This window comes from Mucilaginibacter lappiensis (genome assembly GCF_900155965.1).
Classification (GTDB): domain Bacteria; phylum Bacteroidota; class Bacteroidia; order Sphingobacteriales; family Sphingobacteriaceae; genus Mucilaginibacter; species Mucilaginibacter lappiensis.
Genome location: NZ_FTMG01000002.1, coordinates 286,786 through 402,128 on the forward strand (window position 1 = coordinate 286,786; position 115,343 = coordinate 402,128).

General features: G+C 42.4%; 105 protein-coding genes, 1 tRNA gene, 1 pseudogene and 1 riboswitch (2 of these 108 only partly in view). Of the genes and pseudogenes, 78 read left to right on the forward strand and 29 right to left on the reverse strand.

Annotation, left to right across the window (positions count from 1 at the left end; genetic code table 11):
- Nucleotides 1–284, reverse strand: partial view of a DEAD/DEAH box helicase gene (locus BW976_RS05400; RefSeq protein WP_076371200.1) — the 5' end (the start) only. The gene continues 955 nt to the left of window position 1, outside the view; the window shows 284 of its 1,239 coding nt (coding positions 1–284); it begins with the start codon at nt 282–284; its stop codon lies off the left edge, out of view.
- 159 nt (nt 285–443) lie between these two features.
- Nucleotides 444–872 (reverse strand): CBS domain-containing protein, encoded by a 429-nt coding sequence (locus BW976_RS05405; protein ID WP_084192078.1) that lies wholly within the window; start codon nt 870–872, stop codon nt 444–446.
- 286 nt (nt 873–1,158) lie between these two features.
- Between BW976_RS05405 and BW976_RS05410 the strand changes: the two genes are divergently transcribed.
- The 18 genes from BW976_RS05410 (at nt 1,159) to BW976_RS05495 (ending at nt 21,218) form a co-directional block, all read left to right on the forward strand.
- Nucleotides 1,159–2,214 (forward strand): hypothetical protein, encoded by a 1,056-nt coding sequence (locus BW976_RS05410; RefSeq protein WP_076371202.1) that lies wholly within the window; start codon nt 1,159–1,161, stop codon nt 2,212–2,214.
- Nucleotides 2,215–2,372: 158 nt separating this feature from the next.
- The gene (locus BW976_RS05415; RefSeq protein WP_076371204.1) at nt 2,373–3,044 is read left to right on the forward strand and encodes a 3-keto-disaccharide hydrolase; all 672 of its coding nucleotides are present in this window, start codon (nt 2,373–2,375) and stop codon (nt 3,042–3,044) included.
- A gap of 129 nt (nt 3,045–3,173) precedes the next feature.
- On the forward strand, nt 3,174–4,907 hold the full coding sequence (locus tag BW976_RS05420) for a GMC family oxidoreductase (RefSeq protein ID WP_076371206.1): 1,734 nt from the start codon (nt 3,174–3,176) through the stop codon (nt 4,905–4,907).
- A 22-nt stretch (nt 4,908–4,929) separates the two neighbouring features.
- Nucleotides 4,930–5,559, forward strand: a complete 630-nt coding sequence (locus BW976_RS05425; protein WP_076371208.1) for a gluconate 2-dehydrogenase subunit 3 family protein — start codon at nt 4,930–4,932, stop codon at nt 5,557–5,559.
- Nucleotides 5,560–5,981: 422 nt separating this feature from the next.
- Entirely contained in the window at nt 5,982–6,434 is a 453-nt protein-coding gene (locus BW976_RS05430) for a 3-oxoacyl-ACP synthase (RefSeq protein WP_076371210.1), read from the forward strand.
- A gap of 216 nt (nt 6,435–6,650) precedes the next feature.
- Nucleotides 6,651–7,046: an RNA recognition motif domain-containing protein gene (locus BW976_RS05435; protein WP_076371212.1), complete on the forward strand. Its 396-nt coding sequence runs from the start codon at nt 6,651–6,653 to the stop codon at nt 7,044–7,046.
- 321 nt (nt 7,047–7,367) lie between these two features.
- Nucleotides 7,368–8,012 carry a (2Fe-2S)-binding protein gene (locus BW976_RS05440; protein WP_076371213.1) on the forward strand — a complete coding sequence of 215 codons (645 nt, stop codon included), beginning with the start codon at nt 7,368–7,370 and terminating at the stop codon, nt 8,010–8,012.
- Nucleotides 8,009–8,989 carry an FAD binding domain-containing protein gene (locus tag BW976_RS05445; RefSeq protein WP_076371214.1) on the forward strand — a complete coding sequence of 327 codons (981 nt, stop codon included), beginning with the start codon at nt 8,009–8,011 and terminating at the stop codon, nt 8,987–8,989. Before BW976_RS05440 ends, BW976_RS05445 begins: the two co-directional genes overlap by 4 nt.
- A gap of 6 nt (nt 8,990–8,995) precedes the next feature.
- Nucleotides 8,996–11,137, forward strand: a complete 2,142-nt coding sequence (locus BW976_RS05450; protein ID WP_076371216.1) for a xanthine dehydrogenase family protein molybdopterin-binding subunit — start codon at nt 8,996–8,998, stop codon at nt 11,135–11,137.
- A gap of 126 nt (nt 11,138–11,263) precedes the next feature.
- Nucleotides 11,264–12,109, forward strand: a complete 846-nt coding sequence (locus tag BW976_RS05455; RefSeq protein ID WP_076371218.1) for a dienelactone hydrolase family protein — start codon at nt 11,264–11,266, stop codon at nt 12,107–12,109.
- 81 nt (nt 12,110–12,190) lie between these two features.
- Nucleotides 12,191–13,165 (forward strand): lysylphosphatidylglycerol synthase domain-containing protein, encoded by a 975-nt coding sequence (locus BW976_RS05460; RefSeq protein ID WP_076371220.1) that lies wholly within the window; start codon nt 12,191–12,193, stop codon nt 13,163–13,165.
- Nucleotides 13,149–14,279, forward strand: coding sequence for a glycosyltransferase family 2 protein (locus tag BW976_RS05465; protein ID WP_076371222.1), 1,131 nt, complete (start codon nt 13,149–13,151; stop codon nt 14,277–14,279). Before BW976_RS05460 ends, BW976_RS05465 begins: the two co-directional genes overlap by 17 nt.
- A gap of 302 nt (nt 14,280–14,581) precedes the next feature.
- A complete protein-coding gene (locus tag BW976_RS05470) occupies nt 14,582–15,781 on the forward strand; it encodes an ABC transporter permease (protein WP_076371224.1) in 1,200 nt (399 codons plus the stop codon).
- Nucleotides 15,782–15,820: 39 nt separating this feature from the next.
- The gene (locus BW976_RS05475; RefSeq protein ID WP_076371226.1) at nt 15,821–17,059 is read left to right on the forward strand and encodes a PP2C family protein-serine/threonine phosphatase; all 1,239 of its coding nucleotides are present in this window, start codon (nt 15,821–15,823) and stop codon (nt 17,057–17,059) included.
- Between the two features lie 216 nt (nt 17,060–17,275).
- The gene (locus tag BW976_RS05480) at nt 17,276–17,872 is read left to right on the forward strand and encodes a ribonuclease HII (protein WP_076371228.1); all 597 of its coding nucleotides are present in this window, start codon (nt 17,276–17,278) and stop codon (nt 17,870–17,872) included.
- Nucleotides 17,873–17,965: 93 nt separating this feature from the next.
- The gene (locus tag BW976_RS05485) at nt 17,966–19,219 is read left to right on the forward strand and encodes a glycosyltransferase family 4 protein (RefSeq protein ID WP_084192079.1); all 1,254 of its coding nucleotides are present in this window, start codon (nt 17,966–17,968) and stop codon (nt 19,217–19,219) included.
- A 107-nt stretch (nt 19,220–19,326) separates the two neighbouring features.
- Nucleotides 19,327–20,406 (forward strand): glycine cleavage system aminomethyltransferase GcvT, encoded by a 1,080-nt coding sequence (gcvT, locus tag BW976_RS05490; protein ID WP_076371230.1) that lies wholly within the window; start codon nt 19,327–19,329, stop codon nt 20,404–20,406.
- A gap of 95 nt (nt 20,407–20,501) precedes the next feature.
- Entirely contained in the window at nt 20,502–21,218 is a 717-nt protein-coding gene (locus BW976_RS05495; RefSeq protein ID WP_076371872.1) for a 2-phosphosulfolactate phosphatase, read from the forward strand.
- Nucleotides 21,219–21,334: 116 nt separating this feature from the next.
- Here the strand turns inward: BW976_RS05495 and BW976_RS05500 are convergent, their stop codons facing one another.
- The 3 genes from BW976_RS05500 to dtd all read right to left on the reverse strand — a co-directional run bounded on the left by BW976_RS05500 (nt 21,335) and on the right by dtd (nt 23,133).
- Complete coding sequence (locus tag BW976_RS05500; RefSeq protein ID WP_076371232.1) at nt 21,335–22,213, reverse strand: DUF4349 domain-containing protein; 879 nt, start codon at nt 22,211–22,213, stop codon at nt 21,335–21,337.
- A gap of 115 nt (nt 22,214–22,328) precedes the next feature.
- Nucleotides 22,329–22,655: a nucleotide pyrophosphohydrolase gene (locus BW976_RS05505; protein WP_076371234.1), complete on the reverse strand. Its 327-nt coding sequence runs from the start codon at nt 22,653–22,655 to the stop codon at nt 22,329–22,331.
- Nucleotides 22,656–22,674: 19 nt separating this feature from the next.
- Nucleotides 22,675–23,133, reverse strand: a complete 459-nt coding sequence (gene dtd / locus BW976_RS05510; RefSeq protein WP_076371236.1) for a D-aminoacyl-tRNA deacylase — start codon at nt 23,131–23,133, stop codon at nt 22,675–22,677.
- A gap of 198 nt (nt 23,134–23,331) precedes the next feature.
- On the opposite strand from dtd, the gene BW976_RS05515 reads away from it, so the two are divergent.
- The 3 genes from BW976_RS05515 to BW976_RS05525 are packed head-to-tail and all read left to right on the forward strand — an operon-like array spanning nt 23,332 to nt 28,066.
- Complete coding sequence (locus tag BW976_RS05515) at nt 23,332–24,567, forward strand: cystathionine gamma-synthase family protein (protein ID WP_076371238.1); 1,236 nt, start codon at nt 23,332–23,334, stop codon at nt 24,565–24,567.
- Nucleotides 24,568–24,621: 54 nt separating this feature from the next.
- The gene (locus BW976_RS05520) at nt 24,622–25,683 is read left to right on the forward strand and encodes a hypothetical protein (RefSeq protein ID WP_076371240.1); all 1,062 of its coding nucleotides are present in this window, start codon (nt 24,622–24,624) and stop codon (nt 25,681–25,683) included.
- Entirely contained in the window at nt 25,646–28,066 is a 2,421-nt protein-coding gene (locus tag BW976_RS05525) for a hypothetical protein (RefSeq protein WP_076371242.1), read from the forward strand. The genes BW976_RS05520 and BW976_RS05525 overlap by 38 nt, the downstream gene beginning before the upstream one ends.
- Before the next feature lie 128 nt (nt 28,067–28,194).
- On the opposite strand, the gene rsgA is transcribed toward BW976_RS05525, so the two are convergent.
- The gene (gene rsgA, locus BW976_RS05530; RefSeq protein ID WP_076371244.1) at nt 28,195–29,115 is read right to left on the reverse strand and encodes a ribosome small subunit-dependent GTPase A; all 921 of its coding nucleotides are present in this window, start codon (nt 29,113–29,115) and stop codon (nt 28,195–28,197) included.
- Nucleotides 29,116–29,138: 23 nt separating this feature from the next.
- Nucleotides 29,139–29,708 carry a DUF4468 domain-containing protein gene (locus BW976_RS05535; RefSeq protein ID WP_076371246.1) on the reverse strand — a complete coding sequence of 190 codons (570 nt, stop codon included), beginning with the start codon at nt 29,706–29,708 and terminating at the stop codon, nt 29,139–29,141.
- A 244-nt stretch (nt 29,709–29,952) separates the two neighbouring features.
- Here BW976_RS05535 and thrA point away from each other — a divergent pair, with 244 nt between their 5' ends.
- From thrA to BW976_RS05560, 5 genes are all read left to right on the forward strand, one after another.
- On the forward strand, nt 29,953–32,406 hold the full coding sequence (thrA, locus tag BW976_RS05540) for a bifunctional aspartate kinase/homoserine dehydrogenase I (protein WP_076371248.1): 2,454 nt from the start codon (nt 29,953–29,955) through the stop codon (nt 32,404–32,406).
- Between the two features lie 99 nt (nt 32,407–32,505).
- Nucleotides 32,506–33,471 carry a homoserine kinase gene (locus tag BW976_RS05545; protein WP_076371874.1) on the forward strand — a complete coding sequence of 322 codons (966 nt, stop codon included), beginning with the start codon at nt 32,506–32,508 and terminating at the stop codon, nt 33,469–33,471.
- A gap of 251 nt (nt 33,472–33,722) precedes the next feature.
- Nucleotides 33,723–35,033 carry a threonine synthase gene (thrC, locus tag BW976_RS05550; RefSeq protein ID WP_076371250.1) on the forward strand — a complete coding sequence of 437 codons (1,311 nt, stop codon included), beginning with the start codon at nt 33,723–33,725 and terminating at the stop codon, nt 35,031–35,033.
- Between the two features lie 192 nt (nt 35,034–35,225).
- Nucleotides 35,226–35,588 carry a hypothetical protein gene (locus BW976_RS05555; protein WP_076371252.1) on the forward strand — a complete coding sequence of 121 codons (363 nt, stop codon included), beginning with the start codon at nt 35,226–35,228 and terminating at the stop codon, nt 35,586–35,588.
- The gene (locus tag BW976_RS05560; RefSeq protein ID WP_076371254.1) at nt 35,585–36,190 is read left to right on the forward strand and encodes an HAD family hydrolase; all 606 of its coding nucleotides are present in this window, start codon (nt 35,585–35,587) and stop codon (nt 36,188–36,190) included. Before BW976_RS05555 ends, BW976_RS05560 begins: the two co-directional genes overlap by 4 nt.
- Nucleotides 36,191–36,481: 291 nt before the next feature.
- Here the strand turns inward: BW976_RS05560 and BW976_RS05565 are convergent, their stop codons facing one another.
- The 5 genes and pseudogenes from BW976_RS05565 to pdeM form a co-directional block, all read right to left on the reverse strand.
- Nucleotides 36,482–37,273: a succinate dehydrogenase/fumarate reductase iron-sulfur subunit gene (locus BW976_RS05565; RefSeq protein ID WP_076371257.1), complete on the reverse strand. Its 792-nt coding sequence runs from the start codon at nt 37,271–37,273 to the stop codon at nt 36,482–36,484.
- Nucleotides 37,274–37,322: 49 nt separating this feature from the next.
- Nucleotides 37,323–37,679 (reverse strand): annotated as a pseudogene (locus BW976_RS05570) (four helix bundle protein).
- Between the two features lie 100 nt (nt 37,680–37,779).
- Nucleotides 37,780–39,714 (reverse strand): fumarate reductase/succinate dehydrogenase flavoprotein subunit, encoded by a 1,935-nt coding sequence (locus tag BW976_RS05575; RefSeq protein WP_076371259.1) that lies wholly within the window; start codon nt 39,712–39,714, stop codon nt 37,780–37,782.
- Nucleotides 39,715–39,779: 65 nt separating this feature from the next.
- Nucleotides 39,780–40,562 (reverse strand): succinate dehydrogenase cytochrome b subunit, encoded by a 783-nt coding sequence (locus BW976_RS05580; protein WP_076371261.1) that lies wholly within the window; start codon nt 40,560–40,562, stop codon nt 39,780–39,782.
- A gap of 383 nt (nt 40,563–40,945) precedes the next feature.
- The gene (gene pdeM / locus BW976_RS05585; protein ID WP_245834642.1) at nt 40,946–41,611 is read right to left on the reverse strand and encodes a ligase-associated DNA damage response endonuclease PdeM; all 666 of its coding nucleotides are present in this window, start codon (nt 41,609–41,611) and stop codon (nt 40,946–40,948) included.
- 454 nt (nt 41,612–42,065) lie between these two features.
- Here pdeM and BW976_RS05590 point away from each other — a divergent pair, with 454 nt between their 5' ends.
- From BW976_RS05590 to BW976_RS05655, 14 genes are all read left to right on the forward strand, one after another.
- Nucleotides 42,066–43,682, forward strand: coding sequence for a sensor histidine kinase (locus BW976_RS05590; RefSeq protein WP_076371263.1), 1,617 nt, complete (start codon nt 42,066–42,068; stop codon nt 43,680–43,682).
- A gap of 1 nt (nt 43,683) precedes the next feature.
- Nucleotides 43,684–44,373, forward strand: coding sequence for a response regulator transcription factor (locus tag BW976_RS05595; RefSeq protein WP_076371265.1), 690 nt, complete (start codon nt 43,684–43,686; stop codon nt 44,371–44,373).
- Nucleotides 44,374–44,661: 288 nt separating this feature from the next.
- Nucleotides 44,662–45,060 (forward strand): hypothetical protein, encoded by a 399-nt coding sequence (locus BW976_RS05600; protein WP_076371267.1) that lies wholly within the window; start codon nt 44,662–44,664, stop codon nt 45,058–45,060.
- 493 nt (nt 45,061–45,553) lie between these two features.
- A complete protein-coding gene (locus tag BW976_RS05605) occupies nt 45,554–46,336 on the forward strand; it encodes an enoyl-CoA hydratase/isomerase family protein (RefSeq protein ID WP_076371269.1) in 783 nt (260 codons plus the stop codon).
- 395 nt (nt 46,337–46,731) lie between these two features.
- On the forward strand, nt 46,732–47,337 hold the full coding sequence (locus BW976_RS05610) for a hypothetical protein (protein ID WP_076371271.1): 606 nt from the start codon (nt 46,732–46,734) through the stop codon (nt 47,335–47,337).
- Between the two features lie 170 nt (nt 47,338–47,507).
- The gene (locus BW976_RS05615; RefSeq protein ID WP_076371273.1) at nt 47,508–48,929 is read left to right on the forward strand and encodes a sigma-54-dependent transcriptional regulator; all 1,422 of its coding nucleotides are present in this window, start codon (nt 47,508–47,510) and stop codon (nt 48,927–48,929) included.
- Between the two features lies 1 nt (nt 48,930).
- Nucleotides 48,931–49,134, forward strand: a complete 204-nt coding sequence (locus BW976_RS05620) for a hypothetical protein (RefSeq protein ID WP_076371275.1) — start codon at nt 48,931–48,933, stop codon at nt 49,132–49,134.
- A gap of 155 nt (nt 49,135–49,289) precedes the next feature.
- Nucleotides 49,290–50,333, forward strand: a complete 1,044-nt coding sequence (locus BW976_RS05625) for an AI-2E family transporter (RefSeq protein ID WP_076371277.1) — start codon at nt 49,290–49,292, stop codon at nt 50,331–50,333.
- A 257-nt stretch (nt 50,334–50,590) separates the two neighbouring features.
- Entirely contained in the window at nt 50,591–50,857 is a 267-nt protein-coding gene (locus tag BW976_RS05630) for a YtxH domain-containing protein (protein WP_076371278.1), read from the forward strand.
- Between the two features lie 139 nt (nt 50,858–50,996).
- Nucleotides 50,997–51,347 carry a phage holin family protein gene (locus BW976_RS05635; protein WP_076371280.1) on the forward strand — a complete coding sequence of 117 codons (351 nt, stop codon included), beginning with the start codon at nt 50,997–50,999 and terminating at the stop codon, nt 51,345–51,347.
- 3 nt (nt 51,348–51,350) lie between these two features.
- Nucleotides 51,351–51,794, forward strand: a complete 444-nt coding sequence (locus BW976_RS05640) for a hypothetical protein (protein WP_076371282.1) — start codon at nt 51,351–51,353, stop codon at nt 51,792–51,794.
- Nucleotides 51,795–51,986: 192 nt separating this feature from the next.
- Nucleotides 51,987–52,637 carry a tRNA (guanosine(46)-N7)-methyltransferase TrmB gene (gene trmB, locus BW976_RS05645; RefSeq protein WP_076371284.1) on the forward strand — a complete coding sequence of 217 codons (651 nt, stop codon included), beginning with the start codon at nt 51,987–51,989 and terminating at the stop codon, nt 52,635–52,637.
- Between the two features lie 147 nt (nt 52,638–52,784).
- Entirely contained in the window at nt 52,785–53,117 is a 333-nt protein-coding gene (locus BW976_RS05650) for an MGMT family protein (protein ID WP_175614050.1), read from the forward strand.
- A 100-nt stretch (nt 53,118–53,217) separates the two neighbouring features.
- On the forward strand, nt 53,218–54,744 hold the full coding sequence (locus BW976_RS05655) for a TlpA family protein disulfide reductase (RefSeq protein WP_076371286.1): 1,527 nt from the start codon (nt 53,218–53,220) through the stop codon (nt 54,742–54,744).
- A gap of 2 nt (nt 54,745–54,746) precedes the next feature.
- Here BW976_RS05655 and BW976_RS05660 read toward each other — a convergent pair whose 3' ends face one another.
- Together BW976_RS05660 and BW976_RS05665 are read right to left on the reverse strand one after the other, a co-directional pair.
- Nucleotides 54,747–55,106 carry a VOC family protein gene (locus BW976_RS05660; RefSeq protein WP_076371288.1) on the reverse strand — a complete coding sequence of 120 codons (360 nt, stop codon included), beginning with the start codon at nt 55,104–55,106 and terminating at the stop codon, nt 54,747–54,749.
- 99 nt (nt 55,107–55,205) lie between these two features.
- Complete coding sequence (locus tag BW976_RS05665; RefSeq protein WP_076371290.1) at nt 55,206–56,474, reverse strand: hypothetical protein; 1,269 nt, start codon at nt 56,472–56,474, stop codon at nt 55,206–55,208.
- A 422-nt stretch (nt 56,475–56,896) separates the two neighbouring features.
- On the opposite strand from BW976_RS05665, the gene BW976_RS05670 reads away from it, so the two are divergent.
- The 6 genes from BW976_RS05670 (at nt 56,897) to BW976_RS05695 (ending at nt 64,442) form a co-directional block, all read left to right on the forward strand.
- Complete coding sequence (locus tag BW976_RS05670; RefSeq protein ID WP_076371292.1) at nt 56,897–57,241, forward strand: carboxymuconolactone decarboxylase family protein; 345 nt, start codon at nt 56,897–56,899, stop codon at nt 57,239–57,241.
- Nucleotides 57,242–57,275: 34 nt separating this feature from the next.
- Entirely contained in the window at nt 57,276–57,857 is a 582-nt protein-coding gene (locus BW976_RS05675) for a DNA-3-methyladenine glycosylase I (RefSeq protein WP_245834643.1), read from the forward strand.
- Nucleotides 57,858–58,068: 211 nt separating this feature from the next.
- The gene (gene polA / locus BW976_RS05680) at nt 58,069–60,876 is read left to right on the forward strand and encodes a DNA polymerase I (protein ID WP_076371296.1); all 2,808 of its coding nucleotides are present in this window, start codon (nt 58,069–58,071) and stop codon (nt 60,874–60,876) included.
- Between the two features lie 628 nt (nt 60,877–61,504).
- Nucleotides 61,505–62,938 (forward strand): glycogen synthase, encoded by a 1,434-nt coding sequence (locus BW976_RS05685; protein WP_076371297.1) that lies wholly within the window; start codon nt 61,505–61,507, stop codon nt 62,936–62,938.
- Nucleotides 62,928–64,190 carry a glucose-1-phosphate adenylyltransferase gene (locus BW976_RS05690; protein WP_076371299.1) on the forward strand — a complete coding sequence of 421 codons (1,263 nt, stop codon included), beginning with the start codon at nt 62,928–62,930 and terminating at the stop codon, nt 64,188–64,190. Before BW976_RS05685 ends, BW976_RS05690 begins: the two co-directional genes overlap by 11 nt.
- Nucleotides 64,191–64,262: 72 nt before the next feature.
- Nucleotides 64,263–64,442: a hypothetical protein gene (locus BW976_RS05695; protein ID WP_076371301.1), complete on the forward strand. Its 180-nt coding sequence runs from the start codon at nt 64,263–64,265 to the stop codon at nt 64,440–64,442.
- 297 nt (nt 64,443–64,739) lie between these two features.
- Here BW976_RS05695 and BW976_RS05700 read toward each other — a convergent pair whose 3' ends face one another.
- The 3 genes from BW976_RS05700 to BW976_RS05710 form a co-directional block, all read right to left on the reverse strand.
- Complete coding sequence (locus tag BW976_RS05700) at nt 64,740–65,420, reverse strand: metal-dependent hydrolase (RefSeq protein WP_076371303.1); 681 nt, start codon at nt 65,418–65,420, stop codon at nt 64,740–64,742.
- Nucleotides 65,421–66,511: 1,091 nt separating this feature from the next.
- Nucleotides 66,512–66,817, reverse strand: a complete 306-nt coding sequence (locus tag BW976_RS05705) for a YbaB/EbfC family nucleoid-associated protein (protein WP_076371305.1) — start codon at nt 66,815–66,817, stop codon at nt 66,512–66,514.
- Between the two features lie 161 nt (nt 66,818–66,978).
- Nucleotides 66,979–68,193, reverse strand: a complete 1,215-nt coding sequence (locus tag BW976_RS05710; RefSeq protein ID WP_076371307.1) for a serine hydrolase domain-containing protein — start codon at nt 68,191–68,193, stop codon at nt 66,979–66,981.
- Between the two features lie 108 nt (nt 68,194–68,301).
- Here BW976_RS05710 and BW976_RS05715 point away from each other — a divergent pair, with 108 nt between their 5' ends.
- The 7 genes from BW976_RS05715 (at nt 68,302) to BW976_RS05745 (ending at nt 74,455) form a co-directional block, all read left to right on the forward strand.
- Nucleotides 68,302–69,306 carry a tetratricopeptide repeat protein gene (locus tag BW976_RS05715; RefSeq protein ID WP_076371309.1) on the forward strand — a complete coding sequence of 335 codons (1,005 nt, stop codon included), beginning with the start codon at nt 68,302–68,304 and terminating at the stop codon, nt 69,304–69,306.
- 55 nt (nt 69,307–69,361) lie between these two features.
- A complete protein-coding gene (locus tag BW976_RS05720; protein WP_076371311.1) occupies nt 69,362–70,228 on the forward strand; it encodes a DUF4747 family protein in 867 nt (288 codons plus the stop codon).
- A gap of 3 nt (nt 70,229–70,231) precedes the next feature.
- Nucleotides 70,232–70,882 carry a transporter permease gene (locus BW976_RS05725; protein ID WP_076371313.1) on the forward strand — a complete coding sequence of 217 codons (651 nt, stop codon included), beginning with the start codon at nt 70,232–70,234 and terminating at the stop codon, nt 70,880–70,882.
- A gap of 143 nt (nt 70,883–71,025) precedes the next feature.
- Nucleotides 71,026–72,423 (forward strand): class II fumarate hydratase, encoded by a 1,398-nt coding sequence (gene fumC, locus BW976_RS05730; RefSeq protein WP_076371315.1) that lies wholly within the window; start codon nt 71,026–71,028, stop codon nt 72,421–72,423.
- 70 nt (nt 72,424–72,493) lie between these two features.
- Nucleotides 72,494–73,033: a hypothetical protein gene (locus BW976_RS05735; protein WP_076371317.1), complete on the forward strand. Its 540-nt coding sequence runs from the start codon at nt 72,494–72,496 to the stop codon at nt 73,031–73,033.
- Nucleotides 73,034–73,118: 85 nt separating this feature from the next.
- Entirely contained in the window at nt 73,119–73,913 is a 795-nt protein-coding gene (locus tag BW976_RS05740; RefSeq protein ID WP_076371879.1) for a S1/P1 nuclease, read from the forward strand.
- Between the two features lie 74 nt (nt 73,914–73,987).
- Complete coding sequence (locus BW976_RS05745; protein ID WP_076371319.1) at nt 73,988–74,455, forward strand: low molecular weight protein-tyrosine-phosphatase; 468 nt, start codon at nt 73,988–73,990, stop codon at nt 74,453–74,455.
- A 57-nt stretch (nt 74,456–74,512) separates the two neighbouring features.
- Here BW976_RS05745 and BW976_RS05750 read toward each other — a convergent pair whose 3' ends face one another.
- A complete protein-coding gene (locus BW976_RS05750) occupies nt 74,513–75,025 on the reverse strand; it encodes a GNAT family N-acetyltransferase (RefSeq protein ID WP_076371321.1) in 513 nt (170 codons plus the stop codon).
- Nucleotides 75,026–75,161: 136 nt separating this feature from the next.
- Between BW976_RS05750 and hisS the strand changes: the two genes are divergently transcribed.
- Nucleotides 75,162–76,745: a histidine--tRNA ligase gene (hisS, locus tag BW976_RS05755; protein ID WP_076371323.1), complete on the forward strand. Its 1,584-nt coding sequence runs from the start codon at nt 75,162–75,164 to the stop codon at nt 76,743–76,745.
- A gap of 482 nt (nt 76,746–77,227) precedes the next feature.
- On the opposite strand, the gene porX is transcribed toward hisS, so the two are convergent.
- A complete protein-coding gene (gene porX / locus BW976_RS05760; protein ID WP_076371325.1) occupies nt 77,228–78,781 on the reverse strand; it encodes a T9SS response regulator signal transducer PorX in 1,554 nt (517 codons plus the stop codon).
- A 251-nt stretch (nt 78,782–79,032) separates the two neighbouring features.
- On the opposite strand from porX, the gene BW976_RS05765 reads away from it, so the two are divergent.
- From BW976_RS05765 to efp, 7 genes are all read left to right on the forward strand, one after another.
- Nucleotides 79,033–80,259, forward strand: coding sequence for an HD domain-containing protein (locus tag BW976_RS05765; protein ID WP_076371327.1), 1,227 nt, complete (start codon nt 79,033–79,035; stop codon nt 80,257–80,259).
- A 183-nt stretch (nt 80,260–80,442) separates the two neighbouring features.
- A complete protein-coding gene (gene lpxD, locus BW976_RS05770; protein ID WP_076371329.1) occupies nt 80,443–81,495 on the forward strand; it encodes a UDP-3-O-(3-hydroxymyristoyl)glucosamine N-acyltransferase in 1,053 nt (350 codons plus the stop codon).
- A 19-nt stretch (nt 81,496–81,514) separates the two neighbouring features.
- Complete coding sequence (locus BW976_RS05775; protein WP_076371331.1) at nt 81,515–82,924, forward strand: bifunctional UDP-3-O-[3-hydroxymyristoyl] N-acetylglucosamine deacetylase/3-hydroxyacyl-ACP dehydratase; 1,410 nt, start codon at nt 81,515–81,517, stop codon at nt 82,922–82,924.
- Nucleotides 82,921–83,706, forward strand: a complete 786-nt coding sequence (gene lpxA, locus BW976_RS05780; RefSeq protein ID WP_076371333.1) for an acyl-ACP--UDP-N-acetylglucosamine O-acyltransferase — start codon at nt 82,921–82,923, stop codon at nt 83,704–83,706. Before BW976_RS05775 ends, lpxA begins: the two co-directional genes overlap by 4 nt.
- A 103-nt stretch (nt 83,707–83,809) precedes the next feature.
- A complete protein-coding gene (locus BW976_RS05785) occupies nt 83,810–84,430 on the forward strand; it encodes an ABC transporter ATP-binding protein (RefSeq protein WP_076371335.1) in 621 nt (206 codons plus the stop codon).
- Between the two features lie 24 nt (nt 84,431–84,454).
- Nucleotides 84,455–85,672, forward strand: a complete 1,218-nt coding sequence (locus BW976_RS05790) for a hypothetical protein (protein WP_076371337.1) — start codon at nt 84,455–84,457, stop codon at nt 85,670–85,672.
- Nucleotides 85,673–85,835: 163 nt separating this feature from the next.
- The gene (efp, locus tag BW976_RS05795; protein ID WP_076371339.1) at nt 85,836–86,399 is read left to right on the forward strand and encodes an elongation factor P; all 564 of its coding nucleotides are present in this window, start codon (nt 85,836–85,838) and stop codon (nt 86,397–86,399) included.
- 349 nt (nt 86,400–86,748) lie between these two features.
- Here efp and BW976_RS05800 read toward each other — a convergent pair whose 3' ends face one another.
- From BW976_RS05800 to BW976_RS05810, 3 genes are all read right to left on the reverse strand, one after another.
- Nucleotides 86,749–87,516, reverse strand: a complete 768-nt coding sequence (locus BW976_RS05800; protein ID WP_076371341.1) for an exodeoxyribonuclease III — start codon at nt 87,514–87,516, stop codon at nt 86,749–86,751.
- A gap of 155 nt (nt 87,517–87,671) precedes the next feature.
- Nucleotides 87,672–88,370: a peptidylprolyl isomerase gene (locus BW976_RS05805; protein ID WP_076371343.1), complete on the reverse strand. Its 699-nt coding sequence runs from the start codon at nt 88,368–88,370 to the stop codon at nt 87,672–87,674.
- A 122-nt stretch (nt 88,371–88,492) separates the two neighbouring features.
- On the reverse strand, nt 88,493–88,840 hold the full coding sequence (locus BW976_RS05810; RefSeq protein ID WP_076371345.1) for a hypothetical protein: 348 nt from the start codon (nt 88,838–88,840) through the stop codon (nt 88,493–88,495).
- A 234-nt stretch (nt 88,841–89,074) separates the two neighbouring features.
- On the opposite strand from BW976_RS05810, the gene BW976_RS05815 reads away from it, so the two are divergent.
- The 14 genes from BW976_RS05815 to BW976_RS05885 all read left to right on the forward strand — a co-directional run bounded on the left by BW976_RS05815 (nt 89,075) and on the right by BW976_RS05885 (nt 105,539).
- Nucleotides 89,075–89,407 carry a hypothetical protein gene (locus BW976_RS05815; protein ID WP_175614051.1) on the forward strand — a complete coding sequence of 111 codons (333 nt, stop codon included), beginning with the start codon at nt 89,075–89,077 and terminating at the stop codon, nt 89,405–89,407.
- 67 nt (nt 89,408–89,474) lie between these two features.
- The gene (locus BW976_RS05820; RefSeq protein WP_076371349.1) at nt 89,475–91,997 is read left to right on the forward strand and encodes a TonB-dependent receptor; all 2,523 of its coding nucleotides are present in this window, start codon (nt 89,475–89,477) and stop codon (nt 91,995–91,997) included.
- Nucleotides 91,998–92,279: 282 nt separating this feature from the next.
- Nucleotides 92,280–92,696, forward strand: coding sequence for a tRNA (adenosine(37)-N6)-threonylcarbamoyltransferase complex ATPase subunit type 1 TsaE (gene tsaE / locus BW976_RS05825; RefSeq protein ID WP_076371351.1), 417 nt, complete (start codon nt 92,280–92,282; stop codon nt 92,694–92,696).
- Between the two features lie 51 nt (nt 92,697–92,747).
- Complete coding sequence (locus BW976_RS05830) at nt 92,748–93,977, forward strand: alanine dehydrogenase (protein ID WP_076371353.1); 1,230 nt, start codon at nt 92,748–92,750, stop codon at nt 93,975–93,977.
- Nucleotides 93,978–93,987: 10 nt separating this feature from the next.
- Complete coding sequence (locus BW976_RS05835) at nt 93,988–94,668, forward strand: M15 family metallopeptidase (protein WP_076371355.1); 681 nt, start codon at nt 93,988–93,990, stop codon at nt 94,666–94,668.
- 229 nt (nt 94,669–94,897) lie between these two features.
- Nucleotides 94,898–95,881: a YihY/virulence factor BrkB family protein gene (locus BW976_RS05845; protein WP_076371359.1), complete on the forward strand. Its 984-nt coding sequence runs from the start codon at nt 94,898–94,900 to the stop codon at nt 95,879–95,881.
- Between the two features lie 239 nt (nt 95,882–96,120).
- Nucleotides 96,121–96,852: a Bax inhibitor-1/YccA family protein gene (locus BW976_RS05850; protein WP_076371361.1), complete on the forward strand. Its 732-nt coding sequence runs from the start codon at nt 96,121–96,123 to the stop codon at nt 96,850–96,852.
- Between the two features lie 223 nt (nt 96,853–97,075).
- A riboswitch (SAM riboswitch) is annotated at nt 97,076–97,186 on the forward strand.
- Nucleotides 97,187–97,321: 135 nt separating this feature from the next.
- Nucleotides 97,322–101,011 (forward strand): methionine synthase, encoded by a 3,690-nt coding sequence (gene metH, locus BW976_RS05855; protein WP_076371363.1) that lies wholly within the window; start codon nt 97,322–97,324, stop codon nt 101,009–101,011.
- A gap of 44 nt (nt 101,012–101,055) precedes the next feature.
- Nucleotides 101,056–101,418 carry a four helix bundle protein gene (locus tag BW976_RS05860; protein WP_139332210.1) on the forward strand — a complete coding sequence of 121 codons (363 nt, stop codon included), beginning with the start codon at nt 101,056–101,058 and terminating at the stop codon, nt 101,416–101,418.
- A 37-nt stretch (nt 101,419–101,455) separates the two neighbouring features.
- Nucleotides 101,456–102,412: a methylenetetrahydrofolate reductase [NAD(P)H] gene (metF, locus tag BW976_RS05865; protein WP_076371367.1), complete on the forward strand. Its 957-nt coding sequence runs from the start codon at nt 101,456–101,458 to the stop codon at nt 102,410–102,412.
- A 412-nt stretch (nt 102,413–102,824) separates the two neighbouring features.
- On the forward strand, nt 102,825–103,349 hold the full coding sequence (locus tag BW976_RS05870; protein ID WP_076371369.1) for a hypothetical protein: 525 nt from the start codon (nt 102,825–102,827) through the stop codon (nt 103,347–103,349).
- A 14-nt stretch (nt 103,350–103,363) separates the two neighbouring features.
- Nucleotides 103,364–103,993 carry a hypothetical protein gene (locus tag BW976_RS05875; protein WP_076371371.1) on the forward strand — a complete coding sequence of 210 codons (630 nt, stop codon included), beginning with the start codon at nt 103,364–103,366 and terminating at the stop codon, nt 103,991–103,993.
- Nucleotides 103,969–104,751, forward strand: a complete 783-nt coding sequence (locus BW976_RS05880) for a sensor histidine kinase (protein ID WP_076371373.1) — start codon at nt 103,969–103,971, stop codon at nt 104,749–104,751. Before BW976_RS05875 ends, BW976_RS05880 begins: the two co-directional genes overlap by 25 nt.
- 134 nt (nt 104,752–104,885) lie before the next feature.
- Nucleotides 104,886–105,539, forward strand: coding sequence for a response regulator transcription factor (locus tag BW976_RS05885; protein ID WP_076371375.1), 654 nt, complete (start codon nt 104,886–104,888; stop codon nt 105,537–105,539).
- Here BW976_RS05885 and BW976_RS05890 read toward each other — a convergent pair whose 3' ends face one another.
- Nucleotides 105,540–106,436 carry an AraC family transcriptional regulator gene (locus tag BW976_RS05890; protein ID WP_084192081.1) on the reverse strand — a complete coding sequence of 299 codons (897 nt, stop codon included), beginning with the start codon at nt 106,434–106,436 and terminating at the stop codon, nt 105,540–105,542.
- A 126-nt stretch (nt 106,437–106,562) separates the two neighbouring features.
- Here BW976_RS05890 and BW976_RS05895 point away from each other — a divergent pair, with 126 nt between their 5' ends.
- Nucleotides 106,563–107,384 (forward strand): phytanoyl-CoA dioxygenase family protein, encoded by an 822-nt coding sequence (locus BW976_RS05895; protein ID WP_076371377.1) that lies wholly within the window; start codon nt 106,563–106,565, stop codon nt 107,382–107,384.
- A gap of 176 nt (nt 107,385–107,560) precedes the next feature.
- Here BW976_RS05895 and BW976_RS05900 read toward each other — a convergent pair whose 3' ends face one another.
- Genes BW976_RS05900 through BW976_RS05925 form a run of 6 tightly spaced genes read right to left on the reverse strand, consistent with a single transcriptional unit; the run spans nt 107,561 to nt 113,933 of the window.
- A complete protein-coding gene (locus BW976_RS05900) occupies nt 107,561–108,553 on the reverse strand; it encodes an L-histidine N(alpha)-methyltransferase (RefSeq protein WP_076371883.1) in 993 nt (330 codons plus the stop codon).
- An 18-nt stretch (nt 108,554–108,571) separates the two neighbouring features.
- Nucleotides 108,572–109,720, reverse strand: a complete 1,149-nt coding sequence (gene egtB / locus BW976_RS05905) for an ergothioneine biosynthesis protein EgtB (protein ID WP_076371379.1) — start codon at nt 109,718–109,720, stop codon at nt 108,572–108,574.
- 4 nt (nt 109,721–109,724) lie between these two features.
- On the reverse strand, nt 109,725–111,299 hold the full coding sequence (locus BW976_RS05910; protein ID WP_076371381.1) for an ABC transporter permease/substrate-binding protein: 1,575 nt from the start codon (nt 111,297–111,299) through the stop codon (nt 109,725–109,727).
- On the reverse strand, nt 111,292–112,254 hold the full coding sequence (locus tag BW976_RS05915) for an ABC transporter ATP-binding protein (RefSeq protein WP_076371383.1): 963 nt from the start codon (nt 112,252–112,254) through the stop codon (nt 111,292–111,294). The genes BW976_RS05910 and BW976_RS05915 overlap by 8 nt, the downstream gene beginning before the upstream one ends.
- 9 nt (nt 112,255–112,263) lie before the next feature.
- The gene (locus tag BW976_RS05920) at nt 112,264–113,649 is read right to left on the reverse strand and encodes a mercuric reductase (RefSeq protein WP_076371385.1); all 1,386 of its coding nucleotides are present in this window, start codon (nt 113,647–113,649) and stop codon (nt 112,264–112,266) included.
- 2 nt (nt 113,650–113,651) lie between these two features.
- Nucleotides 113,652–113,933, reverse strand: coding sequence for a DUF427 domain-containing protein (locus BW976_RS05925; protein WP_076371387.1), 282 nt, complete (start codon nt 113,931–113,933; stop codon nt 113,652–113,654).
- A 194-nt stretch (nt 113,934–114,127) separates the two neighbouring features.
- Between BW976_RS05925 and BW976_RS05930 the strand changes: the two genes are divergently transcribed.
- Nucleotides 114,128–114,199: transfer RNA gene (locus BW976_RS05930), tRNA-Glu, on the forward strand.
- A 461-nt stretch (nt 114,200–114,660) separates the two neighbouring features.
- Nucleotides 114,661–115,343: the 5' portion of a site-specific integrase gene (locus BW976_RS05935; RefSeq protein WP_076371389.1), read on the forward strand. 541 nt of this gene lie beyond the right edge of the window; 683 of the gene's 1,224 nt are visible here — the first part of the coding sequence; it begins with the start codon at nt 114,661–114,663; its stop codon lies beyond the right edge, outside the window.

The window sequence follows — 115,343 nt, forward strand, 5'->3', positions numbered from 1 at the left end:
TAGGCCAGCCCTTCTACCTGCTGGTCAATTTGCTGGGCAAGCTCACGTGTAGGTGCCAATACAAGCGCACTGGTATGGTGTTTATTACTATTGCTGATGAAATTTAATATGGGCAGCAAATAAGCCCCGGTTTTACCGGTTCCGGTTTGCGCGCAGGCAATAAGATCATGCCCTTTTAAAACTACGGGTATGGCCATTTCCTGTATTGGGGTTGGGTTATTGAACCCCATACTTTGTATGCCCTCGAATAATTGTTCGTTGAAATTGAAATCCTGAAACGTCACTATGTTCTACTTGGTGTGTTACGCAAGGTATAAAAAATTGTTGTTTTTACAGCATTTTGCAGAATGAGCAAGGATTTTTGGAACAAAGAGCAAGTACGGATCGTGGGTGGAAACAAATTGTCTTTGCTCCTTACTCCCCAAGTCCTTGCTCCAAAAAAGCTAAGAATGTATATAGCTTTTTAACTGTTCAATGGTTTCCAGTTGCGACAGGATGGTTTCGGTAACCAGGTCATTGATAGAAATAATGCCGCAAAGCGCATCATCAATAAATACAGGCAGGTAGCGGATATTGCTTTCGCTCATGATGTGCATACAGGTTTCGATGGAGTTATCAGGTAGTATGCGGGGTAAACCAGTGCTCATGATATCCCGTACCAGGGTTTCATGAGATGATTTTCCCTTCAGGATCACCTTACGGGCATAATCCCGTTCGGTAAGCAGGCCGGCATATTCGCCATCCTCCAGTATAACCACCGAGCCGATGTTTTCATCAGCCATTAATTTTAATGCTTCCAAAACTGATTTACCAGCATCAATGGTAACTATGCGGCCGCCTTTGCGGGCAAGGATATTTGAAACTTTTATCATGGCAATAGGTTAAAATGAAGAATTGGCTATAACCAAATATAACAAACAGAATTGAAAAACAAGCGGTGCCTGAAGTATAAATATCAACAATTCAGCATTTTATCAGGGAATTGCCATCTAATTGGCATATAGATAGCTTTTACGTTTGTTTGACACTGTGTCTGCCACTTAAAAAAGAATAATATCTAATATTGCCGCATAATTTTTAACAGTATTTTAACATAGTGTGACCGGAAGCTGTTGATTTTAAATTCATTTACTACCGGTCAACATAATTCATACTACATTGATCAATTTTTTACCCAACAAAACGCGTTTTAAGAATAACGCCTACCATATCAACTTAACCTCTGCCTTAAAAGTAATCTGTTGCCTGCTTTGCCTTGCTTTGCCCAGCACATTAATGGCTAAAGGCACGGTGTCTAAACAACCGTATGTATCAATAGCTGATTCCACGGCTGATTCTACCCTGCTGAAACGGCGGTTAATTAATAACGCATTTGATAACATATTTATACAAAACTTGCGGACGTCTGAGGGAGGGAATGATTATTTTAACAAGGTAAAAACCCAGTTAACCGCCGATCTGGCGCCAAACTTTATCTTGTTCCAGACACCTAAATCGCGATTTTTTGCTGTATTTACAGCGAGGGTTAAAATACGTTTGCTGGCTTCAAGGGGAGCGCCGGTAAAATCGCCAAGTTTTATGCCGGGAGCTACCATATTTTACAGACTGAACGAGGATACCTATAAACCAGAATTTCTGTCGTTTGGCTATTCGCATCACTCTAACGGCGTAAGGGGCCCATCATTGAACCCCGATGGCAGCTTTAATCGCGACAGCGGAAAGTTTACAACTAACTTTTATACCCTTACTTATTATACCGGTAAACGCATTGATAAGCAGGATCTGATCATTAACCGTTATGATAATATAGCGCTTGAAGTACACGCTGGTTTATTTGGCCTGGGGGTATCTGAAGGGTTAAAGGATCATTATGGATTTATAAGGGTTAATGGCAGCCGTATGTATAATTTTGCCAAGGCCTATGACGATCCGCTGGAGAAGGGTAAAAAGGTATACAAAAACTGGCAGCGTATCCGCTTTGATTTCACTTACATTGCTGATAAGTACGATAACTATTCGGCAGTTGATTTTAAGAAACGCCTTAATGTAAGTTTGAAATATTATTATCAATTCCCTTTTATGCCGAGTACAGCCCTGATGTTTGGCGGCGGCTATCGTGGGCAGGATGATTATAATCAGTTTTTTGAGGATAGTTACGGCTATATAACTGTTGGACTGGCGTCAGACCTATCCTTCAATTTTGGTAAGCATTAAGCCAAAAAAGAGACCTGTTTCTATATAACTATATTTTTACACGGCTATTCACAGCTGTTTGTAATTTATTTTTCATATAATCGTTTTAGCATTGAAAAAAAGCAGATATATTTAGCCCAACCTAATGGTATATCTTAATTAAATCTAAAACATTTATAATGAAAAAGACCCTTTTGAGCCTTATGGCTATCCCTGCGCTTCATTTCGCGGTATCGGCGCAATCCAAAGGCTTTAAACCTTTATTTGATGGTAAAACAACCACCGGTTGGCATACCTATTTAAAAACAGGATCAGGTGCATGGAAAGTTGTTGACGGCGCGTTGCAGCTTGACCCGAAAGCCGAAGGCCAGGGAGATTTGATCACGGATGGTGAATACGAAAATTACGAGCTGAAACTGGACTGGAAGATTTCTGAAACCGGAAACAGCGGGATTATTTTTGGCGTGCACGAAGATCCCAAATTCAACGAAACTTATCTTACCGGTATCGAAATGCAGGTATTGGACAATGCCAAAGCCAGCGATAATAAGCTAGCAAACCACCTGGCGGGTTCTTTATATGACATGAAAGCTCCATCTGCTGATGTGACAAAACCAGCCGGCGAATGGAACTCGGTAGTATTGCGTAAAAAGAATGGTCACCTTACTTTTTGGTTAAATGGGACTAAAATAGTAGAAACCGAGATTGGCAGCGACGAGTGGAAAGAAATGCTGGCTAAGAGCAAATTCAAAAACTGGACCGATTTCGCGAAATATCCAAAAGGCCATATCGCATTGCAAGATCATAACCATGAGGTTGCATTCCGCAATATTTACATCAAGCAGTTATAATATTAAAAAATGTTTATGTTGTAACGCTTTGCGTTCAATATATTTATACCATAAAAAACCAAATGAATGCAGATGCATGCCTGCGCGTGCATCTTTTCTTCTCTTAACAGAGGATACACCTGATATTATATGAGCGATCTACAAATCAAGAAATCAGCAGAAACTTACGATGTAGTCATTGTAGGTTCGGGAGCTGGTGGCGGTATGGCTGGTTATGTGTTAGCCAATGCCGGTGTAAAAGTGTTAATGCTGGAGGCCGGAGCCTATTTTGACCCAGCCAAAGACTCCCAACAATTAAAATGGCCATGGGAATCACCACGTCGCGGTGCGGGTACTACCCGTCCTTTTGGTGATTTCGACGCTGCTTATGGCGGCTGGGAGCTGGAAGGCGAACCTTACACAACTAAAGACCAAACAGAGTTTTTCTGGTTCCGCTCGCGCATGCTGGGCGGCCGTACCAATCACTGGGGCCGTATCTCCTTACGTATGGGGCCGCATGACTTTAAGGCCAAAGATGGTCTTACAGACGATTGGCCAATCACTTATGAGGAGGTAAAGCCTTACTATGATAAGGTTGACCGTATGATAGGTGTTTACGGCACTAAAGAAGGTTTGGAAAACGAACCGGATGGTATCTTTTTACCGCCGCCAAAACCAAGATTAAATGAACTGTACATTAAACAAGGCGCAATAAAAGCGGGTGTAACCACCATTGCTGGTCGTGGTTCTGTTTTAACCGAGGCATTGCCTGGTAATAAAGATCGTGGCGCATGCTTTTTCTGCGGACAGTGCGGCCGTAGCTGTAAGGTTTATGGAGATTTTTCAGCATCATCATGTTTGGTTATTCCTGCTGTAAAAACAGGTAACCTAAAGGTGATCACCAATGCCATGGTGCGTGAGGTACTAACCAATAAAGAAGGTTTGGCTACCGGTGTATCATACATCAGTAAAGAAGATATGCAAGAATACCAGGTAAATGCCAAAACGGTAATACTTGGGGCCAGCGCCGGTGAATCGGCAAGGATCCTGTTGAATTCTAAATCAGCAGAACATCCTGGCGGCTTGGCCAATAGTAGCGGTGTTGTAGGTAGATACCTGCATGATTCAACCGGATCAAGCGCGGGTGGTTTCCTTCCGCAATTGATGGATCGTAAACGCTATAACGAAGATGGTGTAGGCAGTGTGCACATCTACTCACCATGGTGGCTGGATAATAAAAAATTGGATTTTCCTCGCGGTTATCACATCGAATACGGTGGTGGTCTGCATATGCCGTCATACGGTTTTGGCAGCGGTATCCAGAACATGAATGGCGCGGTGCCCGATCGTAATGGCAAAAAGAAAGAGGCCGGTGGTTATGGTGCTTCGTTAAAAGATGATTACCGTCGTTTTTATGGTACCCAGTTTGGTATGGCCGGTCGTGGTACAGCTATAGCCCGTTATGATAACTATTGTGAGATCGACCCGAATGTGGTTGATAAGTATGGTATCCCGGTACTGCGTTTCCACTACAAATGGGCCGATGACGAGGTTAAACAAGCTAAACACATGCAGGAAACCTTCCAGGAGATCATGCACAACATGGGCGCTATTTATGGAGGTCCGCAAGGTGCCGATACCAACTACGGTTTAGAAGCACCGGGTAAGATCATCCACGAAGTAGGAACCATACGTATGGGTGACGATCCTAAAAAATCGGCTTTAAATAAATGGTGCCAGGCACATGATTGCAAAAATTTATTTGTGGTTGATGCTGCTCCGTTTGTTCAGCAGGGCGATAAAAATGCAACCTGGACTATCCTGGCCCTGTCTATGCGTACCGCTGAATATATTTTACAGGAAAGAAAAAAATTAAACGTTTAACAAGCCCCAATAAAAATTAGTTATGAACAGACGTGACTCCCTAAAAGCTATAGGCTTTGGTACACTCTCAGCAGGATTATTACTGGAAGCCTGTAAAACCGATAATAAAAAAACGGGTGAAGAGGCTGCAGCTACACCTGCCGCACCAGAAGCCGGTCGCCAGCCATTTGAGGTTGAACGCGATAAAAAGCTGAACGCCGATAAATTCTTTACAACTGCAGAAATGGCTACCATTACTGTGTTGGTAGATATCATTATCCCTAAGGACGGGAAATCGGGTAGTGCAACAGATGCCAAAGTGCCTGATTTCATTGAGTTCATTGTAAAAGATATGCCTCAGCACCAAACACCCTTACGTGGTGGTTTACGCTGGCTTGATCTGCAATGCCTGAATCGTTTTGGTAAAACATTTACCGATAGCACCCATGCGCAGCAGATAGAAGTTATTGACCTGATTGCTTACCCGGGTAAAGCAACGCCGGATATGGCCCAGGGTGTAGCTTTCTTTAACCGCATGCGCGATTTAACCGCATCTGGCTTTTTTACCAGCGAAATGGGTGTTAAAGATATTGGTTATGCAGGTAATGCTCCCGGAAAATGGACCGGCGTACCAACAGACATACTGAAACATTACGGTATGGAGAATGTATAAGAAGACATTAGCTGATAAATAGTACCAAACGCCGGGTTATAAAACAGCCCGGCGTTTTTTTGTAACAAATTTAATTAAGGCAATTTTTTTCACCTTTAAGAAAATTTCAAAACGCTGATAGTTAGGTAATTAATATAAATTCCCTGTTTGAATTATCATTATTTTGTCAATTAGTGGCGGGTGAATATATCATTTCGGCAATTTGATACGTTTATCTACTTTGTAGGTTCACACCTGCAAATAGTGATAAGGTTTAGGTTTAAAGCCCCCAAGCAGCGAGTGCAAGGGGGCTTTTATTTTATGCTCTATTTTGTCATCTCGCACCTGATAATAAATTGCTTTATTTGTGTTTCCTGAAAACGTAGAGAAAAGGCGCCCTGTGTGCTTTTAACTGTTTTTTAGCGTTGAATATAATCATATAAATGAGCGACCTGAAGAAAAAACTGCATGATCAATGCGTAAATTATGTGCGTAAAAGCATGGATGCGGCTGAACTGGGCATCAAAGAAGCGCAAAAAGCATCGAACGAAGATACCAAAAGCAGTGCCGGCGATAAATATGAAACGGGCAGAGCGATGATGCAGCAGGAAACTAATCGTAATTTAACCCAGCTAAACGAAGCTAATAAATTATTGGTGGCCCTTAACCGTATCAGTACTAATGGCGCGGGTACAAAAGCAGAAACGGGCAGTGTGATTATGACGAATAATGGTAATTTTTACCTGGCTATAAGTGCCGGAAGCCTCTCTGTTGACGGTAAAACCTACTTTGCGGTGTCTCCGGCCTCTCCTATTGGCGCCTTGTTGCTGGGTAAAACAACAGGCGATAGCTTCAGTCTTAATTCCAAACTTTACGTCATTCAATCAGTAAACTAGCCCTCCAGAACCAATTTATACAAATATTTAAAGGGAAACCTTTAACGCAAATGCGTATTATTTTGTTTTAGTTAAAGGATATTTTAATTATTAAAAAAAAATAAAAACGTTCATTCACAAATTCTTGCAGTAATCATCAAATATCTATTACTATATTTGATGTTAACAAAACGAGGCAAGTAAAAAAAGAACCTTGCTATTATAAATTAAAAATTGATGAACATATTTGCAGGAAGTCTTCCTTTTCAATTAGAGGAAGCCGATTTAAAAGAGCTTTTTGAAGCGTACGGTGAAGTAAGCACTGTAAAAATAATTATTGACAGGGAATCTGGAAGAAGCAAGGGTTTCGGATTTGTTGAAATGCCTGATGATGAGGCTGCCCAATTAGCTATTACCGGCTTAAATGGCTCTGAAGTTAGAGGTCGTTCAATTGCTGTAAGCCAGGCCGAAGAGAAAAAAGCAACCGACCGCAGAAGCGGTGGTGGTGGCGGCTACGGCGGTGGAAACCGTGGTGGCGGTGGTGGCTACGGCGGCGGTGGAAACCGTGGCGGTGGTGGCGGCGGCTACTCAAAAGATAGTAACAGAGGCGGCGGCGGTGGCGGTCGTTGGTAAATTATAAGTTAAAACAGAACACCGGGGCTACATTACCCGGTGTTTTGCTTTAAAAAAGTACTGTCCCGGGCTGATTTTGGATCGTTATTGCTCGCTGGTTAATTTACCGGCAGTGTATCCCTATATATAGTTCGTGAAACTTTATCCGTGTTAATTTTATTCTGGAAAGAGCTCCGTTAGTTTGCTTCTCAGGCAAATAACTCTGTTTAACACCCTCTCCTTTTATTGCTTTTTGGCGTTATTGATGATGTAAAACATTGCTTACCTGCTGTTGTTTTTACTAAAAATGCCTAACTTAACATCATATTAAGCCTATTTTTTATGGAAAGCAAAGAAAGTTTGACCATGCCCGTAAACGAGCAGGAGGTAAAAGATAGCTCCAGGAGAATTTTCCTTAAACAATCATCGTTATTAACGGCTGTTGCTTTTACGCCAGGAATTGCCGTAAAAGCAGCCGATTTGCACGTAGATGAGGAAATTGCAGCTGTTTTTGAAAAAATGCCATTAAAAATGGAGGTTAATGGAAAGCCGCATAATCTTTCGGTTGAGCCCCGTTCAACTTTATTGGATATTTTGCGCGAACAACTTGATCTAACCGGAACCAAAAAAGGCTGCGACCATGGGCAATGCGGTGCTTGTACCGTGCATGTGGATGGACGGCGGATTAACTCCTGCTTAACACTGGGCGTTATGATGAATGGTAAAAAGATCACAACTATTGAAGGTTTGGCCCATGGCGATCAATTACATCCGATGCAGGAGGCTTTTATAAAGCATGATGGCTTTCAGTGTGGCTATTGTACTCCCGGGCAAATCATGTCGGCAGTAGCCTGTATCCGTGAGGGCCATGCCGGCTCGGAGCATGAGATCCGCGAATATATGAGCGGCAATATTTGCCGTTGCGGTGCCTATCCTAATATAGTTAATGCCATACAGGAAGTGAAAAATGGAGGGCAAGCCATATGAAACAATTTCAATATGTTCAGCCGGCCACACAACAGGCCGTACTGGAAGTGATCAATAAGCCCGGCACCAAAATAATAGCAGGTGGTACCAACCTGGTTGATCTGATGAAGCGTGGTGTTACCGCGCCCGACAAGCTGGTGGATATTAATCATTTGCCGCTTAAACATATTACTTCAACGCCCAAAGGATTATATATTGGTGCGCTGGCCTTAAACAGCGTTGTATCTGAAAATAAATTAGTTGCCGAAAAGCAACCGCTTTTAGCTATGGCGCTTAAATCCGGGGCATCGCCGCAGTTGCGTAATATGGCAAGCGTTGGCGGCAATATGATGCAGCGTACCCGTTGCGGCTATTTTTATGATACGGCTATGCCTTGCAATAAACGCGTTCCCGGTTCCGGATGCGGGGCTTATGAAGGGGTTAACCGGATGCATGCCATATTTGGCGCCAGTTCGCAATGTATAGCGGTTCACCCCAGCGATATGTGTGTGGCTTTAGCCGCCCTGGATGCGGTAGTAATTATTGCCGGAAAAAAGGGCGAACATCGTGTGCCATTTACCGAATTTCACCGCCTGCCGGGCGATCATCCCGAAACAGATAACAATCTGCCCTTCGGCGAGTTGATTGTTGGTGTGGAAATACCCAATAATAACCTGCAAAAAAATAGCTACTATTTAAAAGTACGCGACCGGCAATCATACGCTTTTGCCTTGGTATCAGTTGCTGCGGCTTTAGATATTGAAAATGGTATCATACAAAATGCACGACTGGCGATGGGCGGTGTAGCTCATAAACCCTGGCGGTTATTTGATGCCGAAAAATTGCTCATTGGGAAAAAGGCTTCGGAAGAGAGTTTTCAACAGGCCGCCCAGCTGGCTATGCAGGGGGCCAAAGCCTATGGGCACAATTCTTTTAAATTAAAACTGGCCCCGGCCAGTATCACCGAGGCTTTAAAACACGCCGCTGGTTTAGTTTAACATCCTATGGAAAAAGCAATCAACATAAACCGGCCTTCATCAGCCGACGGGATGAGCCGGATAGACGGGCGGTTAAAGGTTACCGGGGCCGCCAAATATTCTGCAGAGTATGCTGTAGAAGGATTAACCTATGGGGTATTAGTGGGTAGTGCTATAGCCAAAGGTAGTATTGCTGCTTTTGACATTAAAACAGCAGAGCGCGCTCCGGGTGTGTTATTCGTGGTTACTTATCTTAACGCGCCAAAAGTTCCGGGCTTTCAGCCTGATCAAAAAGGAGTAAGAGCCCAGCTAAAGGTATTTAATGATGATAAAATATTTTACAATGGGCAACCAATAGCCCTGGTTATCGCCGATACTTATGAGCGCGCGCTGTATGGTGCATCGTTGGTTAAGGCAACCTATAATAAAGAGGAACATCAAACCAATTTAACAGAGAATTTCGGAAAAGGGTATCCACCACGTGGCGATGGTTTATACAAACGTGGTACCGAGGATGCCTGGAAATCAGCTCCGATAAAATTGGAACAGGAATATATGGTACCCACCAATACGCATAACCCCATGGAGCTGCACGCCATTATTGCCCGCTGGGATGCCGATGATAAAATTACCGTTTGGGATAAAACACAGGGTGTTAAAGCTACCCAACATGATATTTCGCAGTTATTTAATATACCGCTTGAAAATGTGCAGGTAAACTCCCGCTTTGTAGGCGGTGCCTTTGGCAGCGCGTTGCGAACATGGCCGCATGAAATTGTAGCTATACTAGGTGCCAAAGCGGTTAAGAAACCGGTAAAGTTGGTGCTTAGCCGTGCAGATATGTTTACTTCAGTAGGATACCGCCCGCATACCTGGCAAAAAATAGGAATTGGTGCTACTGCTGATGGAAAACTTACAGGTATTACCCACCAAGCGTACGGACAAACATCGCCTTACGAAAACTTCACCGAAGGGGCTGTTAATGTAAGCCAGAGTTTGTACGCATGCCCTAACGTAAATACCAAATATAATTTAGTGGCCCTTAACGTAGGTACACCAACCTGGATGCGTGGTCCGGGTGAAGCAACAGGGGCATTCGCATTAGAGTCTGCCCTGGATGAGCTTTCTTATGTCTTAAGCATCGACCCCGTTGAGCTGCGTTTGCGTAATTATGCCGAAACTGATCCGGAAAATGGCAAGCCATTTTCGAGTAAATATTTGAAAGAGGCTTACCAGCTCGGAGCTGATCACATAGGCTGGAACGATCGGAAACAACAACCCGGAACCGTAAAAAAAGATGGCTGGTTTGTAGGTTATGGTATAGGTTGCGGTATGTTTGGCGCCTATCGGAGTGGAGCAACAGTTAAAGCTACCATGAAGGCCGATGGGACATTGCATTTACAAAGCGCCGTAAGCGACATTGGCCCCGGAACAGGTACGGCTATGGTATTGATTGCTGCTGAACAAATGGGTATGCCTGCCGATAAGATCAGCTTTGAAAATGGCGCCTCTGACCTGCCCCAGGCACCAACGCAAGGTGGTTCGGCCACAACAGCGAGTGTCGGATCAGCAGTGCACCAGGCTTGTGTGGAACTGAAAGATAAAATTCAAAAGCTAACAGGCAATAGCGGAACGGATAACCCAGATTACGCACAGATCCTTAAACAACATGATCTGCCGTTGTTGGAGGTAACTGCCAAATCAACCGGTGGCGAGGGGCGCGATAAATATTCGATGAATTCCTGGTCGGTACATTTTGTTAAGGTGCTGGTAAACGGATCTACGGGTGTGGTAAAGATTGATAAGGTAGCATCCGTGGCTGATTGCGGTACGATCATCAGCCCCAAAACAGCCCGAAGCCAGATTGTAGGCGGAGCTATTGGGGGTATAGGAATGGCGCTGATGGAAGAGGCTGTGATCGACCATCGCTATGGCCGTTATATTAATAACAACTATGCCGATTATCATGTACCGGTAAATGCCGATATTCCGCAGATAGATGCCCTGTTTGTTAATAAACCCGACCCTATCCTGAACCCGATGGGCGCAAAAGGGATGGCCGAAATTGCCCTTGTAGGCATGGCTGCAGCGGTAGCTAATGCGGTTTATAATGCTACGGGGAAAAGAGTACGGGAATTACCTATAACTCCAGACAAAGTGATTGCGTAGAATGTCCAACCGGTAATAGCGCTTTTTTGGTTTATCTAAGATTTATTTTCCTGATTACACAACCCTAATGGTTTAACAACGTATTGCCAGTGTAGTATTTAACTTATTAACACTAAAAAACCGTCTATGAAAAAACTAATTCTTTTAACCCTGTTTATTTGTTTGGGCGTTGTTTCTTTTGCACAACGTAAGGTGGTTTGCTGTAGCAAACCTTCGGCAACAAGGCAGTTTGCCATGCTGGCATCCAGCGAAAATTTCAGAGCTGCCCACAAAAATCCATTACCCATTCATTTTCAAAGCACTATTGGAACAGCCATTACTTATAAAACCCCCGATGGTAAAGAATCAACTGCGTATTTACTAAAAGCAAAAAAGGCTACCAACAACTATATCCTGGTGATACACGAATGGTGGGGCTTAAATGATTTTGTAAAGAAAGAATCTGAAAAAATTTACAACGATCTAGGGAATGTTAACGTGATCGACCTTGATCTTTACGATGGCAAGGTGGCCACTACCAAAGAAGAAGCTGGCAAATTTATGCAGGCTGTAAATGAAGATCGGGCCAAGGCTATCATCAACGGAGCCATTGCTTATACCGGTCCTAAAGCGCATATCGCGACTATTGGCTGGTGCTTTGGCGGCGGCTGGAGCCTGCAAACCAGTTTACTGGCTGGTAAAAAAGCCGTAGCCTGCGTAATGTATTATGGTATGCCCGAGCAGGATGTTAACCGTTTAAAAACATTAAATGCCGATGTATTGGGAAACTTTGCCAATAAAGATCAATGGATAAATCCTAAGGTTGTGGCTAAATTTGATGCCGACATGAAAAAGGCGGAAAAAAAACTATATCTGCACCAGTATGATGCCGATCATGGCTTTGCTAATCCCAGTAATCCCATTTATGACAGCAATGCCACCAAAGATGCCTATGCCAATACAATAGTTTTTTTAAAAGCACGTTTGAAATAAACAAAACATATTGCTGTTACGTTATACCGGGCAAGCGAAAAGCTTGCCCGGTTTTTTTGTAACATTGCATAAAATTTACCTTTGACTACTTCTACCAAAAAAATAGTTTCCATTTCGCTTAAAACGGCCGTGTTGGTCATGGCCGGCTGGTATATATATCACCAGTTTTATAAAAAAAATAATGACCTCAAACAGTTTCAGGCGCTAACCGCCCAAATAAACAGTACCCATGTGTTTATAGTGATGGGTATAGTGGTTTTATTAATGGTGGTTAACTGGGTACTGGAGGCTTTTAAGTGGCAATACCTGGCTCAAAGATTAGTTAATATTTCTATTTGGGAATCAATAGAAGCTGTTTTTTGCGGACTTACCTGGGCTATTTCTACACCCAACCGGGTTGGTGAATACGGCGGACGGGTACTATTTTTGCCTAACCGCAAACGTATACACGGTGTTTTTGCCATGGCTGTTGGCGCTTTTGGGCAAATTATTATGACCAATCTTTTAGGGCTGATAGCCATCATATGGCTCTTTTATAAATACATTCCGGTAAGTGCCTGGTTATTTGTGGTGATCATCCTGATATCGGCATTAACCATGACCATATTGCTGATCTGTTTTTTTCATATCAAGGGCATCATTAATTTACTTAACCGGATAGCCTTCCTCCGGAAATATCACCGTTTTTTTGATATTATGGGCCGGTATAAGACCAAGGAGCTCATACGTATCCTGGGTTTTAGCATGGCCCGGTATTTTACCTTTACTATTCAATACTGTATTGTATTTCACCTGCTTATTCCGCAGTTCGCGTTTTTTCCAATGGTGATGATGCTGTTTGTTTATTTCTTCGTAACATCGGCTGTTCCATCGCTTGATTTGCTTGATGTGGGTGTGCGCAGCTTTACCGCTTCGCATCTGTTTGCCTATGTAACCGATCAAAAAATAGCTATTATTGCAGGCGTATCGTCAATATGGCTCATTAATTTAATTATTCCGGCCATTTTAGGGTCTTTATTCGTTTTTAAACTCAAATTCTTTGATCGCACTGCATAGTTTTGTTTCGCTGTTTTTAACAGGTATTTACCTGCTGTTAATAATTTATTTGATACGCGGGTGGAGCAGGGTAAAGGTTATTCCGGTAAAAGAAGGACCCCCTCAAACCAAAGTTACCATATTGATAGCTGCCCGTAATGAGGAAGAACGAATCAGTTTGACCATTGAAGATGTTTTAGCCCAGGACTATCCTAAACACCTGTTTGAAGTAATTATTGTTGATGATCATTCCACCGATAATACTGCAGCCATCATCAGCAGCTATGCCAGTCGTGGGGTTAGGTTATTGCAACTACAGGAAGAACGCGCGCTGAACTCCTACAAGAAAAAGGCAATTGCCGAAGCCATCAAATTATCTACAGGGGAGCTCATGGTGGCCACTGATGCTGATTGCCGCATGGGACCTGCATGGTTGTCATCCATTGTAGGTTATTACGAAACCAACAACCTGGTGATGGTATCATCACCGGTAACTTACTTTGAAGAGCGTTCACTATTTGAACTGATGCAAACCCTGGAGTTTGGCTATTTAATTGGTATTGGCGCTGCATTTATTGGCAATGGCCGGGCATCAACCTGTAACGGGGCAAATTTTGCCTATCGGAAAGATGTATTTTATGAAGTGGGTGGTTTTGCCGGCATTGACGATCTGGCATCGGGCGATGATGAGTTGTTATTGCAAAAAGTTGCCGAGCGTTATCCCGGCAGGATCGGCTTTTTAAAACAAACCGAGGCCGTGGTATATACGCACGCCAAACATACCCTGCAGGAGTTTATGCAGCAAAGACGGCGCTGGGCGTCTAAATCAACTAAGTACAAGGATAAAAAAGTGGTAGCCTTTGGCTTATGCATTTGGTTATTTAATGTTTCATTATTGGTTAATGCAGCGTTAGGCTTTTATGATCTGTATTTCTTAAAACTTTTCCTGGTTCAGTTTTTACTGAAATACCTGTTTGAGATTCTTTATCTGCTGCCTATAACCACGTTTTTTAAACGTACCTACCTGGTAAGTTTGCTTATTTTACTGATTCCGCTGCACATTGTATATTTTGTGGTCATAGGACTGATGGGCAACAATCGTAAATACTTGTGGAAAGACAGGGTGGTAAAATAGCCCGGAAAATCGCTTTTAGAACGCTCGGCCAGAATTGGGTTTGGCTAAAGCCTTTTTGAGCATTAATATTTAACCGTTGGCTGAAGCTAAACGGCAATGAATAAAAAATTCAATCTGCAAAAAATTCAAAATTCATTGCCGTCCCATTTATGGGGCGGAAAGCATAAAATTGAAATTGGCTTAGCCGAATAAATTTTTAAAAGCAATTTCCCTGGTAAAATAACAAGCCATTGTAAAGATTGATTTACCCGTTTGTTAATTGCCCCTTTTTAAGCGATATTTAGCCGAAAGCAAAATTACTATTGGCAGAACTTACCCCATCAAAACGTGCCTGGCAGGCGTTTAAACGCAATAAGATTGCCGTTGCCGGGCTTGTTTTTATTATATTGACCTTATTGGTGGCCGTACTGGGCTATTTAATCATGCCTGATCAGAGTCCGCATGCCAATAATATGACTATCCAGCTGAGCATCAAAAAACCGGGTACCTCTTTTATGATGCTGCGGGTACGGAAAAGTGAGCCGGTTGATACCGTTGGTTTCTTTACCAGGATGTTTTTTGGTCAGCCTTCATTTTACCGGGATGTTCCCATCACCGGCTACCATTTTGTACAGGACTCCATTATTGTAAATGAATACATCGGGGATGAAGACAAACCCGAAAAGAAAGCCTATAATATTTTTGAAGTAGTGAACGGCATCAAGCCCAGGTACCATTATGGTTCGGTGTTATTAAATCCGGGTATCTCAGGCAATAAAAGCAAGGAGATATATAAGCGCTTTACAGATAAGATAGTGGCCGATCAGATAGTCTCCCGCACCTTTTGGCTGGGTACAGATATTTACGGGCGCGATATGTTGAGCAGGATGTTGCTGGGCACCCGCATATCGTTGGCAGTAGGTTTGATGTCGGTATTGATCAGTATGCTGCTTGGCGTAACTATAGGCGCTATTGCCGGCTATTTTGGTGGCTGGATAGATGCCTGCCTTAGCTGGTTGATGAATATATTATGGTCGTTACCTGCCCTGTTGCTGGTTATTGCTATATCATTTGCTTTGGGTAAGGGACTGTGGCAAATATTTATAGCGGTAGGCTTGTCTATGTGGGTTGAGGTGGCACGCCTGGTTCGCGGCCAGGTGATGAGCCTTAAACAAGTGGAATATATTGAAGCGGCCAGGGCATTGGGTTTTAACAATACCCGTATCATTACCAAGCATATCTTACCTAATATAACCGGACCTATCCTGGTGTTGGCCTCGTCCAATTTTGCTTCGGCCATACTGCTGGAGGCGGGGCTTAGCTTTTTAGGGTTTGGCGCGCAACCACCTATGCCAACCTGGGGCGGAATGATTAAAGAACATTATGGTTATATTGTCATGAACTCGGCGTACCTTGCCATCATTCCGGGTTTAGCTATTATGTTATTGGTATATGCTTTTAACCTTGTAACCGTAGGCTTGCGCGATGCCTTCGATATAAAATCACAAAGTACACGCATTTGAAAATATTTTTTTACTTTAGTCAGTGACTACTAACAACAGATGCAATATATAGAAGATAATTCTGGTGAAGATGAATTAATCAGCTTGTTGCTCAAAAGACAGTCGGAGTTAAACTCCCTGTTAGAGATTACCCGGGCCATTAATAAAAACACCGCTACTCCTATACTCATACAAATGCTCGAAGTGATCTTGCAGAGTTATCTGCAAGTGGGGAAGCTTCGTTTTTTTATTGAGAAAGAGAATAAATTTGTCTGCATTTCCAAATATGGCGGTGAGATCGAGTCGGCCATTTTATTAAGCAGGGCTTGCAATAAATTAAGTAAGATCAAATCGCCTGTTGCTATAACCGATCATCATGACCCCCTACTCCAAAAGTATAATTACTTTATCCCCATACATCACAAAAGCAAAGTTTTAGCCTACGCCCTTATCGGTGATTTTAACACCTCTGGCGAGATGCTTAACAACGACCTGAACTTTATTCAAACGCTTATGAATGTGATCATTGTGGCGTTGGAGAATAAAAAACTATTTCGGGAACGTTTACAATCTGAGCGTTTTCAACGGGAGATGGAACTGGCCGTTGAGGTGCAGAATATGCTGATCCCGCTGCGGATGCATAAGGACGACAGTGTAGAAATAGGCGCCAAATATCTGCCGCATCAAAATATCGGCGGTGATTATTTTGACTTTATAAGGCTTAATGAAAATGAATTTTTGTGGTGCATTGCTGATGTATCTGGCAAGGGAATCTCGGCCGCTTTGCTCATGGCTAATTTTCAGGCCAGCTTGCATGCCTGGGCCGCGGTAGAGGAAGATCTGACCAATATTATTGACCGCCTGAATAAGATAGTATTGAGCAATACCAAGGGCGAAAGGTTTATAACCCTGTTCCTGGCCCGGTACAATGAAAAAAAACGCAAGCTTAACTATATTAATGCCGGTCACAATCCCAGCATCCTATACTCAGACGGGGAAGCCATCCACTTAAAATTGGGCACAACCATGATTGGTGTTTTTGAAGAGCTCCCATTTTTAAATGAGGGTGAGATTGACATGGAACCCGGTAGCCTGATATTTAACTATACTGATGGACTGATGGATTTTGAAACCATCAATACCAAAATCTGGAACGAGGATAAGTTACTTGATTTTGTAAAGGCCAACGGACACCTATCGCCCGATCATTTTAATGATACGCTGTTGGAGCATTTGAACCACGTGGTTAAAAGCAAATCCATTGATGATATTACCCTGCTCACTTTAAGGATATTTTAACTAACGTGAGTTCGAGATAAAAGTGGGTTTACATTATTTTGCTTGGTAGCTCATTTAATTATCTGATTTTCAACCAAATAAGCTGATGTTAACCATGAAAAGTGTAAACCATGTAAACCCACTTTTATCTCGAACTCACGTTAAAAAAACTTGCTCCCAAAATCCTTACTCCCCAAGTCCTTGCTCCAAAAATCCCAAAAACCTATATTTGCCCATATGTTATCAGCCAGGTACCAGTATGATTTGATTGAGGCGGGATGTGATGAAGCTGGTCGCGGATGTTTGGCCGGACCTGTTTTCGCTGCCGCGGTAATACTTCCATCTGATTTTGATCATCATTTGCTTAACGACTCCAAACAATTATCTGAACAGGTAAGATATCAGCTGCGTACCGAGATAGAACAAAAAGCTATTGCCTTTGCCGTGGCATCGGTTGACAACCGGGAGATAGATGAGATCAATATTTTAAATGCCTCGTTCCTGGCTATGCACCGGGCTATTGAAAAACTGCATTTAGCCCCCCAGTTTTTAATTATCGACGGAAACCGGTTTAAAAAATACCCTAACGTTCCGCATGAATGTATCATTAAGGGCGATGGTAAATTTTTCAGCATAGCAGCCGCTTCTATCCTGGCCAAAACCTATCGTGACGACTTTATGCTGCAGATAGCGGCCGAGCATCCGGAGTATGACTGGCATAGCAATAAGGGTTACCCTACTATTAAGCACCGTGAAACGGTCATGAAGATAGGATATACACCCTATCACCGCCGTACTTTTCGCGTTACCGACCCGCAGTTAAGTATTTTTTAACGATGCCTTTGATTACGGCGTTCTGGTTGGTATTTTTGCACCAAACCAGGTATCCAATTGAAACCATCATGAGCTAAAGGTTCACAAACCGAAATGAGTAAAACGGCTCATGATAGCTTCATCGCTATTAAAAAACAATTTACCCTGATGAAAATCCTTATTTTAACCCACCGAGTGCCGTTTCCGAAAAACGGAGGCTATGCCATTGTGGTGTATAACACTATAAAAGGTTTGGTTGCGCTTGGGCATAAGGTATCATTGGTAGCGTTGAACGCCAAAAAATATAACGGTAACCCGCATGAGGTAACCGATGACTTGCTTACTAAGATAAACTATACTACCTATAATATTGACATCAGCATATCCATGCTGGATGGGCTGATAAACCTGTTCAGCAAAAAATCAAACGATATTGACCGATATTATGATGCTGAGTTTGAAAAACTATTAGTACGCGAACTTAGGCAAACGGCTTATGATATTGTGCAGTTTGAAGGCTTGTTTGTAACCCCCTATTTAGCAGCCATACGCAAACACTCCAGGGCAAAAATGATTTATCGCTCGCACAATATCGAGCACCAGGTATGGCAACGTCTGGCACAACAAAAAAGCGATCTGTTTAAAAAATGGTATCTGCGTATGCTGGCCCGGCGGGTAAAGGATTACGAGCTGCAACAGCTCAATAAAGTGGATGCCATTGCCGTTTTTACAGCCGAAGATAAGAATACCATGCTCTCTTACGGAACCACTATCCCGGTTGAAATATTCCCGGTAGGGATCGATCTTACCCAATACCGGCCCGATTTTGAAAAAACAGAATTTCCGAGTTTGTTTTTCCTGGGATCGTTAGACTGGCTGCCTAATCGCGAAGGCATAGAATGGTTTATTGATAATTTTCATAAAGACCTGACGGATGGTGACCTGCGCGTAAAGTTTTATGTGGCTGGTCATAATATTCCCGATCGCTTTGATGATTACGAGGTGATGGGTAAAATATTTATCCAGGGCGAAGTAGATGATGCCTATGAATTTGTAAACAGCAAAGCTATTATGATAGTGCCGCTTTTATCGGGCGGAGGTATGCGGGTGAAAATTGTGGAAGGCATGGCCATGCAAAAATGTATCATTTCCACATCTATCGGGGCCGAAGGTATAAATTTTGAAAACGGCACCAATATTATCATCGCTAATAACCAGGAAGAGTTTTATGACGCCATTGAGCGTTGCATTACCGATGAGGAGTATTGCCGAACCGTAGGCATAAACGCAAGAAAGTTGGTTGAGCAACAGCACGATGTAAACGCTGTGACTCATGATCTGGCGCAGTTTTATGAGAAACTTTGTTAGTCCTTGACCTTCAAATTACTCCTTAAAATCTGATGTCAAAAATCAAGGTTCATGGAGCCCTCAAAATTCCCGTCAGAATAATTACTTTTGCGCCATAAACGTAAACGATGAAGAATACTGCCTTAACAGCTACACACATTAAAGCCGGCGCCAAAATGGTGCCCTTTGCTGGTTACAATATGCCTGTGCAATATGCCGGGATAAACGCCGAACACGAAACTGTACGTAAAGCGGTTGGTGTATTTGATGTAAGCCACATGGGAGAATTTATTTTAAAAGGCGAACACGCACTTGACCTTATACAACGGGTAACCAGTAATGATGCCTCAAAATTATATGACGGCAAAGTACAATATTCTTGCCTTCCTAATGAGGACGGCGGTATTGTGGATGACCTGCTGGTTTACAGGCTCGACGAAAAAACCTATATGCTGGTGGTTAATGCCTCCAACATTGAAAAAGACTGGAACTGGATATCTAAATATAACACCATGGGTGTGGATATGAAAAACATATCAGACCGCACCTCACTGCTGGCTATCCAGGGTCCTAAAGCGGCTGAGGCTTTGCAAAGCCTTACCGAAGTTGACCTCGTATCTATGGAGTATTACACCTTTAACAGGGGGAAATTTGCAGGTGTTGATAATGTGATCATATCCGCCACTGGATATACAGGTGCGGGTGGTTTTGAGATTTATTTCGATAATCAATACGCCGATCAGATCTGGGAAGCTATTTTTAAAGCCGGCGAACCTTTCGGTATTAAACCGGTAGGATTAGGCGCACGTGATACCTTACGCCTGGAAATGGGTTTCTGTTTATATGGCAATGATATTGATGATGCCACTTCCCCATTAGAAGCCGGTTTAGGTTGGGTAACCAAATTCAGCAAAACATTTACCAATTCCGAAGCCCTGCAACAACAAAAACAAGCCGGTGTAAGTCGTAAGCTTGTAGGTTTTGAAATGATAGACAGGGGTATTCCCCGTCACGATTATCCTATTGTTGATGCTGAGGGTAATAACATAGGTAAAGTAACTTCGGGTACACAATCGCCATCGTTACAAAAAGCCATTGGCATGGGTTACGTAAATACAGAGTTTGCCAAAGAAGGCGCTGAAATATACATCAGTATCAGAGACAATAAAGTGAAAGCTAAAATTGTAAAGCCGCCTTTTTATAAATAGTCATTCTCTTCCGATCATTTAGTCATTAAGTCATTTTTTATTGGCTCCTTATAATAATGACCTAATGACTAAATGATATAATGACCAAATCACAAATGACTAAAAATTTAAACGTTTGCCTTACCCCGGCATTGCTGCCGCTTTATAATGTAGAAGAATACATTGTAGTGGTTATTGATATTTTCAGGGCAACATCATCTATATGTTATGGTATTGAAAACGGTGCTGAGGCTATTATCCCGGTATCACAGGTTGAAGAGTGTTCCGCGTATAGAGAGAAAGGGCTGGATTACTTACTGGCAGCAGAACGTGATGGAAAAGTAGTAGATGGGTTCGATTTTGGCAATTCGCCATTCTCCTACACTGCCGAAAAAGTAGTCGGCAAAACCATCGTACTAACCACTACCAACGGTACTCACGCATTACATTTATCGCTCAGCGCCAAGCGTATTGTTATTGGCTCATTTTTAAATCTTACGGCATTAAGTAACTGGTTAAAAACCCAGCACGAAAATATACTGCTGGTATGTGCAGGCTGGAAAAATAATTTTAACCTGGAAGACTCCCTGTTTGCCGGCGCTGTAATTGAACAGTTAAAAACGGAAGATTTTGTGTTGGACGATGCCGCCATTGCCGCTAATGATCTTTTTCAGTTAGGTAAAGATGATATTAACCTTTACCTCAAAAAAACATCGCATGGCGAGCGGCTTAAGAAACTGGGTATCGAAAAAGATATTGAGTTTTGCCTGCAGGTTGATATTACAACCGCAATCCCCGTGTTAGAGGGAGAGCGGTTGGTGAGGTTGGTTTAGGTAAGGTTCATCCAAAATTTAAACTTTGTCATTCTGAGCGACAGCGAAGAATCTATTCGTAGGCATGCAAATCGGCTAATAGATCCTTCGTTCCTTAGGATGACAAATTATTGCTGTTACTCCGTCTTTTTCACCCTTTTTCTCCAGCTTTTTAACATAAAATAAACAATCCCTGCAATTAGCAGGATAGGCCAAATGGAAATTATCCCAAAAAACAGGTTTTTTGAAAAGGTCCATCCAGTACTAATTGATGTTTTAAATTTATTGGTAAACTGATCATCAATATTCTGGGTAGTTGCTTTGGTATAAAAAGTAATATCTAAGGAACTGTAGGCTATTTGTTTGTTCAGATAATTTAACTGTCCCTGGGCCGACTCAATATCACTGCGGATCTCGGTTAGCTTATTTTCAATCTCCATCAAATCTGAGATCTTGGTTCCTTTTTTAAGTAGCTCGAGATACCGGTTCTCCAGGATCTTTTTATTGTCTAGTCGTGTTTTCATGTCGATGTACCTGGTGGTAACATCGCTTACAGTAATATTTTTGGTATCGATCTTATCGGCCGATGCAGATACCGAGTCAAGCAGGGAATCAAAGTACTTAGCCGGGATACTTACTTTTAAATTATACTCCTTACGGTTTATATCGCTGTTGGTGGTTTGATTGTCCTCGTCAACATAGCCACCATACTTTTTGAGCGATTGCAGGATCTTTTTGCGGGCAGCATTAATGTTACTGACCTCAAACTGAATAGTACCACTTTTAATGATCTTTTTTGTGGTGTCACGAACTTGACTCGGGCTAGTTGAATTGCCGGACGGTTCCGCAATGGCGATATCCTGCATAACAGGAGTTTTTTCAAGCGCTTCATCATCCGGTTTTACAGCTGGAGGGGCAAACGAAACAGCTTGTGCTTTTTCTTTTTGCTCTTCAGCTTTATGTCCACATGCCGACAAGGACAGTAATAGGGTAATTGAAATAAGATAAGCTTTCATAACAAGGCTAATTAATGTGTTACCATAAATTCTGATTAGCCTTGTAAAGTTACGCTAAAACAAAATTAAATTCCAAATAAATTTATTTATCAAAATTTAATTCTGTTTTATTTCTTTATTTCAGCTTTTCATTGTTCCTGTGCCGGTCGGCATCACGGATGCTTTTCTTTTCCATATTTTTCTCCAGCGCATCCGTGAGGTCAATTCCGGTTTGGTTAGCCAGGCATATCAGTACAAACAGCACATCAGCCATTTCATCTGCCAGGTTAACCTCTGTATCCGATTTTTTAAATGATTGCTCGCCATACTGTCTTGCCATAATGCGGGCCACCTCACCTACCTCTTCCATCAAAATGGCCGTATTGGTGAGCTCATTAAAATACCGGATACCCATGGTTTTTATCCACTTATCTACAAGATGTTGTGCTTCCTTAATTTCCATAAAAGAGTTTAAATATTTTTTAGTGATTGTCTTTATCCTTTGTATCCATAATGATGGTGACCGGCCCATCATTCACCAGGTTGATCTTCATATCTGCACCAAAAATGCCCGTGGCTATTTTTTTGTCTGTAAGTGTTTCCAATAATTTGATCATTTGTTCATACATCGGTATGGCTTTATCGGGCCTGGCAGCCTTAATAAAAGATGGGCGATTGCCTTTTTTTGTCTGTGCAAACAGGGTGAATTGTGATATAAGCAGAATGTCCCCGTCAACGTCGGCCAGCGCTTTATTCATTAATCCGTTTTCATCGCCAAAAACGCGCATGCCTGTAATTTTATTAGCCAGCCAATTTAAATCCTCTTCGGTATCGGCCTCCTCAATACCCAATAAAACCAGGAAACCCAGTTTAATTTCGCCTGTTATTTCGCCTTCAACTTTGCAGCTGGCCTCAGTAACGCGTTGTAAAACAGCTCTCATTGTTTCGAATTTTAAGGCAGCAAGTTAATTAAGAGTCAGGAATCAAGAGATAAGAAACAAGCTTTTTTATTTGGCTCCCGTCTTTTTCTTGTCTCTTGATTCTCATATCCTGTTTCTTATGCAACAAAACAGTTATTTTTTGCTCAAAAAAAACTAAGTTCGCAACCGCTATTATGTTTTTTAATTAATAGGTACATCATGACAACGAAAAGAGGCTTTACCACTACCATTTTACACGCCGACCGCTTAGGTAAACCAGAGCATGGCTCCTTACATAAACCCATACATACTTCGGTAACCTATGGGCACGAGGATGTGCAGGACCTGGTTGATATTTTTCAGAACAAGAAAAAAGGATACGCTTATTCGCGCCAGGGTAACCCTACCGTTACCGCTTTGGAGCATAAGGTAACCAATATGGAAAAAGGATTATCGTCTATTGCTTTTTCAACCGGTATGGCGGCAATTTCGGCAACGGTAATGGCGCTCATAAAACATGGCGATCATATTGTGGCCAGTTCATTTCTGTTTGGTAATAGTCGCAGCATATTTCAAACCTATATTGATCTGGGCCTGGATATTACTTTTGTTGATGCTACCGATGTTGAAAATGTACGCAATGAAGTTAGGGCCAACACCAAAATGGTGTTTGTGGAAACCATTGCTAATCCAGCTACACAAGTAGCCGATTTGCAAGGTATTGGTGAGCTTTGCACGCAAAAAGGGATCATATATGTGGTGGATAACACCATGACCTCGCCTTACTTGTTTAACCCTATTGATGTTAAAGCAAGTTTGGTGATCAACTCTTTAACAAAATATATTGGCGGCCACGGCGATGCGCTTGGCGGCTGTGTTACCGATACCGGTTTGTTTAACTGGAGCAACTACCCTAATATTTTCGAAACGTTTAAAAAACAGGTAAAACCCGAAACACTGGGCCTTACCCAGATCCGTAAAAAAGGATTGAGGGATGCCGGTGGTACCTTATCGCCCGAAGCTGCGCATACTATTGCTGTGGGAGCAGAAACATTAGCCCTGCGCTTAGAGCGTGCCTGCAATAATGCGTTGGCGTTGGCTCAGTATTTTGAAAGCCACCCGATGATCAAGAACGTATTTTACCCGGGTATCAAAAGTCACAAACAACATGAACGTGCCGGTAAACTGTTCAAAAAATTTGGCGGTTTAATGAGCATCGAGCTGGATGAAAGCATTGATTGCCTGGCTTTTTTAAATAAGCTGAAACTGGTTGTAAAATCAAGTAACCTGGGCGATACCCGTACACTGGCTATCCCGGTTGCTCAAACCATATTTTTTGAACTGGGTGCCGATAAACGCGCCGAAATGGGTATCCCCGAAACTATGATCCGCCTGTCGGTAGGTATTGAAGACCTGGAAGACCTGATGGCTGATTTTAAAGAAGCTTTGGGATAGGAGCAAGGATTTAAGGAGCAAAGAATAAGGATACCATTTTTAAAAAAGATAGGGATGAAAAACCATTGTAAAAGTTCAGTCCTTGTTCTTTTTGTCATTATTCTTTGCTCTATCATAGTTTCTTGCCTCTCCTCCTGCCGCCGGCATGACCGGGTTATCAATACCTCTTTTTACTTCTGGAAAACGGTTTATAAAACTAACGCAACTGAAGCGGCCTGGTTAGGTCATTTTCATACACCCAGGCTTTATGTACGCATGATGGATGTGGATATGGACGAAAGCGGTGTAATTCCTATTCCGGTATCGCCCATAACTTTTCAGAATAAATTGCCGGATACGGTTGAAATAGTGCCAGTAGTATTCATTGTAAACAATATCCTGAAAGTAACAACCCATTCGCAGCTTGATGCCCTGGCCGGTAATATCGTTCGCTTTGTAAACGGTAAAGTGCAGCAAGCGGGCAAAACCACATTTAGTGAACTCCAGATTGATTGCGACTGGACATCATCCACCCGCGAAAATTATTTTTACCTGCTTGGGCGGTTACGTCAGATAAAAGAGTTAAAAACAAAAACGATCTCTGCCACATTAAGGCTTCATCAAATAAAAAATCAAAAAGGAAGTGGTATTCCTCCGGTAAACCGTGTTATGTTGATGTGTTATAATATGGGTAATTTGCGCAAGTACGGACAGCAAAACTCTATACTTGATATGAGCGAACTAAAAAAATACCTGGGCGATAACGTGAAAGCCTACCCCATACCTGTTGATGTTGGTCTGCCCCTTTTTAGCTGGGCTGTTGCTTTTCGTGATCAGCAGTATATCGGGATATCCAAAAGAGTACACCTTGCCGATCTGAACGATACGGCTCAGTTTATCATCCACGGAAATAATTTTTACATAGCCAAAACAAACCTGCCACAGTACGGGTTGAAAGCAAAAGATGAAATACGTTGGGAGGATGTTTCAGCAAAGAACATGCAGGCAGCAGCCGGGTATTTATCACCGCTGATTGAAGCAGATACCCTGAATATTATTTATTTTCACCTTGACGAAGCTATTTTAAAAACCTATACCTATGAAGATCTGGAGAAAACTGCTCATCTGTTCCGTTAGTTTAATCGTTTTCTTTTTTGCCGAAATTGCTATCAATATTGCCTGCGGTGGCGAGGGCGATCCTTATGATTATTATGTTTCTTTTTTTCATAATGACATACAACGTACGCAAGAGTATAAACCGTTTTACTTTACCTCCTACAGTTTTTTATATGACGATGAAGAACAGGTAAGCGAGGCTACCCTCAACTCCAGAGAATGGGCGGCGTATTTAGGCCATGGGGTAAAGACCGAAGATGTTGAAAAAGCGATGTATAATTTAAAATACAATGCTGATAGTACTTTATATAACGGATATTTAGATGGAAAAGGGCCGCTGCCCGATAGTTTAAAAAGTAATACCTTCTTACAAGCTCTGGCCTCCAATAAAAGCGCGCTAAGTTACTATCAGTTCGCTAAAGGCGTTGAGCCTGTAGCAAACGTCAAATCTGAATACTGGAATCCAAAAGAAATGGATACCAAGGCGCTGAAGGAAGACGGTGAAGAAGCATTATCAAATGCCAATACCCAAAAGGATAAATTTATTAAGCTGAGGTATTTATACCAGGCCCAGCGCCTGCTACACTACGGAAAGTATTATAAAGAAGCCGCCGATGTATACGATAAATACCTGGTTAATTACAAAACAGACAGTCATGTAAAAGGCTGGACGCTAGCTTTAAGGGCTGGCGAATCACGGTGGCTGGGTGATACGGTGAATTCGGCGTATCTGTTCTCAAAAATATTTGCGGCGTATCCCGAAAGGCGCGTTCAGGCTTACCGTAATTTTAATTATATGCGGGTAAAAACAGCTGCTGTTTTAGCATTGGCTGCCAATAAAAACGAGAAAGCAGTTATTCATGCCATTGATGGTTTTAATGACCCTGCCCTTAATATCAATCCATTAAAAGAGGTTTATGAGTATGAGCCATCCTCGGATATGGTAGGTGTGCTGCTTATTCGCGAGATTAATAAACTGGAGGAACAATATGTGAGTACAACACTGACCCCAAGCCCGGCAGTGTCAAGTTATTATCAGACTATGCCCGATAGTAGCAAAAATAAAGCCTTAGCGCACATTAAACAACTGGAAAGCTTTTGCCAAAAACTATCAGCAGAAAAAAAATACCCGGAGTCAAGCCTTGGCAACCTTGCACTGGCTTATTTAGCATGGATGCAAAAAGACACTAAATCCGGACTTGGATACCTGGCAGCGCTAAACAGCGAAAAGTTAAGTTCAAAGTTTAACGATCAAAAACAGATTATACAGCTATTGCTTACCGCGCAGGGCATACAGCAATACAACGAAGTAAATGAAGCTACCCTGCTGCCGTCATTAAAATGGCTCGATGATAAAGTAGCACATGAAATCAAAAACAACACCGCGTATAATTTGGGCTACTATGGTTTATCGCCATTTGCCATAACGGCCCGCAATTTTTACCAGGACATCATGGCGCCAGCCTACTTAAAACAAGGCGACTCCAGTAAAGCAGCCATCGCCATGTTACAGGGCGATGCAAGCGGAAGTAATGTTACCGAGGCCAGCAGCGAGACAATCAACTATTGGCAAAACTATCTCCATTCATCGGCATTAAATAAAATAATTGCCTGGAAAAAAACACCTCCCGCAAATCCTTATCTGCATTTTTTAACACAAAAATTGGGTCGTTACAGTAATGGTGACCTGTATGAACTATTAGGTACGGCATATTTGCGCGAACATAAATATGCTGAGGCTGCTAATGCATTAAAAATAGTAAACAACAAAAAGCTGAGTGCATTTCCAACTAATTTTTACGATGAAAAAGCAACGGGTTCGGATCCATTCATAAGCCAGATGCCCGATTATCCTAAATTGTTGTTAAATAACAACGAAAAAGGGTATAATAAACGGCAGTTTGCACAAGCTATGGCCGGGTTTCAAAAACAAATCAAGGCCGACCCTAAAAATGCATCAGCATATTATTTTACAATGGGTACAGCTTTGTATAATACCTCTACTTATGGCAATGCCTGGTATTTGATCAGTTATAACTGGTCATCGACAGATTATGGTCGCAAGTCATTATATTATTATGATGCCGACTATATAAAAACCACCAATGCCGAAAAATACTTTTTAAAGGCAAGGCAATTAAGCACAAATGCCGAGTTTAAAGCCAAGTGTACATTTATGGCCGCCAAATGCAGGCAAAAGCAAATCAAGCTGCCATCCTATTCTGACTACCGGGATTATAACTACACCAAGCTCCAGGATGATGAAAAGAATTATGATAAAGCTGTACGGCGCAATCCGTACTTTGCAGAGCTGCAAAAAAGCTATGGCAAAACAGCCTACTATAAATTGGCGGTAAATGATTGCAGTTATCTGCGGGATTTTTTGAAGGTAAGTAAAAAGTAGAATATTAATGTCATGCTGAACGGAGTAAAGAATTTATTTTGCATCATTCGAAAATAGATCCTTCGTTCCGCTCAGGATGACAACCCTTTTTTATCTTATTTCTTGATTCTTAGCTCTTGTTTCTCGGCCTAGGCCCTGGTATCGTTACCATGATAAATGCTCAGGTAGCTTTCATAGCGGGATAGTTCTATTTCGCCGTTTTCCAGGGCTTCCAGTACGGCGCAGCCGGGTTCGTTAATGTGACGGCAGTTGTTGAAGCGACACTCGTTCATACGTTCGCGCATTTCTGGGAAAAAGTGGCCCAGTTCCTGTTTTTCAATGTCAATAACGCCTAACTCGCGGATTCCGGGTGTATCAATAATAAAGCCGCCTTGCGGCAACTCAAACATTTCTGCAAAGGTGGTGGTGTGCATGCCCTTGTCGCTCCATTCAGATACCATGTGGGTACGCAGGTCAAGACTCGGTAGCAGGCTATTGATGAGGCTTGATTTACCCACACCCGAGTGGCCCGAGAACAACGTTACCTTATCTTTCAGCAGCTCTTGTACCTGGTCGATATTGGTACCATCCAGCGCCGAAACCTCAAAGCAAGGATAGCCGATATTTTCATATATCGATTTATAGTCGGCCAGGATTTCCAGGCCCTCGTCACTAAACAGATCGAGTTTGTTAAATATTAATCGTGCGGGGATATCATAAGCCTCGGCAGTAACCAGGAAACGGTCGATAAAGCCTAAGGAAGTTCGGGGCGATGCCAGGGTAACCACCAGCAGGGCCTGATCGAGATTAGCCGCGATGATCTGCGCCTGCTTACTCAGGTTAATCGCCTTGCGGATAATATAGTTTTTACGTTGATGCAGATTAGTGATCACGCCGTTTTCGCTATCGGGTTCCATTTCAAAATCAACTATATCGCCAACCGCTACGGGGTTGGTAGTCGTGATATCCTTCATCCTGAATTTACCCTTAATGCGGCAGTCTATACGTTGCCCATCGGGTGTTTGTACCTGGTACCAGCTTCCGGTTGATTTGGTGATTAATCCTTGCATATTATTAACCCCAAAAATAACAATTAATTAGCCATTGCTTTATGTAATGAAGCAATGCTGGCCAATACCACGTTATTCATAGCAGAAAGACGTGCTCTGGTCATATGGCGTGCGTTAATATCCAGTACTCCCCGGCGCTTTTGTTTATATTGTTTAATAAGGTATTCAGGATCACTGGGGTAATGATAAATAGCATTGAGCAATCCGCTTTTAGACCTAAAATGTATATTACACATCTTATAACTATAGTGATTGTTCCAGCAATTTATTTGAACAGAAACTACCATATAAAACGGAACTCGATATAAATTGGGTGCAAGACTATATTCAAGTATGCCCTGGCATACAACGCTACCCTTAACATTATTACCTTGGGTAGTATCGGCCTGATGGGCTACATAATAGCTGTTAAACCATTTTTTAGCCATGGTGTCCAGGCTTATACTGTCCCGGCCTTTCACCTCTATGCTATCCGTATATATTAGTTTATCATTAATTACCGGAAGGTTATAAACTATAGAATCCTTAGCTTTTTGGGCAAAGCACGTTTTTGCAATCAGCAGCATTAAAATAAGAAATAGGGTTTTGCTCATAAATCAAGAGTAATTATATAAAAAATAAAATAATCCTTGCTATTTAAAAAATAATCTACTTACTTTACGGACATTATATATGACACTTAACAACACCATTATTACCATTATTATTACCACCGGCATAAACCTCGGAGGAAGATAATCGTATGGTGTAAAAACATAAAAAAAGAAACCAAATGAAAGCCTTCCTCCGCAAAGAGGAAGGCTTTTTTGTTTAAACATTATTGACACTAAACCATAAATGAAAGTTCTAAAATTTGGCGGTACATCCGTAGGATCAATAGCAAGCATCCAAACTCTTTTAAACATCCTGGGAGATGAATTTAAAAACCAGGAAAAACCGGTAATCGTACTATCGGCCATGGGCGGTGTAACCAACCTGCTGGCCTCAATGGCTGAGGATGCTGCCGAAGGCAAGGAATTTACCGCGGCACTGGCCGACCTGGAAAAACGCCATTTTGATGTGGTAAAAAGTTTGTTAGATGTGCAAAACCAAAACCCGGCGTTTACCCGGTTAAAAATTCACTTTAACCAGTTGGAAGAGCTGCTGCAAGGGGTACTGACCCTCCGTGAACTGACTCCCAAAACGCGCGACCAGATCCTGAGTTTTGGCGAACGTTGCTCTACCATTATGGTAAGCAAAATAGCGGCCCAGCATTTTAAGGATGTGCTTTTTGTTGATGCCGTCGAAGTGATCAAAACTGACAGCGCCTTTGGAAATGCCAAAGTGAACACCGAACTATCTGAAATGCTGATCCGTAACCTGTACGAGGCTAACAAAGATAAAATGCTTATTGTAACCGGCTTTATAGCGGGTAACGATGCCGGGCAAACCACCACCCTGGGCCGTGGCGGCAGCGATTATACCGCGGCTATATTCGGCTCGGCGCTAAATGCTAAAGAGATACAGATCTGGACAGACGTTAACGGCATGATGACCGCCGATCCGCGGATGGTGAAAAAGGCTTTCTCCTTAACCGAGCTTACCTATACCGAGGCCATGGAGCTTTCCTACTTTGGCGCCAAGGTGATCTATCCGCCAACTATGATCCCGGCTTTCCTGAAAAAGATCCCTATCGTGATCAAAAATACTTTTGAGCCCGAGTTTGAAGGCACCGTGATCCGCCATGATTGTAAGGCATCAAGCCTGCCTATCAAAGGTATTTCCTCCATCAATAATATCAGCATCCTGAATTTGGAAGGCAGCGGCATGGTAGGTAAATCTGGCTTTAGCGGCCGTTTGTTCTCGCTGCTGGCACGTGAGCAGATCAACGTGATCCTCATCACCCAGTCGTCATCAGAGCATAGCATTACCTTTGCGGTGCAGCCACAGGATACCGAACGCGCTAAACAGGTAATAGAGCAGGAATTTGAACTGGAGCTGGCCGCCAAAAAGCTGGAGCACCTGGTGATCGAAAAGAACCTGGCCATATTGGCTATTGTGGGCGAAAATATGAAACAAACGCCGGGCATGTCGGGCAAATTGTTCCATGCGCTGGGCCGTAACGGGGTTAACGTACGGGCCATTGCGCAGGGTTCGTCGGAGTATAATATCTCTGTGATCATCTCGGCTAATGATCTGTCCAAAGCCTTGAATGCCGTTCACGATGCCTTTTTTGTGCAGCTCACCAAAACGTTGCATGCCTTTTGCCTGGGTACCGGCAATATCGGTAAAACCCTGTTTAACCAATTGAATGCCCATAGCCAGTACCTGAAAGACAATAATGGCATACAGGTAAAAATAGCGGGCATCAGCAATACCCGTAAAATGACATTCAACAGCGACGGCATATCGCTGGATACCTGGCAGGATGATCTGCAGGCTTCACCCTACGAGGCCGATCTGCAAGGCTTCATCAGCAAAATGAAAGAAATGAACCTGCCTAACTGCGTATTTATTGATAATACCGCCAGCCCGGTGCCGATAGGTTTTTACGAGCAGGTTTTTAAAGCCAATATTTCGGTGATCACCTGTAATAAAATAGGTAACTCCGGCAGCTACCAGCAGTACCGCACCTTTAAGGATACTGCACGTACCCATGGTGTCGACTTTTTTTATGAGACTAACGTAGGTGCAGGCCTACCGATCATCAACACACTGAAAAACCTGATGAACAGTGGTGACAGGGTACAACGCATCGAGGCTATCCTTTCGGGTACCATCTCCTTCATCTTTAATAATTTTAAGGGCGATGCCAATTTCCATGATGTGGTAAAAGAGGCACAGGAAAAAGGCTATACCGAACCTGATCCTCGCGATGATTTGAGCGGCAAGGATTTTATGCGCAAAATGCTGATCCTGGCCCGCGATGCCGGTTATGCCATGGAAGAAGCGGATGTAGAGATAGAAAGCGTACTGCCCCAAGCCAGCCTGGAAGCAAAATCGGTAGACGATTTTTACGCTACGCTAAAAACAGAGGATGCTCATTTTGCTAAACTAAAAGACCTGGCAGAAAAAGATGGTAAAGTGCTGCGCTATATAGGTAAACTGGAGAATGGTAAAGTAACAATCAATCTGCAAATGGTTGATGAGAACCATCCATTCTATATGTTATCAGGCAGTGATAACATTATATCTTTTATCACTGACAGATATAAAGAACGCCCGCTGGTGGTAAAAGGCCCTGGTGCAGGTGCTGAAGTAACAGCAGCCGGTGTATTTGCTGATCTGATTAATTTGGGCGTAGCCCCCTAACCCCCTGAAGAGGGAACTATAGTTTATAAATCTGGCTTTAAAGAGCTAAATAGGTTGAAAAAAATGGAAGATAATAAAATACAAGAAGTACAAATCCCCATGCAAGTGGCACCCCCTTCAGGGGGCGGAGGGGGCATCCACGTTTTTGCCCCGGCAACCGTCGCCAATGTTGTTTGCGGTTTTGATGTACTGGGTTTTGCCGTGAATGAACCGGGCGACGAGGTGATCATGCGCCTGACCGACAAACCCGGTATCACTATCAGCAAAATTACTGGTGATGATGGTAGACTGCCGCTTGATCCTGCTAAAAACACGGTGAGTGTAAGCGTGCAGCATTATTTAGAAAGCGTTGGTCGTACCGATGTTGGATTGGATATTGAACTGCACAAAAAAATGCCGATAGGCAGCGGGCTGGGTTCCAGTTCGGCCAGTACAGTTGCTGGTTTATTTGCTATTAAAACGCTGCTGGGCGATGAATCTGACCCGATAAACCTGTTGCCCTTTGCTATGAAAGGCGAGGAAATGGCTTGCGGTCAGGGTCATGCGGATAACGTTGCCCCGGCTTTGTTTGGAGGCTTTGTATTGATACGCAGTTATGAACCGCTGGATGTGGTAAGGCTGCCCCATCCTAAAGATCTTTATTGCGCCATCGTATTCCCCGATGTGGATGTGCCTACCCGGGAAGCCCGGCAGATCATCCGAAAAAACATTCAGATGAAAGATGCGGTAACCCAATGGGGCAACATTGCCGGGTTGGTAAGCGGTTTATTTATGCAGGATATTGACCTGATAGGTCGCAGTATGAAAGATGTACTGGTGGAGCCTGTACGTTCCATGCTGATCCCCGATTTTTATAAAATGCGTGAAATAGCCATGGGCATGGGGGCGGTAAGCTTCGGTATCTCCGGCTCTGGTCCATCTGTTTTTGCATTTACTAAGGACGAGGAAACAGCCACGCTCATCACCCAAAAACTACAGCAACATTTAACCGGATTGAAAATTGGTTCGAACACTTATGTGTCTACCATCAATGATGCAGGTCCGAAGGTAATAGCGAGGTTTTGAGGTTAAGTCAAAAGTGAAAATTCAAAATTAAAAAAGTATAAGGTTGTCACCCTGAGCCCGTCGAAGGGCGTGCGCAGAGGCCTGCCCACCATGCTTCGACAAGCTCAGAATGACAGCCACTTTTGTCATCCTGAGGAACGAAGGATCTAATCGTCAAATAGATGCTTCACTCCGTTCAGCATGACAAATTGATAAAATAAAAAAATTAAATAAATCCGAGATCGAACATCCGAACTCCGAAATCATAAAAAATGAAACTCTACAGTACCAACAACACCTTATCAGAAGTATCCTTTAAAGACGCGGTTTTTAACAGCATGCCGCAGGATAAAGGTTTATATATGCCATACAGTATCCCCCGTTTAGATGCGGATTTTATCAATAACCTGGATAAATATTCCCTGCCTGAGATTGCTTTTAAAGTAGCGCGGAATTTACTGGGCGATTCTATACCAGAAGCTGATCTGAAAGCGCTGATCGATGATGCCATCAACTTCCCGGCCCCTGTGGTAAAACTGGATGATAACGTGAATGTGCTGGAGCTTTTTCATGGCCCTTCGTTGGCTTTTAAAGATTTCGGCGCCCGTTTCATGAGCCGGGTGATGAGTTACTTTTTAGAGGAAGGCGAAAAACAACTGGATGTACTGGTGGCCACCAGCGGCGATACCGGTGGGGCAGTAGCCCTTGGTTTTTTGGGTGTGCCTAACACCCGGGTAACCATATTATATCCGCAGGGTAAAGTAAGTGGTGTACAGGAGCAGCAGTTAACCACCAACGGCCAAAACATCCGCGCGTTGGTGGTTGACGGTACCTTTGACGACTGCCAGGCTCTGGTGAAACAAGCATTTACGGATGCGGAGCTGAATGAGAAATTCCGTTTAACATCAGCCAACTCGATCAATATAGCGCGTTTGGTACCGCAAACCTTTTACTACTTTAATGCCTACGCGCAGTTATTAAGACAAGGTGTTAAAAAAGTGATCTTCTCGGTACCGAGCGGAAACTTTGGTAACATAGGCGCGGGTTTACTGGCCTGGAAAATGGGTTTACCTGTCGAAAAATTCATAGCAGCGACCAACGATAATGATACCGTTCCGGAGTTTTTAAAAACAGGTATTTATCAGCCAAAGCCATCGGTGGCTACCCTATCCAACGCTATGGATGTGGGTAACCCAAGCAACTGGGTACGCATAGCCGATCTGTTTAAGGATGACATGGACGAGTTGAAAAAACTGGTTGTCGGCTTTAAATATAACGACGAAGAAACGCTAAAAGCCATTAACTGGGTGTTTGATACCTATGGGTATGTAGTGTGCCCGCATACGGCTATAGCCAGGCAGGCATTGACCGATTATCAACAGGATCATAGTAGTGTAGATACCGCTGGTGTTTTCTTATCAACAGCCCATCCCTGCAAGTTCCCGGATGTTTTCAGCGAAGCCATAAGCGCTAAGATCGAGATACCGGAACAGGTGAAAGAGCTGCAGCATAAAACCAAACTGGCCGTGCCTTTGAGTAAGGATTTTGCGGATTTTAAAGCGTATTTGTTAGGAGCTGAATAAATAGGAAACAAAAATGTCATCTCGAACGAGGAGAGATCTTTTGCACCAGCCTAAACAATGTATAAGATTTTTCGCTTTGCTCAAGAGATAGTTTCTCACTCGTTCCTCGTATCGAAATGACAGATACGAGGGTTTATATGATGAAGAATGACAAAGTTGTTAATGAATAGCTTCTAATGCTATATTTGATCAATGAATATTAATAAAAAAGCAATCTTACTATTCTGTGTAATTGCCCTGTCTTTTGCGGCTTGTAAACACCATACCAAGTTCGACCGCGAAAATTGGGATTATGGCGATGGCCTGGAATTTCCCAACAGGGATAACATGCTTGATGATTTGTTGAAAAGCTATAAACTTAAAGGGTTAAAATATCAGGAAGTGATTCACCTGTTGCACCGTCCGCAGCTAAGTAATACCACCGAAATGGTGTATGATATTGATGAGATAAGCAAAAAGGGTAAAACAATTTATGTCAAAAAACTGATCCTTTCCCTGAAAGATTCGGTGGTTACAGATGTTAAAGTTTACGAACATTCTGATAAAAAGAAATGATCAATACCATCATATTTGATCTGGGTGCAGTTTTGATTGACTGGAACCCGCATTACATGTATCGTACCCTGTTTGCCGATGAGCAAGAAATGAAAGATTTCCTGGCAACGGTTTGTACACCCGACTGGAACGAGGAGCAAGATGCCGGCCGCTCCTTACGGGAAGGTACCGAACTATTGGTGGCTCAACATCCGCAGTACGAAGCCCATATCCGCGCGTTTTACGGTCGTTGGGAAGAAATGCTGGGCGAAGCCTTTCATGATACGGTTGAGTTGTTCAGGAGGCTAAAAACGGGCGACAGGTACAAGATATATGCGCTCACCAACTGGTCGGCCGAAACTTTTCCGGTGGCTTTGGCGCGTTATGATTTCCTGGGCTGGTTTGATGGTATTGTGGTGTCAGGTGTCGAGAAGATGCGTAAACCGGCGCCAGAATTTTACCAGATCCTGCTTGATCGTTACCAAGTTGACCCACAGACAGCCCTGTTTATCGATGATAACTACCGCAATATATTAGCCGCTGAAAAAATCGGCATTAGATCCATACACTTTACTTCGGCCGCAGAGTTGGAAAAGGAATTGGAAGCGTTGAAGTTGTTATAGAATATTTGGAGACCTATTAAGTTTCAAAAACTTCGTAGGTCTAAGAGCGCATTCTAAAAAAAATGTCATTTCGACGAACGCGGGGGCTGTGGAATAGGGTAAGGAGAAATCTTTTACGCCATACATGCAGCTTGTCGGGTGTAAAAGATTTCTCCTCGCCCCACTTCTCTACCCCACTCATTGCTCGTTCGAAATGACACTGGTTTTTATACTTACTCTCTAAACGCCATAAAAAGAAAAAGGCTTTGGAAAATCTCCAAAGCCTTTTTACATATTGTTCGTTATCGCAGATTAAGCACCACCGTGTTGTTCTTCGTGAATTTCTTCCTGGTGGAACAGTTTAGCGCTTAAAAAATCATTGTTCATACGAGCAATGTTGGTCAGCTTAATTTCTTTAGGACATTCCGCTTCGCAGGCACCGGTGTTGGTACAGTTACCAAAACCTTCTTCGTCCATCTGAGCTACCATGGATTGTGCACGACGGTAACGCTCTGGCTGGCCTTGAGGCAACAGACCTAACTGCGTGATCTTGGCCGATACGAAAAGCATGGCCGAAGCATTTTTACAGGCAGCAACGCAAGCGCCGCAACCAATACAGGTAGCGGAGTTAAAAGCCTCGTCGGCTATAACTTTTGGGATCGGGATGGCATTACCATCAGGCACACCGCCAGTATTTACCGATACGTAGCCACCAGCTTGTTGTATCCGGTCAAACGCAGCACGATCAACTGCCAAATCTTTTACGATAGGGAAAGCTGCCGCGCGCCATGGCTCAATCGTGATTGTTTCACCATCATGAAAGCTGCGCATGTGCAGTTGGCAGGTGGTAACAGCACGTTTTGGGCCATGCGGGTGGCCGTTGATATATAAAGAACACATACCGCAAATACCTTCGCGGCAATCGTGATCAAAATGTATGGGCTCATCACCCTTCAGGGTAAGACCTTCGTTAACCACGTCAAGCATTTCCAGGAATGACATGTCAGGCGAAATACCTTCGGCCTTGTAGGTCACAAATTTGCCCGCTGTTTGAGCGTTTTTCTGGCGCCATACTTTAAGCGTCAGGTTCATATTTCCGTTCATTCTTTCTAGATTTGAGATATGAGATATGAGAATTGAGACATTTGTTTGTTTACTGGTTCAATAACATCTTTTGAAATGCATAGTTCATTTTTTGCAATTCTTCAATCTGTTTAAGCAAGTCATTCAACAAATCATCTTTTAATAAATTTAACTTATTTGATATAACCAATTGTGTTTGTAACTCATAAGCAGAACCATTAGCTATACCTAAAAAGTTACAGAACTCCTTTTTTGAATTTCTGCCGGCTCCTTATGCAATATTTGAAGAAATTGAAACTGAGGCCCGTCTGATCTGACTGGTTAATCCAAACCGTTCATCGGCTGGGTAACTTACGGTCGCTTTATATACATCTACCGCCAGATCAATCGCTTTTTGCCAAATTTTCAATTCCTTTAGATTATGCATGGTTTAGATATGAGATTTTAGATGTGAGGTATGAGAGCTTTATCTGTTTCAAGTAGTATATTTTTTGTCTCAAATCTCATATCTCACGTCTCAAATCTATCTACGCGTAATTCCTTTGTGATAAATGTACCGATTCAAATACCAGTTGCTCTTTGTGCAATTCTTCGGGTTGGTTTTCACCTTTAAATTCCCATGCTGCAACAAATGCAAAATTCTCGTCATCGCGTTTTGCCTCACCGCCCTCGGTTTGTGATTCTACCCGGAAGTGACCACCACATGATTCACGGCGCATTAAAGCGTCATCAACCATCAGTTCGCCCAGTTCAATAAAATCGGCAACACGTCCGGCTCTTTCCAGCGAAGCATTTACTTCTTCGTTTTCGCCAACAACTTTGGCGTTTTTCCAGAAATCAACCTTTAAGGCTTTTATCAGTTCTTTGGCTTTTATCAATCCTTCTTCAGTACGGGCCATGCCGCAGTATTCCCACATGATATGACCCAGATCGCGGTGATAAGCTTCGGCAGTTTTGGTACCATTCAGCGCCAGTAATTTATTAACGTGCTCAATAACTTCTTTTTTGGTTTGCTCAAAGGCGGGGTGGCTGGTATCAACCTTTTTAGGGCCGATGGTAGCCAGGTAATCGCCAAGGGTATAAGGGATCACAAAGTAACCGTCAGATAAACCCTGCATTAAGGCAGATGCACCCAGGCGGTTAGCACCGTGATCACTGAAGTTACATTCGCCCAAGGCATAAAGCCCTGGTACATTGGTGCTTAAATTATAATCAACCCAAAGGCCGCCCATGGTATAGTGTACGGCAGGGTAAATACGCATTGGTTGTTTGTATGGGTTCTCATCGGTAATCTGTATATACATATCAAACAAGTTACCATACTTGGCAGCTACGGTTTCTTCGCCCAGGCGCTTAATGGCATCGGCAAAGTCAAGAAACACAGCAAAACCTGAGGCCCCCACACCACGACCATCCTCCACCATTTCTTTAGCGTTACGTGAAGCCACATCGCGTGGAACCAGGTTACCGAAGGCAGGATATTTGCGCTCCAGGAAATAATCACGATCGTCTTCTTTAACCTGATCGGCCTTCAGCGTGCCTTTGCGTAATTGCTCGGCAATAGCGGCTGTTTTAGGTGCCCAAACACGCCCATCATTACGTAATGATTCAGACATCAGCGTTAATTTCGACTGATGGTCGCCGGATACCGGGATACAGGTTGGGTGAATTTGAGTATAGCATGGGTTACCAAAGAAAGCGCCTCGTTTGTGGGCCCTCCAGGCAGCCGTTACGTTTGAACCGATAGCATTGGTCGACAGGTAGAACACATTGCTGTAACCACCTGTACATAATAGTACCGCGTGACCTGCATGTGATTCAATTTCGCCGGTGATCATATTACGGGTAACAATACCTTTGGCGTGACCATCAACCACAACTACGTCCAGCATTTCGGTGCGGGTATACATTTTTACTTTACCTGCATGTATCTGGCGGTTTAATGCCGAGTACGCGCCTAATAGCAATTGTTGTCCTGTTTGACCACGGGCATAAAATGTACGTGATACCTGCGAACCACCGAATGAACGGTTATCGAGTAAGCCGCCGTATTCGCGGGCAAAAGGAACACCCTGTGCCACGCACTGATCAATAATATTTACAGATACTTCGGCCAGGCGGTAAACGTTTCCTTCACGGGCGCGGTAATCGCCACCTTTAATAGTATCGTAGAATAAACGGTAAACGCTGTCACCGTCATTCTGATAGTTTTTTGCTGCGTTGATACCACCCTGCGCTGCAATAGAGTGTGCGCGTCGCGGGCTATCCTGAAAGCAAAAAGATTTTACGTTATAACCCAGCTCGGCCAGTGAAGCCGCAGCCGATGCCCCCGCTAAACCGGTACCTACAATAATAATATCGTATTTACGCTTGTTGGCCGGGTTAACCAGCTTCAGGTTAAATTTATGCTTGCTCCATTTTTCGGCTAATGGGCCTTGAGGAATTTTAGCATCTAAACTCATTTCTCGTATAATTTATATTAGTGAGTGGCTGATATTACTCAGCCTAATCCAACTTAATCAACCAATTACCCTTTGTGCATAAAAAAGTAATACACAGGCATGAGGGCAAAACCCAAAGGAATTATCACCGCAAAGAACCATGCGCCAATGCCATATACTATAGGTGTATACTTACGGTGTACCCATCCCAGGGTGCGAAAAGCACTTTGGAAACCATGCAACAGGTGAAACGACAAGGCGCCCATGGCTATTACATAGATCAATACATACCAGATGTTACCAAAAACATGTGCCACACGTGCATGCAGATCTTTTACCCTTACTATCTCCACATTGTTTTCGGTAGAAACGGAATGGTTGAAATCGGCAGATACCGGTGTATAGTCTGCTACGGTAGTTTGGTCTGTAGCCAAATCTGTACGGTACTCTTTAAAGGCTACCTCGTTGGTATATTTGTATTTATACCAAAAATCGCTCATGTGTATCACCAAAAACACAAACAGGATAGAACCTAATAAGCCCATGTTTTTTGATGACCAGCTGGTGTCTGATTTTGCTGCTACCGCGTAACCAACCGGGCGTGCCTTCCGGTTTTTTACCGTTAAAATAATGGCATACAGCGCGTGTACCAGGATAGACAAGTACAGGATATATGCGATAACTTCAATCGGTGGAAAATGTGTCAGGAAGTTAGCATACACATTAAACCCAAAACCATTATCGTTCTTAAACAACAGCAGGTTGCCTCCAAGGTGTACAATTAAAAAAGTACACAAAAACAAGCCTGTTAAAGCCATGATCAGCTTTTTTCCCAGTGATGAGTTAAAGGTTTGTTTAAATTCGCTCATTATGAAATAGATTTATTTTAGGCAAAAGTATTTATTATATGCCAAAAGATAGAAATGCTTTCGGCTTATTAACCACGAAAAGTCTATTTAGAATCAATCTAAGAAATTACATTCAAATTACACAGGGCGAAAGAGGCAAGATACTAGATTCAAGAGGCAAGATAAGCTACATGGGGCGGGGAAAGCTCTGTCCTTGTATAAGTTTGGTTAAATTCCTAACCACTCTTGCGCTCGTTTGCAAAGAGTGCTTAACATGGGTTTGCGTTTAAAACGCAAGGGCGATACAATCGCCGTTCCACAATAAGTACTCTTTGCAAACGAGCGCAAGTAGTTTATATTCCTAAATCTTGACTCTTGACTCTAACCTCTTGATTATCTTCCAATTATTCAATAGCCATCACCTTATCTTTCAAAACCGCGAAGATCCTGTCGGTTTTTTGATTGCGGATAGCCACCTTGCCTGTAAACTGACCAAACGATGGGAGTACTGCCTGTTTACTGCCGAAAGCAAAGCAAGGCAGAGTGATGGATTGCCTGCCACGGCCGCTTAAATTAACTCCGGGGTGTATGTGCCCACAAAAAACATAGCCTTCGGCGCCTTGTAGTTGTTCATCGGCCAGAGGGTGGTGCTGCATCAAAAATGGGTGCAGCAATAGTTCGTCGTGAAGCTCGATATTTAATTGCTGGTAGTGTTTATCGGGTATAATATCATGGTTGCCGCGTACCAGGATAATTTGCAGGCTTGGAAACTGGCTTCGCCACAAAATGAACCAATCCCAGTCGTTATTCATATCGCTGTGGAAAAGATCGCCCAGGAACAATAATTTTTGAGGTTGATATTCATGGATCAGATCAGACAGGGTAGCCAGATCACTTTGCTCCATATCCCGCGGAATGGCAATACCCGCCTTGCGGAAATGCCCAACCTTGCCCAAATGCACATCGGCAATAATCAGGGCCTTTTGTTCCTTCCAATAAATAGCTTTTTGGGGGAGTAACAACAGGTTTTGTCCGAGTAAAATAAATGGAGTTGCCGCACTGATCATCATAAGGATAGCAAAGTTAAAAATTTATTTCCGGAGATGTTGGAGGGGTATTCTGCGGTTAAAGCTGGGGTCTGTGCGATTCCCTCCCTCGGGAAGGTCAATGTCATTAAGTTAAGCACATGGAGCCCCACCTAAATCCTCCCCGGTAGGGAGGACTTTAAAAAATTGAAGCTAAGTCTCCCCTTCCGGGGGAGGATTTAGAGGGGGCTTTTACGGAATTGCTTTTCCCCTTAACTTAATGACATTGCGGGAAGGGAAGGGTTTCTATTCCATGTAAGCTTGCATCACGCATAAACCCCTCCCTGCTTTTGCTCACAAACCAACCGCGCCCCACCCCACGGGAGGGGATTATATAAGCCCCCAATCTTAATTTTTATTATTTAATGTTAAGCAATGTTAACAGAAAGTACAGACTGGTATTGATGTATTTACTTTTATCTTCATCAATTCATTAATCATGAAAAGGAAACTTAAAATCGTATTCATCTTAATAACCCTATCGTTAGCTGGCATTATTGTTTTTCAACTTTACTGGACTAGTAATGCTTATTCCGTCAATAAGAAAATATTTGATGGTAAAGTAATCGTCGCCATGCAGCTTGCTATGGACCGGTGCAAAAAAGATTATTTTGACTCCATTCGTACCGTATTGGTAAAGCGACTTTCTGATCCCAGCAGCGTTATTACCATCGATACCGCTTCAAAAGGAAATACTTCAAACAACAAAATCAACCCGGCCCTTAATATTAACTTCTCATTTCATGGCTCCATAAACAGCAACCCGTTTCAAACAGATGCACATACTTATAACTATTACAGGGCTAATATCAATCATAAAGCTACGGTTCCGGAGGTGCTAACGGAAATGTCTTTTTATGTCCCGACTTTAATGATGGAACTCACCACTTTTTTAGGTGTTGATGATGCCATGCACCCCCCTCCGGAGCTATCCGCATTTATAAAAACACATCCGGGTGTCCCAAGCAATAAATGGCCGCTTCCTAAAGAGGGCATCTATGCTTTGCCTCCCAACTATAAACAAGCCGACAGTTTAAAGCTAAGCCGGTACTTTGCGCTGGAACTGCAGAAAATGAATATTGATGCGCCATTTATTTTAAGCTTATCCAACAAAGGCCAGACGCCGCAAGATTTCAATTTCCATTACAGTGAAACCAATGAGAATGTTTATCAATATCATGGCTTTATATTTCTTTTAACGCATTACACCCGGCAAGATGAATTTACGTTGTTTGCAAAGGCAACAATCCATAACCCGCAATATGCCGTTATCAAAGGCATGATGATCACCCTGGTATTATCGGCTCTGCTGGTATTGTTTACTATTTACTGCTTTTATTACATTATCCGAACCATCAATCAGCAAAAAGCATTGGGCGAGTTAAAGGACGATTTTATCAACAACATGACGCATGAATTAAAAACACCCATCGCCACTATTACGGTAGCTATTGAAGGGCTGCAAAAATTCAATGCACTCAATGATCCCGAAAAAACGCAGCGCTACCTGCAAACCTCCAGGAATGAATTGGCCAAACTAAACGAGCTGGTTAGCAAAGTGCTTGATGTGGCCGCCTTTGAATGCGATAAAATAATCTTGCTGAAAGAGAAAATAGAGGTTGATGCCCTGATGAACGAACTGATAACTGCCGAAAAAGCCAAAGCCGGTAAAACAATAAGTATCGCTCATAATAACCGGGATCGGGTTGATGATATCGTAGCCGATAAACTGCACTTTGGCAATGCCATATTGAATGTTCTGGATAATGCGGTTAAATATTCCAACGAACCGGTTGATATCAAAATTGATGTATACCGGGATGGTCATATGATCGTATTCTCGATAAGTGATAAGGGTATAGGCATCCCGGCGGCGCACCTGGGGCGTATTTTTGAAAAATTTCACCGGGTGCCTACCGGTAATGTGCACAATGTTAAAGGCACCGGACTTGGTTTAAGTTATGTGAAGTATATTGCAGAAGCGCATGGCGGCCATGTAACTGTAAAAAGCGAAGTCAATGCGGGTAGCCAGTTTATAATATCAATACCGATGTAACATGAGTAAAATACGCTTATTGCTGGCCGAAGATGAACTGGCCCTGGCCCATATAGTGCGCGAAAGCCTGGAAGAAAATGGCTTTGAGGTAATACTTTGCGCTAATGGCGAACAGGCCCTGCAAAAATATAAAAGCGACAAGCCCGATATTTTAGTACTGGATATTATGATGCCAAAAATGGATGGTTTTGAGGTAGCCCGCCAGATACGGGAAACTGACAAAATAATACCGGTGATTTTTTTAACAGCCCGGTCGCAGCCCAAAGATGTGGTGGCCGGGTTTGAATCGGGGGCCAATGACTATTTAAAAAAGCCTTTTAGTGTAGAGGAACTGGTGGTGCGTATTAAAGTATTGCTGAGTGATAATCGCCTGCTTGGCGCAGGCAAACCTGCGGGCGAAAGTCACCAGATTGGGAGTATCACTTTTAACCCGCTTAAAAATACGGTTCAGCAAGGCATCAATCAATGGCAATTAACCAGCCGGGAAAGTGATATTTTGAGGTTGTTATGTAAAAATCAGCACCACGTATTACCACGAAAAGCCCTGTTGGAGACGATCTGGGGCGATGATAGTTTTTTTAACGCCCGAAGCCTGGATGTGTTTATCAGCAAACTCCGCGCGCATTTAAAAGCCGACCCTAATGTGCAGATCATTACCGTAAGAGGACTCGGTTATAAATTGGTTTGGTGATGGAACAATAGGTGTTCGGAAGGTTGTTATTTGGGCTAAAGCCATTAAATGCTTCTAATGTCCGTCCCATTTATGGGACGGCAATGAATGAAAAACTAATTGATTTATTCTTCATTGCCGTTGGTTTTAACCAACGGATTGCAAGGGCATAGAGCTATGGGCTTTAGCCTAAATAAGCTATACATTATATGTTTTGATTCTTCCGAACATCTGTGATGATTTTATAAAGTTTTTTATCTAACTGTTACGTCATAGATAAAATGGCCGTAATGGTTAAAAAAACAAATTATGAAAACCCCTATCTTTTTTATCTTGCTATCTGCCACGCTAAGTTTTACCGCTTGTACTAAAGACAAAGCAACGGCACCCCCTCAAAAATTGGACGGAACGTATACCGGTGCGTTTACATCTTCAAGTACCGATGCAACTAACGCTACGGCCAAAGTTGTAATTTCTGGTAAAACCTACCAGGCTACTTTAAATACAGCTTTTGGAGTTTCGAGCAAAGGTAGCTACGCTACCGGTAACAATCAGATCGCTTTTACAGACAGCACCGTGCATACGGCCAATTTTGATTGGGGCCTTTTGCTCAATGGTACCTACACCTCGACAACCAAGGGTGATAGTTTAATCCTGGTGAAAAAAGGTGCTGGGTTTAATTATACCTATAGGTTAAAAAAGCAGTAATTGTTTACGGGACGTAAACCCCAAACATTTTTTGTATCTTTAAGTACATCCAACGCCCAGCCCTGCTTACTTGAAAATTGTAAGCAGGGCTGTTTGGTTAAAGAGATAAAAAGGCTCAAAAATCGATTGTTTGGCATGTAGTTATTTGATAGTCAATCTTATGCATCTTTTTAAATCTTATAAACCCTGCCAAAAATTTGTTAAAAAGTGTTAAAATCGATGTTTTCGAACAGGTTTTGAATGGTTTCAATCTGATTTCTCCCTTATTTCGATCAGAAAAGTGTTAAAATAGGGCTTTAAAAAGTTTTTGCGAAGAGCAGTTGGTTTGAATTTTATAAGGTTGGTTTTGGGCGGGACAAAGATGTGGTTCGATGTTCGGCGTTCAAAATTCATTATTCGATATTATTTTAAGTTTCTTATTACTTTTATGCTCACCAATATAGTTTTACAAATTGGGTGCATGAGCGCTGTAATTTTTAAATAAAACAACCCTATGGAATTTCAAAATCTGCTGATAGAAAACAAAGAACGTATACAATACATCATCATTAACCGCGAAAGCAAACTTAACGCACTTAACCGGGATACTCTTGCCGAACTGCACGTGGCTTTTGCGGCAGCTTTTAAAGATCCCGCGGTTGGTGGCATTATTATTACAGGAACGGGAGCCAAGGCTTTTGTGGCCGGTGCCGATATCAGTGAATTTGCCAATCTGGGTATCGATGCAGGTACAGCGCTTGCCAGGAAAGGACAAATAGAGGTATTTAACCTGATTGCCAATGGTAATAAACCCGTAATAGCGGCCATCAATGGTTTTGCATTGGGCGGTGGTTTGGAGTTGGCTATGGCCTGTCATATCCGTATTGCTTCTGAAACTGCAAAAATGGGTTTACCCGAAGTAACCCTGGGTTTAATACCCGGTTATGGTGGTACCCAGCGCCTGGCCCAATTGATAGGAAAAGGCAAAGCGCTGGAAATGATATTGACTGCCGATATGATAACCGCCGTAGAAGCTCATCAATATGGCCTGGTTACGTATGTGTTTTGTCCCGAAGATTTGTTGGTTAAAGCCGAAGAGTTATTGCAGAAAATATTGCTGAGAGCACCATTGGCTCTTGCCGCTGCCATCCACTCCGTAAATGCGGGCTTTACCGATGGCGTTGACGGTTACGGGATCGAGATAGCCCAATTTGGAAAATGCTTTGGCACCAAAGATTTTAAAGAAGGCGTTGCTGCCTTTTTAGAAAAACGTAAAGCCGCGTTTAAAGGGGAGTAGTTCAATCGCTTCTCTCCTCCTTTTAGCTTCAGGTTTCGTCATTGACAAAATTACAGGTGTTAAAATTTTGTTAACAGGATTCAATTTTAGGCCTTTTTCGAGAGCTGTGTTTATACCTATAGGTTGTGAAAGGTTCCCAAAAAGCAAAAAACACGCATGAAACCTGTTTTTTGCCGGGTGAAAAGCTATGTTAATTCTGTGTTAATTTGACACTAATAGGAGTGTAAAAAATCAATTTTACACTGGGCTGACCAAAATACCAGATTGGTCAAAAAATAAATCATTGTTAATCAATCGATTAAATATTCGTGACTTTTGGATGAAAAATCATATATGTTTCTGTGCTTTACTTTGCATTGTGTTTATAAAACATATATCAAAAACACACAATTGTTATGAAAAATTCATTTAAAATTTCGGCCCTTGTTTTAGCATTTGCAGGACTTGCATTTGGCGCTAAAGCACAAACATCTACCCCAACAACAACTACTACTACATCAACCACCACCAACAACGGTATCCGTTACAGCATTGGTGTTGACGCAGGTATCCCATTGGGTAACTTTAAAGATAACTACAAATGGAATTTAGGTGGTTCGGTACAAGCGGATATCCCGGTTATTTCAAACCAATTATTTGTTACTGTTAACGCAGGTTACAACAATATCTTTGGTAAAAAGAATATCGGTGGTGTTCAAGGTGCTGATGTTACAAACTTTCAATTGATCCCTGTAAAAGCTGGTTTAAAATACTTCATTATTCCAAACTTTTATGTTCAAGGCGAAGCTGGTGCAGCATTTTTGTTAAACAAAAAAGATGTTGGTGTTAACAAATCAACCGCATTTGTTTATGCTCCGCAAGTAGGTGTTCAATTCCCTATCAGCGCAAATGGTAACTTTATTGATGCCGGTATCCGTTATGAAGCAACTACAAAATATGCTACTGGTGTTGACCAAAGCAAAGTAAGCTTCTTAGGCCTACGTGTAGCATACGGCTTTTAATATGGCCCTACATGTACCTAATTAACAAAAAGGGCAGCCAATTGGCTGCCCTTTTTGTTTGCCCTTTTTTGTGGTAAAAGGCCCGTTTTTTAAATTAGGCTCTATAAATTAGCAACATTGTTTGTAACTTAAACGCGTTTAATACATTTACCGTTATCAGTATTGCTCTTATGAAGAAAATCCTCATCATTGATGATGAAGTTAATGTGGCTTTATTGCTATCTAAATTTTTAACCCGTAATGGCTTTGATGTAAGCACCGCATCAAGTGGAACAAGCGGTATGGAAGCCCTTAAAAATGACGAGTTTAACCTGGTGTTATGTGATTTCAGGTTAGAAGATACCGATGGCCGCGAAATGCTCCGGAATATCAAAACTCAATATCCCAAAACCGGGGTTATCATTATTACAGGTTACTCGGATATTAAGATGGCCGTTGAGTTGATAAAAATGGGAGCTTATGACTATATCACCAAGCCCTTATATCCCGACGAAATATTAAATACCATTAATAAAGCCGTTGAAACGCACTACGCCCTGGTTGAAGATACCGGCGACGACAATAATGTGGTTACCGAAAAATCAAAAAGCCGCGACAATAAAAAACTAGTGTTTGCCAGCGAATTTGTTGCCGGCAGCAGCAAATCATCAAAAGAATTGCAACGCCAGATAGAGTTGGTGGCGCCTACCAATTACAGCGTAATTATATTGGGTGAAAGCGGCACGGGTAAAGAGTCGGTAGCAAAAAGTATACACTTGAACAGCCAGCGGCATAACCAGCCCTTTATTGCGATGGACTGCGGTTCATTAACCAAGGAGCTGGCGGCCAGCGAATTTTTTGGTCACGAAAAGGGATCATTCACCGGCGCACTTTATACCAAAATAGGGCATTTTGAAATGGCCAACGGAGGTACCCTGTTTTTGGATGAGGTAGGCAATCTTTCCTACGAGATACAGGCTGCTCTGCTGCGCACCGTTCAGGAACGAAAAGTTAAAAGGATAGGCAGTACCAAAGAGATTGATCTGGACGTGCGCATTATTATAGCCACCAATGAAAGCCTGCAGGACGGCATATTAAAAGGTAAGTTCAGGGAAGATTTGTACCATCGTTTTAATGAATTTACCATATACATGCCACCACTGCGCGAAAGGGGCAACGATATTATGCTATTGGCCGAACATTTTTTAAAGATAGCCAATAATGAACTTGGGCGTAATGTAAGCACGTTTGCTCCCGAGGTGATTGACTGTTTTATGAACTACAGGTGGCCGGGCAATATCCGCGAGCTGAAAAACGTGATCAGGCGGGCAGCCTTGCTGGCAGAGGATAACGAGATCACAATGAAAGCATTGCCGCTGGAGATCTCCAACTTTAAGGCGCCTTCATTTGAACAGGCTTATAACCAGGTAAACGAAACGCCCGAAGTAAAGGAACCACGGCATGACCTGAAAAACGCCGCCCTTGAAGCCGAATACGAAACCATTATTAAAGTTTTAAGAGAAGTGAACTTTAATAAAACCAAGGCAGCCGAAATATTAAATATCGACCGTAAAACGTTGTATAATAAGATGAAGGCCATCAACCTGAAATAAAATGGAAGATATACCAGCAAGGAGTAATAACGACAACTTGCGTAAGTTAAAACATGATATTAAAAACCAGCTTTCCAATATTCATCTGGCGCTGGAACAGTTGAAGTATGAGATCCCTGATCTTTCTGACGATTGTTTATTTTATCTGGATACTATTTTAACAAGTTCAACCCAGATAAACAATTTACTAAACAACACCGATTAGCTTTTTTAGTATCAAGTAGCTAGTATCAAGTATCAAGATATTTGTAAATTGGTGCACAATGTACAGTATCCTAAAGATCAAACATTATTTAAACAATTTTAGCGGGTATCTGTACAATTAAAGTCCTGATACTTGATACCCAAACCTGATACCCAATGTCAATTTTTAACTATAAGCAACGTAATAACATTATCCTGGTAAGCATCATTATACTAGGTTGTTTTTTGTTGTACGCACTCAGTGGTTTATTCAGCTCCATATTAGGGGCCATTGTGTTGTTCACCATCTTCAGGCCACTGTATCTGTATCTGGTCGAAAAAAAAGGATGGAGCCGGGTACTGGTGGCTTTGCTTATCATATTTTCTTCGCTGGTAGTTATCGTAATTCCCTTCTTGTTACTAAGTATCATGGTGGTGGGTAAAATATCCAGCATCAATATTAAATCGTTACCTATTGAACAGTGGACGTCTAAAATTGACGCGTTTGCGGCAACCAATCTTAACCAGCCGCGTTTTGCAGAGAATACCCTTCAAAAATTGGGCTCATTTGGTACCGAGCTTTTTCCGTCCATACTAAGCAGCGCAGCCAATATCATTATCACCTTGTTGGTGCTGTACTTTTTGTTATACTTTATGCTTACGCAAATACGTGAATTTGAGGCTGGTTTATTAAAATACGCCCCATTTCGTGAACAACACGCATTAAAATTCGCATCCGCCCTACGCGATTCTACCTATTCTAACGTTTTAGGACAGGGAATAATAGCCGTTATACAAGGTACGCTGCTGGCCATTGGCTTTTACCTGTTTGGAATACCCGACGCGGTGTTTTGGGGTGTAATAGGGGCCTTTATATCCTTTTTGCCGGTGGTAGGGGCGCCAACGCTTTCTATACCCGCCAGTATTTTATTATTTGCGCAGGGACATACGTTAAAAGGGGTTTTATTACTGATTTATGGCTTGCTGGTTATTGGCAATATTGATAATGTTTTGCGCATGATCATTAATAAGCGTATAGCCAATACACACCCTATTATATCCGTTGTAGGGGTGTTTATAGGATTGCCGCTTTTTGGGATACTGGGCCTGGTTTTCGGGCCGGTATTATTGTCGTATTTTTTATTGTTGCTGGAGATATACGAAACGAACAGAATGGCAGCCGATAGACTGGAACGGATACATACAACACCCGAAAACTGACAGAGTGAATTGAATAGTTTTGTGAACATTGGACAAAGCACTATTGGGAGTTAAAAAAATAAATTATACAGAAATTGCAGAAAAATTGGCCGATCTGTAATATTTGGCAGGATATTTAATCTATATATTGCGGAAGTGAGGATCGAGATGTGGGGATCGTGTGGCGGGTGCGAGTGTTTCGGCCCGGATAACACGAAACCCGTAACAGATAACGCGAACCTGAGAAAAAGGAATGTTCAACTTAAAATTATATTACAATGAATGATAACACAAAAGTAGTTGTTGCATTGCTTGCCGGCCTGGCAGCAGGAGCAGCCCTGGGAATTTTGTTTGCACCTGATAAAGGTAATGAAACACGCGACAAGCTAACCGAATCATTAAAAAATCTGGGCGAATCAATAAAAGATACCGCAGCAGCCGAAATTGATAACCTGGTAGGGTTAAAAGATAAGGTAGTTGAAAACATAAAATCAAAGATCAGAGGGGCCGAAGAAGAGTATCAGGACGATCTGGAACACGCTTAATTTACTTTTAGTATCAGGTATGAGTATCAAGTAGCTAGTATCAAGACTTTTTGCAAACGTCTTAAAACAAATGCAGCTGTCGTGATACTAGCTACTTGATACCAATATAACAAACAAGATACTCACATCAATAATATCTATGGAAGCCAAAAAAGAAACACCACCACCATTACCTCCCATTGTTGACCAGCTGAAAGAATATGCCGAAACGCGTTTTAAGCTTTTGAAATATGAGGCTATTGAAGGTGGAACTTCAATTTTAGCCAGTATGATTACGGATGTTATTACCGCAGTAAGCATGGTGCTGGCCTTTATGTTTGCCAGTCTTACTTTAGCTTTTTATCTGGCCTATTTGTTAAATTCAGATTGGGAGGGCTTTGGGTGTGTAGCACTTATTTATTTAATAATAGCCGTTGTTGTAAAGCTCAATAAAGAGCGTATTGAAAAGCCGTTGATTAACCTTTTCATACAAAAACTGTTTAAAAAATAAAGTATGGACGTTTCAATAAAAAATATTACAGATTTGCAGGAAGAGATTGCGAGGATACGCATTATTGAAGCCCAGCAGGGCCAAGAACTGGGCAAGCGCTTTAATAGCCCCTCGGCTATATTTGCCAGTATCATGTCGTTAATAAATTCTGGAAATAGAAAGGACGGCGATGACCATCCGGGTATTTTTAACCAGGACTTTTTTGGTTTACTCTCCAGAATTGTATTGCCCGTTACGCTGAATAAAACGCTGTTTAAACGCTCTAACTTTTTAGTTAAAACACTAGTTGGCCTGGTATCGCAAAAAGCCTCAAACTATATCAGCAGTGATGCCATACATGGTTTATGGGATAAAGTAAAATCTGCAGTTCATTCGGCCATTTCAAGTAAAGCGGAAACTCCGCGTAAAGGTGGCATGCCCAATGTACCGCCGCCGGTAGTGATGTAGCACTTTAAGTCTTAGGTGTTAATGTAAAGACGCATATTTGCGTCTTTTTGCATTCAATTATGTTTGTCGGCACTATTTGGCAGGAGACGCAAATATGCGTCTCTACAATAGTCCACTTGTGAAAAGATACCAAAACACCTCAAAAGTTTCACAGTTTGCAGAAAAGCCTATTTTTGCACTTTATTTAAAAAAGTGGGAAAAGATAAAATCAGACGCTTTGCCGAAATTGACACCTTTAGCAACGTATTACAGTTAGATGCCGGTAAACCCTTTAAAGACGAATGGGGCAAAGGTTTTTTTAAGAATAATAACCCGGTGGTGTTGGAGCTGGCCTGTGGCAAAGGCGAATACACGGTGAACCTGGCCACGCTGTTTCCAGATAAAAACTTTATTGGTATTGATTATAAAGGCAACCGCATTTGGCGCGGGGCCAAAACCGCGCTGGAAGAAAACGTAACCAACGTGGCCTTTTTACGCATCCAGATCGAAAACCTGCTCGATTATTTTGCCCCTGGCGAAGTTGACGAGATTTGGATAACCTTTCCCGATCCGCAGCCTCAGTTGAGCCGCGAAAAAAAACGCCTCACTTCTCCCCGCTTCTTAGATAAGTATATCGAAATATTAAGACCGGGCGGATGCGTGAATTTAAAAACCGACAATGACGGCCTGCACGCTTATACCGCCGAAAAGATAGAGGAGCTGAAGCTCAAACTCCATATAAGGACGGAAGATCTGTATCATTCGCCCCATGCCGATGAGGTGCTATCCATTAAAACATATTACGAAAAAAAATACTTAAAAGATAATAAGAACATTAACTACCTTAAATTCTCGTTTGCTTAAGAGGATTTGGGGTCTGTGGGATTATGAGACTATAGGATAAAGAAACCAATTCACGCGTCATTGCTTCGTACCTCGCACATCGTGATTGCGTTTATAAGCCGTATCTTAGCTTTGAGCTTTCTGCTTTCAACTTTAAGCTTTTTGATCATGGACGATATTAATTTTTTTGATAAAGTATATCAGGTGGCCCGGCTCATACCGGTGGGCAGGGTAACCTCTTATGGCGCCATTGCCAGTTATCTGGGCACAAAAGGCTCATCGCGTATGGTGGGTTACGCCATGCAGGCAGCAGGCAAAGTAGTGCCTAAAGTGCCAGCACACCGGGTAGTGAACCGCCAGGGTTTGCTTACCGCCAAATTTCATTTCGGCGGCAACCTGATGGCCGAATTGCTGGAAAGCGAAGGTGTAAAAGTAAAGGATGATCAGGTACAGGAGTTTAAAACCGTATACTGGGACCCAAACATCGAACTGGCTTTATGAGCCGGGGTTGCGGTATATGTTAAAATAAGTTAATTATATAAAGCGTAATATTAAAAGATATATCTTTATATAGCCTGATTATTAATCGTTTATCGCACCTATGAAAAAGTTTTTTTTATGCTTCATCCTGGCTGGAATATTTGTACAAGTATCCTCAGCGCAAACCGCCACTTTACATATCAATATTGCCAATACAACAAGTACCGATTGTTATTTATGGATACCCTATTATAGTTTCAGTCGTGATTTTTTGCAAAAGGGAGAAATCACTTTGGCATTGGATAAGCAAAAAACTGGCTCGTATACCATCAGCTTAACTCAACCTGTATTTATTAATTTGTATTGTGATGCCGACTCCACCCGCACAAAGTCCCTGAATTATCACTTTTTTTTATCGCCAGGCGATGATGTCTTTTTTAAGGCCGATTTTAATCAAAAAGATAATGGCATTGTGGTTACTGGCAAAGGGAGCAATAATAATCAGCCATTAGCCGGGAACTTAATTGATATTGACCTAAATAAGTTTAATAAAGATACACTACCCAACCAGGTTGTTGCTGTTATCAATAAACAGTACAATCTAAATAAAAAGGCGTTCGATACCTATTCGATGAAATATAAACCATCTGCAGCCTTCATTAAAAGCTGGCAATATAATTTACAATATTATGCCCCGGACGTTTACTATGGCTTTAAAGAGCAAGCTAAATATTATGTTGATAAGGATGCATATCACCGTAATGTTGCATCATGGAACCGCGCAACCGATAGTTTATTTTCAGCCATTAAACTAAGTAATGATGACGCCTTAATTGCCGACCAATATCTGGGCTTGCTCCGGAATTTTTTATTGCGCGAAAAAGAACGCCTATGGAGCGCAAGCAATGAAACCCCAGATGATTTTTATAAACAATGGTACAATACTAATGTTGAAGAGGGCAAAAAGTTGTTCAGTGATGATATGACAAACCTACTGCAGGAAAAAATAATCCATAAATATTTTACCGGAAAAGCAGCGGAGTATGAGTATGGTGTGTTGTTTGATGGCTCATTGGAAGAGCGTAACCCTGTAAATCTGGTTCAAATTTTTGAGCGTTTTAAAAAACAATATCCAGGGAGTAAATATGTAGAATGGTTTGGGCCCTCCATTGACTCTATAGCCAAAAGACAACAACAGACGTTAAGCAATGAAATGGTTTTTGTGACCGATAACGGAACAAAGCTAAATTCGTTTGAGGATGTGCTGGCTATAACAAAAGGAAAAACCGTGTTATTAGATATGTGGGGTACCTGGTGCGGCCCCTGCCGGAGTGAAATTGAAAAGAACAGCCACGCCATTAAAGCGTATTTTAAAGGCAAAGACTTGGATTATTTATATATAGCTAATTATGACTCCACCAATGAAAAAAAATGGAAAGAGTTAATTGCTTATTTTGATTTAAAAGGCACACATATTTTATCTAATGAAAAGCTGAGTACTGATATTATGGGAAAAGTGAAAGGCAGGGGTTATCCAACCTATGTGATCCTTAAAAAGGATGGCACCTATGAACAGTCAAAAGCGGGTTATCCGATGAAAAGAGATGTTTTAATTAAACAGCTGGAAGAGGCGTTGGCTATGAAGTGATATTATAATAGCTGGAGCAATTCCATCCGGTTGCCAAACGGATCAATAAAAGCAAAACGTTCCCGGCCGGCAATCAGGGGTTCTTCCATTATTTCTAATCCATGGCTTTCCAGGTATATGCGTGCAGCCAGCACATCACTAACCTCAAAAGCTGTATGCCTTATAGAGCGGGGATGGCTATCCTCCACCCCAATATGCAGTTCGATATCTGCTATCCGGAACCAATACCCTGCCGACGAAAAAACACGGGGACGCTCTGTTGGTTCCAGGCCAATAATGTTGGTATAAAACCGCCGGGCTTCTTCCAGTCTTTCAGGCGGAACGCAGATATGGATATGGTCGGCTCGCTTAAAGTTGATCATGGAGTTATGTTTGATGAAAATTCGACAGGTACAAAAAAGCCGTCCTTTTTATCCCGGTAAATTCAAAGATAAAAAAGACGGCACTTAAACAGATAATAACTATCGGAAAATATAATTTACGCCAGCTTGGAATGCCGACTGATCGGCGGAAAAATAAAGGTATTTGCTAAGGGAGGATGGCAGCCAGTAAGCTCCGTAAACCTCCATGCGCTTATTGATCTGTACGCCTGCTTTTACTGGTATCGAAAATTCAAATCCCTGTAAATCAGGGTATTTGTTTTGTGCTGTCACAGATGTTATAGTGCTGTAATGATAGGTAGTTGTGTAATTGTAATTATTGTATTTATAAAAGTTCATGGCCACGCCTAAATCAATAAATGCTTTGAGTTTGTCGGTCGAGTAAAAGTTATACATGATTTGAGGTACGGCAGATAAGTGATACACTTTTACGTCAAGCGCATTTGTAGTAATGTTAGTTGCAGATGCTTCGGAAAAGTGGTAACTGTTTACGGCACCGGTAATTTCTAGTCTAAAAAGCAGCTTTTCTGTGTACTTATTGATCAATAGATCCATTCCTGCCGCTATAACGGGAGAAATAGCGTTGTCATGTATGCCATTACTAAATGGGCCGGCTTGCCCCGCAGAGCTGTTAAATTGCAGCTTGCTGTAACGTAAGCCTGCCCCTGCAAAAAAACGAACACCAGAATTGGAGTTGACCGTCTGCTGGGTAGCTTTACCGCCGTTTAACGCAATGACAGCCGATGTAAGGTCGCTTTCAGCATAATTGGCCTTCTGTATCCTGGTAATAATTTTGGTATCGCCCGGCAGATATTGGTAGGCTAGTCTTAATAGTTGGCTAATGTAGCCGTTAATGCCGGTAACAGATCTGCTCTCCTCATCAAAATACAGGTATTGCCTCAGGTATTCAATGGTATGGGTCTGCTTGTTAAAGATATAGTAGCTGGATTTGAGGTTGTCGGTCCATGCATAAAGCGAAACGTTTTTACCATTAACCAGATTTTGTAAAAAAACGGTATCGGTTGTATAGGCTGTATCCGGCGAGTGGCTTAATTGTGCCAATTCAACGGTACTGGTACTTATGTTAACCGTAAATTTGTCGTAATATTCGGCATTCGTTATCGCAAAGCCATTGGCGTTTGCCACGGTGAATTTTTGCGGTGTTGCCGCAGCCTGTGTTTGTTTAAAATTGATTTCCCGGGGATTTTTGAGCCACTCACGATAGTCTACAAATCCCTTAAGCGTATCATTTTTACTGTTAATAACGTAACCTGGTTTGTAATTGCTTTGAGCCTGTAAAAAAAGGGGAGCCTGTGACAGCAAAAGCAGCAGGCAAAATAATTGTTTCATTTATAAGAATTAGGTTTACAAAAGTATAAATAAAGCAACAGAAATAGTGGTCGCGAAAAATTATCTAAAAAAGCAATAAGTCCACATTGTGTAAATGCTAATTAGTTTAGTAAATTTGTGTAAATAACAGCTCTGCTTTTTACAAAAGAGCAGGGCTGTTTAATTAAGAAAAGAAAAGCAACAAAAACCAACCGTTTGGTATGTAGTTGATTGATTATGAATTGTATGATGCTTTTTAAATCTTTCAAAACACATCAAGGATTTGTTAAAAAGTGTTAAAATCGATGTTTATGAATGAGTTTTGGGTGGTTTTGACCCGTTTTTAGCTCCTTTTTAGGCCAGAAAATGTTAAAAGCATACCTTTAAAAAGTTTTTGATAATCACTAATTCACCAACTCAATAATTCACTAATTAAAACTCCCGTGGGAAAACTTGTAGAAGAATTTGACGCCTATCGTACCAAAATGAACGACAGGGTCATGAAAACCGCCAATACCAATATAAAACGCTTTTTTGCGCTGGACACCACCAGCTATGCCGATGGCGCGCTGGATGTTAAAACCAAAGAAATGCTGGGCCTGGTAGCCAGTATGGTTTTACGCTGCGACGATTGTATCAAATACCACCTGGGTAAATGCCATGCAGCCGGCGTAAACAGCGATGAACTGAACGAAATATTCATGATTGCCAACCTGGTGGGCGGCTCTATCGTCATACCTCACTACCGCCGGGCGGTGGAGTATTGGGATGAATTGAATGAAGCTTAGCAAACAACAGGTTTCATAACTTTTAATCACAAAAATGATGACTTCAGACTCAAAACTTAAGACTTTCGACTTAAAACGCTGTTCATGGGCCGGTACTGACCCGCTGTACATGGAGTACCATGATAAAGAATGGGGCAAAACCACGCATGACGATAAGGTTCTGTTTGAGTTCCTTGTCCTCGAATCGGCACAAGCCGGTTTAAGCTGGATCACCATTTTGCGTCGCCGTGAAGGGTATAGGAAAGCGTTTGTCAATTTTGAGGTTAAAAAAGTAGCTGCCTTTACCGATGATGACGTAGAGCGCCTGATGCAGGATACGGGTATTATCCGCAACCGGCTTAAAATTCTGGCGGCTATCAATAACGCGCAGCTGTTTATCAAAGTACAACAGGAGTTTGGTTCGTTTGATAAATATCTCTACAGCTTTATGCCCGATGGTAAGCCGATCATCAATCACCCGGAATGGAGCGTACCTGCGAGTACGGCTATATCTGATGCCATCAGCAAGGATATGAAAAAACGCGGTTTCAAATTTTTCGGCACCACCATTTGCTATGCGCACATGCAGGCTACAGGGATGGTGAACGACCATTTGGCCAGCTGCGATTTTAGGTAGGGGATTAAACCGATTTGTTTGACGATTTTACTGATTTTTGAGGATGATATCTGGATTTGATTTTTAGAAAGAGGTTGGTCACTATTCATCAACATAAATTGTATTTTTGAAAAGATACAGATCAATTTAATCTTTAGTATATATCTGCTGATAATCAGTGCTGTCGCCATATATCGGTGAAATCACAACCATATCAGTGTAATCATAACCAATGAAAAAATTATTTCTTTTGGATGGCATGGCCCTTATTTACCGGGCGCATTTTGCTTTAAGTAAAAGTCCGCGGTTTACCTCAAACGGCTTGAATACCTCGGCAGTAATGGGTTTTACCAATACCCTGCTGGATGTTTTGAAAAAAGAAAAGCCAACCCATATGGCTGTAGTATTTGATACCGAGGCCCCAACCGAGCGCCATACCGATTATGAGGCCTACAAAGCCCATCGCGAGGCCATGCCCGAGGATCTGTCCAAAGCCCTGCCCTACGTGATCAAGGTGATACTGGGTTTCAACATCCCGGTTATTACGTCTGATGGTTATGAGGCTGATGATATTATTGGTACCCTGGCTAAAAAAGCCGAACAAAAAGGCTACCAGGTATATTGTATGACTCCAGATAAGGATTTTGCGCAATTGGTATCTGAGAACATCCGCATCTACAAACCTGCCCGCATGGGTAACGAAATGGAGATACTGGGTGTAAAGGAAGTGCTGGAGAAATGGGAAATTGAACGCGTAGAACAGGTTATTGATATTTTGGGTTTATGGGGCGATGCGGTGGATAACATCCCAGGTATCCTTGGCATTGGCGAAAAAACGGCCAAGGCCCTGATCAAACAATACGGCTCGATGGAAGAGATCATTGCCCACAGCCACGAGTTAAAAGGTAAGCAACGTGAAAACGTAGAGAATTTTGCCGAACAAGGACTCCTTTCTAAAAAGCTGGCTACTATACTGCTAAACGTCCCGGTAGAGCTGGATGAAGAAGGACTGCAAATGGGCGAGCCAAGCAAAGACCTGCTGGAACCGCTTTTTGCCGAACTGGAATTCCGCACTTTAGGCAAGCGGGTTTTTGGTGATGATTTCAGCGTTACCGAAATGAAAGCGGTTTCGGTACAAACCGATTTGTTTGGTGATCCGGTAGCTACCGCCCGCACTACCATGACCGTTGATGTGGAGGATATTTATGAACCCCCTGCCATTGCTGCTAAGAACATTGACAACGTACCGCACGAATATCACCTGGCAGATACGCCAGAGAAGCGCGCGGAACTGATAGCCCTGTTGCTAAAACAACAAACCATTTGTTTTGATACCGAAACTACCGGCACCGATGCTAACAATTGTGAATTGGTGGGCCTTTCATTCGCGATAAAACCCGGCGAGGCATGGTATGTACCCGTTCCGGAAAATCAGGATGATGCCAAAAGTATCGCGACCGAATTTAAACCTGTACTGGAGCATGAAGGCATCAACAAAATAGGGCAAAATATTAAATATGATATCCTGGTGTTGAAATGGTATAGCATCCAGGTAAAAGGTGGCTTGTTTGATACCATGATGGCGCACTATGTGATCGATCCGGATACGCGCCATGGTATGGATATCCTTTCGGAAAATTACCTGGGTTATAAACCGGTTTCCATCACTACGCTTATTGGCCCCAAAGGGAAAAACCAGGGCAATATGCGCGATGTGGAGATAGAAAAGATCAAAGAGTATGCCGCCGAAGATGCTGATATCACCCTGCAGCTTAAATCTATTTTTGAGCCTAAATTAAAACAGGTAGAGAGCGAAAAGCTGATCAATGAAGTTGAGCATCCGCTGATATATGTGCTGGCCGATATGGAGTTTGAGGGTGTAAAAATTGATCACGATACCCTGCGCGAATTCTCCAAACAATTGGAAACAGACATTGCCGGTTTTGAAAAAACAGTATATGAAAAAGCAGGCGTGCGGTTTAATATCGCATCGCCAAAGCAACTGGGCGAGGTATTGTTTGAAAAACTGATGCTTGATCCAAAAGCCAAAAAAACCAAAACGGGACAATACCAAACCGGCGAGGATGTGTTATTGTCTCTTGCTGCCAAAAGCGATATCGTGCGGGACATCCTGGATTTTCGTCAGTTACAAAAACTCAAATCGACTTATGTAGATGCCCTGCCAACCATGGTTAACCCTAAAACCGGCCGTGTGCATACCTCCTATAACCAGGCTGTTGCTGCAACCGGGCGTTTAAGCAGCGTGAACCCCAATTTGCAAAACATACCCATCCGTACCGAGCGTGGTCGTGAGGTGCGTAAAGCCTTTATTCCGCGTGATAGCGGGCACAGCATTGTATCGGCGGATTATTCGCAGATAGAGCTCCGTATTATTGCCGAGATCAGTAAGGATCCTAATATGATGCAGGCCTTTGTTGATAACCTGGACATCCACACCGCTACAGCCGCCAATGTGTACGGTATAGCCCTAAATGAAGTAACCAGCGATCAGCGCCGTAATGCCAAAGCGGTTAACTTCGGTATCATTTACGGACAGTCGGCATTTGGTTTATCGCAAAACCTGGGTATCCCGCGTAAAGAAGCTGCTGATATCATTGAGCAGTACTTTGCCCAGTTCCCGGGTATAAAACAATACATGACCGATACCATGAACTTTGCCCGCGAAAACGGTTATGTAACCACATTGATGGGCAGGCGCAGATATCTGCGCGATATCAATTCGGCCAATGCTACCGTACGTGGCTTTGCCGAACGAAATGCCATTAATGCTCCTATACAAGGTTCAGCAGCCGATATGATCAAGATAGCCATGATCAATATCCACCGGGAACTAAAAGCCCAAAAACTGGATGCAAAAATGACCATGCAGGTACATGATGAGTTGGTGTTTGATGTGCCTCATGACGAAATTGAGCTCATTAAACCCATTATTATGCACAATATGAAAACCGCCATCAAAACTGAGGTGCCTATCATGGTAGAGATTGGCACGGGATTGAACTGGCTGGAAGCGCATTAAATAGAGTCAAGAGATTAGAGTCGGGAATAAGATTTTTTTTCTAATGTTGATTTGTTATCAACAACGATATCTAAAAAGATCGTGCAATCGCTCGGCTCCAGTCTATAGCTGTTCGGAAGATGCCAAAATGAATTTTGTCATTCTGAGCGATAGCGAAGAATCTTCTTCAACAGGCAATAGCCGGGTGCTTTTCTGAGGCAGAAGATCCTTCGCTATCGCTCAGGATGACACCTTAATTGATTAGCTTTCCCTTTTTTAGTGCAAGTCTTGTGCGGATGCTTAGTGGGTAGATGACTTGCGCTTGTTCCTCTTATTTTTGGAGTAGTCACAAGTCAGCCTTTGCTCACCGCCTCGCAGCACAAGACTTGCGCCAATGGAGGGCGACGACAATTTATTTACGAATAAGATAAAATATAAGAGTTTTTAGAATCACAATGTCCGCTTAGTGTATCCGGTGACCCAACCCGGCACTTTCCATTTTCCTCGTTTTTGGTGCAAATACTGCAAAGTAAGGCACAAAACCTTAATAAGTTTTTTACAATAATCGGACTAAATTTCAAAAACTATATTAATTCATATAGGTTTCTCTTTTAGCAATCTTTGCTTAAATTGAACCAATAAAACCTTAATGAAAATATACCATCTGAGTGCCGAATGTTACCCCGTTGCCAAGGTTGGCGGGCTTGCTGATGTGGTTGGGGCTTTGCCCAAATACCAAAATCAGGCGGGTTTGCAGGCTGCTGTTGTGATGCCTTTTTACGATCGAAAGTTTACCCGCGAAAACGAATTTGAGGTGGTTTTCAGCGCGGCTACTTTGCTGGGTACCCGCAGACTTTTTTTTGAGATTCTGAAAGAAAAAACCAATAAGCTGGGCTTTGAGTTGTACCTGGTTAAAATACCTGGCCTGCTTGATCGCGAAAATATATACAGCTATCCTGATGAACGGGAGCAGTTTATCGCTTTTCAGCTGGCTTTTTTAGATTGGATAAGTTATAGCGGGCAAACACCCGATGTGATCCATTGTCATGATCATCACTCGGGGCTGGTGCCATTCCTGTTGTACCACTCCAAGTTATACCAACGATTGGTTAATACGCCTACCGTATTCACCATTCACAATGGGCAGTATCATGGCGCTTTTGGCTGGGATAACCTATCGTACCTGCCCGAGATCGACCTGACAAAAACAGGCTTGCTGGATTGGGCCGGAGGTATTAACCCGCTGGCGGCGGCTGTAAAATGCTGCTGGAAATATACCACCGTATCGCCCACCTATCTGCATGAGCTTACGGTGAATTCCAACGGGCTGGAGTATCTGTTCTGGGCGGAAAGCGCTAAAGGCTATGGCATTATCAATGGTATTGATACCGATGTATGGAACCCGCAAACGGATCCCATGATTGCTACAAAATTTACAGCTAAACAAATAGCCAAAGGAAAACAGGCTAATAAAAATGTGATCTGCGAGCGCTTTGCTCTGGATGCCGCTAAACCTCTTTTTGTTTTTATTGGTCGTTTAGTAGTTGAAAAAGGCGCCGATCTGCTTCCTGAGGCCATTGAGCGGAGCATCACAGAAAACGAAGGACAAGCTAACTTCCTGATCCTTGGCTCTGGCGATAAAGAAATGGAAACCGCCCTGCTGGAATTGAAAGAAAAATATCCGGAACAGTGCAATGTGTTCATCGGGTATGACGAAGCATTGGCTCACCTCATTTATGCTGGTGCCGATTTTTTACTAATGCCCTCGCGGGTTGAACCTTGCGGCCTTAACCAGCTTTACTCTTTACGGTATGGAACTATGCCATTGGTTAGGAGCACCGGCGGATTGATAGACTCAGTAATTGATTTTGGCGACGAAGGAGGCTACGGCATCCGTTTTAATAATGCCAGTGTTGATGATATTGGCCATGCCATTGTTCGTGCTAATACCCTTTATCAAAATACAACACAATTGCAGCAATTGCGCAAACGCATGATGGCACTCGATTTTTCGTGGGACCGTTCGGCAAAAGAATATATTGATCTGTATGAAAGTTTAAACCCTACGAGATATGACATCTAAAGTAATTTCCATTGTACTTGGCGGTGGCCAGGGCAGTCGTTTATCCCCCCTTACGGCAACACGCTCTAAACCCGCAGTTCCTATTGCCGGTAAATACCGGTTGGTTGATATTCCTATTTCCAACTGCCTGCACTCGGGAATTACGCGCATTTATGTATTAACGCAGTTTAACTCGGCATCGTTAAATAAGCACATCAAAAACACGTATCATTTTAGCAGTTTTAGTGATGCTTTTGTTGATATTTTGGCAGCTGAGCAAACGCCTACAAGCGGAGCCTGGTTTCAGGGCACAGCAGACGCGGTAAGGCAAAGCTTGCATCATTTGTCAGTTCATGAGTTTGATTATGTGCTGATCCTGTCGGGCGATCAGTTATACCAGATGGATTTTGAGGAAATGATCAATCATCATATTGATACGGGTGCCGAAATCTCCATAGCCACTATTCCGGTTGACGCTGCTGATGTTCCGGGTTTTGGCATACTAAAAACAGATGAAAACAGCATGGTTACCGCCTTTGTGGAAAAACCAAAAACGGATTTTGAAAGCTGGGCATCAGACGTAAGCGACGAAATGAAGGCCGAAGGCCGGGTTTACCTGGCTTCGATGGGTATTTATATATTTAACCGTAAACTTTTATATGAATTGCTGGAAGGGAACGATCGTACAGACTTTGGAAAAGAGATCATCCCGCAATCAATAGCTAAGCACAAGGTGGCAAGTTTCCAATATGAAGGTTACTGGACAGACATCGGTACTATTCCATCGTTTTTTGAAGCCAACCTGGGGTTAACAGATGATATACCCAAATTTAACCTGTTTGGCGAAAATCATATTTACACCAGGGCGCGAATGCTGCCACCGTCAAAAATATCAGGCACAACGATGGAAAAAACCATTATTGCCGATGGCTGCATCATTAACGCTAAAACAATCATTCGCTCCCTGATCGGTATCCGGACTCGTATCGGTGTAGAAACCACCATAGAAAACTGTTATGTAATGGGTAACGATAGTTATCAAACCCTGGAGCAGATAGCCGAACTAAAATTAGACCATTCGCCGATAATGGGTATAGGCGAAAGATGCCAGATCAAGAATGCCATTATTGATAAAAATACCTACATCGGTAACGATGTTAAAATAAACATGGGTAAAACGTTACCTGACGGAGATTTTGACACGCACACTGTACAGGATGGCATAGTAGTGATCAAAAAACGCGCGGTTATACCTGATGGTACAATTATTTAACTAAAAATTAATACAAACAATTTGTGGTTGGTTTGTTATAGATAGTATAAAACTATTTAAAACGTAAAAACTATGAAAAAGGCACTTTGTATAATCGCCCTAACAGCGATTTCTTTCGGAAGCGTTTTCGCTTATGGAGTACCGGTAAAAACCGTACACAGTACCATGCAAACCGATACTACCAAGAAAAAAATGAAGCACAAAAAAATGAAGAAAGACGGAAAAATGAAAAAAGATACCACCAAAATGTAGTCTTCTTCAAAAAACAAAAAGGCCTCCCGAAATTTTCAGGAGGCCTTTTTGTTGAATAGGCAATTTAATAATCTTGTCATCCCGAGGAACGAAGGATCCCGCCGCCAATGTTGGTGTTGTCACCAACATTATACGTGCTGGTTAATTACTCGTGCAGATTATTGTTGGTGACAACACCAACAACGGCGGTAATTTAAGAATCTTGTCATTCTGAGGAACGAAGGATCTATTTACAAATATGTACAGTGTAGATCAGATGCTTCACTCCGTTCAGCATGACAATAAAAAAATAGCCACTTACAACTCAATAGTTTCGCCTATCGCAGGAAGCTTTAAGTTAAGACCGGCTTTAATAAATTTCTCGGCCACTTCATCTTTATCAATTTTGATCACCGGGAACGAATCATAGTGCATACCAATAATGTTTTTGCAGTTGATAAATCCGCTTGCTTTGATGGCGTCATCGGCACCCATGGTATAATTATCGCCGATAGGTAAATAGGCCCAGGCCAGGTTATCGTCGGCTAGCAGTTTCATATCATAGGTAAGCGCGGTATCGCCGGCAAAGTATATGTTTTTACCCTCGTTGGTATAAATCACAAACCCTGCAGGGTTGCCGCCCGCTGCGCCGTCGGGCATGGTGCTGGAGTGTATGGCGTTAACCATTTTAACACGGCCAAATTCAAAATTAAAACCGCCGCCAATATTCATGCCATGTACATTGTCGATACCCTTGCTACCAAGCCAGTTAGCTATCTCGGCTATACAGATCACCTTGGCGCCACTGTTTTTTTGCACCTCGATCAAGTCGGCTACGTGGTCGCCATGACCGTGAGATACCAGGATATAGTCGGGCTTAATGGTATTGATATCAATATGTTTAGCCAGTGCGTTATGGGTGATAAAAGGATCAAACAGCAACTTTTTGCCGCCGGTTTCTATCTCAATGGTCGATTGTCCGTAATAGGTAGTTTTCATTTTAGTAGTTATTTGTTCGATGGGTCAAAGCTAAATACTTATAACTAAATGTTTTAACACATAATTGTTTGATGGCAGAAAAGTTACAAAGATGGGCTGCTTTAGAGTCGTGCGATTCTCTCCCTTGGGAGAGGCGATGAGAGATACTCCAGAGGAGTAAAAGCTTTGTAGAAAACAAACCACAAGCATCTGGCATACCGTAGGTATGCAACCTGAGTATAGTACCTACGGCACTGAATTGGGATTGGCTTTTTCTACAAAGCTTTAACCCTTATGGGGTTTGCAAAATTCTTGCGGGGGAAGGGGAGGGGTTTATTCGTAAGGCAGGTAGCAGAGAACCCCTCCCTGCTACAACACTATCCATCGCACCCCTCCCCAAGGAGGGAATTTAAGCTGGAAATAATTCCGCAGTCACTCGGCTGGAGTCCACAGGTATTGGGAAGACCGGATTTTTATAAAAGTTGTCATTTCGATAGAGCTTGAGATGGCATGAGTGTTGTGCGAAAGAGAAATCTTATACGCGATGTAAAGCCTTAATTACAAATTTTATAAGATTTCTCCTCGTAACTCGTTCGAAATGACAGCGGTTTTTTGTCTTCCCAATACCTGTGGACTCTCTGCGAGTGACCGTCAAGTCCACCGGGTCTCTCGCAGATTTAGGTTAACCCATAAAATCTAAATGCGCACCGAATAAGGCTTAATAAGTAAGTTTATGATTAGGAGACTCCGCTGGAGTCCACTATTTCTTCAGATTTTGCCTATAAACACGTGGCCCCGCTGGGGCCGATAATGTTTTATAGTGTAAACAGTATGCCTGACGTGCTATTCGGCCTCAGAGAGGCCACGTGTTTATAGTCCTAAAGTGCACATCAATAGGCTCCGTAGGTGCCTCCTATTGGAATTTTAGGTTAGCGAATTTTGTGGGTTAACTTTAACTTGCAAAGGACCCTGAGGTATATGGATGTCCCAAAAGTGGGTTTACATAAAAATGCGTTATATTGAGGTAAATCGAATTTATATAATTGATTATCAATTATATATAAAAATGTTAACCCTGAAAAGTGTAAACCATGTAAACCCACTTTTGGGGTCTATTGGCCAAACATGCCGCCCAGGTCGCCAAACATGTTTTTGGTCATGGCGGCCATTTCACTCTGGCTTATATTTTCCGCCTGTTCCAGCGCTTTGTTAATGGCTACTGCCAAAAGTTCTTCAATCTCTTCTTTATCGGCATCGGCAAAGAAAGCGCTGTCGATATGGATAGATTGCACCACCTTATTGGCATTCGCGGTAACAGTGATCTTACCGCCTTCGGCCACACCGGATACGGTGATGCCGTCCAGGCGTTTTTTTATTTCGCCAGCCTTTTGCTGGGCTTCCATGAGTTTATCAAACATGATATTTAAATTAGATGTGCAGATTTCAGATATGCAAATATGCAGATTAACTCCGTTGAGGGCTGCGCCGTTTCAGATGTGCGGATGATCTTAACTGAAATGTAGATGAGCAAATGCTTTCATCTGCACATCTGAAATTTGCACATCCGCACATCAAATAACTAATCATCGCTGGTATCACCGTTGCCGGTATAGGCGCTTTTGCGTACAATAGGCATACCTGCGGCCTTAAACAGATCATCCAGTTTTAACAAGCTGCCATTGGCTAAATTAGTTAACAGCACAATGGTGATATCGTTTTTCATGTCGCGCAAATAAATGTGCCTGAAGCCGTGCCACCAGCCGGTATGATAAATAACCTCCTGCCCAGGTGCGGTAAATGTACGCCAGCCATAACCATAGCTAAAGTGGCCATGCAGCATGGGGTTACGGGGTACATAAGCCGAATCGAGCGTAGCCTGCTTTAATAAACGCCCCGCCCGTAAAGCACGATCAAATAAGAACAGATCGCCAACCGTACTGTAAATGCCCTTGTCGCCCACAGGGCCATCCAGGAAATTTTGTGCTACAGAGTACCGCCATTGCCCGCGATCATGGCCCACTACGTCAACCGGTATTTTATCATATACAGCCTTGGAATATACATGGGTATGCACCATGCTGGCCGGGGCAAATACGTTCTGTTTCATAAAATCGGCATAGCTCATACCGCTCACTTTTTCAATAATAGCGCCCAGCACCATAAAGTTGGAGTTGTTATACAAAAAGCGTTTGTTGGGTACATTAAACGGACGTGGTTTATAATCGGCTATCATTTTCATGGCCTCGGCATTGGTGAGCCCCTTTTTCTGGTTCAAATGCTGGCTGCGGTATATATCGTCAATAAAATATACATAGTTCATCATACCCGAGCGATGGGTAAGCAGCAGGCGTATGGTAACCCCACTGTATGGAAAGTCGGGATAAAACTTCTTTACATCATCGTCCAATGTGAGTTTGCCACGTTCCATCAGCATTAAAATAGCGGTGGAGGTCATGGTTTTAGTAACCGATGCCAGTTCAAATTGAGAGCTTAATTTCAGGCTGTCGCGATGCAGGTAATCGGCCCAGCCTATCGCGTTTTCATAAACTATCTTTCCTTTTTTTGCCACCAGTACGTTGCCATTAAAGCCACGGGTACGATGAAGCTCTTTCATCACCTCGTCTATCTTTTTATCGGCGTTTTTGGGGTTGTAGGCCAGCAGGGTGGCGGTATCTAAAGGTTTGCTTTCGGCGGGACTTAAACTTTTATTTTTATCATTGTTTTTTGACGAACAGGATGTTAATATCAGCAATGTTGCGGTAACTGTTAAAATGCTCTGGTACACTAATCTCATAAATGAATTTCTCAACTTAAACGAATGCGAAAATTAGAAATTATAACGCAGGTATGAATTAAAGTTTTAATTTTTTCTTTAAAGGGGATTCTCTTTGTATGTTTAGGTATGGATTTAGGTAAAAAACTCAAACTCATTATTTTATTTTTGTTGTTGTCGATTGCTACGTATGCACAAAATGCGGATGTAAGCGCGTTGATAAAAGAGGGCATTGAGCTTAACAATGCTCATAACTACACCGCTGCGATTGAAAAATACAAACAGGCCCTAACCGCCGATCCGGAAAATATCCAGGCTAATTACCAGATGGCCTTTTCACTGGTTTCATCAGGTAAAGGTACGGACGGAATCACCTATCTAAATAAAGTAGTTAAAACAAGTAACAACTTTACGGGGCCGGCCTACGAGCTCCTGGGAAGTATTTATGATGCGACAAAACAACCACAACAGGCTATAGATGCATACAAAGCCGGAATTAAGATTAAACCAGACTATCAACCCTTCTATTTTAACATTGGCCTGGCCTATTTCAGAGCCGGTAAATATGCCGATGCAGAACTGGCTGCAATTGAAGCCATCAAGCTTGATCCCAAACACGCCAACAGTCAGCGGCTGTATGGTTTGGTAACGTTCCATCAAAATAAACGAGCCCCCGCCCTGCTGGCCCTGTGCAATTTTTTATTACTGGAACCCGATGGTCCGCGATCTGCCGAGGCATATGCCAATATGCAAAGCATTTTAAAAGGAGGAGCACTAAAAATAGAGGGCAAAACTGATGTTGAAAACATCGCTTTAAATAAAGCAATAGCCACCGCGGCTGCTACTACCGATAACAGAAAATACGCCTCCCCGGCCGATCTGCTGGCCGCCCAGTTAAAGGCGATATTTATAGCCATTGGCGAACTGTCCGAAAAACAAACCGGGAATGATTTTTTCAGGAATTATTACGCGGGTTTCTTTTACAAACTGGCCCAAACAGAACACATGCCCGCTTTTGCCCGGTTGATGGATCTGAGCGCTAATAAAGCTGCCGATATACAATGGCTGCAGCAGAATGAGGATAAACGCAAGGCATTGGAAGCGTGGGTGGCTGCCGCGGAAAGAAAGTTTTGAGGATATTGAAACATATGATATATTTATAGCATAATTAAAACCTAAATCTGTAACAATGGCTATTAAAAAATTCAAGTTTTACGTCTTCAATATTAAACTACAGTCGTTAAAAGAAGGGGATGAAAGGATAATTGCCTATGAAAACTTAATAAAAGCAATCACTTCAAAACCACATTTTACTCGACTCAATAAGAATGAGGCTATAACGATGTATAAGCCATTTGAACGAGAGGAAAAAGGCTTAAAATATTTTTATGGTAATTTAGGGAAAGGAATCTCATTTTTCGATAAAGATGAAATAAGAGTCATTAACAATAATAAAGTTTCAAAAGAAGTAGTTAATAAGGATAATATTCTAGAACCAATTACCGGCGAGTATATTTTTATTCCTAGTATTCACCGTTTAGGTTTATTAAAGACGCCGAATTCACCCACCGTTGGCGATGTTGAACGATTCTTAAGGGAGCATTTGGGTAAATATATTGCCCCAGATGAAAAAATTGAGATTGACTTTGAGAAAGAACCATCGATAATAGATGAAATTTTCAATGCAGAAGCTGTTTATAAATTAAGTTATGAGATAACATATACTAATTCCGATGCATTGCCAGCTCAAGGTGAGTTATTTGATGAATATCTTCATGAAAATAACATCGGGAAGCTATCTGTTATAGCGGAGGCTGACCACAATCAGGAAGGATTGAAAATAAAAGATGTTAATTTTTTAGGGGGTGGAATTGAAGTCGCAAGAAATAACGGAGTTATAAAATCAGCTAAAATCAAAACCCCCGATAGTAGAAAAATTAAGACGGTATCTAATACACAAAAGCCTTTGTTACAAGAAGCTGAATTGATAAATGAAAATGATATAAAACCTCAGCGCTGGTTTAATAAATTTATCCATTTGTATAGAGGTATATGATTTATGTACAGCGACCCAGAAGAAATTAAAGCTAAACACAAAGGAGATATTCGTACTTTATGGAATATTTATCAGTCAGATGGAAAGTTTTATAAGAATTTCTTTTTTAAGGTCAGTATAATATTATCCGTTTTATTTATAGTATCACTCTGCTTCAGTATGACAAGTGCTTATGATATCATTCAGAAGGTTGTCGAAGTTGCTTTCGGAATATTACCAAGTATGCTTGGCTTTAATTTAGGAGCATATGTCTTAATTGTCGGGTTTGGTGGAACTGAAATATTAAGTAAAATAACAAAACCTCTGAAAGGGCAAAATAATTACAGTTTCTATCAGAAATTGAATGGAGTAATGGGGGTTTCAGTGCTTGTGCAAATAAGCGCATTATTATCATCCTTTTTTATACGTATATGGGATAAACTTCAAGATGGTATTATCTGGAAGCCTAGCTGTACCGCTCTTGTTTTCGTTGAAAAATCTATAAATGTTAGTGCATTATTCTTCATGACATTTTTAGTTACCTATAGCATATTAATACTCGTAAGTGTTATAAAGCACGTTTTTATGTTCTCGCAAACGATTCACTTCTTTACTTACACCAATAGGATAGCGGATGATCAAAAGAAAGATCAAAGTACTAAAACTAATTCATGACTGTTCTTATTCTATGATCTCGGAAAATAAGCTTCATCATTAATCCAATAAAGCCACTAATCTTGTATTAAAAAGATTACGCTTAGCCATTCCCTTACTTCATATAAAACCATAACTTTGCCCTGCTAAATTTTAATACTACCATGAGTTTCAGAACCGAACACGATACCATGGGCGAGGTACAGGTACCTGCCGATAAATACTGGGGAGCACAAACAGAGCGTTCACGCAATAACTTTAAAATTGGTCCGGAGGCATCTATGCCCAAAGAGATCATTGACGCGTTTGCCTATCTTAAAAAAGCTGCCGCTTATACCAATACCGATCTGGGTGTACTACCCGCCGAAAAACGCGACCTGATAGCACAGGTTTGCGACGAAATATTAACCGGTGCTTTAGCCAGCGAATTTCCGCTGGTGATATGGCAAACCGGCTCGGGCACACAATCAAATATGAACGTGAACGAGGTGGTGGCCAACCGCTCACACGTATTGCAAGGCAATAAGCTCGGCGAAGGCAAAACTTTCATCCACCCCAATGATGATGTGAACAAATCACAATCTTCAAATGATACTTACCCTACCGCTATGCACATCGCGGCATACAAAATACTGATCGATGTAACTATCCCTGGTATTGAAAAACTGCGTGATACGCTGCAGGCTAAAGTTGAGGCATTTAAAAACGTGGTAAAAATTGGCCGTACGCACCTGATGGATGCTACACCGTTGACTTTAGGCCAGGAATTTTCTGGTTATGTATCTCAATTAAATCACGGTTTAAAGGCGCTGCGTAATACATTGGATCACCTGTCTGAATTGGCTTTAGGAGGTACTGCTGTTGGTACCGGCATCAACACCCCTAAAGGGTACGATGTAAAAGTGGCCGAATACATTGCCAAGTTTACCGGTCTGCCATTTATCACTGCTGAGAATAAATTTGAAGCCTTGGCTGCGCATGACGCTATTGTGGAAAGCCATGGTGCATTGAAACAGATAGCCGTATCCTTAATGAAAATAGCTAATGATATCCGGATGCTGGCTTCTGGTCCGCGTTCAGGTATTGGCGAGATCCATATCCCAGATAACGAGCCGGGATCATCTATTATGCCGGGCAAGGTTAATCCAACCCAAAACGAGGCGGTTACCATGGTAGCTGCCCAGGTAATGGGTAACGACGTAGCCATATCCATTGGCGGATCAAACGGACATTACGAACTGAATGTATTTAAGCCGTTAATGGCTGCCAACTTTTTACAGTCGGCCCGTTTAATTGGCGATGCCTGCGTTTCCTTTAATGATCATTGCGCGGTTGGCATTGAACCCAACTACGAAGGCATTAAAAAACACCTGGAAAACTCACTGATGCTAGTTACCGCGTTAAACCCGCATATCGGTTATGAGAATGCGGCCAAAATTGCCAAGACCGCGCTGAAAGAAGGCACATCACTACGTGAAGCCGCCATAGGTCTGGGCTTGTTAACCAACGAGCAGTTTGACCAATGGGTACGCGCCGAAGATATGATAGGTTCTTTAAAATAAGAGCCTCAGCCCAAACCCCTCTCCTACAGGAGAGGGGCTTTTTATTTACTGCTTTTATAGCAAATTGTTTATGTCAAAGCCATTTAGCTTTAGTCTTTTATCTATCATTACAAAAGGACCTTTTGCCTTTTACCTTTTACCTTTCGCCTTTTTACTAGCCTCTTGCACCATGAACCCGGATAAGCAAAAACCCGGCGAAAAATATGTTCAGGGCGAGTGGCGGCAGGATTCGGTACCGGCGCAAAAGCGATTAGTTTCCTATTCGCTTTATGATCTTAAATTCAGCTGCGATTCGTTCTTTGTAAAGATCAGTTCCTATAGCAAAGTAAATTACGGTGCTGATAGCTGCATGAACAGCGGTCACTGGGCCGAATACATCAAGGGCACCTACACGCAACGGCAGGACACCCTGCACCTGAAAGGCGAGTTTTGTAATGCCGATGGCAGTTATAAAGACGAGAAAGGCTGTTTCCGTTCCGGCGATTATGAAGAGTATTTTAAGGTGAAACAAAAAACCGACTCGCTTATCCAGTTTGCCAGTACATCCAACGTTATACCCATCAACGCCCATTTAATTAAACGAACAAGCTGCACACCAAAGCCATTGTAACAATGATCCATCATGAGTATCCATTTAAATAAAATATAAAAGACTTATGATAGCTTTATTGCCAATAAAAAAACAAAGTAAAATAATGAAAACCCAATTTTTCAAAAAGATTATCCTGCTTATTGCCGTATTTTATATTCCATTGCAAAGTATGGCCTGGGGACCTACCGGTCACCGTGTTTGCGGACAGATAGCCGACAGTTATTTAACCCCCAAAGCGCGAAAAGTTATACAGGGAATTTTAGGTTACGAGTCAATCGCCATTGGTAGTAACTGGGCCGATTTTATTAAATCAGACCCGGCCTATAACTACCTGTACACCTGGCATTTTATTGACCTAGACAAGGCATATACCTATCCCGAGCTGCAAGCTTATTTAAAGGCAGACACTGCTACTGATGCCTATACCAAAATGAATTTCCTAATAGCAGAGTTAAAGAAACCAAATCTTAGTAAGACTAATAAGCAGGTTTACCTGCATATGCTGATCCACATTGTAGAGGACGTGCATCAGCCGCTGCATACCGGCCACACCAGTGATAAGGGGGCTAATGATATTAAAGTACAATGGTTTGGTAAAGAAAGCAACCTGCATTCGGTTTGGGACAGCGGCCTGATTGATTTTCAGCAACTGAGCTATACCGAGTATGCAACCATGATCAACCATACCACTGCTGCAGAGCGGGCCAAATTGCAAAGCGCCCCGATAAGCGAATGGTTGTTTGAAAGCAACCAGCTTGCAGAAAAACTGTATGCCGATACCAAAACCGGAGATAGCCTGAGCTACAAATACAATTTTAAATACATCGATATACTGAATCACCAGATGCTGAAAGCAGGCGTTCGCCTTGCCGGTGTATTGAATAAGATATTTGGATAATTTATTTAAGCTAAAGGCCGAAGGCTTAAAGCAAAAAGCTTTGAGCTTTCGGCTTTTTGCTTTAAGCTTAAAATATGAAGATACTAATGGTTTGCCTGGGTAATATATGCCGTTCGCCGCTGGCGGAAGGGATTATGCAGCACCTGAGCGATGAGCAGGGTTTAAATTGGACGGTCGATTCGGCCGGTACGGGAAGCTGGCATGTGGGTGAAGGTCCCGACAAGCGATCTGTTCGTGCAGCCCGCAACCACGGTGTCGACATCAGCAAGCAGGTTTGCCGCCAGTTTAAAACAAAAGATTTTGATCATTTCGATCATGTTTTTGTGATGGATAAAAACAACATGAACGATGTGCTGAACATGGCTCGTAATGACGATGAGGCCCAAAAAGTAAAACTATTGCTTGGGGATAAAATAGTTCCTGATCCTTATTACGATGATAACCAGTTTGAACCCGTTTTTGAACTGATTGAAGGTGGTTGTAAGGATATTATTAAAGAGTTGAGGAGCCTCACCCAACCCTCTCCAAAGGAGAGGGCTTAAAGTGTTTTTTTAAAGTCTCCCCTCTCGGGGGAGATTATTACATGAGGGCTTCGCCGTTTAGAGGGGGCTACTTCTGCTTACCTTAAAAAAAGGAAGATCCTCACCATACCAAAAAGCACGACCGTGCGGTTGGAAACCAGCCTTAAATAAAACCTTTTGCGATGCCCTGTTTTCGGGATGGGTAACCGCGCATATTTCTTTAAGCCCAATTTCGTTCAAGCCGTAGGATACCAACGCTTGGGCAAGCTCCGTAGCAATGCCCGATCCCCAGTATTTGAGGTGCAGGCGGTAGCCCAGTTCAATGCTGCTGCTATCAAATTCACTATAGTTGAGGATGCAAACACCCACAAAATCATTATCAGCCAGGCTAAAGATACCCCAGCGTCCCATGCCCGATTGTTTTTGATAATCCTTGAGGGTATCCTTAAAAACCTTTTTGCTTTCCTGCGCAGTGCGTTTTTTTACATAGCGGGTTAAACGCGCGTCGGCATCAAGGTCAAGCAAAAGGGTTTCATCTTCGGGTGTAAATTCACAGATCAGCAAGCGCGGCGTTTGAGTAATAATGTTCATGGTTCTCAAAAATATATTTTTCCGCAAAGGCTTAGGTAAAAAGAGTGTCATTTAAGTCAATACGGGGCATAAAGTCATGGTGTTACAGGGTTGGATTATTGTAAACCCATAATTTGCTTTTTTGTACATTTGCCGCATGGCATCCATCAAACCATCCGTACCCAAAGGCACCCGCGATTTTTCACCCACCGAAATGGTGAAACGTAACTATATTTTTGATACCATTAAAAGCGTGTTCCGTAAATACGGCTATCAGCAGATAGAAACACCGACCATGGAGAATCTGTCTACCTTAACTGGTAAGTATGGTGATGAGGGTGATAAACTGATTTTTAAAGTACTCGATTCTGGGGATTATGTTACGAAGATTAAAAAACAATATGACGTTTTTATTCCCGTTTTAAATAAACTAATAAATAAAGCTTATAGGGCCGCGAATATTCCAGGCAATGAACCTGATTATCATTATTGGATAAGTATAGGTAATAGATATGAAATCGTTAAGCAAAATTGGATTGCTCAGAAAATTGATTTGGCTCAAGCGATAAGTGAATTAGATATTAAATTAGAAGATCTTAATATAACGGGCTATGAGTTAGGTTTAGATTCGAAATCATTAACTCTAGATATTTCCGAAAAAGCCCTCCGCTATGACCTTACCGTGCCTTTCGCCCGTTATGTAGTACAGCATCAAAATGAGATCACTTTCCCATTTAAGCGGTTCCAGGTGCAGCCGGTTTGGCGTGCCGACAGACCACAGCGTGGGCGTTACCGGGAGTTTTACCAGTGCGATGCTGATGTGGTGGGTTCTGATTCTTTACTGAACGAGGCCGAGTTTGTGATGATCTATGACGAGGCTTTGAGTAAGCTTGGATTGAAAGATTTCAGCATAAAAATTAATAATAGGAAAATTCTATCAGGCATTGCACAGATTATAGATAAAGCTGATAATATTATCGATTTAACTGTAGCCATAGATAAACTGGATAAGATCGGGCTCGATGGTGTGATCAAAGAATTACTGGAGCGCGGTTTTACCGAGGCTGATATCGACAAAATAAAACCGGTTATTTTACTGGAAGGTTCCAATACTGAAAAGCTGCAAAGCCTGCGCCAGGCTCTAGCCTCATCCGAAGTTGGATTAAAGGGCTGCGATGAAATTGAAACCGTATTTGGTTATATCGAAAAGTGTCCATTGCAAACCGCAAAACTGGAGCTGGACATTACCCTGGCCCGTGGACTAAACTATTATACCGGTGCGATATTCGAGGTAAAGACCAATGAAGTAGTCATGGGCAGCATCGGCGGCGGTGGTCGTTATGATGACTTGACCGGTATGTTCGGACTAAAAGGATTAACCGGAGTAGGCATATCCTTTGGGGCCGACCGTATTTATGATGTGCTGGAAGAATTGAATTTGTTCCCTGCCGCGGCCAACCAAAGCACGCAGGTATTGATCTGTAATTTTGATAAAGAAGGCGAGCTATATGGCCTACCCCTCTTGCAGCAACTACGCCATCAGAACATCAATGCCGAGCTTTATCCCGCGGGTGCCAAAATCAAAAAACAGATGGAGTATGCCAATAATAAAAACATCCCCTACACTGTAGTGATTGGCAGCGAGGAAATACAAAGCGGTTTACTTGCTTTCAAAAACATGGAAACTGGCGAACAGGAGAAGCTGAGTGTTGAGAATATTGTGAAGCGAATGGTTGGATAACAGCCCAAACGATTTTGTCATGCTGAACATAGTGCACTGTTGTCCGGTAAAAGTCACATTGCTATTAGAAAACATCCCATAAGGCCTCAAAAGGGCCTTTTTTATTGCCTTTTTAAAAGTAAGCCCCTTCAAAAACGAAAAGTTGCGCCTATTTTTAAAAACCGGCTGTCCGGTAAAAATCTAAGCAAAACATCGATATTCCTGGCATTTGACCGCTTATGGTTGCGTTATAGTGTTATAAAGTGTTTTTTGTCCTAAATATCGCAGCCATTTCGATACCGGCTGTCCGGTAAAAATTTTTACGTTTTTGCTTTATCGGACAACAGTGAACATAGTGAAGCATCTGCTCTCCAAGCGGCATGTTCAACAATAGATTCTTCGTTCCTCAGAATGACAATGAGATATTAAAGAAAAAAGGCCATCACTTTCAAAAGTGATGGCCTTTTTTCTTTATACAGTCCCCCCTTTAGGGGACTGGGGGGCTACTTAGGTCCGTAAGTAACCACCGGAATGATCATCTCTTCCAATGATATACCGCCGTGCTGGAATGTTTCATTATAAAAATTCACAAAGTGGTTGTAGTTGTTGGGGTATACAAAATAGCTGTCTTCCTTGGCAAATACAAAGCTCGAGCTTAGGTGCAGTTTGGGCAGCATAGCATCATGCGGATTGCGGATGTGGAATACCTCTTTGGCATTATAATTCAGGTTTTTACCTTGTTTGTAACGCAGGTTGGTATTGGTGTTACGGTCGCCCACAATTTTGCTTGGGTTTTTAACACGAATGGTACCGTGATCGGTAGTGATCACCACACGCACTTGTTTTGAGGCCAAAAATTTCAACAGGTCGAACAGCGGTGAGTGCTCAAACCATGATAGGGTTAAAGATCGGTAGGCAGCATCATCGCTGGCCAGCTCGCGAATCATCTGCATGTCGGTACGGGCATGGGATAGCATATCCACAAAGTTGTACACCACCACGTTCAGCTCGTTGTTCATTAGGTTGCTCACCGACTCGTTCAGGGCGCGGCCTTCGTCAATATTCAGTATTTTATGGTACGAGTATTTGCACTCTTTGCGGAGCACACGTTTCAGGTGGTCGGCAATAAATTCCGACTCATATAAATTCTTACCCCCCTCATCCTCATCATTCTGCCACATGGTTGGGTAACGTTTTTCCATTTCCAAAGGCATTAAGCCCGAAAATATGGAGTTACGAGCATATTGCGTAGCGGTAGGCAGAATGCTATAGTAAGTATCCTCTTCTTCCAGGCGGAAATACTCAGATATAATAGGGTTGATCACCTTAAACTGATCATACCTCAAATTATCTATCAGGATAAAGAATAGCGGGCCGTTACCATCCAGCTTCGGGAACACTTTCTTTTTAAACAACTGCGGTGAACTGGTTGGCGCAAATTCCGGATTTTTGATCCAGTTTAAATAATTGCGCTCTACAAACTTGCAGAATTGCACGTTGGCTTCGGCTTTTTGCAGGGTCAATATCTCGTGCATGCCGGCGTCTTCCAGCTTTTCCAGTTCCAGCTCCCAGTATATCAGTTTTTTGTACACGTCAACCCATTCCTGGTGGCTCAGGTTGTCATTAAGTGTCATACCCAGCGTCCGGAAATCCATCTGGTAGGCCATGGTTGTTTTTTCGGTAACCAGGCGTTTGTTTTCGGTCAGCTTTTTTATGGTGAGCAGTATTTGCTTGGGATGTACCGGTTTAATCAGGTAATCATCAATCTTGGATCCGATGGCATCTTCCATCAGGTATTCCTCCTCGTTCTTGGTGATCAGTACAATCGGAACATCATTATTAATGTTCTTGATCTGCTGCAGGGTTTCCAGTCCGGTTAGCCCCGGCATGTTCTCATCCAGGAAAACCAGGTCGAAATAATGCTGCTTAAAAGTATCAACAGCATCGTTACCGTTAGTTACGGTGGTTACTTTGTATCCTTTTTCATTCAGGAAAAGTATATGTGGCTTTAAAAGGTCAATTTCGTCATCGGCCCATAAAATGGTGGTGTCTTGCATAGTATATGTAGATTAAAAAATGTCTGAATCAGGATTTACAGGATTGAAGAATTAACAGAATAAAGTTAAACTAACTGATTTAGGAATTAACAAAATTTAATAAATTCTTTAACTCCGCAAACGCTGATATCGACGATTAAACCTCAAAGGGAGTGATTTGTTGTTGATAAGTAAAGGTATTAACAAAAATTAACAAACATCATGCGCTTATTTTACCTTTGTTTTACATTTTTGCATCGTAAAGAACCAAGTTGAATAAAAAGAAAATTATAAACGACCCTGTTTATGGCTTTATCAGCATCCCTACCGAGCTGGTATTTGACCTCATCGAACACCCCTATTTTCAGCGGTTAAGATATATTAAGCAGTTGGGCATGACCCACCTGGTATACCCGGGAGCATTGCATACACGTTTTCATCATGCCCTGGGCGCTATGCACCTGATGGCTATGGCTATTGAAACGCTGCGTAACAAGGGACATCACATCAGTCGCGATGAGGAAGAAGCTTTAACTATAGCCATATTGCTGCACGATATTGGTCACGGCCCATTTTCGCACGCGCTGGAGCGTACTATTATAGCCGGTGTAGCGCATGAAGATATTTCGGCCATGCTGATGAACAAACTAAACGAGCAGCTTGGCGGTGGTTTAAGTATGGCTATTGATATATTTAACGATACTTATCCGCGCCGGTTCTTGCATCAATTGGTGTCGAGCCAGTTAGATATGGACAGGTTGGATTACCTGAACCGCGATAGCTTTTTTACCGGCGTATCCGAAGGAGTGATCAGCTCAGACCGTATCATCAAGATGCTGAATGTGAAGGACGATCACGTGGTGGTAGAAGCCAAAGGAATTTACTCTATCGAAAAGTTTTTGATAGCTCGTAGGCTCATGTATTGGCAGGTTTATCTGCATAAAACAGTTATAGCCGGCGAAGAATTGCTGGTGAAAGTATTTAAACGCGGGCGCGAGTTGATATTACAGGGCGAAGATGTGTTTGCCACGCCAGCGCTCAAGCATTTTATCCAAAGCAATATCAGCAGGGAGGTTTTTAAGAAAGAGGATCATCACCTGGATATTTTCGCGAGTTTGGATGATGCCGATATCATGTCGGCGGTAAAGGTTTGGGCAAGTCATCCAGATTTTTTATTGTCGACCCTGGCTAAAAACCTGGTTCAGCGAAATCTTTACCATGTAGATATTACTAATGAAGAGCCGGATGCTGCATTTGTGGCCCAGCTGACCAAAAAGGCGATGGAAAAATATAATATCAGCGAGCAGGACGCCTCTTATTTTGTTTTTACAACCTCCATACGTAACAACGCTTACACGGCAGGCGACGGTAATATAGGTATCCTGATGAAAAATGGTGAGGTTTGTGATATAACCAAGGCCAGTGACAACTCCAATCTGGAAGCACTGATCAAAACGGTTAAAAAACATATAACCTGTTATAGTAAAGATTTGCTGTAGGGGTAAATGACAGGCAAGATGTCATAGAGCTCGTGTGATAAGTTGACAGTTTTGAGTAATGGGTTTTGTAAATAAATAGCTTGAAAATGAAGAATTTATTAAGAGAGACACTCAAAACTAATAACTCACTACTAACAACTAATTAATAATTTGCTGCTTTAATTTTAACATTTAAATTTGTCGATGCAATTTACTGCTCAGGATATAAGTTTATTGCTCAACGGAACGGTTGAGGGTGACGCTTTAGTAACGGTTGATAAGCTGGCTAAGATAGAAGACGGCGATGCCGGAAGCCTTACGTTTTTATCCAATCCAAAGTACGAACAGTTTTTATATACCACCAATGCTTCTGTGGTTATCATCAATCAGGATCAGCAGCTTACAGGACCGGTGAAAGCCACCCTGATACGTGTTAAAAATGCGTACAGCGCGTTTACGGTTCTGCTTGAACAATATAATACCCTAAAACTAAACAAAAAAGGTATTGAAGAGCCTTGCTTTATACATCCAACGGCTCAAATTGGCGCCGATCCTTATATAGGCGCGTTCGCTTACATTGGTACCAATGTAAAAGTTGGAGATAATTGTAAAATATATCCTAATGTTAACATTGGCGATAATGTTACTATTGGCAATAATGTTACCTTGTTTTCGGGAGCTACCATTTATTTCGATTGTGTGCTAGGTAATAATATTATAGTGCACTCGGGAGCGGTGATCGGCAGCGATGGCTTTGGCTTTGCACCTAACCCGGATGGTACCTATTCAAAAATAGCCCAGATTGGCAACGTGATAATCGAAGATAATGTGGAGATAGGGGCAAACACCACTGTTGACAGGGCGACTATGGGCTCAACAGTGATACGTAAAGGCGTTAAGTTGGATAATCTGGTACAGATAGCACACAACGTAGAAATTGGTACTAATACTGTAATTGCAGCTCAATCAGGGATAGCGGGCAGCACCCGTGTTGGCGAAAATGTGATATTAGGCGGGCAGGTTGGTTTAATAGGGCATATTACTATTGCCAATGGATCGCAATTACAAGCGCAATCTGGTGTAACACGCTCACTTAAAGAAGAAGGTAAAAAATGGGCAGGTACGCCTGCTACCTATTATAATGCCAGCATGCGCTCAAATGTGGTGGTTAGCCGTTTGCCTGAGCTGGAGAGAAAAATAAACGAATTAGAAAAAATAATTACAGAACTACGTAACGCTAAAGGCGACGAAAATTAATACGGTGTACATTAATATTATGAATGTAAAACAAAGAACTATTAAAGCGCCGGTATCGGTTTCGGGCACAGGTTTACACACTGGTCAGCGTGTAACCATGACCTTTAACCCGGCGGCAGAAAACCATGGCTATAAATTCAGAAGGATTGATATGCCGGGTTCGCCGATCATTGATGCCGACGTTGATAATGTGACCGATACTTCTCGTGGTACCACTATTTCACAGAATGGGGCCACCGTAAATACGGTTGAACACGTGCTGGCGGCGCTAGTGGGTATGGAGATCGACAATGTGTTGATAGACATGGATGGCCCCGAAACTCCCATCATGGATGGCAGTTCCATACAGTTTGTGGATGTGATTATGGAAACCGGCCTGATTGAACAGGATGCCGACCGCGAATACTACCACATACCATACAATATACACTACTCTGAACCCGATCGTAAGGTAGAGATGGTGGCTATGCCGCTTGATGATTATCGCTTTACCTGCATGGTTGATTATAACTCGCAGGTATTGGGCAGCCAGCATGCCAGTATATCAACCATTGCCGAATTTAAAAAAGAAATAGCCTCCTGCCGTACCTTTTGCTTTTTGCATGAGCTGGAAATGCTGGTAAAACATGACCTGATCAAGGGAGGCGACCTGAACAATGCCATCGTAGTGGTGGATAAAGAGGTTGATGAGGAAGAACTGGCACACCTGGCCAAACTATTTAACCGTAAAGACATTAAAGTAGCGCCGCAGGGTATTTTAAATAATATTGAGCTTCGCCACCAGAATGAGCCTGCAAGGCATAAACTGCTGGATATGATAGGCGATCTGGCCCTGGTTGGTGTTCCGCTGAAAGGGCATATCATGGCTGCAAGGCCCGGGCATGCGGCTAACGTAGCTTTTGCAAAAAAGATAAAGGCGCTTATTAAAAAAGAAAAAAGCCGTAAGCATGTAAAAGTGTATGATCCTAATATGACACCGGTATATGATACTGTTCAAATCATGAAAATACTGCCTCACAGGCAGCCTATGCTCATGGTTGATAAGATATTGGAACTGTCAAAAAGCCATGTAGTAGGGTTAAAGAATGTAACCATGAACGAGGACCTGTTTATGGGGCATTTCCCGGGTTCACCGCTTTTTCCTGGTGTTTTGCAGATAGAAGCCATGGCGCAAACCGGTGGCATCCTGGTGTTAAACACCGTACCCGATCCTGAAAATTATATTACCCTTTTTCTGAAAATAGAGAACGCCCGTTTTAAGGACAAGGTTGTGCCCGGTGATACCATCATCTTCCATTGCAGCCTGGTAGCTCCTATCAGACGAGGCATTGCCCAAATGAAGGGTATCGGCATGGTTGGCTCACGTATTGTGGTAGAAGCAGAACTGATGGCGCAAATTGTAAAAGTAAATAAAACCAGCGAAGCATGATCCAGCCTTTAGCATATATACACCCACAGGCCAAAATAGCAGACAATGTGGTAATTGAGCCTTTTGTAACTATCCACAAAGATGTGGAAATTGGCGAGGGTACCTGGATCGGCTCCAACTCCGTAATTATGGATGGAGCCCGCATCGGTAAAAACTGCCGCATATTTCCCGGCGCTGTAGTATCTGCCCCGCCGCAGGATTTAAAATACAAAGGCGAGCAAAGCACCGTATCTATAGGCGATAACACTACCATACGCGAGTGTGTTACCCTTAACCGTGGTACCGCGTTGGATAAAAATACCACCACCATTGGCAGCAATTGCCTGCTGATGGCTTATGTGCACGTAGCGCATGATTGTGTTATTGGCGATAATGTGATCATTGCCAACTCGGTACAATTGGCCGGGCACATCAATATTTATGATTATGCTTTTGTAGGCGGCTCATCGGCCGTACACCAGTTTGTAGAGATTGGCGCGCACAGCATGATATCGGGTGGGTCGTTGGTACGTAAAGATGTTCCTCCGTTTACTAAAGCTGGTCGCGAGCCTTTATCATACGTGGGTATCAACTCGGTTGGCTTACGCCGCAGAGGTTTTTCGGCAGCAACCATCAACGAGATCCAGGAGATTTACAGGATTATATTCCTTAAAAAATATAATGTGAGCAAGGCCCTTGATATTATTGAGGCCGAATTTACCCCAAGCATCGAACGCGACGAGATCATTAACTTTTTGCAAAACTCGCAAAGAGGCATCATGAAGGGCTTCGGGAATACTTAAATAGTTCATGGTATATAGTTGATGGTTCATAGCCACTATTTAATTATGAAGCATCAACTATAAGCTCTTTCCATGATCTATGAACCATTATCTATGAACTAAAATGAACATCACCCTTCAAAACATTGGCCGCAGATTTAACCGCGACTGGATATTCAGAGGGGTTGATTATACTTTTAACAGTGGCCAGGCTTACGCGATATTAGGGCCAAATGGCTCGGGCAAATCAACCCTGCTGCAGGTTTTAAATGCCAGTCTTACGCCTTCCGCAGGTACCATCAATTATACATTTCAGGGTAAGCCTATTGAACCAACGGAGGTATTTAGCCACCTAAGCCTTGCCGCCCCATACCTGGAACTGATTGAGGAGTTTACCCTCACCGAGATGGTTGATTTCCATTTTAAATTTAAACAGTACAAACCGGGTATCGATAAAAAGGAACTGGTCGGGCTGTTGAGTTTGGCCAAAAGTGAGCACAAGCTGATCCGGTATTTTTCATCGGGTATGAAACAGCGGTTGAAGCTGATACTGGCCTTTTGTGCCGATACGCCTATCCTCATGTTGGATGAACCCACCTCTAATCTGGATACGCAGGGTGTTGATTGGTATCTGAACCTTGTGGAGCAGTTTGCGCATAACCGCCTTACCATCGTTTGCTCAAACCAGGAACATGAATACAGCTTTTGCGGTCAACAGCTTAGCATTTCGGATTATAAAATATAACAAACAGTTAATTAATTTTCAACCATGGCCAATAATATCGGTGTTCCTATCAGATATTCCTTATTAACCTTTTTAGCTTTCATAGTTAGCTGTTGGGGTTTGGCCGCCCAGGTTAAACCATCCAAAAAAAAGAAAATTATCCTTATTCCGTTTGAAGCCTCCCGGTTTGATACCAGTAAGCGTAAAGCCGAATTTCTTGTTTATAAAGGACTAAAAGTAATGAAGGCTTTACCGATGGCGGACCGTGAGGAAATGCCTGTAACCTTAAAGGGCGTTAATTTTACCAACGGAACGATTGAGTTTGATGCTAAGCCGATAGAGAATGATTATGTTAATGATTTGATCATTAATTTTCATCAAAAGGATATTTATAATTATGAAAGCGTTTATCTCCGTACCAGGCTAAATGAAACGGAACAGCGGGGTGATGCCATGCAATACACACCTTATATACATGGCAACAATATATGGGATTTGATGACACCCTATCGCGGAGATGCGGTTATTCATAATCAGGACTGGAACCATTTCAAACTAGTTATATCAGGAATGCAAATGCTGGTTTATATAAACCATAGTGTAAAACCAACCATGAAGGTGTCACGATTGGAAGGTAACTATACCACGGGTGCCATTTCATTTAATGGCGAGGCATTGTTTGCCAACCTTATTATAAAACCTGATGAGACGGAAGGGCTTTCACCGGCGGAGGGCTTGGATATAACCGACAATGACCCGCGTTATATTCGCAACTGGCAGGTTACTTATCCACAGTACCTGGAAAAAGGACATGAGCTGACGGAGGATGACTTGCCCAAAGATACCACCCAATGGCAGCCCATAGTTGCCGAGCGGCGCGGTATAATTAATTTGAGCCGTAGGTTTGAGGGCGAAGAATTTACCAGTTACCCCAAGCGTAACCGGTATACCTGGCTCAAAACAACTATAAAAGCAGATATAAAACGTTCCATTAAAATTGATTTTGGTTTTAATAAAGAGGTATACGTGTTTATAAACCGTAAATTGGTTTACAATGGAAAGAACGGGGCGGGGAAGCTTTATGAAAAAAATCCGGGCGGACGTGTGGATGTATCCAATTATATTTTAGAAGTTCCGCTTAAACAGGGAGATAATGAATTATTGATCGGAATAGCTAACCAGATAGAAGGTTGGGGAATGGTTGCAAGGCTGGAAAGCCTGGATGGAGTTACTATTCAAAATGGCACTGATAAAAATCCTTAGACCTATTTTAACATTCCTAAAGGGTTTTGCTTGTGCCTTATTCTATCCCTTTATTTTCAATACCATTCAGCCAAATAACTTAATCAGCCACTCTCTCAAACAACTGAAGCACACTTGTTTCTTTGCCGATAAGTAGCTAAGTTTGCGGCCTCAATATTTTTTTATGGCTAAAGCATCAGATGTTAAAAATGGAAATGTGCTTCGCTTTAATGGCGAATTAGTGCAGGTTGAAGAGTTTTTACACCGTACACCAGGTAACTTACGTGCCTTTTACCAGGCCCGTATGCGTAACGTAAAATCGGGTAAATTGGTTGAATACCGTTTCCGTACCGACGAAGAGGTAGATATTGCCCGTGTTGAAACAAGCGATTATCAATATTTATATGACGAGGGCGAATCACTGGTAGTAATGGATAACACTACTTATGATCAGCACAGTATACCTAAAAAATTATTTGGTCCTGCGGTTAAGTTTTTAAAAGAAGGCATGAATGTGATTGTTGCTTTTGAAAGCGAAGAGCCCATCATGGGTTCTATCCCGGGTTCGGCCGAGTTGGAAATTACCTACACCGAGCCGGCTGTTAAAGGCGATACCTCAAGTGGAGCGCAAAAAAACGCTACCGTTGAAACCGGTGCCGAGATCCGTGTTCCCCTATTCATCAACATTGGCGATAAAGTAAAGATAGATACCACTACAGGCACTTATGTAGAGCGTGTGAAAGCGTAGCCCCCTAACCCCCTAACCCCCTGAAGGGGGAACTTTTTGAATTGCATATTACTTTCTCAGTATAAAAAGGAAGCGGCTCCAATGGAGCCGCTTCCTTTTTATACCATTTCCGCGCGTCATTGTGAGGTACGAAACAAAAGCCCCACCCAACCCTCCCCGCAATGTCATTAAGTTAAGCACATGGAGCCCCACCTAAATCCTCCCCTGTAGGGAGGACTTTAAAAAATTGAAGCTAAGTCTCCCCTTCCGGGGGAGATTATTACATGAGGGCTTCGCCGTTTAGAGGGGGCTCTTGCTTCGTGCCTCAATGACGTGTTGATTAATCACTCCCCCTTAAGGGGGCCGGGGGCTAAAACTTCAGTTCTAGCAGCACGGGGCAATGGTCGGAATGTTTGGCTTCGGGCAAAATGGAGGCACGTTTAATGTTGGCTTCCAGCTCGGTGCTGGCCATAGCATAATCAATACGCCAGCCTAAGTTTTTGCCTCTTGCCCCTGCTCTGAAACTCCACCAGGTATAGTTATGAGGTTCTTTGTTCAGGTGACGGAAGGTATCGATAAACCCTCCTTCAATAAATTTCTCCATCCATTCGCGTTCTTCGGGCAAAAAGCCTGAAGAGTTGGCGTTTGATTTGGGATTGTGAATATCAATAGGGCGATGGCAGATATTATAATCGCCGCATACCACCAACTTTGGATACTGGCTTTTGAGCAGGGTAAGGTATCTGCCAAACTCATCTAAAAAACGGTATTTGAACACCTGGCGCTCATCGCCGCTGGAGCCCGACGGGAAGTAAGCGCTCATGACGGATACCTCGTCAAAATCAACGCGGATACAACGGCCTTCGCGGTCAAAATCAGGGATGCCGCAACCATATTCAATATGTTTAGGAGTTTGTTTGCAAAAAATGGCGGTGCCGCTGTAGCCCTTCTTTTCGGCCGGGAACCAATAATGCTTGTATCCCAGCTGGTCTACCAGTCCAAGATCGGTGAGTACGTCAGGGGTTGCTTTAATTTCCTGCAGGCAAACCACATCGGCATCGGTAGCCTGCAGCCAGGCCAGCCAGTTTTTGCTGATAGCTGAGCGGATACCATTAACGTTATAGGTGATAATTTTCATTTGGGATTTCGGATGTTCGATTTCGGATTTTTTGAATAACTAAAGTACGATATTTTCATTTCGGAATTAGAATGCCAAAAATACGGTATTTTAGATTTTACTTGATACGTCAGTAAACTAAAAATCCGAAATCGAACATCCGAATTCCTAAATCATTACCCCTCCGGTGGGCTCAATATTTTATCCAATTGGCCGCATTCCTTTTTGCTGAGAACTTCTACGGTCATGGGTACATCCGTTAACGGGCGGTCGCAGGCATCTTTTTTTACAGCCGCGATGCGGTCAACCATGTCAAGCCCCGAAACCACTTCACCATAAACGGTATAATTTTGGTCGAGGTGAGGCACCCCGCCAACAGATTTATACCATTCTCTCTGCCATGCCGGTATCTTGCGCCCTTTCAAACGGGTTTTCTCCAAAGTATCCAGCTTGCCATCAGTAAAACGTTTGCCCTCGGTGATATAGAATTGGCAGCCGCTTGATGCTTTCTTCGGGTTCTCATCGCGAGCAGCGGCTAGTACACCACGTTTATGAAACAGGCTATCCCTGAATTCGGCAGGTACAGTATAACCTACATCGCCTTCGCCTAGTTCTAATTCAGGTATCGCCTTCTTAGAGTCAGGATCGCCACCCTGGATCATAAAATTTTGGATCACCCGGTGAAATAAGGTGCCGTTGTAAAAACCTTTTTTAGCCAGTTTTATAAAATTATCGCGGTGCAATGGAGTTTCGTTATACAGGCGGATGATACAATCGCCATAACTGGTTCTGATACGTACGTATTGGTTTTTGGGTGGTTTGGCAAATACGGTAACACTTAACAGGAGCAAACTTAGGGTAAGGAGTTTTTTCATATATGCTATTTAAATAGTCTAAAAAGGGTGTCATGCTGAGCACAGTCGAAGCATGGTGGGGAGGCCTCTGCGCTCTACCCTTTGACGGTGCTCAAGGTGACAGCCCCTCTTTTGTGATATTATTAATTTCCTTCCAGTTCTTCGAAATAATTGACCATCAGTGATTTGAGGATCATTTCCTGCTCCAGCAAGGTATAGTTGGGTATAACTTTAACTCTTTTCCAATGTGGCCAGCCGTCCTGGTCAAGGCCCTCCAGCTCATAAAAACCCAGCATGCTAAAAAGGCGGCAGTTGGCAATATGCATCAGCTCTTCCTTTTGGCGTTTACTGAATTTGCGTGGCCCCTGACCAAGCTCCTGCACGCCAATTAAAAACAGCATTACTTTCAGGTCGGGTTTTTCGTTATCAAAATCCTGGGCAATACGTTGCTGCAGCGCATCCCATCTCACATTAATTTCGGCAGGTGTCATACCGGCAAATATAAGTAATAGTTGTCTGAACGCTTATGGTTCATGGTTGATGGTTCATGGAAAGAGTTAGTTTTGACTGTGCATCCTGGCTTATAGCTATTTATTCTTTTTACCATGAACTATGATCTATGAACCATCAACTGATATGCGATTATCATTAATGTTACAATGTTGCATTATTTTTAACATTTTATTAACTACTTTTGCATGATCTTTGTAAAAAGACATTTAAGGGTGAAAAAAAACAAGTTACATATCCTATACTCCTGGCTATTGCTTATTTGCTTTATAGCCGGGCAATATGTTGTTTATACCCACCAGCACCTGCTTGCCAAAACAACTGGAACGGTTTACGCTACTCATGATCATCATCAGCAACAACAACAATCCGTTAAGGAAAAATGTTACCTGTGCGATGCTATGCATTACCAGGCAGCTGTTATTGACCAGGCATTTTATTTAATACCCCAAATAGCTACACTACATTTTTTTAAAGCCAGCGACTATAGTTTTGTAAGCATAGCGCTTGTACTGGCTGCCGGCCGCGCCCCTCCTGCGCTTTCATAATATTTTCTTTTCCTGCAAAATAGGCCACCATTGGTGTGGTATTTATTGATCCCCAAATTTTTTTATTATGAAATTAAAGCTAATTAGTAGCTTATTATTGCTTTTTATAGGTATTTCTGCTATTGCCGATGTCCATACAAATACAACAAAAAACGCAGCTGTTGAAGAGGCTGCAGGCACTTTAACAGGTACGGTTACCGATAAAGCCGACGGCAAACCTGTTATTGGCGCTACCGTAAGCATTCCCGATCTGCATACCGGTGCCATTACCGATGCAAATGGTAAATACGTTTTAAATCACGTGCCCAGAGGTGTTTACCTGGTGCAGGTAAGCTATCTTGGATATGCCACCTTTAACCAAAAGGTTGACCTTTCAAAAACATCTGTGTTTGATGTGAAACTGCAAGCTTCCTCATTGGAGGCTGGTGAAGTAGTGGTGACCGGTGTAAGTAAAGCTACCGAAATAAAACGCAGCCCCGTGCCTATGATAGCAGTAGGTAAAGCCTACCTGGAACAGCGTGCGGCTTCGGGTAATATTATTGATCAGATAGCTACGCTGCCGGGTGTAAGCGCGGTTACTACCGGTCCAAATGTATCCAAGCCATTTATACATGGCCTGGGCTATAACCGGGTAATTACCCTACAGGATGGTATACGCCAGGAAGGCCAGCAATGGGGCGATGAACATGGTATCGAGGTTGATCAAAACTCGATCGATCGCGTGGAGATTATCAAAGGGCCTGCCAGTTTAACTTATGGCTCTGATGCCATTGGCGGTGTGGTTAACTTGATTACACCAGCCCCGGTACCCGAAGGTAAAATATTAGGTTCGGTACAGGGTATTTATGGTACCAACCAGGGTTTGCTTAACGGATCGTTCAGGTTACAAGGTAACCAGAATGGATTGGTTTGGGGAACCGTAATATCGGCTAAAGAAGCCAAGGATTATCAGAACCAGCATGATGGCCGGGTATACGCTACCGGTTATAAAGAAAAAGATGCCCGTGTAATGGTAGGCCTGAATAAATCATGGGGCTACTCCTATTTACATGCTTCTGTTTTTGACGATGAGCAGGATATTCCCGATGGCAGCCGCGATTCACTTACCCGTAAATTCACCAAGCAAGTTGTTGAAGATGGCAACGCTTTTCGCCCCATTGTTTCTCCGTCAGAGTTAAACTCATACGGCATCCCGACCCTACATCAACATGTTCAGCTTTATCGTATCTATAACAACAGTAACTTTATTTTGGGTGGCGGTAACCTGTTGGTTAACCTGGGCTACCAATTCAGTCACAGACGCGAGTTTACACATCCAGAAGCGGGTGATATTGCTGGTTTAAACCTGCACCTGAGTACTTATACTTATGATGTTAAATACAACTTTAATATCGGTAATGATTATGAAACCACCTTTGGTGTAAATGGTCAATACCAGAACAATACCATTGGCGATGCTACGGATTTTCCGATCCCGGCTTACCACCAGTTTGATATTGGCCCATTCTTCGTGATCAAGAAAAGCTTTGGCAAGCTTGACCTATCGGCAGGTGCACGGTTCGATATCCGTTCATTCAAAAACAACGCCGCCTATGTGGATACTATTGGCGGCCCGCATGGTTTCCCTACCTTGTATAACGGTAGCAATCCAACTACAGCGCCAAACGTTGTTTCGCAGTTTGATGCCTTCAGCAAAACCTTCTCGGGCTTTTCCGGTAGTTTTGGAGCAACCTATAATGTGTCTGATCAATTCCTGGTTAAGGGCAACATTGCCCGTGGTTTCAGGGCACCAAGCATTGCCGAAATATCAGCCAATGGCGCAGACCCGGGTTCGCAAATTTATCACATAGGCGACAAAAACTTTAAATCGGAGTTTAGCTTACAGGAAGATATCGGTGCCTTTTTAACCCTGCCAAACATCTCGGCCAGTGTAGAAGTGTTTAATAATGATATCTCCAACTACATCTTTCAACAACAAGTATTGAACCCGGATGGCAGTCCGGTTATTACACAGGGATACAACACCTTTACCTATGTACAAAGTAAAGCCAAAATATATGGTGGTGAAGCGAATGTCGATCTGCATCCGTTACCATGGCTGCACTTTGAAAATGCCCTTAGCTTAACCTATGGCGAAAACAAAGGAAATGGCGGCCCGGTAGCCGATAGTTTAAAACACTTGCCATTCATCCCGCCACTGCATTCTCATTCAGAGCTTCGCGGAACCTTTAACAAAGGGTTTGGCGACTTTAAAAACCTGTATGTTTTTGTTGGCTTTGACCACTACAGTGCCCAAAATCGTTTCTTTGCCGCCTACGGTACCGAGACAGCAACCCCAGGTTACAATTTGCTAAGCGCGGGTTTTGGTGGTAACATTGTCAACAAATCTGGTCAGCCGGTTATTAAACTGTTTGTGGAAGGAACCAACCTGGCCAATGTAAATTACCAATCAAATATGAGCCGGCTTAAATATTTCGACAATGCTGTTACCCCTGATGGTGTTCGTCGCGGTATCTTTAATATGGGCCGTAATATCAGCTTTAAGGTGGTTGTGCCGTTTGGTTTCAACACCGGTAAAAAATCATCATAAGTTATTTTTATCTGTGAAAGACATAAAAAGCTCTGCCCATTAAGGGTAGAGCTTTTTTATTTATATTTTATGAAAACATTTACAGGAAATCACCAAAATATTTGATGATCTGGTGATTTATAGGGTAAAGTTTTTAAGTAAATTTGGCGTAAATAAATATGTCATTGCGAGAGGAGGAACGACGAAGCAATCGCGTAGCTGTTCTCATCGATGAGTATTCGAGGAGATTGCCACGCTACCGCTCGCAATGACATGGGGAATTAATAATTGATTATTACAAGCGTGTTAATAACTGTTCAATCACTGGCAAATTTGCCCGCCGCTGCCGAGGCGATCATAAACTATGCAGCCAATAACAGGATATTTCTTTTTTATGGCGATATGGGTGCCGGCAAAACTACCTTGATTAAAAGCTTGTGCAGCTTTTTAGGCATTGCCGACGCGGTTACCAGTCCTACGTTTGCTATCGTGAACGAATACCAGGGGCCGAAGGATAAAATTTATCATTTTGATTTTTATCGCCTTAAAGATCAAACAGAAGCATTGGATATGGGTTATGAAGAATATTTTTATGCCGGTGCTTACTGCTTTATTGAGTGGCCCGAAAAGATACCCGACCTGCTGCCTGCGCATTATACCAAAATCAATATCAAAACCTTAAATGATGGGTCACGACAGGTTAATATTGAAAATTTTTAATAAAAAAATAAGCCCTTTTTTCTTATCTTCATCAGCCACAATTAAAACATCATGAGTTCAGGGATATACAGTGGGTTTTCTGACATTGCCAAACAGGCAATGATGCAGCCTCAGGAGTCGATGCTGGAGGTTAAAAGCAAAAAGAACAAGTTATATATCGGCATTCCAAAAGAGGTTTCTTTCCAGGAAAACCGCATACCCTTAACTCCATTATCAGTAGCTCTATTGGTTAATAATGGGCACGACGTTATTTTAGAAAGTAACGCAGGCCAGGCAGCCAACTTTTCTGACAAGGATTACAGCGAACAGGGTGCCCGTATTGTTTACGATACCAAATCTGTTTATCATGATGCCGATATCATCATCAAAATAGCCCCTCCGGTAATGCCCGAAATTGAGCTGATGAAGCCCGGGCAAATACTGATATCGGCTTTACAGCTGGCTACACTTAAGGCCGAATGCCTGCATGCGCTGATGGCCAAAAAAATTACTGCGCTGAGCTTTGAACACTTACGCGATGAGGGCAATACCCTGAGTGTAGTGCGCGCCATGAGCGAAATCGTCGGTGCTACATCCATATTGATAGCGGCAGAATATTTAAGCAATGTATTTGATGGTAAAGGCCTGATGCTGGGCGGCATCACCGGCGTACCTCCTACCGAAATTGTGATCCTGGGAGCCGGTACCGTTGGTGAATACGCTGCCCGTACCGCTATATCCCTGGGTGCCGAAGTGAAAGTTTTTGACCCATCCATATACAAGCTTCGCCGCTTGCAGAATAATATTGGCAGCCGGGTTTTTACCTCGGTAGTGCAGCCGATTGTGCTCGAAAAGGCCATTACCACCTGCGATGTAGCCATTGGTGCCATGCGGGCAGAAGACGGGCGCAGTCCCTGTATTATTTCGGAAGCCACGGTAAGCCGTATGAAGCGCGATTCGGTGATCATTGACGTGAGTATCGATCAGGGCGGCTGCTTTGAAACATCCGAGGTTACCAATCATACCCACCCGGTGTTCCGCAAGCACGATGTTATCCATTACTGTGTACCCAATATAGCCTCGCGTGTTGCCCGTACGGCTACTTACGCGCTTACCAATATATTTACCCCCATATTGCTGGATATAGGCGACCAGGGCGGTATTAAAAACGTTATATGGCAAAAGTCGGGCATACGTAACGCGGTATATATTTATCATGGGCATTTGACCAATAAGCATATCGGGGAGCGTTTTTCCATTCCTTGTAAAGATTTGGACTTGCTTATCGTATCGCACCGGTAAACCCTATCCTATGCTTCGTTATATCATGGTACTGTTTTTTGTTTTAGCCGGTATCAGCGCCAGTGCGCAACATTACAAATACATTGATAGTACCAAAATAAGCGGCCCGGCCCGGTATAAAAAACAAGTGAAGGCCAACCCCGATAAACAATTGGTCGAGATCAAGCGATACATCCCGCAAATTGTGCTGGATATCAGGTATGCTACTACCAATAATTTTATGCATAGGCGCATGTACCAGCAGGCAAAGGCTTATGCCCGTCTGCCCGTTGTAAAAGCCCTGCAGCAGGTAGAAGCCGACTTGCAAACCCGTGGCCTGGGACTAAAAATTTATGATGCCTACCGACCCTACTCGGTTACCGTTAAGTTTTACGAGATGACCAGCGACACCAATTTTGTAGCCAATCCGCGTAAAGGCTCCAAACATAACCGGGGTTGCGCGGTGGACCTGAGTTTGATTGACCTTAAAACAGGAAAAGAACTGGATATGCCTACCGGGTTTGATAGCTTTAGCAAAAAAGCCGCTGCCAACTATCCTACCCTCAGCAAAAAACAATTGGATAATCGCGAATTATTAAAAACAATAATGCAGGCCCACGGCTTTAAAGTGCTGAACACTGAGTGGTGGCATTATGATTTTAATGGCTGGGCCAATTATGAATTGCTCGATATTCCGTTTTCGCGGCTATAGGAGAGTAAGGACTTTGGGTCTGTTGGAACAAGGAGCAAGGATTTTTGGAGTAAGGATTTTGGTACAAGGAATAAGGACTGGAAAAATCTTTAGTCCCGTCCTTGTTCTATAAATCTTTGCTCCCTGCTCCTGAAAAAATCCTTGTTCCAAGAATCCCCAAATCCTTGCTCCTAAAGAAGGCATTAAAATTGCTAAGCTTTGGTTCGGTACATCAATTAAATAAGCACTAATGAAATTTTTCAGTAAAGAATATTTAAAACGATTGTGGAAAATACTGGTAGCTACTTTTAGCGGCTTTATACGTGATAATGGCTTAAAGCTAAGCGCGTCATTAGCTTATTATACCGTTTTTTCGATAGCGCCATTGTTGTTTTTACTGATCGCACTGGTAGGCTTGATTCCGGTGGCTAAAACAGATACATTGTACCAGCAAATAGGTACATATGTAGGAGCCAGTGCGGCAAATCAAATACACAGTACAGTTGCAAGTCTTAAGCTTAACGGAAAAAGTGCTTTTGGATTTAGCATAGGGATCATCACTTTACTGGTAGGTGCAAGCAGTATTTTTGTAGAGATACAAGACTCCTTAAACATGATATGGCGGGTTAAGGCAAAACCCAAGAGTGGTTGGGTTAAATTATTGCAAAACCGGTTCCTTTCGTTTTCATTGATCATTAGTTTAGGTTTTTTGTTATTAGCGTCCTTACTGGTAAATCTGATTATTGAAGCTTTAGGAAAAAAAATAGAACATTTTTTACCGGCAATAACCGGCTTGCTATTACAGGCTGTTAACCTTGGCATAACGCTGGTAGTGATCACCATTTTGTTTGGCATCATATTTAAATTTTTACCCGATGTAAAGATCAAGTGGAAGGATGTGCGCACCGGTGCGTTTTTTACTGCTTTGTTGTTTATGCTGGGCCAATATCTGATAGGTCTGTATATCCAATATACGGCGCAGGGATCAGTATACGGGGCTGCGGGCTCGCTTATTGTTATTTTGATATGGATCTATTATACATCGGCCATCCTGTACATCGGCGCGGAGTTTACCCAGGTTTACGCCGAGGCCAGCGGCAGCCACATTGAACCCGCCGAATATGCCGTACATGTACAGCAAACCGAAGTGGAGCGGCACGTAAAAAAGCTGCCCGCCCAAAACCCCGGGCTGCTGAAGAAGAGCAAGGATTTGGAGAGCAAAGAGCAAGGATAGAGATTTTTGGAATAAGGAGCAAAGATGTTTTGGTTACAGGATTTCTTACTGAGGCAAAACAGAGAATATAAAAAAGGGTTGTCATCCTGAGTTTGTCGAAGGATCGTGCGTAGAGTTCGGCCCAACATGACACCCCTCTTGTATCTTGACTCTTATCTCTTGATTCTATTCTCCGCACCCCTTCACACTATATTCACATTTTATTCGTAAATTCGTATATTAATTTATTTTAATACAACATGGAAACTAAAGATCCTGAATACGTTTATAAAAACGTAATACAATTAAACGAAACAGACGCTTCCCGTAAATTCATAGCCAATGTGTTTTTATGGATGTTTGTTGCCCTGGGGCTTTCTGCAGTTTGTGCATTCTTATTTTCTCAGAATCAGGCCCTGCTTAATATGCTTATTGATCCGGCTACAGGTCGTAATACAGGTTTAGGCACTATTACAATGTTTGCACCGCTTGCATTTGTGCTGATCATCTCTTTTGGTTTTAACCGATTATCTTACGGGGTGTTAGCATTCCTGTTTGTAGCGTTTTCGGCAATAATGGGTATTAGCTTAAGCTATATACTTTTGGTTTTTACTGCAGGCTCGGTTTTAGGCGTATTTATTACCACATCGGTAGTATTTGGTGTAATGGCCATCGCCGGTTATACTACCAATACCGATTTGACCAAATTTGGCCCAATCCTGATGATGGGACTGATTGGTATTATCGTAGCCTCTTTATTGAATATGTTCATGCATAGCAGTGGATTAGATTATATCATTAGCTATGTAGGTGTAGCAGTATTTGTAGGCTTAACCGCTTATGATGTTCAAAAACTAAAACGTATTGGCGCTGGTTTAGAATATGGTGATGCATCGGCCTCAAAAATGGCATTGATGGGCGGCTTAACCTTATATCTTGATTTCATCAACCTTTTCCTGATGATCCTGCGTTTATTCGGCAGAAGAAGATAATAACCAACAAAAAGGTATTTTTGTATACAACAGGCCGGTTCTTTGCAAAAAGAACCGGCCTGTTTAGTTAAGGCCAAGTTTTTCCACCCACCCAACTGCCTGGTTTCCTCAGATAAGGTCAATTGTTTATGACGAATATTCATGCAATTGTAAACACGTATAAAGTACACAATTGAAGGGCTGAAACTATTGCATATTAAAGCTTTATTGTGCACCTTTGCATTGCTTATAGAGAAAGGCGGAGGGATTAGACCCTGCGATGTCTTAGCAACCTGTACTATACAAGGTGCTACATTCTACTCAACAACACACAACACGTTGGGAAAGATAAGCGAAAGTCAGTCATATACCCGACTTTTCGAGATAAGCTGTATTTAGATTTGAGATATTAGATATGAGATGTGAGATCGCTTGCTTGTGATTTAAATTTCTCAAATCTCACATCTCATATCTAATATCTCAACAGAAAATGGATATTAGAAAAGAACTAGAGAAACGCATACTGGTAATTGACGGGGCAATGGGTACCATGATACAGCGGTACCAATTAACCGAGCAGGATTTTCGTGGGGAGCGCTTTAAAGATCATAACTCTGACCTGCAGGGAAATAACGACCTGCTGAACATCACCCGCCCTGATATTATCAAGGCTATACACGCCGAATACCTGGACGCGGGTGCCGATATCATTGAAACCAATACTTTCAGCACGCAAATAATTTCCCTGGCCGATTATAAGCTGGAAGAGCTGGCCTATGAGCTAAGCTATGAGGGTGCACGTCTGGCCCGTGAAGTGGCTGAAGAATATACCGCCAAAAACCCGACTAAGCCCCGGTTTGTGGCCGGTGCTGTTGGGCCAACCAATCGCACCGCATCACTATCGCCCGATGTAAATGATCCCGGATATCGCGCGGTAACATTTGACGATCTGGCCGATGCTTATTATGACCAGGTACGTGGCCTGGTTGACGGCGGAAGCGACTTGTTGCTCGTAGAAACCATATTTGATACCCTGAACGCCAAAGCGGCTTTATTTGCCATCAATCGTTATGCAAATGAATCTGGTAGGCATTTGCCTATCATGATTTCCGGTACCATTACCGATGCTTCGGGTCGTACCCTATCCGGGCAAACGGTAGAGGCTTTCTGGAACTCGGTACGCCATGCCAACCTGCTTTCGGTAGGTTTAAACTGTGCTTTGGGTGCCAAAGAAATGCGTCCTCACCTGGCCGAACTTTCCGAAAAAGCCGATGTGTTTATATCTGCCTATCCAAACGCCGGTTTACCAAACGAGTTTGGGCAATATGACGAAACCGCGCATGAAACCGCTCATCAGCTGGATGATTTTATAAAAGCCGGTCTTGTAAATATTGTGGGTGGATGCTGTGGCACTACACCCGAACACATTAAGTGTATTGCCGAAAGGGCCGCCAAATATTCGCCAAGAATAGTTCCGGTGGTTGAGCCAAATCTGCGCCTGAGCGGATTGGAGGCCGTTACCATAACTCCCGAGAGTATTTTTGTGAATGTGGGTGAGCGTACCAACATTACCGGGTCGCCCAAATTCTCGAAACTAATCCTGGCCGAAGATTATGAAGCGGCCCTGGCTGTAGCCCTGCAACAGGTAGAAGGCGGCGCGCAGGTGATCGATATCAACATGGATGAGGGTATGATCGATTCGGAAGCGGTGATGGTGAAATTCCTGAACCTGGTAGCTTCTGAGCCCGATATTGCCAAGCTGCCCATCATGATCGACTCTTCTAAATGGACGGTTATTGAGGCCGGGTTGAAATGTATCCAGGGTAAAGGGATCGTGAACTCCATCTCCCTAAAAGAGGGCGAAGATAAGTTCAGGGAATACGCCCGTAAAATATTAAGCTATGGTGCAGCTACGGTAGTAATGGCTTTTGACGAAACCGGTCAGGCTGATTCCTTGCAGCGCCGTATCGAAATCTGCAAACGTTCCTATGATATCCTGGTCAATGAGGTTGGTTTTCCGCCACAGGACATCATTTTCGACCCCAATATATTAACTGTAGCCACTGGCCTCGAAGAGCATAATAACTACGCGGTTGACTTTATTGAAGCTACCCGCTGGATAAAACAAAACCTGCCGCATGCTAAAGTAAGCGGAGGGGTAAGTAATATTTCGTTCTCCTTTAGGGGTAACAATGTTGTGCGCGAGGCTATGCACTCGGCATTCTTATATCATGCTATCAGGGCGGGTATGGATATGGGCATTGTAAATGCCGGTATGCTGGAGGTTTACCAGGAAATTGATAAAACCCTGTTGGAGCTGGTTGAAGATGTGTTGCTGAATCGCCGGGAGGATGGCACCGAACGCCTGGTGGAATATGCCGATACCATTAAAAGTAAAGGCAAGGAGATTGTACGTAATGAAGAATGGCGCAATGCTCCTGTTCAGGAACGACTTTCGCACGCGCTGGTAAAGGGTATCATCGAATATCTGGACGATGATGTAGAAGAAGCACGCTTGGCATACAGCAAACCGCTGGAAGTAATAGAGGGGCCGCTGATGGATGGCATGAACATCGTAGGTGACTTGTTTGGGGCCGGCAAAATGTTTTTGCCACAGGTTGTAAAATCGGCCCGTGTAATGAAAAAAGCCGTGGCCTATCTGTTGCCATTTATCGAGCTCGAGAAACAAAGGGTTATAGATGCCGGTGAAGATTCAAGCGGGAACCGGGCTAATGCCGGTAAGATATTAATGGCCACCGTTAAAGGTGATGTGCATGACATTGGTAAAAATATAGTTGGTGTAGTGCTGGCCTGTAATAACTTCGAGATCATTGATCTGGGGGTAATGGTACCTGCGCAGCGCATTATTGAAGAAGCTAAAGCCCAGAATGTAGATATTATCGGCTTAAGCGGACTGATTACCCCTTCGTTGGATGAAATGGTGCATTTTGCCAAGGAAATGGAACGGCAGGGCTTTACCATCCCCCTAATAGTGGGTGGTGCTACCACATCGCGCATACACGCGGCGGTGAAGATAGATCCGAACTATTCTGGGCCGGTAATACATGGCATAGATGCTTCGCGCAGTGTTACCATGTGCAGTAATTTAATGAGTAAGGATAACCGGGACGCTTATATCCAGGGTATAAAAGAGGAATATGCCAAGGCCCGTGAAGCACATCTGAACAAAAAATCAGATAAGCGTTTTGTGACCATTGACGATGCCCGAAAATCAAAATTCCAGATCAGCCTGGATGGCGATGTAGCTATAAAACCGGCATTTACCGGTACAAAAACATTTGAATCATATCCGCTGGATGAGCTGGTGCCTTATATCGACTGGACACCGTTTTTCCATACCTGGGAACTGCGCGGCAGCTACCCGAAAATATTTGCCGATAAGTTTGTGGGCGATGAAGCTAAAAAACTGTTCGACGATGCACAGGAACTGCTCAAAAAAATTGTGGATCAGAAGCTGTTAAAAGCTTGCGGAGTGATCGGGTTTTGGCCTGCCAACAGCGTAGGTGACGATATTGAACTATATACCGACGAAAGTCGTACGCAATTACTAACCCGCATACATACGCTGCGCCAACAAACCGAAAAAATGAAAGGCGAACCGTACTATGCCCTATCAGATTTTATCGCTCCAAAAGAAAGTGGTGTGCCCGATTATATGGGTGGTTTTGCTGTAACAACAGGTTTGGGCTGTGATGAACTGGTAGCCGAGTTTGAGCGCGACCATGATGATTATAACAGCATTATGGCCAAGGCCCTGGCCGACCGCCTGGCCGAAGCCTTCGCCGAAAAAATGCACGAGCTGGTACGTAAAGAGCACTGGGGATATTCGAAAGGAGAACGTTTAAGTAACGAAGACCTGATCAAAGAAGAATACCAGGGCATCCGTCCAGCTCCGGGTTATCCCGCCTGTCCGGATCATACCGAGAAAACCACTTTGTTTGATCTTCTAAAAGCAGAGGATAACGCCCACATGCACCTGACGGAAAGTCTGGCTATGCTGCCGGCAGCCTCGGTAAGTGGTTTCTATTTCGCGCATCCGCAGGCCAGGTATTTTGGCTTAGGCAAGATCAGTAAAGACCAGGTAGTGGATTATGCAGAAAGAAAGAACATGGATCTCGAAACGGTTGAACGCTGGCTTAGCCCGAATATTAATTATTAGATAGGTGCGAGGCTCGCGTTGCGGGGTTCGTGAAAAAATACGGAATGATTTACACTGACTTGGATGCTTGGAAGGAAGCGAGGATTTTAGTTAAGCTTGTTTATACAAGTATGAGCAAATTTCCAAAAGATGAAATTTTTGCGCTGCAATCGCAAATAAAGCGTGCGGCAATTTCCTTTCCATCCAATATCGCAGAGGGTTCAGGAAGAAACTATAGTAAGGATTCTTTACAGTTTTTTTATATCGCCAGAGGCTCTGCCTACGAATTAGAAACACAATTTTACCTTTCTTTTGATCTCAATTTTATAGATAAAGAAACCTTGGATACTTTATTAAATCAACTTGAAAAAGTGCGAAGGTTATTAGCAGGCCTTATTAATTATTACAAATCAAATTTAACAAAATAGGGAGGCTTCACGCAACCCGAGCCCCGGAACCCGAACCATGAAAATAACCGAACACATAGCTAATGCAGCAGGTAAAACACTTTTCTCTTTTGAGCTAATTCCACCATTAAAGGGACAAAGCATACAGGGCATTTATAATGCTATTGATCCGTTAATGGAGTTTAAGCCGCCTTTTATTGATGTGACCTCGTTGCGCGAGGATTATATTTATAAGCAGCACTCCAATGGTTTGCTGGAAAAACTGAGCTATCGTAAACGCCCGGGTACTATTGCCATTTGCGCGGCTATCATGAACCGGTATAAGGTGGATACCGTTCCGCATTTGCTTTGTGGTGGTTTCACCCGCGACGAAACGGAGAACGCCCTAATCGAGCTGGAGTTTTTAGGTATCGAAAATGTGCTGGTATTGCGCGGTGATGCCCGTAACAGCGATTCGTCTTTTGTGCCTACCCCCAATGGGCATGCTTACGCTACTGATCTGCTGCAGCAGGTAGTGAACATGAACAACGGTGTTTATTTGCATGAAGATTATGATAACATCGCCAAAACCAATTTTTGTATTGGTGTGGCAGGCTATCCCGAAAAGCATTTTGAGGCCCCCAACCTTAAAACTGACTTTAAATACCTGAAACAAAAGGTAGATATGGGTGCCAGCTTTATTGTTACCCAGATGTTTTTTGATAATCAGAAATATTTTGATTTTGTGAACAACTGCCGGGCTAATGGCATTAATGTACCTATTATACCGGGTTTAAAACCCATCACTACATCAAAGCAATTGGTTAACCTGTCAAAAACCTTCCATATTGATATGCCCGAAGATTTGTGCGATGCCATTCATGCTTGCAAATCAGAAAAAGACGTAAAAGATATGGGTATTGAGTGGATGATTAACCAATGTAAAGAACTGGTGAAATTTGGTGTGCCCGTATTGCATTTTTATACCATGAGCAACGCCGGGCCAACTAAACGGATAGCCGAGGCTATATTTTAATATCGAGCATATAACATATAAAAGGGGCCATAGCAATATGGCACCCTTATTTTATAGGATCGGTTAATAGTTATGATAAACCTAAATAATAATTTTAATACTAACAATATTTGCTTGCTAAATATTGTTAATAATTATTTATAGCGACTGCAGATACTTTTAAGGTTATTGTTTTATATTACTTGATAAGTGCCTATAATCCACCGCGTAATATTACAGTTTTTGATACGTAAAACTACGTGATATAATAATACTCCATGTCTGGGTAATATTCATTATTGGCTGTTTATGAGTTTGTTACGTGATTGTTAATGCAGGGATAAGTTTTAGGTCTCAGCCTCAGCTTGTTGAAATAATTACTAATTAATGTTAGTTTTAACAACTAAAACTCAATCCTATAATTAGTTTAATCATGGAAACAACAACTACAACACCAGAAACACAACAGGCAAGGGGCGTTATCACCGGCAATGAAGGCGCCGTGATAAGTCTTGATGAGGCTGCGCTATATACAGCCAATCATAGGCATCGCAGCCCTAAAGGCTCTGCTATTTCTCAACTTTTTGGGCAGGTTATTGTAAATAAGATCCTTGCTCAACCAGGCTGTCTTGCTCTCCGTATTTATTATGCCAACAGACAACAGCTAAGCGGCTTTCAGCGTTTTTTTGTAGCCATAGGTAATTTTTTTATCAAAACCATTGCCCATGCCGATGGTGATATGCGCTTTGTAATATCGGGTGTTACTGCAGATGGACAAGATATGCTGCCGCATGATATGAAAGGCGAAACAGTGATGTCTACAACTTTTTCAACGAGCCAAAAAACGTATAAGCTCATGAAAGCCCAAAGTGATGACAATAGTTTAGGTGATCAATCAATGCCATGCCCAGGGACTTCGGGATGTCCTTCAAATGTTTTGACAGGTGCAACAAGTTAAACGGATACAATTCGATGAATGATTATACATTAGCAATACTTTCGGTTATATCGGGAGTAATTCCGGTAATTGCGGCGATGTTTAATTACAGACAAATTGATAAAAAACTAAAAATATTTACAGCTTATTTATTGGTTTCATTTCTTTTTGATGTTGGATTTTGGCTTGCTTCACATTTCGGCATTCAAAACGATATGCCATGTGTCCATTTATATTTAGCCATTAGTCTTGTATTTTTTAGTATCATATACTATTGCTTGTTTTTTAACACTATTTTAAAGAGGACGACAGTCGCTTTAGCTGTAATAACATTAATTGCACTTTTGTATAATTCAATTAAAATTTGGACTTACCCATCCATATCAAATACTGCTTTGAGTATTTTTCTTATTGTGTTATCTCTGATATATTTTTACCAATTGTTGAACCGACAAGAATATGTATATATCGAAAAACAGGGCTGGTTCTGGATAAATGCAGGAGTATTGTTCTATTCTGCGGTAAATATTTTTATATTTATGTTGTTTAATCAGATACCTTCTGAACTAAGACCAAAGCTCTTTATGATACATAGTTCAACTAATATAATTGCTAATTTATTATATTCAACCGGATTACTTTGCAAGCCTCAGAAAACGACCTGATCCCGGTACTCATTATCGGGACTTTGGTGGTTGTTATATTAATTACTTGCCTGTTTTTCTTCGTGATCATTTATCAACGTAAAATGATAAAGAATCAGGTAGAATTACGCACGCTGCATGACCAGCGGCAAGGCGATTTGATGAACGCTGTTTTTGAAACACAGGAAAGCGAACGCAAACGCCTTGCCGAAGATCTGCATGATAGTGTGGGGCAGGTATTATCGGCCATCAAGCTCAATATGCATCGGTTGGATAAAAATTGCATCAATGAAAACTCCCAGCCCTTGCTGGCCGACACCCGCAGACTTATTGACGAAAGTATACAGGAAATACGTAATATTATCCACAATGTATTGCCCCCGGTACTCACCGATTATGGTTTTCTGATAGCTTTGGAGGCCCTGGGCAATAAAGTAGAACAAGCCACACGTATTAAAGTACGGTTTGAAAAAAAAATAAGCGACCAGCGCTTTCCTCATGAAATTGAACTGGCATTATACCGCATAGCTCAGGAACTTTTTGGCAACGCCATTAAACATGCCGATGCTACCATTATCCATCTATCGGTAAAACAGGATGGCGATTTTATGGTGATGGAATTTAAAGATAATGGTGTTGGGTTTAAATTAAATGAAGTAAAACAAGGCTTTGGTATCAAGAACCTGGAAAGCCGTGTACAACTCATCAACGGCGAAATTAATATTATAAGCAAGCCCACGGCCGGCACGTTTACAACTATAAAATTAAAAATAGCGTAATTTAGTATCAAGTCGCTAGTATCAAGTATCAAGACATTATTGTATGGCGCTGTATATGAAACTGCTGATAATCATGATGCTTGATACTAGCTACTTGATACTATTTACTATATTAGCCAACTATTTGTTATACAATGAGTACGATAAAATTAGGCATTATTGATGATCATAAAATTTTCAGGAACGGATTAAAAGCAACGCTAGAAGATTGTGAAGATTTTGACCTGATATTGGAAGCATCAAATGGCAAAGAACTGGTGGGCTTATTGGTTGATAAATCGCCGGATGTATTACTGATGGATATCAAGATGCCCGAAATGGATGGCATTCAAACGGCTGATTATGTGCATCAACACTACAAGCATATCAAGATTCTGGCATTATCCATGTTTAATGAAGATAAATATATTGTGGATATGATGAAAGCCGGGGCATCGGGCTATCTACTCAAAAATGCCGAACCGGAAGAGATCATTGACGCGATATCCACTGTGTATCATAAGGGATTTTACTTTAATGAACACCTGTCCATAACGCTCATTAAGCAATTGGTTACCAATGATCACAGCGATAGTCTCCCCAATAATAAAGCCGACCTTAACGAACGCGAAATTGAGGTGCTGAAACTGGTTTGCCAGGAATACTCCAACCAGGAAATAGCCGATAAAATATTCCTGAGCGTGCGAACCGTAGAAGGATACCGGGCTCGTTTGTTTGAAAAAACGTGCTCAAAAAACCTGGTAGGCCTGGTTATATACGCTATCAAGCGTGGTATAATCAGTGTATAGTTAGGCAGATTGTTTTTTGCCGTCGTTAAGCAGGTTACGCATAAATCTTTTGCGGTAATTAAGCGGGCTTAGGTGCATTTTAGCCTTAAACATTTTGTAAAAGTGCGATACATCGCCAAAGCCGCTTTCAAATGATATTTCTGATATGGGCTTGTCTGTTTGTACCAGCTGTTGTATAGCATAGTTTAGCCTGTACTCAATAATGGTTTCCATAAATGTTTTACGGGTTACCTTTTTAAAGTACTTGCAAAACGCGTTGGTGGTCATATTGGCTATACTTGCCGCAGCATCCAATGAAACCTGTTTCCTGAAATTCTCAACCAGATAAGCTAATACAGGGTTTATCCTTTCACGCTCGGCCAGGGAGCGCTGTGCTATTACCCGGTGCTGATCAAGCAGGATATACTCGTCAGACGATGCCATGCGCTGCAAAATTTCCAGCAGGGATATCAGTATTCTGAAGTTGCTCTTCTCGTCGGCTAGTTTTAGTAAAAGTTCTTTTACCTCTTTCTGGGTATCGGAGTGGAATAAAATGCCGCAGGCACTTTTTTGGAAAAGTTGCTTGATGTGCTGTAACTCAAATTTATTAAAAAACTCATCGCCCAAAAAAGCATCGTTAAACTGTATTACTATGGCACTGGCATCTTCAATAGGTATTTCTCCTGATTCCAGTTTCCAGCAGTGCGGAAGATTGGGGCCAAGCAATACCAGATCGCCAGAAACAAAATCTTCCATGTGGCTGCCCACATAGCGTTTGCCTGTGCCTCTTATAACACATGTCAATTCGTATTCTTCATGAAAATGGTAAGGGGCGTCAAATGCCAGTTTATCAAACTTCCTGACAAGGAAAGATTGACTGTTTGCGGGCTGAAGGACTTCGTAAGAGGCTTTGATCATTGCATATATTAACGTAAAATAATGAACTTTAGTTTGTGGTGGATAATATACGCCACTTTCCTGCCATTCACTTCATTTTTTTTTATATAAAGATAAGCTTCCTTTGAAAAAAAAGCTAATAAAATTATGATTAGTGCATCTACCTATCTGCCTGAGCTGGATGATTTTAAGAAAATACCAGCCGAAAACATTCAAGAGTTTCATGAAAAAGGACATACTTTAATCAAAAACATTCTTTCGGAAGAAGAGATAAATACCTATAGGCCTGTAATTGTGGGCGCTGCAGAAAGATATAATACAGAAAAACGCAAGCTGGAGGAGAGGGATACTTATGGGAAAGCATTTTTGCAGGTCATGAATTTGTGGCAGGTTGATGCCGATAGTAAAAAGTTTGTTACAGCCAGGCGAATGGCAAAAATAGCTGCCGATTTGATGGGTGTTGACAACGTGAGACTATATCATGATCAGGCTTTGTTTAAAGAGCCCGGCGGAGGGCCAACTCCCTGGCACCAGGATCAGTATTATTGGCCTATTGATACTCATAATACCGTAACCATGTGGATGCCGCTGGTTGATATTGATGTGGATATGGGTATGTTAACCTTTGCATCTGGCTCATATGTTAATGGCGCTGTTTTTAATCATGAAATTTCTGATGAATCGGAAACGTTGTTTGATGATTATGTGAAGCAAAAGCAATTTGAAATTAGTCGGGCCAAAACCATGAAGGCCGGCGATGCTACCTGGCACCGTGGTTTTACTATACACAACGCGCCTGGTAATCATTCGGATCAAATGCGGCAGGTAATGACTATTATTTATATTGCCGATGGGGCCCGGATAACCCCTTACAAAAATGAATGGCAAAAAAATGATCATGAAAAATGGCTCATGGGCAAACCCATAGGTGGGTTGATCGACTCGGAAATGAATCCGAAACTATTATAATGTTTTTATCCTAACCATGATTTTCTGCTTAAAAGATGGTTTACACTTTAAACCCATTATGTGATGATTTTAGAATATAATTTATTGATTATCAGTCATATATATTAATGTTAACCATAAAAAGTGTAAACCATGTAAACCCACTTTTGTAACAAAAGGGACTCCTGTTCAAAAATTTATGCTGCTACCCAAATAGCGTCAATAAACCATTTTTTGGTATCGAAAAATTGACCTACCGGTACAAAGCCCGTATTGATAGCTATTTGATCGGCCTGCATAATGGTGAATTTTTGAGATATCTCCATGTAGATATATTCATCCTTTAAAAACGCTATGGTTTCTTTGCCATTGATAGTTACCCGCTGGTCAGCTGTGCTGATCAGGTAGCTTTTACAGGCCCCTGTTTCCGGATCATAGGTAGGGTAATGTTCAAATTTAGAGACGTCAAAATTGGAGTTCAGCTCCCGGTTAATACGCTCCAGCAAATTAAGATTAAACCGTTTGGTAATACCTTCTTTGTCATTATAAGCGGCCAGCACCACTTTGGGATCTTTCTTGAGATCCATCCCAATCAGGGCCATATCGCCTGGTGATAAATGTTTACGCAGTTCCCTGCAAAATTCGATGGCATCGTTTATAGGCATGTTGCCAATGTTTGATCCCAGGAACAAAACCACCTTGCGTCTGGAGGAAATAGAAGCTGCTTTGGTGAGCATATGAAAATATTCGCCGTTTAGTCCTGTGATTTGCAGGCCCGGTAAGGTAACTGGCAGGGTCATATTCAGGTAGGCTATTACGTTCTCTGAAATATCGATAGGTAAATAGGTAAAATCGGCCTTTTTCTCCAGTAAATATTTAAGCAGATAGGTTGATTTCGTAGCATCACCGGCACCTAATTCAATCAGGTCAAAAGCATCGCCATCGGCAATAAGGGCATCCGCAATTTCGGCAGTTTTTTCAGAGAATATCTCCAGCTCGCAATCAGTAGGATAATATTCCGGGCTGTTCATCAGCTCCTGAAAAAGTTTATCGCCATTGGCATCATAAAAATATTTTGAGTTTAACCGTTTGGGTGTTGATTTTAAACCGGTTATCACATCATTGTAAAACAAAACTGTTTTTGTTTTTGATGGGTCATTCAAGTCCGTATGTGCTAAGGTTGAGTCCATATCAATATATTTGTGCAATTACCGTGCAAGCCTGATACCGGTAAACTGCCAGCGTAAATTTGTTTGAAAAAAATTGCGATAGGTAATGCGGCTATGTCCCGGAGATGTAGCTTCAGAAGCGCCACGCAGTACTTTTTGGTTAACCATAAATTTGCCGTTATACTCACCAATGGCACCCGGGGCTTTTGCAAAGCCCGGATAAGGCAGGTAGGAACTTTCTGTCCATTCCCAACTCTTGCCCCAGCTAAATTGGGTTGCGGCGGCCTCCCATTCAAACTCTGTTGGTAAACGGAGCCCCTTCCAGGAAGCGTATGCATAAGCTTCAAAATAACTAATGTGACACACCGGATTGTTCGGGTTAAGCAATTCCAGACCATGGAAGGTATAGTTATGCCACTCCTCATCAATCAAATGCCAGTAAAGGGGTGACTCAACCTTGTTGATTTTAACCCAATCCCAGCCCTCCGCATGCCAATAGCGAAAATCATGATAACCGCCGCTATTGATAAACTCCAGGTACTCGGCATTGGTAACCAGGTTAGGGCTTATTTCATAAGCGTTCAAATAAACCTTGTGACGATTTAGCTCATTGTCAAAACAAAATCCCTCACCGGTAAATCCTATCTCATAAATTCCCTCGTTTACCTTAATAAAATCAATAGCTGCGGTAATCATCTTTGGCGATACATAGCTGCTTGAGTATGGTGGAAACAAAGGGTTGTGACCTAAAATATATTTAATATCGGTCAGTAACAATTCCTGGTGTTGCTCTTCGTGATTGAAGCCTAATATCAGGAGTTCTTTAACATCGGTAGCGGGCTCGGTACTCAGGAATTTTTCCATGGCTTCATCTACATATGCCCGGTACTGGTAAATATCGTTAACTGTTGGGCGGCTTAAATTGCCCCGGTCTGTACGGATAACGCGGTTGCCAACGGTTTCGTAATAGCTGTTGAATACATAGTTGTAATTAGGATTGAATTCCTGGTAGCCCATAAAATAAGGCTTCAGGATAAAAGTTTCAAAAAACCAGGTAGTATGGCCGATGTGCCACTTAGGCGGACTAACATCTACCACAGGCTGTACCACGTAGTCTTCTGTTTGCAAAGGACTACAAATGTATTCGGTACGTTGACGTACTTTTTTATAACAATCAACTAAATTCATGGAACTATTTACTATTCAAATATCGTTTGAGGTTAGAAATTGTTTTAATATTTAAACTTTTGGCTTGCTGCTCTCTCATCATTAAGGCATAAGCGTTATTGAATCCGATAGGTTTTAGCCAGCTTACCTGGTATTGTTTTTTAAATTCCCGTTGCACATAATTGTAAGTGCTGTCCTTATTTTTAGTTACCTCATTTATTGTTTTTGACGAGGCTTGTAATATGGCCAGTAAACCCGTCCCCGTGTATTCGGGGTAAAAGTCTATCTGGTCATTAGTTAAGGCGTCGAAACAAATTTTTGTTCCGCCAAGTCCTGTTTTTGTTGATACGCCATAATCAGTATATCCTTTTATAAGCATACTGTACATATTGGCCAGTATATATTGTTCGCCAAATATTTTGGAACCGATGCGTACAGTGTTCTCTTCATTGCTCTTGCGGGCGGGTTTAAATAGCTTATGATTTACTAAGAAATCCTTAGCCACCCGCTCCGGGCTTTGGTGAAGATAGTCAGTACGGTAATTTAAATCGGTCATCACGGAATCATTTATTTTGCCGGATAGTAAATTCAGCGTTTGCTCTAACTTCGGAAATTTCTTCAATGCATCCTCCCTTATAATTGGCGCGGCATAATACGGGGGGAATATGCCTTTATCATCATCCAGCACTACCAGTCCGTACGCTTTTAACCGTCCGTCGGTAGAGTATCCGCTGATCACATCCAGTTCTTTTTGATAGGCTGCTTTGTACATCACGGCGTCACTGATTACAATGGTATGGATCTTTAGTCCATATTTACTTTCCAAACCCAGATTGCCATCCTGCCGGCCCATAAACTCGGGCGTAAAGCCTGCGGTGAGTTTGCTGCCGTATGCAGTAGGAATAAAATAAAAGGACGATAACAAGAGCAATACAATGGGCAATGCATAGCTGCTGCGCCTTAATTTTCTGAAATTTAGCTTTTGTACCAATGATAGCAGGAAATCGAAAATAATGGCCAATAAAGCTGCTGGAATAGCTCCGGCAAGGATCATGTTGGTATTGTTGAGCGATATGCCACCGAAAATAAACTCGCCTAAGCCACCCGCTGCTATGAATGATGCCAGTGTTGCTACACCAACATTGATGACCGTGGCGGTGCGGATACCCGCCAAAATAACCGGCATAGCCAGGGGAAGCTCTACCTTGATTAGTATTTGCCATTTACTCATGCCCATGGCCATGGCGGCTTCTTTCACGGCAGCATCAATACCAGTAATGCCGGTATAGGTATTCCGGATAATGGGTAGCAGGGCATATAATAACAAAGCAACAATGGCCGGTTTAGGTCCAATTCCTAAAAGGGGAATCATAAATCCCAGCAGGGCTATACTCGGAATGGTTTGCAGTACCCCGGCAAAACCCAAAACCGTACCGGAAAGCTTTCTTTTACGGGCGATAATAACGCCCAAGGGCAAACCTACAAGTACTGCGAAAAAGAGCGATATAAAGGTAAGCCCGATATGCTGCATGGTTTGCACAGCCAGCTTATCGGCCTGCTGTTGCATGAATTCCAGTAAGGTTTGCTGATGTTCATTCATGCCCTTGCCTGTTCTTGTATTGATTAAAAGCCGACATGAGTTGCTCAAACCCAACGATTTTTATTTCACTTTTATCTTTGCTGATGTTGACAGTCTCTGAGTCAATAAACTTAAAATGCTCCAGTGCAGTCCACAGATCGCTGTCGGTTGATAATGATGACGTATGAGCTTCCTGATGGTGATTCGGTAACAGATCCCAAATATCCAGCAGCCGTATCGCTTTAAATTCTAACTGCAGGCGCTGGTCTTTCAGGAAATCCTTTACAAATTTATTAGCCGGCTTAAACAGCAAATCAGCAGGAGTGCTTGATTGTATGATCTTTCCCTGGTCCATAAGGCATATCCTATCACCCAGTTCAAAAGCTTCCTGAACGTCATGGGTAACCATGATAATGGTTTTTCTTTTCAACTCATCAAGCGCTTTAAATTCCTTATGAATAGCGGCTCGCGTAACATTATCTAAAGAACCAAAAGGTTCATCCATCAATAAAACCGGCGGATCAGATACTAAAGCCCTGGCCAAGCCGATGCGTTGTTGCTGGCCCCCGCTTAGTTCATTGGGGTAAGCATGCAGATAATCGGAGCCTAGGTGAAGTTTCTCCATTAGCTCAGCAGTACGATTGGTTATTTTCTTTTTATCCCACTTTAATAATTGAGGCACTATAGCAATGTTTTCGGCCACAGTATAATGCGGAAAAAGGCCATTGTTTTGTAAAACATAACCAATGCTGCGCCTTAATATTTCCGGTTGCTCATCAGTGATATTTTTTCCGTTGATGAAAATGCTGCCTGAAGTAGGCTCAATAAGCCGGTTGATCATTTTAAGCGTAGTGGTTTTGCCGCAACCACTGGTACCTAACAAAATAAAGTTCTCTTGTTCCTGAACTTCAAAGTTGATGGTATCAACCGCTTTAACTTTACCGAAGTGTTTGCTTACGTCTTTAACCTTTATCATAAGCGGGGACTAATCCTCGAGGGTTATAAACAAATTATTTAATGACTCTGAATACAGTGGATGGGCAAACACACAATAACGTATCCGGTCGTAAGTAATACCGCCCTCCATAGCCATTTGCAATACGGTCATAATCTCACCGCCTTCGGGCCCTAAAACGTTGGCGCCTAATATCTTTTTTGTTTTGGTGTCAACAATGGCCTTCATAAAACCGCGGGTATCACCGGTTTCTATGGCGCGGGCTACATGGGCCATGGGTAATTTGGCTACTTTGTAATTCAATCCTTGTTTTTTAGCCTCGGTTTCATCTAGTCCTACCCTGCCCAATTGCGGATCGGTGAACATGCAATAAGGTACAGGACGGTCGTTTATATTCAGATCTTGTTTTTCGATCAGGTTTCGGTAAACAATAGTAAAATCGTTATACGAAATATGTGTAAAAGCCGGACCTCCTTTTGCATCACCAAGGGCATAGATGCCGGGAGTGGTGGTTTCCAGTTTGTTATTTACTTTAATATTTCCTTTTTCGTCTGTAGCTACCCCTGTTTTGGATAGATTAAGAGCTTCTGTTTGAGGAGTGCGACCAACTGCAACTAATACATGAGTACATTTGATCTTTTTTTCTTCGCCATTTACAGAAATGGTGGCGGTTATTTTGCCACTCTTATTCTGCTTAAATCCGGTAGCCTGCGTTTGATTATAAATAGTAATCGCCTCTGCCTCCAGTATCTTTTGCATTTCGGCAGAGATATCCTCGTCTTCGCGCGATACAATCCTCGCTGATCTTTCCAGTATAGTAACCTTACTCCCAAACCGACGGAACATCTGCCCAAACTCCAGGCCGATATAATTGCCCCCCAATATCAATAAATGCTCAGGAACGTAATCCAGGTCAAGTATGGTTGTTGATGTGAGATAGTTAATATCATGCAGACCTTCTATTTCTGGAACAAAGGGCTTTGCTCCCGGATTCAGAAATATAAGATCTGCTTGCAGGGTCTGTTTTTTACCACTATTTAAGTTTACCGAAATGGTTTTATGATCAGTGAAAGTGGCTTCGCCAAACAGTACATCCAAATTGGGCGTTTTTTCAGCAGCGTGCAGTCCCCCATTGCGCGAACGAAGCACAATCTCGTCTTTACGCTTTTTTATTTGGGGCATGTTAACCGAAAACTTTTTTACCAATATGCCAAGCTCCGCACTTTTGGTTGCCATATAAGCTGCTTTTGCCGATGCCACCATGGTTTTTGTAGGTGTACAGCCATCGTTTACGCAGGTGCCGCCATAAAACCGTTTTTCAATAATGGCGGTTTTTTTGCCTGCGTTGGCCAGCTTTTTAGCCAATGGGCCGCCTGCCTGCCCGGCGCCGATGATAATGGCATCGTATTTCTTCATGTTTATTCGGTTACTTTAACACCTTTCCAAAAGGCCACATAGTTGGTAATATGACTGGCAGCTTCCTTTGGTTGTGGGTAATACCATGCGGCATCCTGATTTTTTTTACCATCAACATTCAGGGTATAATAAGATGCCAGGCCTTTCCATGGACAAGTAGTATGGGTATCGGTATTTTCAAGATATTCGGCTTTGACACTTTCTATAGGGAAATAGTGATTGTTTTCGACTACGATGGTATCATTGCTTTCGGCTATGATCTGATCGTTCCAGATTGCTTTCATAAAGTATGTTTTATTTATTTATAAAGATAGCTTTAACATGCCAAAGATTTACAATGATAAAAGCACGATTTTGTTTGAAACCCCTTTAAAACAGGCCGTATTTATAGCTAAAATATTTTTTTTAAATTTTATTTTTAATTTATCAGTAAAGCTATATCTTTGCAATCCCAAAACAAGGGAAAATAAATAAAAATGGCCCGTTCGTCTAGGGGTTAGGACGTTAGATTTTCATTCTAGAAACAGGGGTTCGATTCCCCTACGGGCTACTAAGATTATAACTACTTGACTATCAAGTAGTTATTTTTGTTTTAGGGAATATGAACCTGAATATTCCTTAAAATACAAGTTGTTGACAATTAGTACATTACAATAATTTTCCTACATCCATCGGCTTAGATTAGAGCCATTTTTCTTCAAAAAGTGAGTAAAACGGTGAGTGCTTTGAAGCTAAATTATAGTTGAAAAGCACGTAGAAACCACCCCCTTCGTGTATTTAGTTAAGGTATGCGTTAAGCTGATAATTACATTTATGGCTTGCTTTCGGCACAACTAAATCATTACCAACATTTAAAAATTGGCAAAACCTTAATGATCATGTTATCAAATTTGAACTAGTTCTTCTTCAGTCAGCATTATACATGGTAAACAATGCGGAACTGTGGTGAAACAAGGACTTTTCTGTTGATTTAGGCTAAAGCTTAATTTGCGGCTTTTTTAATATTTAAAAATGATAACAAACTACACCTTACTTTTCTATCTAAAAAAGCCTAAGAAATATGAATCAGGGCCAATGCCCATTTACATGAGAATCAAAGTAAACGGTAAAAGTGCAGAGATCTCAGTATGCCGGAAAGCTTCTCCTGATCGCTGGTGTTCAAAATCTCACCGGGAGAATGGTACTAAAGACAGCACTAAAGGGTTGAACTCTTACCTGGATAACCTACAAAAGCTATTGGCAGAAGCTCACCTCAAGCTAATGCATGAGCGAAAAAAGATAACCGCCCTGAGCTTAAAAAATAAATTCCTGGACCGGAATGATAAGTACTACTTAATACTTGAGCTTTTTAAAGCTCATAATGCAGAAATGGAATCTATGCTCGGGGTTGAATTTGAGCCAAATACATTAAAAGGGTATAAAACCAGTTTAGGGCATTTACAGAACTATATTAAAACAAAATACAAAAAAGCAGACTTGGAGATTGACCGGCTGGATTATTCATTTATTCGCGATTATGATTATTATTTAAAAAAGGAAGCTAAGTGTCTACCCGTAACCGTGGCAAAATACATTAAGCATCTCAAGAAAATCGTCAATCATTGTTTAAAAACCAAACTATTAAAGGAGAATCCTTTCTCAGAATATAAACCTAAACTCAAGATAAGAGAAAGAGATTTTCTTACACAGGAGCA

What these genes read in the sequence shown, in the direction of transcription:
- BW976_RS05405 (WP_084192078.1), bottom strand. Translation starts at nt 872, where the DNA reads ATGATAAAAGTTTCAAATATCCTTGCCCGCAAAGGCGGCCGCATAGTT.
- BW976_RS05415 (WP_076371204.1), top strand. Translation starts at nt 2,373, where the DNA reads ATGAAAAAGACCCTTTTGAGCCTTATGGCTATCCCTGCGCTTCATTTC.
- BW976_RS05420 (WP_076371206.1), top strand. Translation starts at nt 3,174, where the DNA reads ATGAGCGATCTACAAATCAAGAAATCAGCAGAAACTTACGATGTAGTC.
- BW976_RS05425 (WP_076371208.1), top strand. Translation starts at nt 4,930, where the DNA reads ATGAACAGACGTGACTCCCTAAAAGCTATAGGCTTTGGTACACTCTCA.
- BW976_RS05430 (WP_076371210.1), top strand. Translation starts at nt 5,982, where the DNA reads ATGAGCGACCTGAAGAAAAAACTGCATGATCAATGCGTAAATTATGTG.
- BW976_RS05435 (WP_076371212.1), top strand. Translation starts at nt 6,651, where the DNA reads ATGAACATATTTGCAGGAAGTCTTCCTTTTCAATTAGAGGAAGCCGAT.
- BW976_RS05440 (WP_076371213.1), top strand. Translation starts at nt 7,368, where the DNA reads ATGGAAAGCAAAGAAAGTTTGACCATGCCCGTAAACGAGCAGGAGGTA.
- BW976_RS05445 (WP_076371214.1), top strand. Translation starts at nt 8,009, where the DNA reads ATGAAACAATTTCAATATGTTCAGCCGGCCACACAACAGGCCGTACTG.
- BW976_RS05450 (WP_076371216.1), top strand. Translation starts at nt 8,996, where the DNA reads ATGGAAAAAGCAATCAACATAAACCGGCCTTCATCAGCCGACGGGATG.
- BW976_RS05455 (WP_076371218.1), top strand. Translation starts at nt 11,264, where the DNA reads ATGAAAAAACTAATTCTTTTAACCCTGTTTATTTGTTTGGGCGTTGTT.
- BW976_RS05475 (WP_076371226.1), top strand. Translation starts at nt 15,821, where the DNA reads ATGCAATATATAGAAGATAATTCTGGTGAAGATGAATTAATCAGCTTG.
- BW976_RS05480 (WP_076371228.1), top strand. Translation starts at nt 17,276, where the DNA reads ATGTTATCAGCCAGGTACCAGTATGATTTGATTGAGGCGGGATGTGAT.
- BW976_RS05485 (WP_084192079.1), top strand. Translation starts at nt 17,966, where the DNA reads ATGAGTAAAACGGCTCATGATAGCTTCATCGCTATTAAAAAACAATTT.
- gcvT (WP_076371230.1), top strand. Translation starts at nt 19,327, where the DNA reads ATGAAGAATACTGCCTTAACAGCTACACACATTAAAGCCGGCGCCAAA.
- BW976_RS05495 (WP_076371872.1), top strand. Translation starts at nt 20,502, where the DNA reads ATGACTAAAAATTTAAACGTTTGCCTTACCCCGGCATTGCTGCCGCTT.
- BW976_RS05500 (WP_076371232.1), bottom strand. Translation starts at nt 22,213, where the DNA reads ATGAAAGCTTATCTTATTTCAATTACCCTATTACTGTCCTTGTCGGCA.
- BW976_RS05505 (WP_076371234.1), bottom strand. Translation starts at nt 22,655, where the DNA reads ATGGAAATTAAGGAAGCACAACATCTTGTAGATAAGTGGATAAAAACC.
- dtd (WP_076371236.1), bottom strand. Translation starts at nt 23,133, where the DNA reads ATGAGAGCTGTTTTACAACGCGTTACTGAGGCCAGCTGCAAAGTTGAA.
- BW976_RS05515 (WP_076371238.1), top strand. Translation starts at nt 23,332, where the DNA reads ATGACAACGAAAAGAGGCTTTACCACTACCATTTTACACGCCGACCGC.
- BW976_RS05520 (WP_076371240.1), top strand. Translation starts at nt 24,622, where the DNA reads ATGAAAAACCATTGTAAAAGTTCAGTCCTTGTTCTTTTTGTCATTATT.
- BW976_RS05525 (WP_076371242.1), top strand. Translation starts at nt 25,646, where the DNA reads ATGAAGATCTGGAGAAAACTGCTCATCTGTTCCGTTAGTTTAATCGTT.
- rsgA (WP_076371244.1), bottom strand. Translation starts at nt 29,115, where the DNA reads ATGCAAGGATTAATCACCAAATCAACCGGAAGCTGGTACCAGGTACAA.
- BW976_RS05535 (WP_076371246.1), bottom strand. Translation starts at nt 29,708, where the DNA reads ATGAGCAAAACCCTATTTCTTATTTTAATGCTGCTGATTGCAAAAACG.
- thrA (WP_076371248.1), top strand. Translation starts at nt 29,953, where the DNA reads ATGAAAGTTCTAAAATTTGGCGGTACATCCGTAGGATCAATAGCAAGC.
- BW976_RS05545 (WP_076371874.1), top strand. Translation starts at nt 32,506, where the DNA reads ATGCAAGTGGCACCCCCTTCAGGGGGCGGAGGGGGCATCCACGTTTTT.
- thrC (WP_076371250.1), top strand. Translation starts at nt 33,723, where the DNA reads ATGAAACTCTACAGTACCAACAACACCTTATCAGAAGTATCCTTTAAA.
- BW976_RS05555 (WP_076371252.1), top strand. Translation starts at nt 35,226, where the DNA reads ATGAATATTAATAAAAAAGCAATCTTACTATTCTGTGTAATTGCCCTG.
- BW976_RS05560 (WP_076371254.1), top strand. Translation starts at nt 35,585, where the DNA reads ATGATCAATACCATCATATTTGATCTGGGTGCAGTTTTGATTGACTGG.
- BW976_RS05565 (WP_076371257.1), bottom strand. Translation starts at nt 37,273, where the DNA reads ATGAACGGAAATATGAACCTGACGCTTAAAGTATGGCGCCAGAAAAAC.
- BW976_RS05575 (WP_076371259.1), bottom strand. Translation starts at nt 39,714, where the DNA reads ATGAGTTTAGATGCTAAAATTCCTCAAGGCCCATTAGCCGAAAAATGG.
- BW976_RS05580 (WP_076371261.1), bottom strand. Translation starts at nt 40,562, where the DNA reads ATGAGCGAATTTAAACAAACCTTTAACTCATCACTGGGAAAAAAGCTG.
- pdeM (WP_245834642.1), bottom strand. Translation starts at nt 41,611, where the DNA reads ATGATGATCAGTGCGGCAACTCCATTTATTTTACTCGGACAAAACCTG.
- BW976_RS05590 (WP_076371263.1), top strand. Translation starts at nt 42,066, where the DNA reads ATGAAAAGGAAACTTAAAATCGTATTCATCTTAATAACCCTATCGTTA.
- BW976_RS05595 (WP_076371265.1), top strand. Translation starts at nt 43,684, where the DNA reads ATGAGTAAAATACGCTTATTGCTGGCCGAAGATGAACTGGCCCTGGCC.
- BW976_RS05600 (WP_076371267.1), top strand. Translation starts at nt 44,662, where the DNA reads ATGAAAACCCCTATCTTTTTTATCTTGCTATCTGCCACGCTAAGTTTT.
- BW976_RS05605 (WP_076371269.1), top strand. Translation starts at nt 45,554, where the DNA reads ATGGAATTTCAAAATCTGCTGATAGAAAACAAAGAACGTATACAATAC.
- BW976_RS05610 (WP_076371271.1), top strand. Translation starts at nt 46,732, where the DNA reads ATGAAAAATTCATTTAAAATTTCGGCCCTTGTTTTAGCATTTGCAGGA.
- BW976_RS05615 (WP_076371273.1), top strand. Translation starts at nt 47,508, where the DNA reads ATGAAGAAAATCCTCATCATTGATGATGAAGTTAATGTGGCTTTATTG.
- BW976_RS05620 (WP_076371275.1), top strand. Translation starts at nt 48,931, where the DNA reads ATGGAAGATATACCAGCAAGGAGTAATAACGACAACTTGCGTAAGTTA.
- BW976_RS05625 (WP_076371277.1), top strand. Translation starts at nt 49,290, where the DNA reads ATGTCAATTTTTAACTATAAGCAACGTAATAACATTATCCTGGTAAGC.
- BW976_RS05630 (WP_076371278.1), top strand. Translation starts at nt 50,591, where the DNA reads ATGAATGATAACACAAAAGTAGTTGTTGCATTGCTTGCCGGCCTGGCA.
- BW976_RS05635 (WP_076371280.1), top strand. Translation starts at nt 50,997, where the DNA reads ATGGAAGCCAAAAAAGAAACACCACCACCATTACCTCCCATTGTTGAC.
- BW976_RS05640 (WP_076371282.1), top strand. Translation starts at nt 51,351, where the DNA reads ATGGACGTTTCAATAAAAAATATTACAGATTTGCAGGAAGAGATTGCG.
- BW976_RS05650 (WP_175614050.1), top strand. Translation starts at nt 52,785, where the DNA reads ATGGACGATATTAATTTTTTTGATAAAGTATATCAGGTGGCCCGGCTC.
- BW976_RS05655 (WP_076371286.1), top strand. Translation starts at nt 53,218, where the DNA reads ATGAAAAAGTTTTTTTTATGCTTCATCCTGGCTGGAATATTTGTACAA.
- BW976_RS05660 (WP_076371288.1), bottom strand. Translation starts at nt 55,106, where the DNA reads ATGATCAACTTTAAGCGAGCCGACCATATCCATATCTGCGTTCCGCCT.
- BW976_RS05665 (WP_076371290.1), bottom strand. Translation starts at nt 56,474, where the DNA reads ATGAAACAATTATTTTGCCTGCTGCTTTTGCTGTCACAGGCTCCCCTT.
- BW976_RS05675 (WP_245834643.1), top strand. Translation starts at nt 57,276, where the DNA reads ATGATGACTTCAGACTCAAAACTTAAGACTTTCGACTTAAAACGCTGT.
- polA (WP_076371296.1), top strand. Translation starts at nt 58,069, where the DNA reads ATGAAAAAATTATTTCTTTTGGATGGCATGGCCCTTATTTACCGGGCG.
- BW976_RS05685 (WP_076371297.1), top strand. Translation starts at nt 61,505, where the DNA reads ATGAAAATATACCATCTGAGTGCCGAATGTTACCCCGTTGCCAAGGTT.
- BW976_RS05690 (WP_076371299.1), top strand. Translation starts at nt 62,928, where the DNA reads ATGACATCTAAAGTAATTTCCATTGTACTTGGCGGTGGCCAGGGCAGT.
- BW976_RS05695 (WP_076371301.1), top strand. Translation starts at nt 64,263, where the DNA reads ATGAAAAAGGCACTTTGTATAATCGCCCTAACAGCGATTTCTTTCGGA.
- BW976_RS05700 (WP_076371303.1), bottom strand. Translation starts at nt 65,420, where the DNA reads ATGAAAACTACCTATTACGGACAATCGACCATTGAGATAGAAACCGGC.
- BW976_RS05705 (WP_076371305.1), bottom strand. Translation starts at nt 66,817, where the DNA reads ATGTTTGATAAACTCATGGAAGCCCAGCAAAAGGCTGGCGAAATAAAA.
- BW976_RS05710 (WP_076371307.1), bottom strand. Translation starts at nt 68,193, where the DNA reads ATGAGATTAGTGTACCAGAGCATTTTAACAGTTACCGCAACATTGCTG.
- BW976_RS05715 (WP_076371309.1), top strand. Translation starts at nt 68,302, where the DNA reads ATGGATTTAGGTAAAAAACTCAAACTCATTATTTTATTTTTGTTGTTG.
- BW976_RS05720 (WP_076371311.1), top strand. Translation starts at nt 69,362, where the DNA reads ATGGCTATTAAAAAATTCAAGTTTTACGTCTTCAATATTAAACTACAG.
- BW976_RS05725 (WP_076371313.1), top strand. Translation starts at nt 70,232, where the DNA reads ATGTACAGCGACCCAGAAGAAATTAAAGCTAAACACAAAGGAGATATT.
- fumC (WP_076371315.1), top strand. Translation starts at nt 71,026, where the DNA reads ATGAGTTTCAGAACCGAACACGATACCATGGGCGAGGTACAGGTACCT.
- BW976_RS05735 (WP_076371317.1), top strand. Translation starts at nt 72,494, where the DNA reads ATGTCAAAGCCATTTAGCTTTAGTCTTTTATCTATCATTACAAAAGGA.
- BW976_RS05740 (WP_076371879.1), top strand. Translation starts at nt 73,119, where the DNA reads ATGAAAACCCAATTTTTCAAAAAGATTATCCTGCTTATTGCCGTATTT.
- BW976_RS05745 (WP_076371319.1), top strand. Translation starts at nt 73,988, where the DNA reads ATGAAGATACTAATGGTTTGCCTGGGTAATATATGCCGTTCGCCGCTG.
- BW976_RS05750 (WP_076371321.1), bottom strand. Translation starts at nt 75,025, where the DNA reads ATGAACATTATTACTCAAACGCCGCGCTTGCTGATCTGTGAATTTACA.
- hisS (WP_076371323.1), top strand. Translation starts at nt 75,162, where the DNA reads ATGGCATCCATCAAACCATCCGTACCCAAAGGCACCCGCGATTTTTCA.
- porX (WP_076371325.1), bottom strand. Translation starts at nt 78,781, where the DNA reads ATGCAAGACACCACCATTTTATGGGCCGATGACGAAATTGACCTTTTA.
- lpxD (WP_076371329.1), top strand. Translation starts at nt 80,443, where the DNA reads ATGCAATTTACTGCTCAGGATATAAGTTTATTGCTCAACGGAACGGTT.
- BW976_RS05775 (WP_076371331.1), top strand. Translation starts at nt 81,515, where the DNA reads ATGAATGTAAAACAAAGAACTATTAAAGCGCCGGTATCGGTTTCGGGC.
- lpxA (WP_076371333.1), top strand. Translation starts at nt 82,921, where the DNA reads ATGATCCAGCCTTTAGCATATATACACCCACAGGCCAAAATAGCAGAC.
- BW976_RS05785 (WP_076371335.1), top strand. Translation starts at nt 83,810, where the DNA reads ATGAACATCACCCTTCAAAACATTGGCCGCAGATTTAACCGCGACTGG.
- BW976_RS05790 (WP_076371337.1), top strand. Translation starts at nt 84,455, where the DNA reads ATGGCCAATAATATCGGTGTTCCTATCAGATATTCCTTATTAACCTTT.
- efp (WP_076371339.1), top strand. Translation starts at nt 85,836, where the DNA reads ATGGCTAAAGCATCAGATGTTAAAAATGGAAATGTGCTTCGCTTTAAT.
- BW976_RS05800 (WP_076371341.1), bottom strand. Translation starts at nt 87,516, where the DNA reads ATGAAAATTATCACCTATAACGTTAATGGTATCCGCTCAGCTATCAGC.
- BW976_RS05805 (WP_076371343.1), bottom strand. Translation starts at nt 88,370, where the DNA reads ATGAAAAAACTCCTTACCCTAAGTTTGCTCCTGTTAAGTGTTACCGTA.
- BW976_RS05810 (WP_076371345.1), bottom strand. Translation starts at nt 88,840, where the DNA reads ATGACACCTGCCGAAATTAATGTGAGATGGGATGCGCTGCAGCAACGT.
- BW976_RS05820 (WP_076371349.1), top strand. Translation starts at nt 89,475, where the DNA reads ATGAAATTAAAGCTAATTAGTAGCTTATTATTGCTTTTTATAGGTATT.
- BW976_RS05830 (WP_076371353.1), top strand. Translation starts at nt 92,748, where the DNA reads ATGAGTTCAGGGATATACAGTGGGTTTTCTGACATTGCCAAACAGGCA.
- BW976_RS05835 (WP_076371355.1), top strand. Translation starts at nt 93,988, where the DNA reads ATGCTTCGTTATATCATGGTACTGTTTTTTGTTTTAGCCGGTATCAGC.
- BW976_RS05845 (WP_076371359.1), top strand. Translation starts at nt 94,898, where the DNA reads ATGAAATTTTTCAGTAAAGAATATTTAAAACGATTGTGGAAAATACTG.
- BW976_RS05850 (WP_076371361.1), top strand. Translation starts at nt 96,121, where the DNA reads ATGGAAACTAAAGATCCTGAATACGTTTATAAAAACGTAATACAATTA.
- metH (WP_076371363.1), top strand. Translation starts at nt 97,322, where the DNA reads ATGGATATTAGAAAAGAACTAGAGAAACGCATACTGGTAATTGACGGG.
- BW976_RS05860 (WP_139332210.1), top strand. Translation starts at nt 101,056, where the DNA reads ATGATTTACACTGACTTGGATGCTTGGAAGGAAGCGAGGATTTTAGTT.
- metF (WP_076371367.1), top strand. Translation starts at nt 101,456, where the DNA reads ATGAAAATAACCGAACACATAGCTAATGCAGCAGGTAAAACACTTTTC.
- BW976_RS05870 (WP_076371369.1), top strand. Translation starts at nt 102,825, where the DNA reads ATGGAAACAACAACTACAACACCAGAAACACAACAGGCAAGGGGCGTT.
- BW976_RS05875 (WP_076371371.1), top strand. Translation starts at nt 103,364, where the DNA reads ATGAATGATTATACATTAGCAATACTTTCGGTTATATCGGGAGTAATT.
- BW976_RS05885 (WP_076371375.1), top strand. Translation starts at nt 104,886, where the DNA reads ATGAGTACGATAAAATTAGGCATTATTGATGATCATAAAATTTTCAGG.
- BW976_RS05890 (WP_084192081.1), bottom strand. Translation starts at nt 106,436, where the DNA reads ATGATCAAAGCCTCTTACGAAGTCCTTCAGCCCGCAAACAGTCAATCT.
- BW976_RS05895 (WP_076371377.1), top strand. Translation starts at nt 106,563, where the DNA reads ATGATTAGTGCATCTACCTATCTGCCTGAGCTGGATGATTTTAAGAAA.
- BW976_RS05900 (WP_076371883.1), bottom strand. Translation starts at nt 108,553, where the DNA reads ATGGACTCAACCTTAGCACATACGGACTTGAATGACCCATCAAAAACA.
- egtB (WP_076371379.1), bottom strand. Translation starts at nt 109,720, where the DNA reads ATGAATTTAGTTGATTGTTATAAAAAAGTACGTCAACGTACCGAATAC.
- BW976_RS05910 (WP_076371381.1), bottom strand. Translation starts at nt 111,299, where the DNA reads ATGAATGAACATCAGCAAACCTTACTGGAATTCATGCAACAGCAGGCC.
- BW976_RS05915 (WP_076371383.1), bottom strand. Translation starts at nt 112,254, where the DNA reads ATGATAAAGGTTAAAGACGTAAGCAAACACTTCGGTAAAGTTAAAGCG.
- BW976_RS05920 (WP_076371385.1), bottom strand. Translation starts at nt 113,649, where the DNA reads ATGAAGAAATACGATGCCATTATCATCGGCGCCGGGCAGGCAGGCGGC.
- BW976_RS05925 (WP_076371387.1), bottom strand. Translation starts at nt 113,933, where the DNA reads ATGAAAGCAATCTGGAACGATCAGATCATAGCCGAAAGCAATGATACC.